General features: G+C 34.8%; 85 protein-coding genes. 30 read left to right on the top strand and 55 right to left on the bottom strand.

All coding sequences use genetic code 11. The annotated features are described in order from the left end of the window. The first annotated feature begins 217 nt into the window (after nucleotides 1-217). On the top strand, nucleotides 218-811 hold the full coding sequence (locus tag AC0NBN_RS14390) for a Crp/Fnr family transcriptional regulator (RefSeq protein WP_160812326.1): 594 nt from the start codon (nucleotides 218-220) through the stop codon (nucleotides 809-811). Nucleotides 812-827: 16 nt separating this feature from the next. Here AC0NBN_RS14390 and AC0NBN_RS14385 read toward each other — a convergent pair whose 3' ends face one another. From AC0NBN_RS14385 to AC0NBN_RS14365, 5 genes are all read right to left on the bottom strand, one after another. Then, entirely contained in the window at nucleotides 828-962 is a 135-nt protein-coding gene (locus AC0NBN_RS14385; protein WP_474468667.1) for a hypothetical protein, read from the bottom strand. A gap of 4 nt (nucleotides 963-966) precedes the next feature. Continuing rightward, nucleotides 967-1,467 (bottom strand): CinA family protein, encoded by a 501-nt coding sequence (locus AC0NBN_RS14380; RefSeq protein WP_160812325.1) that lies wholly within the window; start codon nucleotides 1,465-1,467, stop codon nucleotides 967-969. A 45-nt stretch (nucleotides 1,468-1,512) separates the two neighbouring features. Continuing rightward, on the bottom strand, nucleotides 1,513-2,127 hold the full coding sequence (locus tag AC0NBN_RS14375) for a Crp/Fnr family transcriptional regulator (RefSeq protein ID WP_474468664.1): 615 nt from the start codon (nucleotides 2,125-2,127) through the stop codon (nucleotides 1,513-1,515). Between the two features lie 13 nt (nucleotides 2,128-2,140). Continuing rightward, nucleotides 2,141-2,737: a Crp/Fnr family transcriptional regulator gene (locus AC0NBN_RS14370; RefSeq protein ID WP_160812324.1), complete on the bottom strand. Its 597-nt coding sequence runs from the start codon at nucleotides 2,735-2,737 to the stop codon at nucleotides 2,141-2,143. A gap of 187 nt (nucleotides 2,738-2,924) precedes the next feature. Next, nucleotides 2,925-3,086 carry a hypothetical protein gene (locus AC0NBN_RS14365; RefSeq protein ID WP_160812323.1) on the bottom strand — a complete coding sequence of 54 codons (162 nt, stop codon included), beginning with the start codon at nucleotides 3,084-3,086 and terminating at the stop codon, nucleotides 2,925-2,927. A 306-nt stretch (nucleotides 3,087-3,392) separates the two neighbouring features. Here AC0NBN_RS14365 and AC0NBN_RS14360 point away from each other — a divergent pair, with 306 nt between their 5' ends. Then, nucleotides 3,393-3,899, top strand: a complete 507-nt coding sequence (locus AC0NBN_RS14360) for a pyridoxamine 5'-phosphate oxidase family protein (protein WP_160812322.1) — start codon at nucleotides 3,393-3,395, stop codon at nucleotides 3,897-3,899. A gap of 41 nt (nucleotides 3,900-3,940) precedes the next feature. Next, nucleotides 3,941-4,294 (top strand): hypothetical protein, encoded by a 354-nt coding sequence (locus AC0NBN_RS14355; protein ID WP_160812321.1) that lies wholly within the window; start codon nucleotides 3,941-3,943, stop codon nucleotides 4,292-4,294. Nucleotides 4,295-4,320: 26 nt separating this feature from the next. On the opposite strand, the gene AC0NBN_RS14350 is transcribed toward AC0NBN_RS14355, so the two are convergent. Genes AC0NBN_RS14350 through AC0NBN_RS14340 form a run of 3 tightly spaced genes read right to left on the bottom strand, consistent with a single transcriptional unit; the run spans nucleotide 4,321 to nucleotide 5,755 of the window. Next, nucleotides 4,321-4,911: a Crp/Fnr family transcriptional regulator gene (locus AC0NBN_RS14350; protein WP_143885041.1), complete on the bottom strand. Its 591-nt coding sequence runs from the start codon at nucleotides 4,909-4,911 to the stop codon at nucleotides 4,321-4,323. Next, entirely contained in the window at nucleotides 4,908-5,297 is a 390-nt protein-coding gene (gene ytxJ / locus AC0NBN_RS14345; protein ID WP_160812320.1) for a bacillithiol system redox-active protein YtxJ, read from the bottom strand. Before ytxJ ends, AC0NBN_RS14350 begins: the two co-directional genes overlap by 4 nt. Beyond that, nucleotides 5,294-5,755, bottom strand: a complete 462-nt coding sequence (locus tag AC0NBN_RS14340; protein ID WP_160812319.1) for a DUF1569 domain-containing protein — start codon at nucleotides 5,753-5,755, stop codon at nucleotides 5,294-5,296. The genes ytxJ and AC0NBN_RS14340 overlap by 4 nt, the downstream gene beginning before the upstream one ends. A gap of 255 nt (nucleotides 5,756-6,010) precedes the next feature. Between AC0NBN_RS14340 and pncA the strand changes: the two genes are divergently transcribed. Both pncA and AC0NBN_RS14330 read left to right on the top strand, forming a co-directional pair. Next, nucleotides 6,011-6,616: a bifunctional nicotinamidase/pyrazinamidase gene (gene pncA, locus AC0NBN_RS14335; protein ID WP_160812318.1), complete on the top strand. Its 606-nt coding sequence runs from the start codon at nucleotides 6,011-6,013 to the stop codon at nucleotides 6,614-6,616. An 8-nt stretch (nucleotides 6,617-6,624) separates the two neighbouring features. After that, a complete protein-coding gene (locus AC0NBN_RS14330) occupies nucleotides 6,625-7,305 on the top strand; it encodes a hypothetical protein (RefSeq protein ID WP_160812317.1) in 681 nt (226 codons plus the stop codon). A 28-nt stretch (nucleotides 7,306-7,333) separates the two neighbouring features. Here the strand turns inward: AC0NBN_RS14330 and AC0NBN_RS14325 are convergent, their stop codons facing one another. Beyond that, a complete protein-coding gene (locus tag AC0NBN_RS14325; RefSeq protein WP_312344581.1) occupies nucleotides 7,334-8,467 on the bottom strand; it encodes a pseudouridine synthase in 1,134 nt (377 codons plus the stop codon). Nucleotides 8,468-8,567: 100 nt separating this feature from the next. Here AC0NBN_RS14325 and aroB point away from each other — a divergent pair, with 100 nt between their 5' ends. The 3 genes from aroB (at nucleotide 8,568) to AC0NBN_RS14310 (ending at nucleotide 11,218) form a co-directional block, all read left to right on the top strand. Continuing rightward, the gene (aroB, locus tag AC0NBN_RS14320) at nucleotides 8,568-9,614 is read left to right on the top strand and encodes a 3-dehydroquinate synthase (protein ID WP_160812316.1); all 1,047 of its coding nucleotides are present in this window, start codon (nucleotides 8,568-8,570) and stop codon (nucleotides 9,612-9,614) included. Nucleotides 9,615-9,859: 245 nt separating this feature from the next. After that, complete coding sequence (locus tag AC0NBN_RS14315) at nucleotides 9,860-10,513, top strand: porin family protein (protein ID WP_160812315.1); 654 nt, start codon at nucleotides 9,860-9,862, stop codon at nucleotides 10,511-10,513. 126 nt (nucleotides 10,514-10,639) lie between these two features. Continuing rightward, the gene (locus AC0NBN_RS14310; RefSeq protein WP_160812314.1) at nucleotides 10,640-11,218 is read left to right on the top strand and encodes a porin family protein; all 579 of its coding nucleotides are present in this window, start codon (nucleotides 10,640-10,642) and stop codon (nucleotides 11,216-11,218) included. Between the two features lie 85 nt (nucleotides 11,219-11,303). Here AC0NBN_RS14310 and AC0NBN_RS14305 read toward each other — a convergent pair whose 3' ends face one another. Beyond that, nucleotides 11,304-13,838: a phosphoenolpyruvate carboxylase gene (locus tag AC0NBN_RS14305; protein WP_160812313.1), complete on the bottom strand. Its 2,535-nt coding sequence runs from the start codon at nucleotides 13,836-13,838 to the stop codon at nucleotides 11,304-11,306. A gap of 176 nt (nucleotides 13,839-14,014) precedes the next feature. Between AC0NBN_RS14305 and AC0NBN_RS14300 the strand changes: the two genes are divergently transcribed. The 5 genes from AC0NBN_RS14300 to AC0NBN_RS14280 all read left to right on the top strand — a co-directional run bounded on the left by AC0NBN_RS14300 (nucleotide 14,015) and on the right by AC0NBN_RS14280 (nucleotide 17,612). After that, complete coding sequence (locus AC0NBN_RS14300) at nucleotides 14,015-14,419, top strand: hypothetical protein (RefSeq protein WP_143885032.1); 405 nt, start codon at nucleotides 14,015-14,017, stop codon at nucleotides 14,417-14,419. Nucleotides 14,420-14,503: 84 nt separating this feature from the next. Beyond that, the gene (locus tag AC0NBN_RS14295) at nucleotides 14,504-14,947 is read left to right on the top strand and encodes a WG repeat-containing protein (protein ID WP_143885031.1); all 444 of its coding nucleotides are present in this window, start codon (nucleotides 14,504-14,506) and stop codon (nucleotides 14,945-14,947) included. Nucleotides 14,948-15,088: 141 nt separating this feature from the next. Further along, nucleotides 15,089-16,252, top strand: coding sequence for an iron-containing alcohol dehydrogenase (locus tag AC0NBN_RS14290; RefSeq protein WP_160812312.1), 1,164 nt, complete (start codon nucleotides 15,089-15,091; stop codon nucleotides 16,250-16,252). A gap of 189 nt (nucleotides 16,253-16,441) precedes the next feature. Beyond that, entirely contained in the window at nucleotides 16,442-16,897 is a 456-nt protein-coding gene (locus tag AC0NBN_RS14285) for a lipocalin-like domain-containing protein (protein WP_160812311.1), read from the top strand. A 58-nt stretch (nucleotides 16,898-16,955) separates the two neighbouring features. Further along, entirely contained in the window at nucleotides 16,956-17,612 is a 657-nt protein-coding gene (locus AC0NBN_RS14280; RefSeq protein ID WP_160812310.1) for a GDSL-type esterase/lipase family protein, read from the top strand. Between the two features lie 80 nt (nucleotides 17,613-17,692). On the opposite strand, the gene AC0NBN_RS14275 is transcribed toward AC0NBN_RS14280, so the two are convergent. Continuing rightward, nucleotides 17,693-19,045: a DEAD/DEAH box helicase gene (locus AC0NBN_RS14275; protein WP_160812309.1), complete on the bottom strand. Its 1,353-nt coding sequence runs from the start codon at nucleotides 19,043-19,045 to the stop codon at nucleotides 17,693-17,695. A gap of 138 nt (nucleotides 19,046-19,183) precedes the next feature. Further along, the gene (locus AC0NBN_RS14270; protein ID WP_160812308.1) at nucleotides 19,184-20,833 is read right to left on the bottom strand and encodes an AarF/UbiB family protein; all 1,650 of its coding nucleotides are present in this window, start codon (nucleotides 20,831-20,833) and stop codon (nucleotides 19,184-19,186) included. 191 nt (nucleotides 20,834-21,024) lie between these two features. Here AC0NBN_RS14270 and AC0NBN_RS14265 point away from each other — a divergent pair, with 191 nt between their 5' ends. After that, on the top strand, nucleotides 21,025-21,411 hold the full coding sequence (locus tag AC0NBN_RS14265) for an HU family DNA-binding protein (RefSeq protein WP_089743807.1): 387 nt from the start codon (nucleotides 21,025-21,027) through the stop codon (nucleotides 21,409-21,411). Nucleotides 21,412-21,563: 152 nt separating this feature from the next. Here the strand turns inward: AC0NBN_RS14265 and AC0NBN_RS14260 are convergent, their stop codons facing one another. The 3 genes from AC0NBN_RS14260 to AC0NBN_RS14250 are packed head-to-tail and all read right to left on the bottom strand — an operon-like array spanning nucleotide 21,564 to nucleotide 25,118. Continuing rightward, nucleotides 21,564-22,214: a hypothetical protein gene (locus tag AC0NBN_RS14260; protein ID WP_160812307.1), complete on the bottom strand. Its 651-nt coding sequence runs from the start codon at nucleotides 22,212-22,214 to the stop codon at nucleotides 21,564-21,566. Nucleotides 22,215-22,218: 4 nt separating this feature from the next. Then, a complete protein-coding gene (locus AC0NBN_RS14255) occupies nucleotides 22,219-22,965 on the bottom strand; it encodes an imm11 family protein (protein ID WP_160812306.1) in 747 nt (248 codons plus the stop codon). Further along, entirely contained in the window at nucleotides 22,965-25,118 is a 2,154-nt protein-coding gene (locus tag AC0NBN_RS14250; RefSeq protein WP_160812305.1) for an AHH domain-containing protein, read from the bottom strand. The genes AC0NBN_RS14255 and AC0NBN_RS14250 overlap by 1 nt, the downstream gene beginning before the upstream one ends. A gap of 113 nt (nucleotides 25,119-25,231) precedes the next feature. On the opposite strand from AC0NBN_RS14250, the gene AC0NBN_RS14245 reads away from it, so the two are divergent. Further along, nucleotides 25,232-25,624: a helix-turn-helix domain-containing protein gene (locus AC0NBN_RS14245; RefSeq protein ID WP_160812304.1), complete on the top strand. Its 393-nt coding sequence runs from the start codon at nucleotides 25,232-25,234 to the stop codon at nucleotides 25,622-25,624. A gap of 37 nt (nucleotides 25,625-25,661) precedes the next feature. Here AC0NBN_RS14245 and AC0NBN_RS14240 read toward each other — a convergent pair whose 3' ends face one another. After that, nucleotides 25,662-28,064 carry a prolyl oligopeptidase family serine peptidase gene (locus AC0NBN_RS14240; RefSeq protein ID WP_160812303.1) on the bottom strand — a complete coding sequence of 801 codons (2,403 nt, stop codon included), beginning with the start codon at nucleotides 28,062-28,064 and terminating at the stop codon, nucleotides 25,662-25,664. A gap of 178 nt (nucleotides 28,065-28,242) precedes the next feature. On the opposite strand from AC0NBN_RS14240, the gene AC0NBN_RS14235 reads away from it, so the two are divergent. Continuing rightward, nucleotides 28,243-29,034 (top strand): S1/P1 nuclease, encoded by a 792-nt coding sequence (locus AC0NBN_RS14235; RefSeq protein WP_160812302.1) that lies wholly within the window; start codon nucleotides 28,243-28,245, stop codon nucleotides 29,032-29,034. 562 nt (nucleotides 29,035-29,596) lie between these two features. Then, entirely contained in the window at nucleotides 29,597-30,463 is an 867-nt protein-coding gene (locus tag AC0NBN_RS14230) for a sigma-70 family RNA polymerase sigma factor (protein ID WP_027385416.1), read from the top strand. Nucleotides 30,464-30,662: 199 nt separating this feature from the next. Here AC0NBN_RS14230 and AC0NBN_RS14225 read toward each other — a convergent pair whose 3' ends face one another. The 6 genes from AC0NBN_RS14225 to AC0NBN_RS14200 all read right to left on the bottom strand — a co-directional run bounded on the left by AC0NBN_RS14225 (nucleotide 30,663) and on the right by AC0NBN_RS14200 (nucleotide 40,320). Next, nucleotides 30,663-32,888, bottom strand: a complete 2,226-nt coding sequence (locus tag AC0NBN_RS14225; RefSeq protein ID WP_160812301.1) for a TonB-dependent receptor — start codon at nucleotides 32,886-32,888, stop codon at nucleotides 30,663-30,665. 43 nt (nucleotides 32,889-32,931) lie between these two features. Continuing rightward, nucleotides 32,932-33,741 carry a 3-deoxy-8-phosphooctulonate synthase gene (gene kdsA / locus AC0NBN_RS14220; protein WP_160812300.1) on the bottom strand — a complete coding sequence of 270 codons (810 nt, stop codon included), beginning with the start codon at nucleotides 33,739-33,741 and terminating at the stop codon, nucleotides 32,932-32,934. Further along, complete coding sequence (locus AC0NBN_RS14215; RefSeq protein WP_160812299.1) at nucleotides 33,738-34,610, bottom strand: hypothetical protein; 873 nt, start codon at nucleotides 34,608-34,610, stop codon at nucleotides 33,738-33,740. The genes kdsA and AC0NBN_RS14215 overlap by 4 nt, the downstream gene beginning before the upstream one ends. A gap of 10 nt (nucleotides 34,611-34,620) precedes the next feature. Continuing rightward, entirely contained in the window at nucleotides 34,621-35,145 is a 525-nt protein-coding gene (locus AC0NBN_RS14210) for a DUF1697 domain-containing protein (RefSeq protein WP_143885020.1), read from the bottom strand. Nucleotides 35,146-35,254: 109 nt separating this feature from the next. Next, the gene (locus AC0NBN_RS14205) at nucleotides 35,255-36,745 is read right to left on the bottom strand and encodes a hypothetical protein (protein WP_160812298.1); all 1,491 of its coding nucleotides are present in this window, start codon (nucleotides 36,743-36,745) and stop codon (nucleotides 35,255-35,257) included. Between the two features lie 89 nt (nucleotides 36,746-36,834). Further along, nucleotides 36,835-40,320 (bottom strand): glycosyltransferase family 117 protein, encoded by a 3,486-nt coding sequence (locus tag AC0NBN_RS14200; protein WP_160812297.1) that lies wholly within the window; start codon nucleotides 40,318-40,320, stop codon nucleotides 36,835-36,837. A gap of 221 nt (nucleotides 40,321-40,541) precedes the next feature. On the opposite strand from AC0NBN_RS14200, the gene AC0NBN_RS14195 reads away from it, so the two are divergent. From AC0NBN_RS14195 to AC0NBN_RS14150, 10 genes are all read left to right on the top strand, one after another. After that, nucleotides 40,542-41,579, top strand: coding sequence for a PLP-dependent cysteine synthase family protein (locus AC0NBN_RS14195; protein WP_089743779.1), 1,038 nt, complete (start codon nucleotides 40,542-40,544; stop codon nucleotides 41,577-41,579). 74 nt (nucleotides 41,580-41,653) lie between these two features. Next, on the top strand, nucleotides 41,654-42,928 hold the full coding sequence (locus AC0NBN_RS14190; protein WP_160812296.1) for an aminotransferase class I/II-fold pyridoxal phosphate-dependent enzyme: 1,275 nt from the start codon (nucleotides 41,654-41,656) through the stop codon (nucleotides 42,926-42,928). 87 nt (nucleotides 42,929-43,015) lie between these two features. Beyond that, on the top strand, nucleotides 43,016-45,211 hold the full coding sequence (locus tag AC0NBN_RS14185) for a radical SAM protein (RefSeq protein ID WP_160812295.1): 2,196 nt from the start codon (nucleotides 43,016-43,018) through the stop codon (nucleotides 45,209-45,211). A 42-nt stretch (nucleotides 45,212-45,253) separates the two neighbouring features. Next, nucleotides 45,254-46,177 (top strand): ABC transporter ATP-binding protein, encoded by a 924-nt coding sequence (locus AC0NBN_RS14180; RefSeq protein ID WP_160812294.1) that lies wholly within the window; start codon nucleotides 45,254-45,256, stop codon nucleotides 46,175-46,177. A 163-nt stretch (nucleotides 46,178-46,340) separates the two neighbouring features. After that, the gene (locus AC0NBN_RS14175; RefSeq protein ID WP_160812293.1) at nucleotides 46,341-46,790 is read left to right on the top strand and encodes a MarR family transcriptional regulator; all 450 of its coding nucleotides are present in this window, start codon (nucleotides 46,341-46,343) and stop codon (nucleotides 46,788-46,790) included. A gap of 66 nt (nucleotides 46,791-46,856) precedes the next feature. Continuing rightward, entirely contained in the window at nucleotides 46,857-49,250 is a 2,394-nt protein-coding gene (locus tag AC0NBN_RS14170; protein WP_160812292.1) for a 3-hydroxyacyl-CoA dehydrogenase/enoyl-CoA hydratase family protein, read from the top strand. 84 nt (nucleotides 49,251-49,334) lie between these two features. Continuing rightward, a complete protein-coding gene (tnpA, locus tag AC0NBN_RS14165) occupies nucleotides 49,335-49,799 on the top strand; it encodes an IS200/IS605 family transposase (RefSeq protein WP_160812291.1) in 465 nt (154 codons plus the stop codon). A 100-nt stretch (nucleotides 49,800-49,899) separates the two neighbouring features. Beyond that, nucleotides 49,900-51,078, top strand: a complete 1,179-nt coding sequence (locus AC0NBN_RS14160) for an acetyl-CoA C-acyltransferase (protein WP_160812290.1) — start codon at nucleotides 49,900-49,902, stop codon at nucleotides 51,076-51,078. 34 nt (nucleotides 51,079-51,112) lie between these two features. After that, entirely contained in the window at nucleotides 51,113-51,469 is a 357-nt protein-coding gene (locus AC0NBN_RS14155) for a four helix bundle protein (RefSeq protein ID WP_160812289.1), read from the top strand. A gap of 51 nt (nucleotides 51,470-51,520) precedes the next feature. After that, nucleotides 51,521-53,290, top strand: a complete 1,770-nt coding sequence (locus AC0NBN_RS14150; RefSeq protein WP_160812288.1) for an acyl-CoA dehydrogenase family protein — start codon at nucleotides 51,521-51,523, stop codon at nucleotides 53,288-53,290. Nucleotides 53,291-53,360: 70 nt separating this feature from the next. Here AC0NBN_RS14150 and AC0NBN_RS14145 read toward each other — a convergent pair whose 3' ends face one another. The 16 genes from AC0NBN_RS14145 to AC0NBN_RS14070 all read right to left on the bottom strand — a co-directional run bounded on the left by AC0NBN_RS14145 (nucleotide 53,361) and on the right by AC0NBN_RS14070 (nucleotide 74,606). Next, nucleotides 53,361-54,032, bottom strand: a complete 672-nt coding sequence (locus AC0NBN_RS14145) for a potassium channel family protein (protein WP_160812287.1) — start codon at nucleotides 54,030-54,032, stop codon at nucleotides 53,361-53,363. Between the two features lie 32 nt (nucleotides 54,033-54,064). Beyond that, on the bottom strand, nucleotides 54,065-54,583 hold the full coding sequence (locus AC0NBN_RS14140) for a hypothetical protein (RefSeq protein WP_160812286.1): 519 nt from the start codon (nucleotides 54,581-54,583) through the stop codon (nucleotides 54,065-54,067). Between the two features lie 89 nt (nucleotides 54,584-54,672). Beyond that, entirely contained in the window at nucleotides 54,673-56,202 is a 1,530-nt protein-coding gene (gene guaA / locus AC0NBN_RS14135) for a glutamine-hydrolyzing GMP synthase (RefSeq protein ID WP_160812285.1), read from the bottom strand. Between the two features lie 153 nt (nucleotides 56,203-56,355). Further along, nucleotides 56,356-57,594: a phosphoribosylamine--glycine ligase gene (purD, locus tag AC0NBN_RS14130; protein WP_160812284.1), complete on the bottom strand. Its 1,239-nt coding sequence runs from the start codon at nucleotides 57,592-57,594 to the stop codon at nucleotides 56,356-56,358. Between the two features lie 85 nt (nucleotides 57,595-57,679). After that, nucleotides 57,680-59,197, bottom strand: a complete 1,518-nt coding sequence (purH, locus tag AC0NBN_RS14125) for a bifunctional phosphoribosylaminoimidazolecarboxamide formyltransferase/IMP cyclohydrolase (protein WP_160812283.1) — start codon at nucleotides 59,195-59,197, stop codon at nucleotides 57,680-57,682. Between the two features lie 193 nt (nucleotides 59,198-59,390). Next, entirely contained in the window at nucleotides 59,391-59,963 is a 573-nt protein-coding gene (purN, locus tag AC0NBN_RS14120; protein ID WP_143885004.1) for a phosphoribosylglycinamide formyltransferase, read from the bottom strand. 76 nt (nucleotides 59,964-60,039) lie between these two features. Then, the gene (gene purM / locus AC0NBN_RS14115; protein WP_160812282.1) at nucleotides 60,040-61,032 is read right to left on the bottom strand and encodes a phosphoribosylformylglycinamidine cyclo-ligase; all 993 of its coding nucleotides are present in this window, start codon (nucleotides 61,030-61,032) and stop codon (nucleotides 60,040-60,042) included. A gap of 247 nt (nucleotides 61,033-61,279) precedes the next feature. Beyond that, complete coding sequence (locus tag AC0NBN_RS14110; RefSeq protein WP_160812281.1) at nucleotides 61,280-61,831, bottom strand: NAD(P)H-dependent oxidoreductase; 552 nt, start codon at nucleotides 61,829-61,831, stop codon at nucleotides 61,280-61,282. 127 nt (nucleotides 61,832-61,958) lie between these two features. After that, entirely contained in the window at nucleotides 61,959-62,687 is a 729-nt protein-coding gene (locus AC0NBN_RS14105) for a pirin family protein (protein WP_160812280.1), read from the bottom strand. A gap of 198 nt (nucleotides 62,688-62,885) precedes the next feature. Then, nucleotides 62,886-64,268, bottom strand: a complete 1,383-nt coding sequence (locus tag AC0NBN_RS14100; protein WP_160812279.1) for an MFS transporter — start codon at nucleotides 64,266-64,268, stop codon at nucleotides 62,886-62,888. After that, a complete protein-coding gene (locus AC0NBN_RS14095; RefSeq protein ID WP_160812278.1) occupies nucleotides 64,265-64,783 on the bottom strand; it encodes a nuclear transport factor 2 family protein in 519 nt (172 codons plus the stop codon). Before AC0NBN_RS14095 ends, AC0NBN_RS14100 begins: the two co-directional genes overlap by 4 nt. 130 nt (nucleotides 64,784-64,913) lie before the next feature. Beyond that, a complete protein-coding gene (locus AC0NBN_RS14090) occupies nucleotides 64,914-66,770 on the bottom strand; it encodes a glycoside hydrolase family 13 protein (RefSeq protein WP_160812277.1) in 1,857 nt (618 codons plus the stop codon). A 68-nt stretch (nucleotides 66,771-66,838) separates the two neighbouring features. Beyond that, nucleotides 66,839-68,998: a glycoside hydrolase family 97 protein gene (locus tag AC0NBN_RS14085; protein WP_160812276.1), complete on the bottom strand. Its 2,160-nt coding sequence runs from the start codon at nucleotides 68,996-68,998 to the stop codon at nucleotides 66,839-66,841. Between the two features lie 78 nt (nucleotides 68,999-69,076). After that, nucleotides 69,077-70,144, bottom strand: a complete 1,068-nt coding sequence (locus AC0NBN_RS14080; RefSeq protein WP_160812275.1) for a SusE domain-containing protein — start codon at nucleotides 70,142-70,144, stop codon at nucleotides 69,077-69,079. A gap of 18 nt (nucleotides 70,145-70,162) precedes the next feature. Next, entirely contained in the window at nucleotides 70,163-71,716 is a 1,554-nt protein-coding gene (locus tag AC0NBN_RS14075) for a RagB/SusD family nutrient uptake outer membrane protein (protein WP_160812274.1), read from the bottom strand. Between the two features lie 10 nt (nucleotides 71,717-71,726). After that, entirely contained in the window at nucleotides 71,727-74,606 is a 2,880-nt protein-coding gene (locus AC0NBN_RS14070; protein WP_160812273.1) for a SusC/RagA family TonB-linked outer membrane protein, read from the bottom strand. 329 nt (nucleotides 74,607-74,935) lie between these two features. Between AC0NBN_RS14070 and metG the strand changes: the two genes are divergently transcribed. Beyond that, nucleotides 74,936-76,969 carry a methionine--tRNA ligase gene (gene metG, locus AC0NBN_RS14065; protein ID WP_160812272.1) on the top strand — a complete coding sequence of 678 codons (2,034 nt, stop codon included), beginning with the start codon at nucleotides 74,936-74,938 and terminating at the stop codon, nucleotides 76,967-76,969. Between the two features lie 69 nt (nucleotides 76,970-77,038). On the opposite strand, the gene AC0NBN_RS14060 is transcribed toward metG, so the two are convergent. From AC0NBN_RS14060 to AC0NBN_RS14050, 3 genes are read right to left on the bottom strand one after another with little or no spacing between them, the layout of a single operon-like run. Next, complete coding sequence (locus AC0NBN_RS14060; RefSeq protein WP_160812271.1) at nucleotides 77,039-77,560, bottom strand: hypothetical protein; 522 nt, start codon at nucleotides 77,558-77,560, stop codon at nucleotides 77,039-77,041. A gap of 9 nt (nucleotides 77,561-77,569) precedes the next feature. Beyond that, nucleotides 77,570-78,133, bottom strand: a complete 564-nt coding sequence (locus AC0NBN_RS14055) for a hypothetical protein (protein ID WP_160812270.1) — start codon at nucleotides 78,131-78,133, stop codon at nucleotides 77,570-77,572. Between the two features lie 4 nt (nucleotides 78,134-78,137). Beyond that, nucleotides 78,138-78,509 (bottom strand): hypothetical protein, encoded by a 372-nt coding sequence (locus AC0NBN_RS14050; RefSeq protein WP_143884988.1) that lies wholly within the window; start codon nucleotides 78,507-78,509, stop codon nucleotides 78,138-78,140. A gap of 607 nt (nucleotides 78,510-79,116) precedes the next feature. Between AC0NBN_RS14050 and AC0NBN_RS14045 the strand changes: the two genes are divergently transcribed. Further along, on the top strand, nucleotides 79,117-79,677 hold the full coding sequence (locus AC0NBN_RS14045) for a hypothetical protein (RefSeq protein WP_160812269.1): 561 nt from the start codon (nucleotides 79,117-79,119) through the stop codon (nucleotides 79,675-79,677). A 45-nt stretch (nucleotides 79,678-79,722) separates the two neighbouring features. Here the strand turns inward: AC0NBN_RS14045 and AC0NBN_RS14040 are convergent, their stop codons facing one another. From AC0NBN_RS14040 to AC0NBN_RS14020, 5 genes are all read right to left on the bottom strand, one after another. Further along, nucleotides 79,723-81,315 (bottom strand): family 10 glycosylhydrolase, encoded by a 1,593-nt coding sequence (locus AC0NBN_RS14040; RefSeq protein WP_160812268.1) that lies wholly within the window; start codon nucleotides 81,313-81,315, stop codon nucleotides 79,723-79,725. A gap of 107 nt (nucleotides 81,316-81,422) precedes the next feature. Continuing rightward, complete coding sequence (locus tag AC0NBN_RS14035; protein ID WP_160812267.1) at nucleotides 81,423-82,532, bottom strand: M23 family metallopeptidase; 1,110 nt, start codon at nucleotides 82,530-82,532, stop codon at nucleotides 81,423-81,425. Nucleotides 82,533-82,873: 341 nt separating this feature from the next. Then, a complete protein-coding gene (typA, locus tag AC0NBN_RS14030) occupies nucleotides 82,874-84,679 on the bottom strand; it encodes a translational GTPase TypA (protein ID WP_143884985.1) in 1,806 nt (601 codons plus the stop codon). 234 nt (nucleotides 84,680-84,913) lie between these two features. Then, nucleotides 84,914-85,462: a type 1 glutamine amidotransferase domain-containing protein gene (locus AC0NBN_RS14025; protein ID WP_143884984.1), complete on the bottom strand. Its 549-nt coding sequence runs from the start codon at nucleotides 85,460-85,462 to the stop codon at nucleotides 84,914-84,916. Between the two features lie 517 nt (nucleotides 85,463-85,979). Next, nucleotides 85,980-86,240 (bottom strand): DUF1294 domain-containing protein, encoded by a 261-nt coding sequence (locus tag AC0NBN_RS14020; protein WP_160812266.1) that lies wholly within the window; start codon nucleotides 86,238-86,240, stop codon nucleotides 85,980-85,982. Nucleotides 86,241-86,757: 517 nt separating this feature from the next. Here AC0NBN_RS14020 and AC0NBN_RS14015 point away from each other — a divergent pair. Then, on the top strand, nucleotides 86,758-87,111 hold the full coding sequence (locus tag AC0NBN_RS14015) for a hypothetical protein (RefSeq protein ID WP_160812265.1): 354 nt from the start codon (nucleotides 86,758-86,760) through the stop codon (nucleotides 87,109-87,111). A 69-nt stretch (nucleotides 87,112-87,180) separates the two neighbouring features. Here the strand turns inward: AC0NBN_RS14015 and AC0NBN_RS14010 are convergent, their stop codons facing one another. The 9 genes from AC0NBN_RS14010 to AC0NBN_RS13970 all read right to left on the bottom strand — a co-directional run bounded on the left by AC0NBN_RS14010 (nucleotide 87,181) and on the right by AC0NBN_RS13970 (nucleotide 98,468). Next, entirely contained in the window at nucleotides 87,181-90,297 is a 3,117-nt protein-coding gene (locus AC0NBN_RS14010) for a type I restriction endonuclease subunit R (RefSeq protein ID WP_160812264.1), read from the bottom strand. Between the two features lie 5 nt (nucleotides 90,298-90,302). Further along, nucleotides 90,303-92,090, bottom strand: a complete 1,788-nt coding sequence (locus tag AC0NBN_RS14005; RefSeq protein WP_160812263.1) for a DUF262 domain-containing HNH endonuclease family protein — start codon at nucleotides 92,088-92,090, stop codon at nucleotides 90,303-90,305. Between the two features lie 8 nt (nucleotides 92,091-92,098). Then, the gene (locus tag AC0NBN_RS14000) at nucleotides 92,099-92,725 is read right to left on the bottom strand and encodes a hypothetical protein (protein ID WP_160812262.1); all 627 of its coding nucleotides are present in this window, start codon (nucleotides 92,723-92,725) and stop codon (nucleotides 92,099-92,101) included. 4 nt (nucleotides 92,726-92,729) lie between these two features. Next, nucleotides 92,730-93,962 (bottom strand): restriction endonuclease subunit S, encoded by a 1,233-nt coding sequence (locus AC0NBN_RS13995; RefSeq protein WP_160812261.1) that lies wholly within the window; start codon nucleotides 93,960-93,962, stop codon nucleotides 92,730-92,732. After that, nucleotides 93,959-94,417 (bottom strand): PIN domain-containing protein, encoded by a 459-nt coding sequence (locus tag AC0NBN_RS13990; RefSeq protein ID WP_160812260.1) that lies wholly within the window; start codon nucleotides 94,415-94,417, stop codon nucleotides 93,959-93,961. The genes AC0NBN_RS13995 and AC0NBN_RS13990 overlap by 4 nt, the downstream gene beginning before the upstream one ends. Beyond that, entirely contained in the window at nucleotides 94,414-95,355 is a 942-nt protein-coding gene (locus AC0NBN_RS13985) for a hypothetical protein (RefSeq protein ID WP_160812259.1), read from the bottom strand. The genes AC0NBN_RS13990 and AC0NBN_RS13985 overlap by 4 nt, the downstream gene beginning before the upstream one ends. Nucleotides 95,356-95,378: 23 nt before the next feature. Next, nucleotides 95,379-96,920 carry an HsdM family class I SAM-dependent methyltransferase gene (locus AC0NBN_RS13980; RefSeq protein ID WP_160812258.1) on the bottom strand — a complete coding sequence of 514 codons (1,542 nt, stop codon included), beginning with the start codon at nucleotides 96,918-96,920 and terminating at the stop codon, nucleotides 95,379-95,381. A 112-nt stretch (nucleotides 96,921-97,032) separates the two neighbouring features. Then, nucleotides 97,033-97,674, bottom strand: coding sequence for a DUF6266 family protein (locus AC0NBN_RS13975; protein ID WP_160812257.1), 642 nt, complete (start codon nucleotides 97,672-97,674; stop codon nucleotides 97,033-97,035). A 515-nt stretch (nucleotides 97,675-98,189) separates the two neighbouring features. Continuing rightward, nucleotides 98,190-98,468, bottom strand: coding sequence for a helix-turn-helix domain-containing protein (locus AC0NBN_RS13970; protein WP_474468640.1), 279 nt, complete (start codon nucleotides 98,466-98,468; stop codon nucleotides 98,190-98,192). Between the last annotated feature and the right edge of the window lie 685 nt (nucleotides 98,469-99,153).

Below are 99,153 nucleotides of genomic sequence, written 5' to 3'. Positions count from 1 at the left end.
GCCTTAAATATACTAATTTTTCTGCTTTTTTGTATCATAAATTTAGTTATTCTTAGCCCGAACTCACGTTAAAATATGTTGAGAAGTGTGGTATCTAAATGGTATCATTTTAGTTTAATTATGCAAATAATTAGCTTTTCTTTACCAATAATAAAATCATTATCATGTTTTTGCTTGATGATTTTGGATTTATATATTATTAATAAATCACTTAAAAATGATAAAAGAAGATTTGCTGCTATTATTTGGAGCTGAAGAAAGGTGTTATGATGCGGATGATATTATTTTTTCGGAGGGAGACCTGCCTATGTTCTTTTACCTGATTATCAAAGGAAAAGTAAAGCTAAACAATTATAATGATCTCGGAAAAGAGTTTATTCAGGCTATTGCTACTTCCGGACAGAGCATCGGATTATCATCATTATTTACCGATATGATTTATCCTAAAAATGCCGTTGCCATCGAAAAATGCGAAATACTTCGATTGTCTAAAACTGCTTTTGTAACTTTACTTGAACAGCATCCTGAATACTATTCTAAAATTATCCATTGTCTTTCGGAGCATATTCACTACAAATTTATGATGATGCAGAGTATGGCGTTTCATAATCCTTCACAGAAATTACTTACTCTGATGAACTATCTGAAATATGAATGCAGCGAACATGAGCCATTTTCTTTACAGATTCCATTAACAAGACAACAGCTGGCTTCTCTTACAGGATTAAGTGTTGAAACCGTAATAAGAGTTATTAAAAATCTTGAAAAACAGGGTGTTGTGAAAATTCAAAACAGAAAAATTTTTTACTGATAAGACACTACTGAATTTAAATTTGTTTTTTGGGTTTGTATACACTATCAGTTCTTTTATTTTCTGCTTCATCTTCTTCAATATCGCATCTGCAGGAAAGATTTGTCATTACAAAAATGCATAATCCGATTGTGGCTATTGTTTTTCTCATGTATCTATTTTAGGATCAGTAATTTATTGATTTCACATTTGAAGCATCCCAAAATAAATTCTGTAAAATATTGCTGTGCTTCCAGCGGTTGGGTTTTGGGATGGAGTTCCAGCTTTCTTGACAAAATAATCTCTCCTTTATAAGCAATAGAATAATGCGAGAAAATCTTAAAAGCAGAGTTTCTGATAGGATTTGCGTAACCTGTAACAGCAATAGACCAATCTGTATCAAATAACTGTGCGACTCCTAACGCCATTTGATCTGCGATAGTATCAGAAACACAGTCACAAAGGTTTGCTTCTTCTTCGTTTACATTGAGCAGTTTTACTTTCTCATCAAGAGTGTAAGTGGTAATTCCTCCTTTATAAAAGAGACTGGCATTAGGCATTTGTGAAAATGCAAGCTGAAAAAGACCCGATGTAACGCTTTCTGCAATAGAAATTGTTTCGTTGCTGGTAATCAGCGATTCGCTGATGTAATTGAGTAGTTTTTGTTGGAATTCCATATCGTAATATTTAAGGTGGTTGGTATTATGGTGGTGTTATAAAAATCAGTAATATATTTTTCTGTCTTTTATTTTGATATATCCTTCACTTTCCATTTTTTTGATAGTTCGGATGATTGTTTCTACTCTCAATCCTGTAAGGTCGGCAATTTGTTGTCTGGTCATAAGAATCTGGAAGGAATGATGATCGTTACAATCTGCATAACTTTTCAGATAATCAAACAGACCAATGATTCTCGCATAAGGATTCTGAGAAGCCATACTCTGCATCATTATCATTTTATAATATAAACGATGGGACAGACAGGCATTCATATCTAGTGAAATCTGAGGGTTTTCTTTGACCAGATTGATGAAATTTTTTCTAGGAAGACGAATAACTATTGATGGCTTTAATGCTGAGGCGTTCATGGGATATGTTTTATCCATAAAAAGTAACGGATCACCAAAACTTTGGTCTTTTCCTAGGATATTATGTATAAATTCTTTTCCGTCTTCATTGTAATTGTTTAGTTTGATCGCTCCCTCTGCAATCTGATAATAATATGAAGGAAAATCCCCTTCAGAAAATATGATTTCCTTTTCCTCATACTTTCTTACTTCTGCACTGTAGGCTCCCAGAAGCTGTTCGTCAATTTTCATGCAACTGATTGTTTTCATGGCTTATAGTTTATTAATACAATATTTTACCATTTTCGATGATAAGCTCACCGTTGCGTTCTAGTTTTTTTACCGTACGGATAACAGTTTCCACACACATTCCTGTAAGATTTGCCATCTGCTGTCTCGTTAATGGTATTTGAAACGAAAACTTGGTGTCCTCATTTTCAAAACTTTTCAGATAATTCATCAAAGTAATGAGTTGGATTTTCGGATTTTGTACACACATATTTTGTGCCATAATCAGTTTAAAATAAAGCTTTTGTGATAAAGATTTGTTAATTTCGAAAGAAAGTTTAGGATGGTTTTTAACAAGTTCTATAAATTTTTCTTTTTTTAAGCTTAAAACCTCACAATCTGTAAGTGCAACAGCGTTCATAGGATAGCAGCGATTCATGAATAATAATGTTTCACCGAAACAATCTCCTTCTTCCAAAAGGTTTTGTATGCTCTCTTTTCCAGATTCATCATAGTTGTTTGTTTTTACTGAACCATAAATGATCTGATAAAAATACTTGGGTTTTTCTCCTTCTGTAAATATGATTTCTGAGGGTTGGTAATTCCTTCTTACAGCTCCTGCAGATTCTAAAAATTTTTGATTGATAAGCATGATTTCTCTTAATTTAAAATATAAAGTATTGATAATCTTGACTTAAAGATATTGTAAAATCGTTATTTTATAATCAGGAATAAACTGATACAACAGTAATTATTTTACTTTATCCTCAGTATTAATTATTTTATATAATAAAAAATCTATTACTCAAAGAGTATATATCTTCAATTGTTAAAGCAGTTTATCTTACAGCTTTCATGGTATCAGATTTTATCTGTACAGTATCGTCGGGAATTGTTGTAAGTTTAGAGGTGTCGGCTGATTGATATAGTGATGTAGTGTCTACTGATATACTATCGTTAGAACTAACAGGAATTTCTGTGTCTTTAGACTTGCAACTCACAGATATAACAAATAATCCTAGAATTAAGGTTAAATTTTTCATACTAATTATTTTGGTTGGTGATTTTAGATATTTTTCGAACTGTATCAAATAATATTTCACGAAGTTATGGCTTAGTGAAATATTATCTTATGATTTCAATCATAAACTTGTTTTAGTAAAATAAGTTGTTTTGTAAATGTTATTTCACGCTGACTGAGCATCAAAATAAATATATTTTTATAGAATCAATATTTTTGGTTAGGTTTTTGAAGCGTCAAAATTATCTAGAAGTAACACTTTCTATTAACACCAAATTATTATTATATGTCAACAGAAAATTTAAACCGTACCGATGCGGTAAAAAAAATCAAAGAATTATCTGAAAAAGCAAAATTCTGCATGTTTTGTACAGAATTGGAAAAACTTCCTATCAATACAAGACCTATGTCTTTGCAGGAAACTGATGATGACGGAAATCTATGGTTTATAAGCAGTGATGCAAGCAACAAAAATTTTCAGATCAAAGATGACAATAGAGTTCAGCTTATTTTTATGAATAATTCTGATTCAGAGTATCTTTCAGTTTTTGGTGAAGCTACCATTTATAAAGACAGAGCAACCATTGAAGATAAATGGTCATCAATGGCAAATGCATGGTTTGACGGCAAGGATGACCCTAATGTTTCTATTATCAGAGTAACTCCAAAAGATACTTACTATTGGGATACGAAAGCAGGAAAACTGGTAAGCTTAATTACTTTTGCTGCAACAGCCATCACCGGAAAAGAGACAGATAACTCAGATGGTGTTGAAGGTAAGGCTGAGATATGATTGATATGAATTCCTTTCTTTAAATCTTAAAAACAAAAGTCATGATGTATGATAATGAGCCACTTCCTATAATACAGGAAACCAATTCTATAACTACGGGCAGCAATATTTCGATGATTACTCAGGTAATTAATTTTAATGGAGATAAATCTTTTATTCTCAATTCTTTGCAGAGAATAAAAAACAATACATTGTGCGATATTAAAAGAAAGCTTATAGAAACATTCATCACTGAATATACCGTTAACTTTACAGGTTATACCGAAAATGACAGTTACAATGTAAATTTAGACAGCAAGAAGGTTTCATCATCATACGCAAAAAAATCTTATGAAAAGGTTTTAAGAGAACAGGAATATCTACATAGAATAATCACTACACTAAATCCTGAATAGGCTTTGGTGTAGTGAATTTATATATTTTAATCTGCGATAAAATTCTTTTTTGCAAGCTCCTTTCTCACTCTGCTGAGACTTTCGGGAGTTATTCCTAAATATGATGCAATCATCCATTGCGGCACCCGCATCATCAGATCAGGATACATTTTGATAAATTTAAGATAGCGCTCTTCAGCTGTTTCGCCAAGAAGAGAATTAATCCTGTCCTGAAGGCTTTTTACGTGCTTCTGAATAATGAGATCATTTCTTTCGATACTGTTGGGAAACTCTTCCAGAAGTTTGTTGAAAAAATCATGCTGCAAAAACAAGACTTCAGAATCTTCTACTGCTTCAATATAATATTTTGATTTTTCATTAAAATATAAACTGCTTCTGTCACCGATAAGCCAGTTTTCCGGGGCAAACTGTATAATGTGCTCTTTTCCGTTTTTGTCGATGGAGTACATTCTCAACAGTCCTTTTTCAACAAAAAAAGTATTTCTGCATACTTCTCCATGTTGCAGCAGAAATTCATTTTTGCTGATTTTTCTTGTTTCATACTGCAGGGTACAGAGATTCATTTTTTCTGCAGGAACTTCAAAAACTGTAGCCAAGTAATTCTGGATATTTTTCATGCGGTGAATTGGCTTAAGGAAATATTATTGTGTGAAGCATGATTGATCACTACCCCATCTTCAATTACTAAAAACTGCGGACTCTCATGACGGACTTCCAAATCTTCAGCAATTGTATTTGAAATTGGTCGGAAAGCCAATAAATCAAGATAATATAAATTATTAATAATATCAGAATTTCCGGATTCTTTGATCTCTTTTTCAAAATTTCTCAATACGGTTTTGCTGATAAAGCAACTGGTAGAATGTTTAAAAATTCCTATTCTGGAAGTATGAGAATTTTGTATTGCTGCTTTCAGGTCTTCTTCAGATTCTATAGTATTCCAATGAAGTTTTTCTTCATTACTATCATTATTTCCGCCAAATATTTTATCAAAAAAACTCATACATTAAATTGTTTTAAATGATGATCAAGATGTTTGTATTCTAAAAAGCCCCAGTCTTTTTCTCTCATTTTGCCGAACAGCTCATGCTTTTCAGGCAACTGATGATTCCTGTACCTATCATTATATTCCTCAAGTCTTATCAGGAGATTTCTTTGGGTTTGTAAAAAATCACATTCAAAATTAACAATAACTTTTTTAAAAGTAGGCATATTTCTGGGAATTCCGTTATTGAAAAGGGAGATTTCATATTTTGTCAAAATTCCTGCGGTGCGAAAAAGTAAGCCAATAGACGGAAGTTCAATCTTCTGTAAGGCAATCTGAAGAATTTTATCACAATGCAGAAGCATCTGAGAAACATTCATTTTTCCCCATTTTTTATGAGAGTTTTCAGAAAGCTGCTGTATTCTTTCGATTATTTCTGTGAAGTCTTTTTCGTTATGTAAACTTTTATAACGCATTTTGCAAAAAAGCATTTATTTAACTTGAATTTTGGATAATTTTAGTAAGCAATGCCAATACCAAAACTGCGTTATCGTCTTTTTTGGACAATTAGAAGCTTTTATTGATGAATTAAAAGCTGACGTTTTCGCTGGTCAAAAAGACTTCTTACAATGATAAATGTTTTCATAAATGCCGATTTGTCCGAAAAAAAAATATGGACAAATTTTTGAGATAGTTTTTGTAAATTTAATTATAATTTCTATCTTTTCTTTATGAAAAAAGCCCTGATTATCGTCGATGTGCAAAATGACTTCTGTGAAGGAGGCGCACTTGCCGTACCCGAAGCCAATAACATTATTCCATATATTAATCTTCTAATGGAAGAAAATGAATATGACCAGATTATTCTCACTCAGGATTGGCATCCCGCTCACCACAAAAGTTTTGCAAGCAACAACAACAGGAAAGTTGGCGAAAGTATCATTCTGAATGGCATTCCACAGTTTATGTGGCCGGATCATTGCGTGGAAGGAACTTTCGGAGCAGAATTTCATCAGGATCTGAACCGTGATAAAGTAACCCATATTGTGCAGAAAGGTAAAAACCCCGAAATCGACAGTTACAGCGGCTTTCAGGATAACAACCATTTTATGAAAACCGGACTGGATGATTTTTTAAAATATCACGAAATTCAGTTGGTTGAAATTGTAGGTCTGGCAATGGATTATTGCGTGAAGTTTACCGCACTGGATGCTGTAGCTAACGGATATATCACCTGTCTTCATTTTAACGGAACAAAAGCGGTAAATGTAAAGCCTGAAAATGGCAGAGATGCTGTTTATGAGATGATTCAGAAAGGCGTTACTGTTTTGGGATAGTGGATGTAATGGATAGTGTTTTCAGAAAAAGCAGCGATAAATATATCATTGAAGAAATAGCTTCTGTGTTGGATCGTCATTCTATAGTTTATAGAACAGTTGATAACGAAAAAGATTTTGACCCAAGTTTTTCAACGAATCAATTAAGAGTAGTGTACCAGATCTTGATTGCAGATGATGATTTTATGATCGCAAATAAGGCACTTTCGGATTATTATGCTAATGAAATAGATATTCCTGAAGATTATTACCTTTTTGAATATTCAGACGATGAACTCAAAGACATTATTTTTAAGAAAGATGAATGGAATGAGTTTGATTATGAAGCAGCAAAAAGAATTTTAAAGCAAAGGGGCGAAAATATTTCCGATGAAGAAATAGATGCGATTGATGAAAAACGTTTAAATTCTTTAAGGAATGATTATGAAAATCCCAAAGAAGTTAAAAACTATATCACTTTGGGTTATATTTTTGCAATAATAGGATGTATTCTTTCGTTGGTTTGGGGAATGTTGATTTTTGTAAGCTTTGCGATTGCAATTGCTATTATCAAACTAAAAAAACAGCTTCCGAATGGAGAGCGAATCTATTATTTTAATGAAAAAGACAGAAAACATGGTCAAAGAATCTTATGGCTAAGTATTATATTTACTATTTTCTGGATGACAATCTTTGTAATAAAAAATTAAAAAAGAGACTTTAAAAAGTCTCTTTTTTTTATAACATTTTTAAGTTATTTACTTCCAGTTCTGTTAAAATTCTCCAGTGTCCTCTCTTGATATTTTTCTTGGTAAGACCTGCAAACATTACTCTGTCCAGAGCCTCAACTTCATATCCTAATCTCTGGAAAATTCTTCTGATCACCCGGTTCCAGCCGATATGAATTTCAATACCTACTTCATTTTTCGGCTTCCCTTCAATGAAAGAAATTTGATCTACCACAGCTACCCCTTCATCCAGTCGAATTCCTTCAGCGATAAGCTTCATATCTTCATGAGTCAGTTTTTTATCCAAAGTCACATGATAGATTTTCTTAGCATCAAACGAAGGATGTGTAAGCTTTTTTGTCATGTGTCCGTCGTTGGTAAGCAAAATCACACCCGTTGTAGAACGATCCAGTCTGCCGACAGGGAAAAGTCTGTAAGGTGATGCATTTGCAACCAGATCCATTACAGTTTTTCTTGCTTTATCATCTTTGGTGGTAGAAATATATCCTTTTGGTTTATTTAAAAGTACATAAACAGGTTTTTCGGGAGTGATGTTTTGCCCGTCAAAAACAACTTTATCGGTTTTCTGAACCTGATATCCCATTTCTGTTACTACCTTTCCGTTTACTTCCACCAATCCCTGCGTAATAAGCTCATCGGCTTCTCTCCTGCTGCATATTCCGGAATTGGCAATATATTTATTCAGACGGATTGTATCCTTATGAACGTCTTTTTCTACTTTTTTAAATCTTCTTTTCTGCACAAAAGATCTGGCTTTGTCGCCGTCTTTTTCGTCAGACGATCCTGGTCTTCTGCCATATTTCAGGCTTCCTCTTTCGTATTTGTCTCTGGTATCGAAGTTTTTGCCGCCACCTCTTTTAGGACTGAAAGATTTTTTCTCCTCACCGGGATTGGTAATATAAGGCTCTTTTTCAATTTTAGAATATTTCTTTTCCATTCTGGCTTCGTAACTTGTGTCACTGCTTCTTCTGGAATCAGAATTTCGCTCTCCGGCTTTAGGGAAAGTTTTTTTAAAAGGTTTTGATCCGGAATTTCCAGATTTGGAAGCGCGAGAACCATCAGAATTATTTCTTGTTGAACTTCTTGGTCTTTTTGGTTTTCCTGAATTGTTGTCTCTGCTCATGCTAAATATTTCTGCAAAGATAGTATATTTAATAACGAGTTAAAAATTAAGAATCATAACTTTGTAATGCTTTAATAATACCCATAAAAATAATCAGATCATGATTACCTTATTAGATAACAGTTTTTCTCAGATCAATCAGTTTATTGCAGAAAAATCTTTCAGCAAAATTTTCATTCTGGTTGATGAGAATACCCATGAATACTGCCTTCCTCTCTTTCTGGGAAATCTGAAAACAGAAATCAGCTTTGAAATTCTTGAAATTGAAGCGGGTGAAGAAATGAAAAACATCCAGACAGCCAATCAGCTCTGGGAAATTCTTACAGAAATGCAGGCCGACAGAAAAGCTTTGCTCATCAATCTTGGTGGCGGTGTCATTACCGATCTTGGCGGCTTTGTTGCTTCTACCTATAAAAGAGGCATTCAGTTCATCAATATTCCTACTACTCTGCTTTCGATGTGTGATGCATCAATTGGCGGAAAAACTGGGATTGATCTGATGAATTACAAAAACATGGTGGGAACATTTGCTTTTCCCGAAAAAATTTATGTTTATCCTAAATTTCTGGAAACTCTTCCCCATAAAGAATTAATAAGCGGTTTTGCCGAGATGCTGAAGCACGGTCTTATCGCAGACAAAAAGCATTGGGAAGATCTGATAAAGATTCAGCATCCGGATGCGGCATCTATTGAAGCTTTTATTGCGCAATCAATGGAAATAAAACAGGAAATTGTGAATGCAGACTGTTTTGAAAAAAATATAAGAAAAACTTTAAACTTTGGTCATACTATTGGTCATGCTATTGAAAGCCTCTGTCTTGCAGATGAAAAACCGATATTGCATGGTGAAGCTGTAGCTTTGGGAATGATTTGCGAGACGTATCTTTCTTTTCTGGAAGGTTTAATAGATAAAGAAACAGCAGATTTAGTTATTGAAAATATCCAGCGTTACTTCTGCTCAATAGATATAAGCGGTTTTGATGATATGCAGATTTTCGGTCTGCTTTTGAATGATAAGAAAAATTCAGACTTAGTAATTAATTTTTCATTGCTTTCAGATATTGGCTCCAGTGTATACGATTACAAGTGCAGCGATGAAAATATCAAAAAATCACTTCATTTTTACAGAGAATTAAGCGGTTTTTAGTCATTTCTGAGTCATTTAATTTCGGAAAGTATTGAAATTATTATTTTTAGCATAATATTTTAACGAAATTATTTTTCTGAAAATCAATATTTTAAAAAATTACCATTCTTTCTAAGGGTGGTAATTTTGTGTTTTATTATGTTAAATGATTTTTTGGCAAACAATTTGAAAGATACCACCCGTCCAACAAAGAAAAGTTGGCGGTAAAATTTAAAATTAGAATTAGTAATATTAAAATTTAAGTTATGAAAAAATTAATTTTAGGAATCGCAGTGTTGTCAACATCTTTAGCATTTGCTCAGACGACTACGACAACTACCACTACCACAAGGACAATGTCTTCAGACGTTAGATTCGGTATCAAAGGTGGAATGAACGTTTCTTCATTGTCTAAAGACGGTGCTTTGGAAGATCAGGGTTCTAAAATAGGTTTCAATGCCGGTGTATTTGCCAACATTCCTATAGCAGAATCTTTCAGCATTCAGCCAGAGGTTTTATACAGCCAGTATGGTGATAAGTATGACCAGGTTGTATTAGGAAACCGTTATTCAAGAGCAAGACATTTAGATTATATTGCAGTTCCGGTAATGTTCCAGTATAATCTGGTGCCAAACTTCTACTTAGAAGCAGGTCCTGAGTTCGGATTCTTAGTAAGCGCAAAAAACAAATTTAAAAATGAAACTGATAATAATGTGATTACTGAGTCTGGAAACTACAAAGATAGTCTGAACGGGTTCAACGTAGGAATCGGTTTGGGAGCAGGATATTATTTCACAGATAACATCGGGATCACTGCAAGATATGTTGCTGGTGTTACCGATATTGCCAAAGATAGACCGGCAAATTCTGACGCCATCAGAAACAATGTATTTCAAGTTGGTTTAGCATACAAATTTTAATCAATAATAAATCTTATTTCAGTAGAAAGGTCAGGTTTCGTAATGAAGCCTGACCTTTTAATTTTTCAATGAGTTTCTATGGAATTTTACTAAATTGCGCCGATTTAAAAAATTAAATAATAAACTATGAAAAAAATTTTGTTGGGACTTGCTATTGTTACATCTTCTCTGTCATTCGCTCAGGATAAAACTGAATCTTCAGCTTCAGCAACACGATTCGGACTGAAAGCGGGACTGAATTTGTCTTCAATCAATACGGATGGATTTAAAGGAAAAGCAGGAATCTATGGTGGTATTTTTGCAAATATTCCATTGGGAACTTCTGTAAGTGTACAACCTGAAGTCTTGTACAATAATGCAGGTGCAAAAGTCGAAGGCATGTCAGACGTAAAATTAAATCTTGATTATATTTCTGTTCCTATTATGATTCAGTATAATATCATGCCGGAATTGTATCTCGAAGCCGGACCACAGTTTAGTGCTGCCATCAATAAAGAGGTGAAAACGGATGCTGGTTCAGCAGATGTTAAAGATCTTTTTAGAAATTTTGATTTTGGTGTTGGGCTTGGTGCAGGATATTACTTCACAAATAATATAGGGATTACTGCAAGATATGCTGCAGGACTTATAGATATATCCCATAATAACCCGAATGAATTTATCAGAAGCCAGGTTTTTCAGTTTGGTCTTGCGTGTAAATTCTAAATTTAGAATTTTTTCAATGAAAAAGGTCAGGTTTCGTAATGAAGCCTGACCTTCTAATTTTATTAAATGTTTTAAAAGAATTTCTTTAGGCAGAGTTTCTGCTTGCATTAATGTTACCAAACAAAGAACGGGTAACCAGTTTTTTGTACGCTTCAATATTTCCTTCGCCTTTTTGAATTTTCATTAATGCATATTGCTGAATACTCAAAAGCGGAAGCACTATTTTTTCGCGGATTTTTACAGATTTTCTTGAAAGCGGATCTTCCTGCTGAAGGATTTTGAAACCCGTAAGCTCCAGCATAATCTCTTTTGACAGTTGAAATTCTTCAAATAAAATTTGCCAAAAGTCGCCAAATTTAGGATTGTCTTTAATGTAATAGGTCAGCGGAAAATAAGACTTATTCATACTCATCATTGAGTTTAAAACTAATGTTTTGAAAAAATCTGATCCTCTGTATAAATTCTTTATCTCATCAAATCTTCCCTGTTCTTTCAGTTGCTGCATCGCAAATCCAAAACCGAAAAAACCGGGAACATTCTGCTTAAGCTGAGACCATGATCCCACAAATGGGATTGCTCTTAAATCTTCAAATTTAAGCTCATTTCCGCCGCCACGTTTTGAAGGACGGCTGCCAATATTGGTTTTTCCGTAATATTCCAGCGTACTCATTTCCTGAAGATATGGAACAAACATCGGATGCGCCTTTAAGTCTGAATATTTCTTATAACTGATTTCTGCAAGCTCAATAATCAGCTTTCTTTCATGTTCGGTTAAATCTTTTTTTGAATTTTTAAACACATCATTTTCTATTCCCGCAGTCAGAAGCTGTTCAAAATTATACTTAGCCTGCTCTTTATTTCCAAAAATACTTGTGATGGTCTGTCCCTGAATAGTAAGTTCAATTTTATTATTAGCTATCGTTTTTCCCTGTGATGCATAAAAATCGTGAGTTTTGCCTCCGCCTCTTGCCGGAGGACCGCCTCTACCGTCAAAAAACACCACTTTTATTCCGTTTTCTTCTGATATTTTTGTGAGGATTTCTTTGGCTTTATAAATTTCCCAGTTGGCTTTGAGGTAGCCTCCATCTTTTGTGCCGTCTGAAAAACCAAGCATGATGGTCTGCTGATTTCCTCTTCTGTGGAGATGTTTTTTATAGACAGGATTTTGATACAGATCCCGCATCACATTTTCTGCATTCGCAAGACCTTCCATCGTTTCAAAAAGAGGAACGATATCCATATTGATTTCGTCATCCTGATAGCCTGAGATTTTGAAAAAAGCATACACATTCATTACATCTTTCACCGCATCAGAATTGGAAATAATATAGCGGTTCATCCCTCTGATTCCGTTGAAATCCTGAATTTGTCTGATTTGCTGAACATTGATCAATGTATCTCTTACAATATCTTCAAAATCATCGGCTGCAGCTTTTCCAGAATGTTCTATTAGTTTGTTATATTTTTCAGAATAATCTGCATCAATATTTCCAAACAGTTTTGCAAATACCCCATCAATTACCTGCTGATGAATTCTGCTGTCCTGCCGGATGTCTAATGTTGCAAAATGAGTCCCGAAAATTTTCACGCGGTCTTTAAAATTGATAAGCACTTTCAGAAAGAGCGAATTGTGTTCTTTCACTAAAATTTCTTCGGCTTCATTCAGGTGCTTAAGAATATTTTCAGTGCTCAGTTTTTCATTTCGGAAAATTGCGGAATACAATTCGGCGCTCAGTTTTCCCAGAACTTCTGAAACTCCTCTGAAACTCAGTCTTCTTCGTACGTCTTTCAAATTAGCATAATAGGATTTTAAAATCGCTGAACGTAATTCTTCAGAAACTCTTTTGGTGACTTCTGCTGTCACAAAAGGATTGCCGTCCCGGTCTCCTCCCGGCCAAAAGCCAAGCTGGATGATATCTTCGTGGAGATGATCGTGACTGTTGCCAAATGTTTTTTTGATTTTATCAAACAACTCACCGATAGAATCATAATAGACATATCTTAAATAATGAATGATGCTTAACGCTTCATCAATCGGAGTAGGTTTTTCTTTATTAACAAAAGGAGTTTTGCCAAGTTGCTGCAACAGCATATCTATATTGGTGATTGAATCTGAACTGATTGCGTGTCTCAAATCATGAATGATGCGTTGCACGGAACTGGGATAAAACTGTGTGGGATGGGCTGTAAATACAATTTTTACAGTAAAATCTTTTAGTTTTTCTCTTACCTTTTCAAGCTTATGATCGTGATAAGCTCTTTCATAAAGATTGGTTATGGTTCCGTTATCGCTTTCGGAGTGCAATCCGGGAAATGCAGCATCTTCAATACTGTCAAATAAAACTACCTGTCTTTCAATATACTGTATGATTTTAAAAAGAAGTTCCAATTTCTGATCTTCAGTCTGTAAATCGGTATGACTTGTGAAAAACTCTTCTACGATTTCTACCGGAGTTTTTCCTTTCTGATAGCCGTCTCTGCTTTCTTCACAGAGAAAAGGCAGAAGCATGCCGATATTGGTCATTTTATCATACGGCAGACTCATAAATAATGAATTATAAATCTGGAATTTATTTTCCACAATCTGCCTGAATTTTTCTTCTCGTTGGTCGTATATCATAGTAACAAATTTAGGGATTTTTTGAACTTTCGGGGGTGAATCATACCATTAAATATTATTTTTTTATCAAAATTTTAAAATCTTAAATGAAATATTGATATTTTTACGTTGGTATAACTGACAGCAAAATTGTTTGAATTTAATTAGCTGCTACTTCATAATTTAAATGTCCTGAAATGAAAAATATTTTTCTTGTTCTCATATCAGTTTTTATTTTCACAGCGTGTGGCGAAGAATGTTATAATGCTCCTCTTCCTGTCGTATTTGAGGTAGTGAACTCGAATAATGAGAATTTAATCTCCAATGGTAATCTGGGCAACTTTTATATTGAGGAAGAAAATAAAGGTAAAATAGAATTGACAAAAACGTCAGACAATAAAATTGTGCTTGAAAATGTAGGCGCATATAACGGAACAAAAAATTATACATTTTATTCAGCAGTAAGAGTTTTTAATTTTTCCATAGAGTCTTCGGAGTTTAAAGGCGGTTGTAATGGTTTTCAGATCAACAAATTATCTTTTACGGGAATTGGAATAGATGTTACTGACGAAAATGGATACTACAAAATTATACTACAATAGTTTTTCAATAATAAGTGATAATTAACTTTGTTAATTCTTACTTAATGTTTATTTTAGTTTTTCGAAATCCAAATATTTTAAGTTATGATAAAAACTTTCTTTGCAGGTTTAATGATCATCACAAGCATAAAATCTTTTGCGCAATATAAAAAAGTTTATCCTTATAATGAATATCAGACTAACTGGGCAATGGTAAAAACCATGTCCGGAACTTACGGATTTATTGATAAGGATAACAAGCAGGTTGTAGCTCCTGTTTATTCTAAAATTGACAAATTTGGAAAATTACATAAAGATTTAGCTTTGGTAAAATCAATTTCAGATACGTATGGCATGATTGACATTCAAGGAAAATTGGTTGTACCGGCCATTTACAAAAGAATACGAAAATTTGACGAACTTAAAAAAGGTTACGCTCTGGTAGAATCTATCAACAATTATTATGGTCTCATCAATGAAAATGGTAAAGAAGCAATTCCTGCAAATTACAGTATGGAAGAATTAAAGAGCAGACTAAACGATCTTTAAAATGTATCGGTTGAAATGACAACATATAAATCACAAAATGCCTGATAGTTTTAATCAAATTCATTCATTAAAAATTTAAAGCTTTAGAGAGGTAGTTATTTTATATGTATTCGTAAATTTGGTGTAAAATAAATAAGAACAATGCTAAATTTCGAGTTTAAAAATCCAACAAAAATACTTTTCGGGAAAGGTGAAATGACCAAAATTTCAAAAGAAATTCCACAAGATGCCAGAATTTTAATGATTTATGGAGGCGGAAGTATTAAAAACAATGGTATTTACGACCAGGTAAAAGATGCTTTGAAAGACCATGATATGCATGAGTTTGGAGGGGTTCCGGCTAATCCGGAATACGAAGTCCTGGTTAAGGCTTTACGGTATATTAAAGAAAACAATATCAACTATCTGCTTGCTGTAGGAGGTGGATCGGTTATAGACGGGGTTAAATTTCTATCTGCTGCTGCTAATTATGATGGTGAACCATGGGAAATTCTTACAAAACCCGTACGAACAATGGAGGGTAAAGGAATGCCTTTCGGAACCGTTCTTACATTACCTGCAACCGGATCTGAAATGAATTCCGGATATGTGATTTCAAGAAGAGAAACCAATGAAAAACTTTCTTCAGGAGGTCCTGGTCTGTTTCCGCAGTTTTCTGTTCTGGATCCGGAAGTAGTTCGTTCGATTCCTAAAAATCAGATTGCTAACGGAATTGCAGATGCTTATACTCATGTTCTGGAACAGTACATGACCAGCCCTTCTTCTGCTGATTTACAGGAAAGAATTGCCGAAAGTATTTTAATCAGCTTACAGAATGCAGCTCCTAAAGTTATGGATGATGATTTTGACTATGATGCGGCTGCTAATTTTATGTGGTGCTGCACAATGGCACTCAACGGATTAATTCAGAAAGGAGTGGTCACAGACTGGGCGGTTCATGCAATGGGACACGAGCTTACAGCACATTACGGAATTGATCATGCACGAACACTTGCTGTAATTGCCCCTTCACACTACCGTTATAATTTTGAAGCTAAAAAAGGTAAACTGGCACAGTATGCAGAAAGAGTCTGGGGAATTTCTGAAGGAAATACTGAAGAAAAAGCAGAAAAAGCTATTGCCAAGCTTGAGGAGTTTTTTCATAGTCTTGATATACACACTAAACTTTCAGATTATACAAAAGATTTTGAAGGAACAGCAGAAAAGATTGAAAAAGCGTTTACAGAAAGAAACTGGGTTGGTTTAGGTGAAAATAAAAATCTTACTCCAAAGGATGTTTATAAAATTGTAGAAATGAGTTATTAATTTTAAAATTTCTATAAAATTTGAATGATTGAGGTCAGAGCAAGTTGAATTTTATTAATAAATTCACTTATTGACCTCAAATTTTTATTTAAAAATAATTTTTCTTCAATCATTCGTTCAAAAATCCTTGATTTCATTATATATATTTCAAATTTATTTATATTTTAGCATATTATAAAATTTGTGAAAATGAAAAAACACCTACTTTTATTTGCCTTTTCCGCATTGGCGTTGACTTCGTGTGAAGATGACTATCAAGCTTATGAACTTGATATGCTGAAGGGTGAATGGAAAACTGTAAAAACTGAAGTTGTCTCCGGAGCAGATAATAAAACGGTAATTTCAACAATTGTTCCTACGGGCTGTGAGACAAAAAACACGTTAGAGTTCAGAACAGATTATTATACATCTTATAATGCTTTTACAGGATCAGGTGCCAATTGCAGTAATGTAAAGACAGAAGGAACCTATTCATACAGTAACGAAGAAAAAATTCTTGTCACCAAATTTGCGAATGATTCTGAAAGACCATTTAAAGTCATTATTCTAAGCAGTTCGGAACTACAGCTCATGACCTTGACTGATAATATAGATCAGGACGGTGACACGAAGATAGATTACACTTATATAACTTACAAAAGATAACCAATGCTCCCGAAATTATCGGGAGTTTTTATTACATTAATACTCTTATACTACTAAAATGAAGAAGATTTTTTTTGTTGTACTTTTATTGATTTTTATTTTAAATTTTTCTCAGGAGAAAAAACCAATTTTCTGGGATGAAATTCAAAATTTTAAAAAGCTTGATCAGGAGATTGTTCCACCGGATAATTCTATTTTGCTTTTAGGAAGTTCATCTTTTACTAAATGGCAGGATGTTTCGGATTATTTTCCCGGCAAAGTTATTATCAACCGTGGTTTTGGAGGTTCCAGACTGACTGATCTTAATTATTATGCTGAAGATCTTCTACAGCCTTATGAGCCAAAACAGATCATTATCTACTGCGGAGAAAACGATTTTGCAGATGATGCCCAGCTAAAATCTGATGTCGTGGTAGAAAGATTTAAAACTCTATATGCTAAAATAAGAGAAAAGTTTCCGAATATTCAGGTAGATTATATTTCGATAAAATATTCTCCGAGCAGAGAGCACCTTTGGAAGCAAATGAAAGAAGCTAATATGAAAATAGCCAGATTGATGAAGAAAGAAAAAAATGCTGATTTTATTGATATTACTAAAGTAATGAATGACTCCAACGGGAAGGTGCGTGAAGATTTGTTTGTAGAAGACAGATTGCACATGACTCCTGAAGGCTATCGACTCTGGACTTCTATAATGAAACCGTATATGAAATAATGACGATCATAAATTGAATTTTCTTCGTTAAGAAGATAATGAATACATGAATACAAAATCCCGAATGAATCGGGATTTTTTTATTTCTTTCGCTTTGATTTTGAAATAGCCTTTTGCTGTGCTCTGTTGGCTCCGAATTTTTTAGGAGCTTTTCTTTTTGAAGGACCGCCCCAGTTTTCTTTCTTGTTTTTGTCTTTTTTCTCGTGAAATGCTCCACCACCTTCAGATAATTTAACCTGATTAGGATTTTTCATGATCACGTTTTCTTCTTCAGATGCGATCTTTTTAGGATTAATCTTCACTTCTTCAGGGAACGGAATATATTTGAGTTCCTTATCCATCAAAAGTTCAATGTCTAAAGCTAGAGATTCTTCTTTTTTAGTAACAAAAATGACCGCTTTACCATCTTTATCAGCTCTACCCGTTCTACCGATTCTGTGAATATACTGCTCCGGAACTTCGGGAGTTTCAAAATTGATAACATGAGTAATATCTGAAATATCCAGACCTCTTGCCATTACATCAGTTGTAATCAGACCTCTTATTTCCTCATTCTCAAAACGTTTCATCGCTTTCAAACGGTAGTTCTGAGATTTATTGGAGTGAATGACATCAAACTGATCAGGAAACAGCTCATCAATTTTAGTAAAAAGAAGATCAGCATGCTTTTTATTATTGGCAAATACCAATACTTTAGACATATCTTCGTTCGCTTTCAGCAAATGCTCAAGTAAATTGATTTTTGTATTGAAATTTTCAACTTTATATGCAGTCTGCTCAATTTTTTCAAGTGGTGTTCCTGATTTTGCCAACGAAATTTCTACAGGACTTGCAAAATATTCATCCAGCATATCATCAACAGCTTCTGTCATCGTTGCCGAGAAAAGAATATTCTGTCTTTTCTCTTTCATCATTTCAAAAATATGGGTGAGCTGTGGTCTGAAACCAAGATTCAGCATTTCGTCAAACTCATCAATGACTAATTTTGTTACCTCACGCAGAGAGATTGCATTGTCTATTGCGAGATCCATCACTCTTCCGGGTGTTCCTACAAGAATATCACAGCCATTATCAAACAGCAGTTTCTGTGTATTGATGTTTTTGCCTCCGTAAATACCAATCACTCTTGCTGTAATATTTTCGGTGAGTTTTTCCAGAATTTCTGTAACCTGAACGACCAATTCTCTGGTAGGAACTAAAACCAGAACCGTAGGATTTCCAGTTTTATTGTACTTCCATGTTTTGAGAATCGGCAAAAGATACGCTAAAGTTTTTCCGGTTCCCGTTTGGGCAATTCCCATTACATCCCTTCCTGAAAGAATAGGTTTCAGACTTTTTTCCTGAATAGGCGTGGGTTCAAAAAGATTGAGATCTGCCAATACATCAAGAATTTTTTCCGGTAAGTCGAAATCTGCAAAAGTGATTTTTTCCATTTTGCAAAGATAGGCAATTTTATAATGGGTGTAAGATGTTAAAAGATGGAAACTTTTTAAACATCATAAAAGCAAAAATTTAATATTACGTATAAAACTAAATTTGCTGGTAGTTTAATTTCAGATGTTTAAATAAATTTACTTTCTCAAAATTCGCAGCAATAAAATAACCATGAGTATAATTGAAAAGCAAAAGCCTAAAACAGCCACCAAAGACATCTCTCCTATCCTCGGACCTTGTTCAGATACAAAAACAATAGCAGTCGCAATAATATTCGCTCCTAAGATCATTGTAAATATTAAATTGATAATACTTGACTTAATGAGCTGGTTAGTTTTTTCAATATTTTTTATTTCGCTGGAAATAGTAAACTGATCGTCGTCAAGTTTTTGTAAAACAGATCTCAGTTCTTTGGGAATATCATCTATATTATCGGTAAAATTCTGAATTTTTTCAAGACTTTTTTTAAAAACCTTTTCAGGACTTATTTTTTTAGTGAAAATTTTTCTGGCATAAGGATTCAGGCTTTTCACCACATCCAAATCCGGATTGATTGTTCTTCCTACACCTTCAATAAGACCAATTCCCTTAAAAAGAAGATAGAAATAATCCGGCATATACAATCGGTTTTCCTTTAGTACATCTTTCATTTTATTCATGATAACCTGTGGATTAATATCTTTCAGTGAGGTACTGTGAACAAAATTGAGTACTTCTTCCACATCATTCTCAAACCTTCTGTCGTTGGGAATCTCATAACTTACAGCCATTTTCTTTAGATAACGGACTATTTTCTTCGGATTTTTAGCCACAAAACTGATAATCAGATTTTCAAGGATTTCTTTATCATTAGGCTGGATTTTTCCAACTGCGCCAAAATCAATAAAAACAACTTTTCCGTCTTTTTTAACCAGAATATTTCCTGCATGAGGATCTGCATGAAAGAATCCATAATCTAAAATCTGTGAGACAAACAACTGCAAACCGGTTTCGGAAACGGTGACAGGATCAATCCCGTGTTTTTGAAGTGATGCGGTATCTGTAACTTTTATTCCGTCGATGAATTCTATACACAAGACGTTGTTATTACAGAACTCATCATAAATTTTCGGAACGTAGGTTTCTTTATTGTTTTTAAAATTAAGCGCAAACTGATGGATGTTATTACGCTCATTTACAAGGGAAATCTCTTCCAGTAAAGATTTTTCAAAAGTTGAAACTGCCTGTTTGAGATTTAGCTTAGAACCAATTTCAGAATAGGTAGAAATCAGCTTTACCAGATCTTTAATCAAAAGCAGATCATCTTCAATAACAGGAAGAATATCAGGTTTTTTAATTTTTAAAATCACTTCTTCACCAGTCAGCAAAAATCCTTTGTATACTTGCGCAATAGAAGCGGTTGCAATCGGATTAGGATTAATTTCCTTAAAATATTCTTTTACAGAAATATTAAATTCATTTTCTAGAATTTCCTCAACATTCATATTTACCACTTCTACCCTGTCCTGAAGCTTCTGCAGTTCCTGAATCATTTCCGGCGGAAGCAAGTCTTCCCGATTGCTGAAAGATTGTCCAAGCTTGACGAAAGTAGGACCCAATTCTTCCAAAGCAAGACGAATCCGTTCATAAACCGTCCCTTTAGAAACGATTTCATCAGGATCATGAAGCTTTTCTTCAGACTTTTTGTTCCCATTCATTCTGGAAATCAAATCTTTAAAACCGTATTTGCTTAAAACGGAAATCAGTTTTGCAGATCTTTTGAGTTTTCGTTGCTGCTTATCAAACATAATTTTGAAAATAGTCATGCAATTTAAGTCAAAAATTGTTCCTTGTGGAGGATTTGGTTTAAAAAGATGAACTTAGTAGAAATTTACTTATTGTTCGTACACAATTATTTTGATAAAATTTTAAAGTTGTAAATAGACTTTTTAAATTTAATTTTTATATTTGATACTGTTAATTTTAAAAACACAAAGTTATGCCAGTACAGTATTCGTTAAGCGAAAAAGGAAATCCTTCCGATCAGACAGCCCCAAAGAAATTTTATGCCAACGCAAAATCAAGCGGAGAAGTTACCTTCCGAAGCCTGAGCAAAGAAATTGCAGGAGCTTCTACAACGGTAAGTGACACCGATGTTTTAGCCGTACTGAATGATCTTACTAAAGCTCTTGCCAAACATCTTTCAGAGGGAAGAATTGTCCGATTTGGAGATTTCGGCTCATTCAGTATTACGCTAAGCAGCGAAGGCGCAGAGACTGCGGAAAAATTCAACTCATCTATGATTAAGGGTGCAAAAATAGCCTTTAGACCGGGAGTTGATCTTAAGGAAATGCTTGCTGTAATGAAGTTTGAAAAAGCTAAGTAAGCAAAAATTAAAAGCAGGCGTGCTTTTTAAAAATGCACGCCTGCTTTTTTAAAAAGCTCTCGTGGATTTTGGTAAATCGTCGGGAGCTTTTGGTTAAATCCTTTAGAGGATTTTGGGGAATGGTTTAGATCTTTTCAAAAATCCTTTTTTAATTATTGAAGATTAATACTTTGAAGGATATATTTTGTTTCAAATCCGTGAATGGTATTATCAGTTTCTTTAATTTCTAAAGGATAATATTTCTCTAAAATACTTTTCTCAAACATAACAGGATGATACAAACACTGTATTTGGTCTGTCACCCACATTTCTCTTTTGTAAATAACATTGTCTGCAAAATCCATAAAATACTCATCATTGCTTTTTTCATCTTCTTTGTACTCATAAACAACTTTGTAACATAGATAACCGTTGATTTTTTTTGCTTCTTTTTTGTTTTCAACGATAGTAAGAATCACATGACTTGAGAAAGACTGCAAGTTATCTTCAAAATTGTATGAGTGAACTTGTGTTGAATCTTCAATGTAGATTAATTTCATTGCTTCTGCTGAGGCGTTACTCCATTCCTCAATTTCTTTTTCTCTGCCTGAATATTCTTCATCTTTCTGAAAAGACTTTGTAAGATTTTGTTTTAGTTTTTCTCCGGTAAGATGTAGTGATTTCTCAAACATTTTTCTGTCCGTAATTTTGGAGATCTCTCTGAATACTACTTTTCCTTTTACAGGCTTTAAAGGTTTATAGGATTGAGCGTGTATGCCCAATCCTATAAGGAATAAAAAAGTTAGTATGATTTTTTTTCTCATTTTATTACGCTTTTCCATAAACTTTTTCTCTTTCGCTATGAAGCCACTCATTTAAAGATAAATGGCTTGGTTGAAACTCTATACCTGTACAACCAGATTCTTCTATTTCTTCTTTGAGTTTTTCCGATACATAATACCCCAATCCACCCGAAACATATTTTAGAGCAAAAAAATCTTCGTCAACAATATCTTTTATAGCTACTTCTTCAATAGTAACTACTTCAAGTTTATCTTTTGCTTTTTCTATGAACAAATTGAATTCATCATAATCACTAATTTCAAGTTCAATATTTTTAATAGAATAAGTTTGATTAAAATCATCATCTTTTTTTTCGTAGATGATTTTACTTTGCTTGAAATTTATAAATTCCTGATTGAGTTCATACATATTCAAAATCCAATAATTAGAAAAAATTTCGTTTTTCTTTAATATATTAATATTAAAAAATTGCATTCCCCTTTTTCTGCTTTTTTCTAATATTAATTTTAATTTGTTGCTAACAACTAATTTTGATGAAATAGGACCTCCATCCATAATTAAATCGTTAAGTTTTGAATTGCTAAAAAGTTCAATATCTAATAAGAATGGTTCAAAATCTATTTCTTTATTACAGACATTTCCTATGAATTCAGGAATTTCCCAATAGAGTTTTCCTATTGAAGGAATTTTAAGTTTGTAATCTTTTATATAATTATTATTACCTCTAATTTTTGAACTTAGACTAAAATTTATCTTAAAATATTTCATCATTAAAAAACTAAATCGTTTAGATGTGAATTAGGATTGTTTATAATCGCTTGTTTAGCTTGATTAATAATTTCTAAAACCTTATTATAGCATTGGTCAGGAGTCGCATTTGGATTTGCTTGTCTAAATTGCTCTAATTTATTAAAAATTCTGTTATTATACATATTGTGATTAGGTTGATTTCTCCATGATGCAACAGCAATACCATTTAAAGCTTCGTTAAGATGAAATGCATTTGATGATTTAGCTGCCTTTTGAACCACAGAATGAATTTGTACATTATATGCCCAAGGTATAATATGATGAGCTTGTTTTGTAGCATCAGTTAATTTCAAAACTTTTCTTAGTTGACTGGAATATCCAAATTTAATCAATCCATCATTACCAACAACCCACTTTAGCACTTGTCTAGAACCAATGTCAGATGCTACATTATTAACAACCTTTACTCCTAATTTTGATCCTGTTGTAAACCAGCCGGCAAAAGGTATAGCACCTGCCGCACTTAATGATGCATTTACACCATCGCCATTTAAAGCATATATTGTTGCGTTCGTTAAATCACAAACTTCTCCAATAACAGGTACTAGTCCTCCTAAGTCCAACAATAACTGTATAGTTTCTCGTGATGCCTCCCAAAAACATTTTGCTTTAGACCACTCAGGATAATATTTTCTATTGAATTGATAGTTTGCAGCAATTAATCTTGATTTTTCTAGGGTTAAAGCTTGAGGGACAACTATGATTGACGGGCAGCAAGAGCTTAATACACTTTGCATTTGAGCATCGGACATCGTTTCAATATCCGCAAACGATGCAAATGCAACGAATGCTTCATTAGTTTCTTTTACAAATTCTTCCTCGTACAATGAAGCATCAATTTCTCTATTAATATCAATAAAGTTTTGCATCTCGGAAGGGGTAAGCAATGCAAGCTTATCTCGGTATGCGTTATCGTAATTATTGATAAACCAATTTTGAAACTGTTGAATTGTAGTAGTTGAATTTTGCGAATAAAACTGTACTGCCCAGGAAGTAAAGTTCGCATTTTGCTGTGTAGGATTTTCAAATAAATTCTTGATCAGATGTACAATTCTTTGATCGTAATAATTGGGAGTTCCTTGAAAATAATAATTAGTAGCATTCCACTGATCCTGCAGAAAATCAAAATCATGGAAAAGCTGAGGATTATTGACAAAAACATCCAGTAGCTGATTGAGGCTGTTGACGATGTTGTCATCTAATGTGGTGCCGTTAGGATAGCCATTGTCATACAAATACTTCATCACAAAATTAAAAAGATCTGATCTGTTGGGCTGCATCAGAAAATCAGCATGCAGAAATTGGCTGTGCGTAAGAAGCTGATGAGCAATAGATGTCCCGGCAAAACCACCACCCGTTAAAGTTCCCGTTTCAGGAGTAAGATACTCATTTTCCTGCTCTGCAAAAACTCCGCACTTCACGGTGGTTCTTATCTCATAGTATGCGTCATTAATTCCTTTATTGCACACCTCACCCGGTAAATGACCTCCTCCGTTGCTGCAGGTATGCACGATAATATCTGTCTGATTCCAGCATTGGCTGCTTGTTCTTGCAGAAGCTCCTGACGAAGTCTGTGAAGCCTGTACAACACCATTTACATATCTGCTTTGGCTTACGAGCGTCATTTTGTGGCTATACATCTGCACAGTTCCTGAGAAATTGTTCCACGACAAAGAAGAAGATGCTGTGTAATTGTCGGGAATGATTTTCAGAAATCCGGCTTTTTCTACTCCGTCTTTCTCAGTAATGATATGTTTCAGAAAGTAAGGATGATCCTGAGTATAATTAATGACCGGTAAAGTGTAGGTAGTAATATTGGTATAGGTATCTACAACTTTCTCATACACCTGCAATGCCGCAAATTTCGATTTTGAACTTTTATCCTGATGTACTACGGAAGATACTTTTTGTAAAGAAGAGCTGATGTGTACTTTTCTTAGATTTTTTTGTACACTTTTATCACTTTCGTAAGAGGTTCTGTATCTTTTATGAACATCTGTGGTTTGAGAGGCAGAAACAGATTCGTTTTTCTGAATGTAGATCTCTTCTTCTCTACAGTTCAACAAGATACATAAGAATGCAAAAAGCATCAGAAAACTGATTTTTTTCATCATGGTTTTATTTATTTAATGTTATTTGATGCAATATTAATACATTTTCTTCCAACGATTATATAACTTTTTCAAAATAAATATTACTTTTGTGATTAAAATTATAAGATATAGTAATGGAAACCATGGAAGTCATTATTGAAAAAATAAAAGAATACCGCAAGAAGAAAGGCTTTTCGCACGAAAATATGGCAGAGGAGCTTAACATCAGCCAGGCTGCCTACAGCAAAATAGAGAAAAACGAAACCAAGCTTACGGTAGACAGATTGTATCAGATCGCCGAAATACTGGAAACACCTGTTTACGAATTATTGGATGTAAACCCAAACAACATCTACAATCAGCAAAATTTTTATGACGCTTCGGTAGGACATCAGGAAATTCAAAACCTCTATCAGGAAAATAAAGACAAAACAGATAAGATAGAATCTCTGTACGAAGAACGGCTGAAAGACAAAGATAAAATGATAGAACAGCTACAGGACATCATCAGTACTTTAAAAAAATAAAAATCCCCCGTTCATTTTCGAAGCGGGGGATTTTCAACTATTTCTTCAGACATTTTTCCAGAAACTGATCCTGTTCCCAGAGAAGGTGCAGAATGTTTTCTTTGGCGGCATATCCGTGAGATTCTTTTGGCAGAAGCACCATTTTTACCGGAGCTCCAAGATTTTTCAGCGCCTGAAAATATCTTTCGGTCTGTAAGGTAAACGTTCCCGGATTATTGTCTGCATCACCGTGTACCAAAAGCAATGGTGTTTTCATCTTGTCTGCATTCATAAATGGGGACATCGTATTGTAAATTTCCGGAACATCCCAATAATTTCTTTGTTCGCTCTGGAAGCCGAAAGGCGTTAAAGTTCTGTTGTAGGCTCCGCTTCTTGCAATTCCGCACGCATAATCCTTGGAATGCGTCAAAAGATTGGCAGTCATAAACGCTCCATAAGAATGTCCGCCAACAGCTACTTTATTTCTGTCGATGTAGCCTAACTGGTCTACGGCATCAATGGCTGCTTTTCCGTTGGCAACCAATTGCGGGATAAAAGTATCGTTCGGTTCTGTTTTTCCTTCTCCGATAATCGGGAATGCAGCGTCATCAAGAACTGCATAACCTTTTGCAGTCCAATACACAAAAGAGCCGTAATAAGGAAAGGTAAAATCATTCGGATTCTGCGTGCTTTGTCCTGCTGTATTTTTATCCTTGTATTCTGTAGGATATGCCCAGATCAGTAAAGGAAGTTTTTCTTTTTTAGCCTTTCTGTCGTAGTTTGCAGGCAGATAAAGCGTTCCTGTCAAAGTAACTCCATCGTTTCTTTTATAAGTAATCACTTCTTTATAGACATCTTTGATGCTTTCAAAAGGATTGGCAAACTGTGTAACCGCTTCAGCTTTATTCGATTTGATATTTTTCTTAAAATAATTCGGATATTGGCTTGCCGACTGCTGAATCGTTAATACCTCTCCCTTAGAAGGATTAATGATATCAATGATTTCTTCTTTTGCATTTTTTATGTTGGAAGTATATAATCTTTTCTTTTTTAGAGATTTTACATCCATTTCATCAATGAAAGGATGTTGTCCTTCTTTGGTAAAACCATCGCCAATCAGGTACGCTTTGTCCCCTTTCATATCTACTACATATCTTCCGAACTGGTTTTTTGTGGTGTTAAAATTTCCGGGATCGCTGTAAACGTCCTGATAATTTCTGTCATCAATAATTTTAGATTCACCATTATTGAGATCAATCAGATAAGATTTTGTATTTCTGGTATCATACCAACCTTCAGAAACAATAGCATAATGATTATTTGTCCAGCTTGCTCCTTCATATCTCTGTTTAGTTTTAAAGAAAGATTTTGGCTGAGTAGTAAATGGAGCTTCCCACATAAAAATTTCGTCTCTGAAATCTGCAGATTTAGACTGATCTCCACCATCCAGAGCTTCGGCAAAAACCAACGTTGCAGGCTGATCTGATCTCCAGGTCATATCTCTTTTCCCTGTTCTTACGGATGAAAAACCTTTAGGCATCACCTCATTAAGCGGTACTTCGTTTACAATTTTTACCAGATTACCTTTTGCATCATATACCGAAGAAGTCATCGGAAAACGGCTCAACGGAACAATGTAGGAAAAAGGCTTTTTTATCGTAGTTGCCATCAGAAAATTTCCATCGGGAGAATAACTTAACCCAGCATACATATCTTTCTCCTTAAACTTTTTAAGATTACCATTCAGATCTGCGTGATATAATTCAGAACTTGTGAGTATTTCAAAATTCTTCTCATCCTGCGGATTTTTAAGAAGATCCTGATAGGTTCTGTTCTGCGAAACTTTTCCGTCTGAAGTAGAAACAATCGGTCCTGTAGGCAGATCTTTTGAAGAATCTATCAGTTTAGGTCTGTCTTCAGGAAGTACTTTAATCAAAAAGCTCTGAGAATCTTTCATCCAGCTGTAAGGGTTCCCCAGATTTGCATTAAGATTATCTTTTGTAATTTTTTTTGCAGTGGCTGTTTCCAGGTCAACAACCCAAAGTTCAACTCCGTTTTGAGTAGTATTGGTAAAGGCTAGTTTCTTCTCATCCGGTGAAAATGAAGTATTCGTTATTTTCGAATTATCCGGCAATCCTTTTACCTGAGATTCCGTTTTATCGTTCATCTTACGAACTTTCAGGTTATTTGAATACGTAATTGTACTCGAAATATTGGTCATTGGATTAATTCTTAAGCCACCTAGTTTCATTTCCTGCTGATTAAGATCATCCAAAGTTTTGTAAGTTGGTCTGTAAACAAAAACAACCCAGTCTTTTTTAGAATTCATTAAAATACTTGGCGGTCTGTCGTAATCTGCCAGCTTCAGAATTTCGGCAGAAGGTTTCTGGTAAGAAATATTTTCCTGTGCTTCGTAAAAGTTAAGAAAAGCCAGCAAACAGATGGTAAGTTTTATTTTCATTTTTAGATATTGATTTTGCACGAATTTAATGAAAAGTTTTAATAAAATTTATGACAATACCATATCAAAGAAATATTGTATTACAATAATTTAATATCCATGATTTGAATTAAGAATATTCTGATGGAAGAAATACATCATTGTGAACTATCTTTGCAGCTTCAAAATTGATTTAACAATGAAACGTATTTATTCAAAATTTCTGCTTTTGGCATCTTTTGCCTTTTCTGTTTACACTTATGCATGGGGGTTAACGGGGCATAGAGTAATTGCAGAGATTGCAGAAAATCATCTTTCCGGAAAGGCAAGAAAAGAAATCAGGAAAATGCTGGGACAGGAAAGAATGGCATATTGGGCAAACTGGCCCGATTTCATCAAGTCTGATACTACCGGAGTCTGGAAGCAGGCTTCAGCATGGCATTATGTAAATATTGATCCAAAGGCAGATTTTGTGGCTTTCGAAAAAGATCTGAAAGCTCAGGCAGGAGCCAATCTTTATTCGCAGATTAAAGTATTGTCCAGCCAGATTAAAGATGAAAAAACATCTGAAAAAGACAGAAAGATCGCTTTGATCTTCCTTATTCACATGATGGGAGATCTGGCGCAGCCAATGCACGCAGGAAGAGCTGAAGATTTGGGAGGAAACAAAATCAATGTTACTTATTTTGGTGATAAAACCAATTTGCATTCCGTGTGGGACGGAAAATTAGTCGATTCACAGAAGTACAGCTATACGGAATATGCAAAACTTCTGGATATTAAATCCAAAGAAGAAGTAAAGCAGATTCAGGCAGGGACTTTGGAAACCTGGCTGTATGATTCTCATCAAATTGCCAATAAAATCTATGCACAGACTCCGGACGGATCAAAATTATCTTATGACTATCAGTACAAGTTTAATGATACCATGGAAAGACAGCTTTTGTACGGAGGTTTAAGACTGGCGAAATTATTAAATGATTTGTTTTAGAATGAATAGTTAATGGTGAATTTTAAAAGTTAATTTTATTTTTATTAAAATTCTTTTATTGATCATACTATGGATTTAACTACTAAGCACTCTAAAGATTTCACCAAGTACACAATACTTATGAACTTTGTTATATATAATCTTGGTGACCGTTGTTGTAAAAATAGTCATCGTTACAACAAATAGCTTTTAATTATGGCAAAATTGTGACAATCAGATTACTTTTAATCTTTAAATTATAGAGCGGAACTTCGGTTTCGCTTTTTTTGTAGGAATTATCTGCTAAACCTATGAGATTTTTTCGTTGAGTTGTCACTAGCCCCGATGGAAACGGCATCCTTTTGTGATGAGAAACGAAGAGCAAAAGATATAGTGGACAGCGGGAAATAGCTCCTAAAAAATAAACCTTGAAGATTATATAATCATAAATTATAAAAGCGGAATAATTTACAACTAATTTTTGAAGTTTATTTTAATTAAATAAAAAATATTTTATAATTGTGTAACCTTTTTGTTTCTTCCAACGTATAATATAATGTAACTCTATTTTTGAGGAAATTAAATGAGACAATTAAAAATAACCAAGCAGGTTACCAACAGGGAAACCGCTTCATTAGACAAGTACTTGCAGGAAATTGGTAAAGTGGAACTGATTACAGCAGACGAAGAAGTAGATTTGGCACAGAGAATCCGTGCAGGTGACAGAGCCGCATTGGAAAAATTGATTAAAGCCAACCTTCGTTTCGTAGTTTCGGTATCCAAACAATACCAAAATCAGGGGCTTTCTCTTCCCGATCTGATCAACGAAGGGAACCTGGGATTGATGAAAGCTGCTAAAAGATATGACGAAACCAGAGGTTTTAAGTTTATTTCTTACGCAGTTTGGTGGATTCGTCAGTCGATTTTACAGGCATTGGCAGAACAGTCGAGAATTGTAAGATTACCGTTGAACAAGATTGGGTCTATCAATAAAATCAATAAAGCGTACGCACACCTTGAGCAGGAAAACGAAAGACCTCCTTCTCCTGAAGAATTGGCGGAAGTTTTGGATATGAGCGAAGAAGACATCAAAGAATCAATGAAAAACAGTGGTCGTCACCTTTCGATGGACGCACCGCTTGTAGAAGGTGAAGATTCTAACTTGTATGACGTACTTCGTTCGGGAGAATCTCCAAGCCCAGACAAAGATCTGATGCTGGAATCTCTTCAGATTGAAATTGAAAGAGCGTTGAATACTTTAACACCGAGAGAAGCAGATCTAGTAAGATTGTATTTCGGACTGAACGGAAAACATCCAATGACTTTGGAAGAAATTGGTGAAACTTTTGATCTTACAAGAGAAAGAGTTCGTCAGATCAAAGAAAAAGCTATTAAAAGACTAAAGCATAATACCAGAAGTAAGATTTTGAAGTCTTATTTAGGTAAATAATTTTAGTTTTAAATATTATTAACGGAACTTGATTTTTTCAGGTTCCGTTTTTTTTTATATGACTTTCAGGAATTAATTGACCAGCGAAATGTATTTTTAATTAACAAAGTAAACCAAGTTAATACTTTAACAAATAGATGGAAAACAAAAACCAGCAGCTAATAAATATCTGCCGGTTTTTTTTATTTTATATTTTATTCTACTTCAGCTTAAAGTTAAGCGTTACATTAAAAAATCTACCCGTCAAACGAACCGGAACCGGATACATCATACTTGTATTGGCATCGGTGATCCATTGATTAGCAATTGTATTGTTGATATTGAAAGCATTAAAAACCTGAACCCCTAAACTGAGATCTTCAAACTTGCTTAATAACCCATACGATTGCTTTTTTTCTTTAGAATCTACAAAAACATACGAAAGTCCTAAATCTACCCTTTTGTAAGAAGGCAAAGTTTTCTGATACTGATAAGGATCTGTAAAAACCGGGGCTCCGTTGGGTAATCCCATAGCATATGTCAAAGTAAGATTGACACGCATTTGTGGGAATTTAGGCATATAATCCTGATAAAACATTGCAAATCTGAATCTTTGATCAGTAGGTCTTGGTATATCTCCTCTTCCGTCGATGTTTTCAAAAACTCTTGCATAACTCGCAGACAGCCAAGAATCTACCCCCGGAACAAATTCTCCGAATAATCTTGTGTCAATTCCGTAAGCATGACCTGAAGCGTTGTTTTGCCCTGAATACCGAATTCTTACGTTATCCATAAAATAAGGAATCAGATTGTCCATTTTTTTGTAATACAACTCCGTAGTAAGTTTGAATGGTCTGTCTTCAAACTCAAATTCAACTTCATTTGCCAGAATTGCCTGAATGGAACGCTGAGATTTTATATTGGGATTAAAACCACCGTTTAAGTCTTTAATTTCTCGGTAAAATGGAGCCTGATAATAAATTCCTCCCGAAAGTCTGAACCACGTTTCGGTATCCCAGTCCGGCTTAATGGCAAACTGAGCTCTTGGTGAAAAAATAGTTTCATTATTAAAACTCCAGTGTGCAACTCTTGCTCCGGCATTGATCAAAACACGGTTAGAACCCCAGAAAAACTTCTGAGAGTACTGCCCGTAAGCTGATAATCTTGTAGGCTGGATATGATTGCTTCCTGCAATGCTGTAAAACAGATCCAAATCTGAAGCATCCGGAAATCTCGGGTCATCGGGTGGTCTTGGAATACTGTAACCTGATGAATCTACCAATTTGTATTCGTTGGTAAGATCACGAAGATTTTCCTTCTCATATTTAAAACCTAATTCTATATCTGTATTTACATTTGGTGAAAATCGTGTCCTGAACTGCGTTCCGTATGTACGTACAAACAAATCGTTTCTGGCATGCTCAATTTGTCCGCCCACATCATAAGAAGTAATAGGGTTTCCTGTAACCGGATCATAGGTCTGTAAAACATAGCTGGAAGCAATTGTATAATATTCTCTCTCACGATTCTGATATGCAAAATTATCCAGCGTAAATCTCCATTTATCCGATGCCTTGAAATTGGCAGAAAAAGTTCCCATCATGTTTTTATACTGGTCATTTTCTCTACCGTTATAAAATACAGTAAGATTAAGAGGCTGATTGATAGAACCAAAATCTACACTTCTCTGTTTAGGAATCATTTCATAATCATTCTTAGAATAATATCCTATGAAGGAGAAATTAAGCTTTTCGGTTGCGTGAAAATTCAGATAAGACTGAAAATCATAATAGGTGGGATTGAAATCTGTATCTTCATTTAAAGTATTCAGAACGAGATTGGTGTTTCTGTATCTTCCCGAAAATAAAGCGGTAAACTTCTTATTTCCGTTTCCGTCTTCTTTTCCTGAAGCAAAACCCGTCGTCAGTCTTCCGCCTATTAAACTTGCTTCTCCTGAAAGCTCAAACTTTTTCGGCTCGCGATAATAGACATTTAAGGCAGATGACATTTTATCACCATATCTTGGTTCAAAACCTCCGGCTGAAAAGTTGACCGTGGAAACCATATCTGGATTGATGATACTTAAGCCCTCCTGTTGTGAATTTCTGATCAGGAAAGGTCTGTAAATTTCAATATCATTAATGTAAATTAAGTTTTCGTCATAATTTCCTCCACGTACCATATACTGGGAAGAGAGCTCCGTATTTGAGTTTACCGAAGGAAGTGTTTTAAGCAAACTTTCCACTCCGCCCGAAATGCTGGAAACATTTTTGGCATCTTTTCCTGAAATACTTACGGCTGTAATATCATTGGTGCGTCCTGTGCCTCTTTTCTGGAAAACAACTTCCTCAATTTGCGTAGTTCTTGTTGTTGTATCTCTTTTTCTGTTTTGTGAGAAAAACAGCATCGGAACCATTAAGCTCAGTGGTAAAACTAGTTTTTTCAAGCGGAATTTTTTAGAATTTCTAAAATTAAGTATTTTTTAACAATTATAATATAGATTCTCTTACTCTTGTCAGTTTTTGTAATAAATCTTCCAATAAATCTAATCTTAACATATTGGCTCCGTCAGAAAGAGCAGTTTCGGGAGTCGGATGTGTTTCAATGAAGATTCCGTCTGCTCCTACAGCAATTCCTGCTTTGGCAACTGTTTCAATTAAATCCGGTCTTCCTCCTGTTACTCCTGAACTTTGATTGGGCTGTTGTAGAGAATGGGTGACATCCAGAATAACCGGAGCATAGTTTCTCATGGTAGGTATTCCTCTGTAATCAACAATTAAATCGGTATACCCGAAAGAATTTCCTCTTTCGATAATGGCAACCTTATCATTGTCTGAATCGGTTACTTTTTCTACTGCAAATTTCATGGATTCGGGAGAAAGAAACTGTCCTTTTTTCAAGGTAACACACTTTCCAGTTTTTGCAGCAGCTACCAAAAGATCTGTCTGACGAACCAAAAACGCAGGTATTTGCAATACATCAACATATTGAGCTGCTAAAGCTGCATGTTCATTTTCATGAATATCTGTAGTTGTAGGAATGTTGAAAGTCTCTCCTACTTTCTTAAGAATTTCCAGAGACTTTTCTTCTCCGATTGTAGTAAAAGAGTCAACTCTGCTTCGATTGGCTTTTTTAAAACTTCCTTTAAAAATATAAGGAATATTATATTTATTTGTCAGCTCAATTACTTTTTCAGCAATTCTTAATGCCATATTTTCACCTTCAATAATGCAGGGACCGGCAATGAGAAAAAAGTTTTTTGAATCTTTGTGGTGTATGTTTTCTAAATGTTGAATCATTGAATCTTACTTTTTTTTTCTTTTATTATACTTTCGAGTTGATCTATATTTCTTTGATAACGATTTATGTTTGGTTGAGTCTTCAATTCCTTCAGCCATTTCTCAGCAATAATAAAATTGTTATTGTGAGCACTTAGAGCTACAAGATTAATCATTGATTCAATTTTGTTCGCTTCATTTTTATAAGAAGAACTATTTTTAGCAATGAAAGTATCAGCTTCTTTAAGCTTATTTTGATGTACTAAACTATAAATGTATTCTTTAAAGATAAAATCATTGGTTTTTTTATTTTTAACTGCCTCGTCACAAACCGTTTCAGCTTCTGCAAATTTACCCATTGCATTGTAAGAAAAAGCGAGTTCAAAATACAATGATTCTGTTTTAAAATTATTTTTATGCAATTCTAAAAGCTTTGGTAAAGCTATTTGTGGGAAATTAGCGCCATTCATTATACTGGCTCTCTTCAAAATTTTCTCGTTTTCCGGTTTTGTGCTTAAATAATTTTTTAACCATTCTGGCTTGATGGGTAAATTAAATTGTTTCAACATTTCATTTGAAATAATTGCACTTTTAAAACCTAAATTTTCAATTCTTACTTTCATAGAAGAATTCTTAGCATCTTCTCTTTCTTTAAATTTTAATATCCCTTCCTCTTCATGAAGATCTCCTATATAATCTAACGTGTAACCTGCAGTTTCATCAAAATACATGAATCCCAGATTATAGCTTTTGTCTCCTTCTTTTACAGGTAATACGATGTAATGATTCTCTGTATCTGGAACTATTGTTTCAAATTTTAAGTCTGAAAATTTTTGGCTATATACAATCAAGTTTGACAGTATAAGTGAACTGATTATTATTTTTTTCATAATTGTATTTTTAAAACTTTTTTATAATTTTTTCAAATGTATTCAAATTTCTGCTCGTAAACTGATCTTTTAAACTTTTTTTGCCTAAAATTTTTCCAAAGCCTGAATCCACTGTATTTCCTTTTGGAACCTGCCAGTAAAATATATTGTTGACAATTTCACCTTCTTCACCCTCAGCTTTTACAGCTTCCTGAAATTCTTTCATTAAAATATTTTCTATATTCTTATTTCCTACAAATGCATATTTATGAAAACCAACTTTATCACTAAACGGATTTGCTTTCCAAATATTCTCTGTTTCTTTTTCAGTTTTAAGAAATAAGAAAGCTTCATAATTAAAATATTCAGACATTGATTTTTCAAGGATCCTTTTTAGTTCTTCCATTTTTTCATCAGAACTGAAAATAATGTTTCCTGAAGCCAAAACCGAGATCACATTTTCCGTTCCGGCATCTTGAAAAACTTTGCAGACATCTGCCATTTTCATATTGGTTCCTTTTACATTGACGCCGCGGAGAAAAGCACAGTATTTCATGAGGTTGATTTGAGAATTTTAAGGTTTTAGTGTTTTAGTGTTGGTTAAAAATATATATAAAGTTGTAAACTTCCATCATCAATCATCTAACATCTAACATCTAACAAAATTACTTCTTAATTCTTTCATATAAATTATAATCTGTGCCCGAAGGTTTTAGTTTATAAATTTTTTCTAAAACACGATTTTCACTTTCCATGTGATTTTTAATTCTGAATTCTTTAAGTAATTTATATTCTGATTTGTAATAATCGGCATTTTTCCCTTCGAAAAGATCTTTATTAGAAAGAAGATATTTCGGCTTTCTGTTTTTAACGGTATTAAGCCAATAATTAGGTTTGTCTTTTTTGATTTCTTCCTGAATTTGTTTGTCCACCAATCCTACTTCGTCAATGGTTTTTAAACCTGAAAAATATGGAACATAACCGGCTGGTTCAAGCAAAATCCATTGGTTTTTGTCTTTTTCATACTGATTCAGAAACAACCCGATAGATCTTCTGTAGTTCCATTCACCATTTCCTGTTGCTATAGAATGTATACTCTGAAACGCTGTCATTGGCAGAATATAAAAGATCAAAAGCGATGCAAGCCAAAGATTTTTTTTAGTTTTCTGTTCTAAAACAAAAACAAAAACAGGAACGAAAAGTAATATCTGCGGAACCCAATAATACCAGTCAAAAAGGCTTTTCTGAGAAAGAAAGATGATTTGTTTTGTCCATGCAAAAAGGAAAATGATCCATAGAAAATAGTTTCTTTTATCTTGTTGACGGATAAGATAAATAAAGCATAAAATCTCAAAAACAGCAATAATAATGGTTACCGGATTGAAATCTGAAGGCATCTTCAGCATTCCCCAGAAATTCCCGTAATTCAGTCTGAAATATTCTAAATTCTGCTGAAAAGTAAACGTTCGGTCATATGCCAGTTTTTTGGCGACAATCGTATTATTAACCCATTCTCCAAAATAAAACCAATTGAAACAGATACATACGGCAACGCCAACAATTCCTCCTAAAATATAATTCCATCTTATTTTTTTGTTCCAGAAAATATCTGTTAAAAAAATAATTCCAAGAAAAATCACGGTATCTATTCTGGTAAATAATATAAGGGTTGGAAATACAAGTAAAGCCCACTTTTTTTCTTTTTTAAAGCCGTAATATAATAAAGCCATTTCAAGAAAAAACAGGATTCCGTACTCCATTCCAAGAATAGAAATCTTAATAGAAGGTGGTAAAATACCAAACAAAATAATGAATACCGCTTTATGCCAATTGTTTTTGAATAAAAGATGCGAAAGCAGCACGCTTCCTATGGAAAACAAAATACTATTGAAAGCCAAAAGAGGAATAATAAAGTTTTCTTTGCCAAAAATCACATTGAATATGTAGGAAACAAAAACATACAGATGCGTTGTAGATGCCGAAATTTTAGTCTCACCGTTAAAACCAATTACGCCATAATCCAGCAAATTTTGAGCAACTCTCCAGGTGATGAAGGCATCTTCCTGAATATGATGGGTAAGAAAAAAAACAAACTTGATCAGTATGGCAAAAATGACGGCATAAATCGGGAGTTTTGTGTATTGTGTTTCAGACATTGCGCTTTTTTAGATGCACAAAGATAATTTTAAATTTTATGAATATCAACATAAAAAAACGGAACCGAAGTTCCGTTTTTCTAATATGTTTATTGTGTTGCCTTAATGATTGCTGTGGTAATCTGATCTTCTTTTTCTTTGGCATAAGTAGAATCATACGGTTCCATAACATCAAATAAGTATTGATAATAAGGCGTGATTTTCTGTACTTTTTCAGATTCTTTCATCGCTTTTTCTTTACCCATTTGCTGCAGATCTTTAATGAATACATTAAATTTCTGATCAATAGGCTCAATAGACTTCACCAAGTAAGCATAAGCCTTATCTTTTTTACCTATTTTCTGATAAGCATCCGTAACAGAAGTAACGACTAAAGAATATTCCATAGGCTTCGATTTCATGGCTCTTCCCATATATCTTTGTTCGCTTGGGCTTAACGAAAGATAATAATCATACTCAGAAAAGATACCTTTTTTAAGTATTTCAGCGAGTTTTAATCCTTTTTCTTCCTGTCCGGAAACAATATATCCATATACCATAGAGCTTAAAGATCTAGGATCATTATATTTTTCAGCAGGAATTTCCCTTGAAGCCAAATCTAAAATTTCTACTGCTTTTGCTTTTTGTCCGGCTAAAGCCAAGGCTGCTGCTGCTCTGCTTGCAGAACTTCTGTAGCTCATAATATTAGATGTTGCAGTTTCGTCAAAATGTACATTCAGATTTTTGAAATTACCCCATCTGAAATTTTTCACAACATTGTAAAGCGAGTTGGCATCTACCCTTCCCATTTCGCCATCGCTGCTTCTTGGTGTATAGATCGGAATAAAACGATAGCTGAAGCCATCAAACTGAAGATAATCATCCAGATAGAAAATATTTTCACTGTCATAAACTCCACCTGAAGAGAAATTGATAGGTCTTTTCCAGTCGAAGTTGGCTAAAAGATCAAACATCATCAGATTGTTTTTATACAATGTGCCGGCTTTGTAGTCAACAATGATCTGGTCTGCAGCATTGTTTGCTTCCGAAGCACTGATGATTCCTGCTTTTACAGCATTTGCTTTGTTAACAGGAATTACAAATTTATTAACCGGAAGAAAATTATATTTTTCGTAACGTTCTTCACCATAAATCATTTTCAGGACTTCATCCTTTTCAGGCGATTTCATTTTAATAAAATCTACCGCTTCCTTTACTGTCATAGAATCCTGTACAAGATATTTCTGGAATGGTTTGATGATTTCTTCAGGAGCACCAGACTGTTGAAGGTTTTCAAGAATATTTTTCCAATCATTCTTTTTCATCAGATAAATCTGGTCATTTACTCCGTCTCTGTAATCTTCATGGGTAAGCTGGCTCGGTATTCCTTCTGCATTGTAAGTTTTTCTTTTCACCTGATCAATATTCCAGGGAGTGGAAAGAAGGGTAAAATTAACTACTTTCACATCATCTCTGAATCTTTCAGTCTCCTGCATTGCCCAAACCGGATATGTATCATTATCACCGTATACAAATAATATATCATTCTTCGGCAACGATTTTAGTACCGAATAAGAGTAATCATACGCTGTGTATCTTTCGCTTCTGTCATGAGAGGTATAATTCTGAAAGCCCATCATCAAAGGAATTCCTAATAGAACAACACCAAATCCGATATTGGCTGCATTTGATTTTACCTTTGATTGTAAATACCAAAGAATTGCTCCTGCTCCCAGACCAATCCATATTGCAAAAGCATAGAATGAGCCTACCATTGCGTAATCTCTTTCTCTCGGCTCAAAAGGTTTTACACCAGTATAGAAGATAATTCCGACACTTGTAAGGACAAACAATGATAATATTGCATAAAATCTTCCGAAATCTCTGCTAAACTGAAAGTAGCATCCCAAAATTCCTAAAATAAGAGGTAAAAAGAAAAAAGCTACAGTACTGTCGTTTTTATATTTAGCAGGCATTGCATCCTGATTCCCAAGTCTTGCATCATCAATAAAAGAGATTCCGGAGATCCAGTTTCCTCTTAAATCGTCTGTAGAACCTTCCAGATCATTTTGCCTTCCGGCGAAATTCCACAAAAGATATCTTAGAAAATAATAACCATTCTGAAATGTAATGAAATAATCCATATTCTGCATCAAAGAAGGTTTCTGAACTTTAATAAGGTTGTATGGTCTTACTTTCAGATAATCTGCTGCGGTAATATCACCATCATTATACTTTGCTTTCAGTTCACTGAAAATTTCCTGAGCTTCAGGGCTGTCTGCAACGTCTTCATTGTCATAATTAAATGTAAAATCAGGAGCTCCGTACATGGAAATGTAGTTATTCATTACATCTTTATCATCATTAAACATTCTCGGCATAAGACTTACATGAGACTTATCGAAAACGTAATTGAAACGCTCACTGGTTTTTATATATCTTCCTGTTTTCTCGTCTTTTTCATAAACATCACCTTTCTTAGTTGTTTTGAAACTTCCGTCTTCATTCTTCTGAATTCCGTTGGCATCTAAAAACGCGGTGTAGTTTTGTCCGTAAATTGTTGGCCAGTCACCGTATTGCTCTCTGTTGTAATAATCAAGCATCCCGATGGCAGTATCCGGATCATTAAGGTTCATCGGCGGATTTGCATTAGCCCTGATCGGAATAACCATCCAGCATGAAAAACCAATAATCATATAAACTACGGATAAAGCAATGGTCTGATAAATATTTCTTTTCGCTTTTTTTGCGTATTTAATCATTAAATAGCAAAGCGCGATCATAATGATAAATCCAACAATTGTTCCTGAATGGAATGGCAGACTCAAACCATTTACGAAGAAGATTTCAAGTCTTCCGAACAAGGTCATGATGATAGGGAAAATAAGTTTAAATACAATAATTAAAATTCCCAAAGTAATGGCATTAGCCCAAAGAAAGTTCATCCAAGTGAACTTATAATTTCTGGCATAATAAACCAGACAAACGGCAGGAATAGCCAACATACACATCATGTGAACACCTACAGAAAGCCCAAGAATAAAGAAAATTAAAATAATCCATCTTTCACTGTCTTTTTCAAGATATTCATTTTCCCATTTGGTAATCAGCCATACAAGCAATGCAATAAACATGGATGCCATAGAATAAACTTCACCTTCTACCGCAGAAAACCAAAAAGTATCTGAAAATGTGAAACATAAAGAACCGATAACACCGGCAAAAAGTATGGCAATTTCCTGATGTCTGGTAATTTCTTCAAAATCTTTATTCAATAGTCTTCGCACAAAATGAGTGATCGTCCAGAATAAAAATAAAATGGTAAGTGCACTGAATAAAGCTGACATTCCATTAATGACAACAGAGTAATTTTCGCCTTGTCCAAAAGCAAAAATAGCAGCAACAGCTCCTACAATCTGAAATAATGCAGCACCGGGAGCATGCGTTACTTCCAGTTTTACTGCTGAAGAAATATATTCACCACAGTCCCAGAAACTAAAATTGGGTTCTATGGTTGATAGGTACGTGAAAAATGCAATAACGAAAATCACCCATCCGAGAACGGTATTCCATTGCCTAAAAGTCCAGTTTTTCATAGTATAAAATCAATGATGCGAAAATAAGGTTTTTAGATTAGTTTATCTTCATTTTAACAAATTTTAAAAAATATGGCGCAATTTTTGTCTGTTTCGCATTGCTGTAAGCAGAAATAAATTGCATTTTTGCATATCGACAAACTTATAATTGAGTAAAAGTTTAAATAGTATTTATTTTTTTGTATTTTTGCCGACAGATTTTTATTGAAAAATAACAAATAATGAGTAATGTTTACGATAATATTCTTGGCTTAATCGGGAGCACGCCTTTGGTAAAACTAAATACCGTTACAAAAGACATACCTGCAACTGTTTATGCTAAGTTAGAATCATATAATCCTGGACATTCAACAAAAGATAGAATCGCACTTCATATCATAGAAAACGCTGAGAAAAAAGGTTTATTAAAGGAAGATTCTGTGGTAGTAGAAACCACTTCCGGAAATACAGGTTTTTCCATCGCCATGGTTTGCATTATTAAAGGTTACAAATGCATTCTGGCAGTGAGTGATAAAACTAAGCCTGAGAAAATTGCTTACCTTAAAGCTTTAGGAGCAAAAGTTTATGTATGTCCTGCGAATGTTCCTGCGAATGACCCGAGATCTTATTATGAGGTAGCAAAAAGAATTGCTGCTGAAACTCCAAATTCTATTTACATCAACCAATACTTTAATGAGCTGAATGTTGATGCACATTATCAGACCACTGGTCCTGAATTGTGGGAGCAGACTCAGGGTAAAATAACCCATCTTTTTGCATGCACAGGAACTGGAGGAACACTTTCCGGATCTGCCAAATTTTTAAAAGAAAAAAATCCTGATATAAAGATTATAGGGGTAGATGCAGACGGATCTATTCTTAAAAGTTATCATGAAACCGGGGAAATTCACAAAGAAGATGTGCATCCTTATCAGATCGAAGGGATGGGGAAAAATTTAATTCCTTCTGCTCTTCTTTTTGATAAAGTAGATCATTTTGTGAGAGTGAATGATGAGATGTCTGCCTACAGAACCAGAGAAATTGCTTTAAAAGAAGCCATCATGGGCGGATATACTACAGGAGCCGTAACTCAGGCATTGATTCAATATGCTAATTCATACCAATTTACTGAGAACGATTTTGTAGTATTGATCTATCCGGATCATGGTTCCAGATATATTACAAAGGTTTACAGCGATAAATGGATGGAAGAGCAGGGCTTCATTAATAACTGTTTTCACAATTATGAAGAAGTCTTCAAGACAGAAATTATCAAATAAAAATTTTAAACTGATAAAAAGTAAGCCTTTTTTGTAATTCACAAAAGGCTTTTTTACTTAAAAACTACAACATAATGTTAGATATTTTTGAAAGAATAAAGCAGAACCCTGGTCCGTTGGGGCAGTTTGCAGATTATGGTGAAGGATATTTTATTTTTCCTAAACTTGAAGGACCTATTGGTCCGAGAATGCAGTTTCAGGGGAGAGAAGTCATTTTTTGGAGCGCCAACGACTATTTAGGAATGTGTAATCACCCTGAAGTTTTGGAAGCAGATGCAAAAGCTGCAGCAGAATTCGGAATGTACTATCCGATGGGAGCAAGAGCAATGTCGGGAGAAACGCATCAGCATTTGCAGCTCGAAAGAGAATTGGCAGAATTTGTTCAGAAAGAATCAGCATATTTGTTAAACTTCGGTTATCAGGGAATGGTTTCTACCATTGATGCTTTGGTTGGAAGAAATGATGTAATAGTTTACGACGTAGATTCTCATGCTTGTATTGTTGACGGGGTAAGACTTCATTCCGGTAAAAGATTTACTTACAGACACAATGATATTGAAAGCCTTGAAAAAAACCTTCAGAGAGCAACAAAGGTGGCTGAAGAAACAGGCGGCGGAATTTTGGTAATTACTGAAGGCGTTTTTGGAATGAGAGGACAGCAAGGTAAACTAAAAGAAATCTGTGAGCTGAAATCTAAATATCAGTTCAGACTTTTGGTAGACGACGCCCATGGATTTGGTACTCTTGGTGAAACAGGAGCCGGAGCCGGAGAAGAACAAGGATGTCAGGATAAAATTGATGTTTATTTTTCAACTTTTGCAAAATCTATGGCTGGTTTCGGAGCTTTTATTGCCGGAGACAAAGAAATCATCAGATACTTAAAATTTAACCTTAGATCTCAGATTTTTGCAAAATCTTTAACGATGCCAATGGTAATCGGTGGTTTAAAGAGACTTGAATTATTAAGAACAAAGCCGGAAATTAAAGCTAAACTTTGGGAAAACACTCATAAACTTCAAAAAGGTCTTTTAGATAGAGGATTCAATATTGGTGATACCAATACATGTGTAACACCTGTTATGATGCAGGGAACTCCTGTAGAAGCAACTCTGTTGGTAAAAGATTTAAGAGAAAACTTCGGAATCTTCACCTCAGTAGTGGTTTATCCGGTTATTCCAAAAGGAATGATCTTATTAAGATTAATTCCTACTGCTTCTCATACCGATGCAGAGATTAATGAAACACTGGCTGCGTTTGAAGCAATACATGATAAGCTTACAAGCGGATTCTATAAAGATCAGGAGCAGAAACTGCTTGCTGAGCAGGGTTTAAGTTTCAAAGAAATTTAAGTTAAAATACAAAACCTCAGAAATTTCTGAGGTTTTTTTCCATCATTAATTGTACGAATTTAAAAAAACATCAATAAAGCTTTTCTTTTGAAAGATATTCTTCTTATTACGCCGCCCTTTACGCAACTCAATACACCCTATCCTGCAACTGCTTATATCAAAGGTTTTTTGAATACTAAAGGTATTTCAAGCTATCAGGTTGATTTGGGAATTGAAGTAATATTAAAACTATTTTCAAAAGACGGATTTCAGAAAATTTTTGCGAAAAGTCCGGAACAGAATAATATATCCGAAAACTCACAAAGAATTTTTACTTTAAGAGACGAATATATTAAAACCATTGATCAGGTTATTCTTTTTCTGCAGGGAAAAAATCCTACTTTAGCAAGACAGATCTGTTCTATGAATTTCCTTCCCGAAGCTTCCCGTTTCAATCAGCTTGATGATATGGAATTCGCTTTTGGGAATATGGGTTTACAGGATAAAGCAAAGCATTTGGCAACACTTTATCTGGAAGATATTTCTGATTATATTGTAGAAAATACAGATGCCGATTTTGGTTTCAGCAGATATGCAGAAAGATTGGGAAAATCAGCTAATTCGTTTGATGAATTGTATTCTAAATTACATCAGGATTTTACTTTCACAGATACTTTTACTTTGGAAATTCTCCAGCAAAAGATTGAATCTGTTAAGCCAAAGCTCATTTGTTTTTCAGTTCCTTTTCCCGGGAATTTATATTCTGCTTTTCGTTCTGCAAAATTTATCAAAGAAAACTATCCTCATATTAAAACAGCAATGGGAGGCGGTTTTCCAAACACAGAACTCAGAGATCTGAAAGATGAAAGAGTTTTTGAGTTTTTTGATTTCATCACGTTAGATGATGGAGAACTGCCAATTGAGTTGCTTTATGAAAACATTTGTAATCCGGAAAAAATTCAGGAGTCTCAGTTCAAACGAACATTCCTCTTTGAAAATCAAAAAGTTGTTTACAAAAATAATACTGAAAGACAAGATTATAGACAATCTGAAATTGGAACTCTTGATTATACAGATTTACAGCTAGATCAGTATATTTCTGTGATCGAAATTGCCAATCCGATGCACAGTTTATGGAGCGACGGAAGATGGAATAAATTGACAATGGCACACGGTTGCTATTGGGGGAAGTGTACATTTTGCGATATATCATTAGATTATATTAAGATTTACGAGCCTATTTCTGCTAAAATTCTGGTCGACAGAATGGAAGAACTAATTCTTCAGACCGGAGAAACAGGCTTTCATTTTGTAGATGAAGCTGCGCCTCCTGCTTTGATGCGGGAAGTTGCACTGGAAATTTTACGCAGAAAACTTGTAGTAACCTGGTGGACAAATATTCGGTTTGAAAAGAGTTTTACACAGGATTTATGCTTTTTACTTAAAATGTCAGGATGCGTTGCTGTTTCCGGTGGACTGGAGGTGGCAAGTGACAGACTTTTAAAGTTAATTGACAAAGGAGTTTCTGTAAATCAGGTCGCAAAAGTTACAAGAAATTTTACAGAAGCCGGAATCATGGTTCATGCTTATCTTATGTACGGTTATCCTACTCAGACCGTGCAGGAAACTGTAGATTCATTAGAAATGGTTCGTCAGCTTTTTGAAATGGGAATTTTGCAAAGTGGTTTTTGGCATCAGTTTGCAATGACTGCACATTCACCTGTAGGAAAGAATCCGGAAGAATTTGGAGTAACTCCGATACAACAGGAGATTAAATTTGCCAATAATGATATTGATTTTAAAGATAAAACAGGGATTGATCACAGTAAATTCAGTTTTGGTTTAAAAAAATCGCTTTTTAACTATATGCACGGAATTAATTTTGAAATTCCATTACAGGAATGGTTTGATTTTAAAATACCTAAATCTACAGTTCATCCGGATTATATCCACGACTGTCTTTTAGAAGAAGACTCCTTTGTTTTTAAGCCTGATTCAAAAATTATATTTTTAGCTAAAAATATGGTTGTTGAAAATTATACTAAAACAAAAAAGCAAAACTCCTGGTCTTATTCTAGAGTTACTTTTCATTTAAAAACCAATATTGTCACCATAGATATTGAACAGGAAAAGGCAAGCTGGCTAATCAGAATTATAGAAAACAATTCTTTAGAAAACAGCCATAAAATGACTTTGAAGCAAATGAAAGAAAGATTTGAAGAGGAGTTTGAAAACTTTGAGCTATTCTGGTTCTCAAAACCGATTCAGCAGTTAAAGGAAAACGGAATTATTCTGAGCTTATAATTTTTGTATATTTAAATCAATAAGTTATTTTTTAACAATCCCATGCATCTTCAAATCAAACAAGCAGATATTGGCTACAATAAAAAATTAATCTCAGAAGCGAATGCCAGTTTGAATCTGGGGGAAGTCTGTCTTTTGATTGGAAATAACGGTGTCGGGAAAACTACTTTAATTAAATCTATTCTACATCAGATTCCGCTTTTGAACGGTGAAATTTTTATTAGCGGAAGAAATATCAAAATTCTTTCGGTAAAAGAAATTGCCGAGCAGATTGCCGTTGTTTTTTCCAAGTCGGTTATTCCTCAGAATTACACTGTAGAGGATCTTATTTCGTTAGGAAAATACATTTATTATCCTTTTTATTTTGAATTGAATCAAAAAGACAGAGAAGAAGTTTCCCACATTATTGAAGAATTGGGCATCGTTCAATATAAAAATATACTGCTTAAAAATCTTTCAGACGGAAATCTTCAGAAAGCTTTTATAGGAAGAGCAATTACGCAGAATTCCCCAATTATCATTCTGGATGAACCCACAACACATCTGGATGAAAAAAATAAAGTTATCATCCTTCAAACACTCAGAAAACTTGCAAAAAAGCAAAATAAACTTATTCTTTTTTCGTCTCATGACTGGCGATTGGCAAAAGAATTTGCCGATAAAATATGGTACCTGAAAGATCAAAATCTCTATTCAGGAATAGTTGAAGATGTTCTGCTTCAACATGAAGAACTTACCAATGCCTCACTTTTTACAATAAACGAGCAGTTTGTTGCTCCGCACATCGTTGCACCAGATGTTTATAAAGAAATGCTGTTCTCTTTGCTTCAAAAAAACTTTGAAAAAAATCTTTCCAATATATTTTTTGAATGGAATGATCAAAAATGGGTTATAACACACGAAAGCGGAAAGCGTGAATGTGAATCTTTTGAAGAAATCATTAATTTTATAAGAACCATTCATTAATACAGTAAATTCTTTATTACTTTCATATACTATGCATGCATAGTATTATGCTTTTCATATAAATTAAGCTATTAATTTCCAATGAGTTAACAAATTTTAACGAAAATAAATATTATGCATGCATAATATTTGCTAAATTTGGGTAAACCATGACACAAAAAGTATGGAACCAAATAAAGAAAAAATAGAAAACATTGATCTTATTCTGAAACAAACGTGGATTTCGGTACAGAAAATGTACTCAGATTTGGCGCAGGAATATGATTCTACCGCAGTACAAGCACTCACATTATTGAAAATTGATCCTAAAGAAGGTACAAGAAGCACCAATCTGGGTCCAAAAATGGCAATTGAGCCGACTTCGCTTACCAGAATTATCAAACTTTTGGAAGATAACGGTTATATCTACAAAGAAAAAACTACAGCAGATAAGCGCGAAGTTATTATAAAACTTACGGAGAAAGGACTTAACTCCAGAAACCTTTCAAAAGAAGTAGTCGTTAATTTCAATAAAAAAGTGATGGAGAAAATTTCACCGGAAAAACTGGAAATATTCAAGGATGTAATGACAGAAATTATGAAAATTTCTCATGACCTTAATAATAAAAAATAAACATCCATATTATTTGAGGAATCCGGGTATTAATATATTACCATTAAAAACAAAAAATATCTACATATGAAAAGACGAATCAAACACGTTACGGTTCTTGGTTCAGGAATTATGGGAAGCGGTATTGCAGCGCATTTCGCCAATATTGGCGTAGAAGTTACGCTGTTGGATATCGTTCCTTTTGAACTTTCTGAAACAGAACAGAAAAAAGGTTTGACCAAAGATGACAAAGCGGTGAGAAACAGAATCGCTTCAGAAAACTTTGAGAAACTGAAGAAAGCAAGTCCTGCACTACTCTATTCTCCAAAATTTGCAGACAGAATAAAGGTTGGAAACTTTGATGATGATTTACCGAAAATAAAAAATACAGACTGGATTATTGAAGTTGTTGTTGAAAGACTGGACATCAAAAAGTCTGTTTATGAGAAAATTGAGCAGTTCAGAAAACCGGGAACGCTGATTTCTTCCAACACTTCAGGAATTCCTATTCATTTATTAACAGAAGGAAGAAGTGATGATTTCAAACATTATTTTGCAGGAACACACTTTTTTAATCCGGTAAGATATCTTCCTCTTTTAGAAATTATTCCTACAAACGATACCGCTCCTGAAGTTATTGATTTCTACATGAACTACGGAGCAAAATTCTTAGGAAAAACAACCGTTTTAGCAAAAGATACTCCTGCGTTCATTGCCAACAGAATTGGAGTTTTCTCGATGATGGATCTCCTTCACAATGTTCAGAAGTTGGGTTTAACCGTTTCTGAAGTAGATAAATTAACAGGACCGGTTATTGGTCGTCCAAAATCTGCGACATTCAGAACAGCAGACGTTGTAGGTCTTGATACCTTAGTAATGGTAGCAAATGGTGTCCGTCAAAGCGGTGCAGAAGCCAATGATTTCAATAATGTCTTCGCCCTGCCCGATTACATCCAGAAAATGGTTGATAACAAATGGTTAGGTTCAAAAACACAGCAGGGTTTCTATAAAAAAGTAAAAAATGCAGAAGGAAAATCTGAAATTCACGGATTAAATCTGGATACTTTAGAATATGAGCTTCAGGGAAAATCTTCTTTCCCAACTTTAGAATTAACGAAAAATATTGATAAGCCGATTGACAGATTTAAAGTTTTAATCGGTGGAAAAGATAAAGCAGGAGAACTATACAGAAAATCATTAGGAGCATTATTCGCTTATGTTTCGCATAAAATTCCAGAGATTTCCGATGAAGTGTATAAAATCGACGATGCAATGAGAGCTGGTTTCGGTTGGGAAAACGGTCCGTATGAGATCTGGGATGCAGTTGGCGTTAAAAAAGGTATTGAACTGGCGAAAGAAGCAGGTTACGAAGTTTCAGACTGGGTAAAAAATGTAGAGACTTTCTATAAAGTTAATGAAGAAGGTCAAAGTATTTATGTGGATAAAAACTCAGGAGCTTATAACACTATTCCGGGACAGGATTCATTCATTATTCTGGATAATATCAGAAAAAACAAAACGCTTTGGAGTAATTCGGGAGCGGCGATTGAAGATTTAGGTGACGGAATCATCAATTTTGAGATTCGTTCTAAAATGAATTCTTTGGGAGGTGAAGTTCTGGATGGGTTAAACCGAGCAATTGATTTAGCTGAAAAAGAATATGACGGATTGGTTGTCGGAAATCAGGGCACGAATTTCTCTGTTGGAGCCAATTTGGCAATGATTTTAATGATGGCAATCGAACAGGATTGGGATGATCTGAATATGGCGATTGCTTACTTCCAGAAATCTATGATGAGAGTTCGCTACTCTTCTATTCCTGTAGTGGTTGCTCCTCACGGAATGACATTAGGTGGTGGTTGCGAAATGACCATGCACGCAGACAGAGTGGTTGCTGCAGCAGAAACATACATCGGATTGGTAGAAACCGGAGTTGGGGTTATTCCAGGTGGTGGAGGAACCAAGGAATTAACGTTAAGAACATCAAGAGAATTCCACAGTGACGACGTTAAAAACAACAGACTTCGTGAGGCTTTTATGAATATCGCCATGGGTAAAGTAGCAACTTCAGCTTACGAAGCCTACGATATGGGAATTTTGGAACATGGAAAAGATATTGTTTCAGTAGATAAAAGAACCCAGATCAAAACTGCAAAAATGCTTGCCAAAAGTTTAGCAGAACACGGCTACACCCAACCTATCGAACAAAAAGTAAAAGTTCTGGGTAAAGATGCATTGGGAATGTTCTACGTAGGAACCGACCAGATGTTGACCGGAAATTATATTTCTGAACACGATAAGAAAATTGCGGACAAATTAGCCAACGTAATGGTGGGTGGAAATCTTTCTGAACCAACTGTTGTCACAGAACAATATCTATTGAATCTCGAAAGAGAAACATTCTTACAGCTTTGCGGTGAAAGAAAAACACTGGAGAGAATTCAGTATATGTTACAGAATGGTAAACCGTTGAGAAATTAATAGGGAGCTCCGTAGGAGCGAACTGATAATAGCAGAATAATTTTAGAAAGACATTGAGCCTCGTAGAGGCGACCTGTTAGTTTTATGGCAAATACATACACTCAAATTTATATTCAAATTGTTTTCGCTGTTAAAGGAAGACAAAATCTGATTTCAAAAGAAAACAGAGAAGAATTACATAAATTGATTACAGGTATTGTTTCCAACAGAAATCAAAAATTATTAGCTGTTTTTGCAATGCCGGATCATGTACACATTCTTGTAAGTATTAGTCCGACAGTTACAATTTCGGATTTAGTAAGAGATATTAAAGCAGGTTCATCAAAATTCATTAATGAAAAAGGATGGACAAATGGAAAATTCAATTGGCAGGAAGGATATGGAGCTTTTTCCTATTCTAAAAGCAGTGTAGGTTCTGTTATTAAATATATTTTAAATCAGGAAGAACATCATAAAAAGAAAACATTTAAAGAAGAATATTTGGATTTTATGGAAAAATTTGAAATTGAATATAATCCGGAATATGTATTTGAATGGATTAAAGATTAACAGGTCGCTCCTACGGAGCTCTGTAATTTTCAAAACAAAAGCTATGAACAGTTTACCTCTACGAGGCAAAAAATTCTCAAAAAATTTAATTAAATAAAATATGAAAACAGCATATATAGTAAAAGGTTTCAGAACTGCCGTTGGAAAAGCGCCAAAAGGAAGTTTAAGATTCACAAGACCCGACGTAATGGCAGCAACAGTAATTGAAAAATTAATGGCAGCCGTTCCACAATTAGACAAAGACAGAATCGATGATTTAATCGTCGGAAATGCAATGCCAGAAGCTGAACAAGGTTTAAATGTAGCGCGTTTAATTTCTTTAATGGGATTACAAACCGATAAAGTTCCGGGAGTTACGGTAAACAGATACTGTGCTTCCGGAAGTGAGGCGATTGCAATTGCTTCTGCAAAAATTCAGGCAGGAATGGCAGACTGCATTATCGCAGGAGGTACAGAATCTATGTCTTATATTCCCATGGGTGGTTACAAGCCTGTTCCAGAAACAGATATTGCCAAAACAAATCCTGATTATTACTGGGGAATGGGTTACACTGCGGAAGAAGTAGCCAAGCAATATAAAATTACAAGAGAAGAACAGGATCAGTTTGCATTTGAATCTCATAGTAAAGCTTTGAAAGCGAATCAGGAAGGTCGGTTTACTGATCAGATTGTTCCGATTCCTGTTGAATATAATTTTCTGGATGAAAACCAGAAAATACAGACTAAAAAGTTTGATTTTTCAATGGACGAAGGTCCAAGAGTAGATACGTCACTTGAAGGTCTAGCTAAATTAAGACCAGTTTTCGCCAACGGAGGAAGTGTAACCGCCGGAAACTCATCCCAAATGAGCGACGGAGCCGCTTTCGTAATGGTTATGAGCGAAGAAATGGTGAAAGAATTAGGTCTTGAGCCGGAAGCAAGATTAGTAGCTTACGCAGCAGCAGGTCTTGAGCCGAGAATTATGGGAATGGGACCAATTTATGCAATTCCAAAAGCCTTAAAGCAGGCAGGTTTAGAATTGAAAGATATTGAATTAATTGAATTAAACGAAGCTTTCGCTTCACAATCGGTTGCGATTAAAAAAGAGTTAGATTTAAATCCTGACATTCTAAATGTGAACGGAGGTGCAATCGCTCTGGGTCATCCACTTGGATGCACCGGAACAAAATTAACCGTTCAGCTTCTTGACGAAATGAGAAAACGTGGCAACAAATACGGAATGGTTTCTATGTGTGTAGGAACAGGACAGGGAGCAGCGAGTATTTTTGAGTTGTTATAGACAAAAAGAGAAAAGAATAAAGAGAAAAGACTTAATGAAGCATAATTTTAAGAATTTAAATATATGGAAGTTAGCTATTGAAATAGCAAACGACACGTATGTTCTTACAGATGCTTTTCCAAAAAACGAAGAGTTTGGATTGAAGTCTCAACTTAGAAGATGTTCCGTTTCTGTTGCGTCAAATATTGTGGAAGGCTCAAGTAGAAGTTCCAATAAAGATTTTAATCGTTTTTTGGAAATCAGTCTTGGTTCTCTTTATGAATTACAAACTCAAATTATAATCTCCTATAACAGAAATTATTTTGAGATCAATAAACTCGAAATTATAGAAAATAAAATAACAGAATTACAGAGAATGATTTCTGGCTTTCAAAAAAACTTAATGTTGTAAGTCTTTTTTCTTTTCTCTTTATTCTTTCATCTAAAAAAAAAATAAACAACAATGAGCAATATAGTAAAAGGAGGAGAATTCCTCATCAAAGAAATTCCTGCAAACGACATTTTCAGTCTTGAAGAACTTAGTGAAGAACAAAAAATGCTTCGCGATTCTGCAAAAGAGTTTATCGACAGAGAAGTAATCCCTCACAACGAACGTTTTGAGAAAAAAGATTATGCTTTAACGGAAGAAAAGATGCGTCAGTTGGGTGAGTTGGGTCTTCTCGGCATTGCAGTTCCTGAAAATTACGGTGGTCTGGGAATGGGTTTTGTAACGACAATGCTTGCCTGTGATTATTGTTCAGGGGCAAATGGTTCATTAGCAACTGCTTATGGGGCGCATACCGGAATTGGCACACTTCCTATCCTGCTTTACGGGACTGAAGAACAAAAACAAAAATATCTTCCGGATTTGGCAACAGGTACAAAATTCGGAGCATATTGTTTAACAGAACCGGATGCCGGATCTGATGCAAATTCAGGGAAAACAAAAGCCAGATTGTCGGAAGACGGAAAGCATTACATTATCAACGGACAAAAAATGTGGATTTCAAATGCGGGTTTTGCGGAGATTTTCATTGTTTTTGCAAGAATTGATAATGATAAAAACATTACAGGGTTTATTGTAGAAAGATCAAAAACGGAAGGAATTTCTTTTGGTGAAGAAGAGCATAAACTCGGAATCCGTTCATCTTCTACAAGACAGGTGTTTTTTAACGATATGAAAGTTCCGGTAGAAAATCTTTTAGGCGAAAGAAACAACGGATTTAAAATAGCCTTGAATGCACTGAATGTAGGAAGAATTAAATTAGCTGCTGCCAATCTTGACGGACAAAGAAGGATTTTAAATCATTCAATTCAATATTCAGGAGAAAGAAAACAGTTTGGTGTATCTATCAACACATTCGGAGCTATCAGAAAAAAACTGGCTGAAATGGCAACCGGAATTTTTGTTTCCGAAGCCGGATCGTATAGAGCGGCAAAAGATATAGAGAATAAGATTACGGAATTGGTTGAAGGCGGAATGAATCACCAGCAAGCTGAGTTGAAAGGAGTTGAAGAATTTGCAGTAGAGGCATCAATTCTTAAAGTTTTTGTATCTGATCTTACACAGCATACCGCTGATGAAGGAATACAGATCTACGGCGGAATGGGATTCTCAGAAGATGCGCCTATAGAAGCTGCATGGAGAGACTCCAGAATTGCCAGAATCTATGAAGGAACCAATGAAATCAACCGTCTTTTAGCCGTAGGAATGTTGATTAAGAAGGCAATGAAAGGAGAATTAGATTTATTATCTCCGGCAATGGCAATCAGCAAAGAACTGCTGGGAATTCCTTCATTTGAAGTTCCTGATTATTCAGCGTTTATGAGTGAAGAAAAAGCGATTATAGCTAATCTTAAGAAGGTATTTTTAATGGTTTCCGGAGCTGCTCTTCAGAAATATATGATGGATATTGAAAAACAGCAGCATTTACTGTTAAACGCTTCAGAAATCCTTAACCAGATTTATATGGCAGAGTCAGCAGTTTTAAGAGCGGAAAAACATTTCTCGGCAGATTCTGTGGAAGCGGCGATGGCTCAGTTGAATCTTTACAAAGCTGTTGAAAAAATCATCGTTGCAGCTAAAGAAGGAATTGTTTCTTTTGCAGAAGGTGATGAGCAGAGAATGATGCTTTCAGGATTAAGAAGATTTACAAAATACACCAATAATCCTAATGTGGTTGCTCTGACTGAAAAGGTTGCAGCACATTATATTGCGAAAGGACATTATTAAACACACGGATTATCTGAAAATAAACCCGCTTTAAAATTTGAAGCGGGTTTTTATTTATCAATGCTTCAGATCATTCATTATTGGTATAGTTCGAGAATTTACTGATAATAATTCCCACTAAAACAACAGAATAAAACTGTCCGACAATGCCAATAAGTGAAGTAATGAGTTTGGTTTGATACGAATTGGGAGTAATATCACCGTAACCAATGGTAGTTAGGGTAACGGAGCAAAAATATACCAGATCCATAAATGTATGCGCAGGACTAGAATAATTTAATCCTTTAAAAGAGTGAGTATCTGAATATGCATAAATCTGAAACATGAAGACAAAAGCTTCTAACAGCAATAATAATCCGCACGCTGAAGCGGAAATAATATCTGTGTTGATATAGCTTGGTTTTACCAAAAATTTGAAAACCTCAAGAAAAATAAAAAAATAAAATACGACATAGCTGATGTTAAGAAAAAACATGAATTCAGGAACACCTTTAAAAAATGACAGTATAATGGGCAAAACAATAACCAAAATCGTTAAAAAATTTTTAGTCATATTTTTAAGTCTTCCTTTTTCAATGAAAACTCCAATACTTGCCAAACCTAAAATGAGCATATTCACAGGCCAAAGAACTTCGGTATAAAAAGTAGTGTCTTTTACAATAATGCCAATAAAAAGATGCTGAATAAGTGCAGCTAAAAGCAATTCGTATTTTCTTTTATTTAAAAAATTCTCAATTTTCATTAAATTGTGTTTTAAAAAAAATTATAATTATTTTATTTGGAATAATCTAACAGTGATAATTCAGAAATATTGCTGAATTCAACAGAATCTTTTGCTGTATTATACCTTGTGTACATAGTTCTCCATTTTTCTTTCATAGCTTCTTCTTTTGTGAAAGCGTGTTCTTTTACAGTAAAGTGTTCTTTCATATGATCGAAATCTTCATATTGCAATTTAAAAATGTTTTTAAGCTTCTGAGAAACCAGAAATTCGTAATCTTTATACTTGAAATAACCATATTTCTGACTCTTAATTTCGTCATTTACTCTGGGTGAGTTTTCATTAATAATGACCGGCTTTTGATTGGTGAATAACAAATCAACCTGTTCTTTTTCAGAATTTTCAAATCCCGATACAATGATAAACTTTACTTTCTTCTTTGCATTAGAATCTTCAATAAATTTATCTATCTCAGCAATTATTTTCTTCTCAGCTACCACCTCATTGATCTCAGAATTTTTGCTACATCCGGAGAAAATTAGTAAGATAACTGCAATTAAAATATTTTTCATATAAAGTTTTAGGTTTAACCGACAAAAATACTAAAAACAAAAAATCCCGTCTAGTAAAGACAGGATTATTATTTTAATTCAGAGCAAAACTATTCCCACTCAATAGTTGCAGGTGGTTTGCTGGAAATATCGTAGGCTACTCTATTGATTCCTCTTACTTCGTTGATGATTCTGCTCGAAACAGTATCTAAAAATTCATAAGGAAGTCTGCTCCAGGTTGCCGTCATAAAGTCGATGGTATTTGCAGAACGAACGACTGCTGTGTATTCATACGTTCTTTCATCACCCATCACTCCTACGGATTTTACCGGAAGAAGTACTACGAAAGCCTGAGAAACTTTTTCATACAGATCGTTTTTGTACAATTCTTCAATAAAAATATCATCAGCTTCCTGCAAAATTCTTACTTTTTCTGCATCTACAGCTCCCAATACTCTGATTCCTAAACCAGGACCAGGAAAAGGATGTCTGTGCACCAAATGATGAGGAATTCCCAATTCTTCCCCTACTTTTCTTACTTCATCCTTGAATAATTCTCTTAATGGTTCAAGCAGTTCAAACTCCATTTCTTCCGGAAGACCGCCCACATTGTGATGGGATTTAATTACCGCAGAAGGTCCGTTTACAGACTGACTTTCAATAACGTCCGGATAAATTGTTCCTTGTGCTAAAAATTTAGCGCCTTCAATTTTATGAGATTCTTCGTCGAAAACGTGAATAAATTCATTTCCGATGATTTTTCTTTTGGTTTCAGGATCATCTACTCCGGCTAACTTTGACAAAAATCTTTCTTTGGCATCTACCAGCTTGATATTCATGTGGAAATGCTCGCCGTAATTATCCATTACTTTTTTGTCTTCATCTTTTCTGAGCAAACCTGTATCAACGAAAATACAAGTTAACTGATCCCCGATTGCCTTGTGAATGAGAACTGCTGCAACAGATGAATCTACTCCGCCGGATAAACCTAAAATTACTTTTTGATCTCCTACTCTTTCACGGATTTCTGCAACGGTTTTTTCAATATAATTCGTCAGTTTCCAGTTTTTTTCTGCATCACAAATTCCGAAAACGAAATTTTCAAGCATTTTTCCACCTTCTTCCGTATGAGAAACTTCAGGATGAAACTGTACACAATAGATTTTCTTTTCTTCGTTTGCAATAGAGGCAATTACTCCGGATTGTGCATTAAGTTCAAAACCTGGAGGCAGCATTCCGACCTCGTCAAAATGACTCATCCAAACTATAGAATTATTGGTAACTCCTTTCAACAGAGATGATTCGTTTACAATTTCAAGGTGAGCTTTTCCGTATTCACCTTTTACGCCTTTATGAACTTTACCGCCTAAAAGATGAGCCGTAAGCTGCATTCCGTAGCAGATTCCCAAAACTGGAATGCCCTGTTCGTACAATTCTTTTTCAACAAGATGGGCGTTTTCTGCATTCACAGAACTAGGTCCTCCGGAAAGAATAATTCCTTTTGGCTGCTTTTCTAAAATTGTTTCTAAGGGTGTGTTGAATGGTAAAATTTCAGAATATACGCCCATTTCACGGATTCTTCTTCCGATAAGCTGATTATATTGTGATCCGAAATCTAGTATGATAATACCGTTGTTCATTTTAAAATTTTATTAATGCTTGAGGCTATAGGCTGTGAGCAGTAGGCTATTTGTAAATTTCAAAGCTTATCGCCTATAGCTTAAAGCTTACTGCTATTAAATTCTTTACAAAAAAAGACCTGGATTTCTCCAAATCTTTTTTCGTGATTTATTTTAAAACTTTCCGATGTCTTCTCTGTAAAAGCTGTAATCAAAATGTACAGGAAGTGCATCTTCGTAAACCTTCTTACGAGCATCTTCATAAGTCGCACCTGTAGCCACTAAATTTAATACTCTACCGCCATTAGAAACCACTTTGTCTCCTTTTTTGATAGCTCCTGCATATAAAAGCTGGCTGTGTTTTATTTTATCTCCACCTTTTATTTCAAAGCCAAGCTCCATATTTCTTGGATAACCACCGGAACACATAACTAAGCAGACTGCTTTTTCGTCTTTAAATTTAAGCTGAATGTCTTTTCCCTCCATACAGTCCTGAATAACATCTAGAAGATTGTTTTCCATTAATGCCATCAAAACCTGAGTTTCTGGATCTCCAAATCTCATGTTATATTCAAGAAGATACGTTCCGTTTTTGGTAACCATTAATCCGAAGAAAATAATTCCTTTAAAGCTGAAACCTTCTGCTTTCAGACCTTTTAATGTTGGTTCAAGAATATTCTTTTCAAAATCAGCAAAATGCTCTTGTGTAAATTCCGGACTTGGAGCTACTGCACCCATTCCTCCAGTGTTTGCACCTGTATCTCCGTTTCCGACTTTTTTATAATCCTTCGCTGCGATACAAGGAAATAATTTTTCACCATTGGAAAATGCAATGATTGATGCTTCAAAGCCTTCAAGATATTCTTCGATCACCAATCTGATTCCTGCATCGCCGTAGATTCTTCTGATCATAAAATCGTGAATCGTCGCTTCTGCTTCTTCACGATTTTCACAGATTACTACACCTTTTCCTCCTGCAAGACCACTTGCTTTTACTACCAATGGGTAGTTTTGAGTCTGTACATATTCTTTAGCTTCAGGATAAGAATCAAAAACCACAGCTTTAGCTGTTTTGATATCATAGGTCTGCATAAACTTCTTAGAAAAAGCCTTACTGCCTTCCAGACTCGCCACTTTTTGGTTGGGTCCGAAAACTTTAAGTCCGTGTTTCTTAAATTCGTCCTTCAAACCAGCAACAAGCGGTGCTTCCGGACCAACAATCGTTAAATCTACTTTTTCCTTGATTGCAAAATCTCTCAATTCTTTAATGTCGGATAAATGTACATTCTTCCCTATTGCATCAGTAGTCGCATTCCCGTTTGCAAAAAACATTTTTGTAATTCTGGAATCTTTCTGAAGTTTTGCTGCTAAAGCAGATTCTCTTCCGCCTTCACCTATGATTAATATTCTCATATTTTATATTATTAACTAGTCTATTTTACAAATATATAATTTGAATGCAATAAATACAATCCTAAATATTTATTTTAATTTCATTTTAATGCAAAAAGTGTCTTACGGCTGTAAACATCATCGGGATCTTGTGTTCATTAGCAGCATCAATGCTGTCCTGATCTTTTACACTTCCTCCCGGCTGAATGATTGCTGTAATACCTTCCTGAGCGCAGAAGTCTACCACATCACGGAAAGGAAAAAATGCATCTGATGCCAATACTAATTCTCCGGAGAATTTTTCTTTAGCTCTTTCAATCGCCTGCTGAGTAGCCCAGATTCTGTTTACCTGTCCTCCTCCGATTCCAAAAGCCTGAATTCCGTTGGAAACAACAATGGCGTTTGATTTTACATATTTTACCACTCTCTGAGAGAAAAGTAATGCCTTTTTCTGCTCTTCTGTCGGCTGCGTTTCTGTGACAACTTTGATTTCGTCTGAGAAAATGCTGTCGTTGTCCTGAACAAGGATTCCACCGTCAATTTTCACCCAAGTCTGTTTGTCTGAAACAGGATTGATAATTTTGATGATTCTTAAGTTTTTTTTCTTTCTTAGAATTTCAAGCGCTTCGTTATCAAACTCCGGAGCCATCACAATTTCAAGGAAAGTTTTATTTAATTCTTCTGCTGTTGCTGCATCAATTTTGTAGTTCATTGCAACAATTCCGCCAAATATAGATACCGGATCACACTCAAAAGTTTTCTGGTAAGTCTCCAGAGCTGATGTACCAATTGCCACTCCGCAAGGTGTTGAGTGTTTTACTGCACAGCAAGCCATTTCTTCTTTGAATTCTGTCACCACTTTCCAGCAAAGATCCATATCCCGAAGGTTATTGAATGACAATTCTTTACCTCCTAACTGTTCGAAATCTTTCATCGCGCCATTTTCGAAAGTAGACACGTAGTAAGCTGCTGTCTGATGAGGGTTTTCTCCGTATCTCAGGTCAGAAACTTTTTTGTAGGAAGCATTCAGATAGGTTGGATATTCTTCATCCAAAAGCATTCTTGAAATTGCTGCGTCATAAGCCGAAGTAAGGTTGAACACCTTTCCTGCCAGTTTTTTACGGGTTTCGATGTAGGTGTCACCGTTTTGCTCCATTTCGATCTTTATCGTTGCATAATCTTCAACATCGGTAATTACCGTAACAGAATCAAAGTTTTTAGCAGCAGAACGCAGCATTGAAGGACCTCCGATGTCAATGAACTCTACCTTTTCGTGAAGAGAAATGTTTTTGTTTACATTTTCGAAGAAAGGATAAAGATTCACAATTACCATGTCAATCAGTCCAATTCCGTGTTCCTGAACGGTTTTCATATGTTCTTCGTTGGAACGTACCGCCAACAATCCGCCGTGAACTTTCGGGTGTAATGTTTTCACTCTTCCATCCAACATTTCCGGGAAATTGGTAACCTCATCAATCTGAATCGGATTTAAACCAGCGTCTTTCAAATGTTTGAACGTCCCTCCTGTAGAAATCAATTCATAATTTTGGGCTTCCAAAAACTGCGCGAATTCAGTTAATCCGCTTTTGTCAGAAACACTGATTAAAACTCTCTTTTTGCTCATTTTACTTTCGATTTTTTACTTTTTACAGTTATTTCAAACTGTAGACCGGGTCTTTCACCTCCGATCTTTTATTATTATTTAGATTTTTCCTGTTTTCGAAATAATTAAAATCTAAATGTGCCTTTTATATTAATGTAGTAATGTATCAGTTTAACAGTGTAACAATCAATTTAATTGGTAAATTGTTAAATTATTAGATTGTTACATTATTAAGTACTTTGTCTATCGCAATTGGAAAAATTTCATATTCTATCAAATGAACTTTTTCCGCAACGGTTTCGGGGGTATCATCTTCTGTAATGTCGAATGATTTCTGAAGAATGGCTTCTCCTTCATCAATTCCAGACGTTACAAAATGTACGGTTGCCCCGCTTTGTCTTTCTTTTGCTTCAATTACGGCATTGTGAACATGATGTCCCCACATTCCTTTTCCTCCGAATTTCGGAAGCAGAGCCGGATGAATATTGATTATTTTTCCGCTCCATTTTTCACAGAATTCAGGTTTCAGAATGGATAAAAATCCTGCTAAAACGATTAAGTCTGTATTCTGAGGAATTTTTTCAGCCAATTCTTTACTGAAGTTTTTTCCTCTTGGAATGAGAACATTTTCTATGTTATGGTTTTTCGCTCTTTCCAGTCCGTAACATTCTCTGTCAGCAATCACTAATGATACTTTTGCATTCCGGATTTCTCCATTATCAATAGTATCAATAATTCTCTGAAGATTGGTTCCTGAACCTGAAACGAGTATGACTAAGTTTTTCATTAATTTAGATAATAGATTTCAGATAGTAGATTTCAGAATAAAAGTCTGAGATCTGAGATCTTAAATCTGATGTCCTTTAGAATTTCAAATCGATTTTTTCGCTTCCTTCTGTAATTTCTCCGATTTCATAAGCATCGTCTAAAAGATGCAATACTTTTTCGGAGTGCTCTGCATCCATTACGACAATCATTCCGACCCCCATGTTGAATGTTCCGAACATTTCTTCACGGGCAACTCCCCCTCTTTTTTCCAATTCCAGCATGATCGTCGGAATATTTATTTTTGAAGCATCAATTGATGCGCAAAGTCCGTCAGCTATGATTCTAGGAATGTTTTCATACAGACCTCCTCCCGTGATGTGTGCAATCCCTGAAACTTCTACTTCTTCAAGGATTTTATGAATATCTTTATAGTATAATCTGGTTGGAACCAAAAGTGTTTCGTACAAAGGTTTACCTTCAAATTCTTCATTAAAATCCGGGAAAACTTTTCTTACCAGAGAGAATCCGTTAGAATGGAAACCTGAGCTTGGAAGAGCAATAATCTTATCTCCTGATTTGATTTTTGAACCATCAATAATCTCGTCTTTTTCAACGATTCCTACGCAGAATCCCGCAACATCATAATCTCCAGGCTGGTACATTCCCGGCATTTCAGCAGTTTCACCACCAATTAATGCACAATTATTATCTTTACAGGCTTCTACCATTCCCAAAACGATTTCAGCAGCAATTTCGGAGTCGAGTTTTCCACAAGCAAGATAATCCAGGAAAAACAATGGTTTTGCGCCATGACAAAGAATATCGTTGGCGCACATTGCGAAACAGTCTACCCCGATAGAATCGTATTTTTTTGAATCTAGCGCAACTTTAAGTTTTGTTCCCACTCCATCAGTTCCTGAGACCAAAACCGGATTCTTGTATCCTCCGATCTCATAGAATGCCCCGAAACTTCCCAAATGATTCAAAACATTTGCATTGTGCGTTTCGCCCACCGCTTTTTTGATCTTGTCAACGGTTTTGTATCCTTCCTCTTTGTCTACTCCTGCTGATTTGTACGTGTTGCTCATTATTATATTAGATTTTAGATGCAAGATTTCAGATTACAGACTGTTATCTTTATCTTTTTACATTTACTTTTGTCCTTTTAAAGAAAATAAAAAAGCCGACAATCTTGGTCGATTATCGGCTGATGTTTTATCTGAAAGTTTCAGAGTCCACAGTTTTTCCATATTTTGAAAAACATTGATTAAAAGTGGACTGAATCTTCATTTTTTTCTTTTTGCAAAGATATTAATTTTCCGTTAAATTTCAAATCTATTTTTCGAGTATTGATTCTAACGCAGCAATTTTGCTCATTTTCTCTTTTAACTCATTGTTTTTCTCTTCATTAGAAATACTTAGACTATCTCTGTTGAAATTATCATTAAAAAAGGGAAGTGAAAAAGTTTCTACAATATTTCCTCCGTGAAGTGGAAAACGCTTTTCGGCTGCTTCCAGAACTCCCAGACCTCCTCTTCCACCAGGAGCTGTTGCCATTAGCAGCATCGGCTTCTCATTCCAGACTGCTCTTTCTTTGATTCTCGAAGTCCAGTCGAGCACATTTTTGAATGCTGAAGAATAGGTTCCGTTGTGTTCAGATAAAGATACCAAAAGTATGTCTGATGCGTCAATTTTCTCTGCAAAGTTTTTTGCTTCCTGCGGAACTCCGCTTTCTACTTCACGCTGATGCTTGTAGATCGGCATTTCAAAGGCATTCATATCTACAATTTCCACTTCTGCGTTTGGAATTAATGAAGCTGCGTAAGTAACCAGCATTTTGTTGATTGATGTATCGGAATTGCTTCCTGCTATTGCTAAAATTTTCATTTATTTTAATTGTATATTTTTAATATGTTTTATATATTGGTTTTTTATGCAACCATCCTGTCAAAAAATCAATAATTTTTCGCCACCCCTCCGAAGGATGGGAATTTTTGTGGTTCAAAATTAGGGTTTATTTAAGATACGCCGGTAATTCCATTGGAACTTCCATTAAAAGAATTTCTGCATCTTCAAGTGCTTCAACATTAAAACTCTGAGTATCCCAAATTCCCAGCCCGTCCCTGCTGTTTAAAATCTGATCACCTATTTTTGCAGTTCCGCTAAGAACAAATGCATAGACTCCGTTTCCGTTTTTATTCAGTTGGTAATCTTTTGAATTTCCATTTTTGAAATTAGCTAAATTAAACCATGCATCCTGATGTATCCAAACTCCGGCATCATTTTTATCGGGTGAGAGAATCTGCTGGAAGTCATTGATCTTTTCTTCACTTTTAATGTTTTGCTGGTCATATCTCGGTTCAACGCCAATTTCTCTGGGGAAAACCCAGATTTGTAAAAATTTAACAGGTTCATCTTTATTTTTGTTGTATTCGCTATGCTGAACTCCTGTTCCGGCACTCATTACCTGAATCTCACCTTTTTTAATAACTGCAGTTGTTCCCATAGAATCTTTATGCTCCAGATCTCCTTCCAACGGAATAGAAATAATTTCCATGTCTCTATGGGGATGTGTTCCGAAACCCATTCCCTGAGAAACGGTATCATCATTTAAAACCCTTAAAACTCCAAAATTCATTCTTTCCTGGTTTTGATATCCTGCAAAACTGAATGTGTGATAAGAATTTAACCATCCGTGATTGGCATGACCTCTTGTATCTGCTTTGTGATAAACTGTTTTCATATCTTTTATTATTATTTAATTGTTGTTTATTGTTATCATTAATTACAATACAAATGTAGATCTTGCAAGTCCTGAAAATGTTGACGTAAGATAAGAAAGCTTTGAAGGTATTTGATTAAACAAATTCAAAAATGTTATCTGTAGAAAATAAAAAAGCGAACAATAAGTCCGCTTTATATGAGAAAATTTTAAATATTATTAAAAATGTACCTGTTGAATCTCTTCCTCAATTTCTTTCGGCGTATCACCTCCGGATTTAACTAGAATCATCGTCAAAACTGCTCCCAACAACATGCAGATACCTCCGACAATGATATAATCAATTGCCATTTTACCAAAAACACCACTTACAATCGGACCTCCGAATATACCGTTTATGATTTGTGGAATTACAATAAAAAAGTTGAAAATTCCCATGTAAACGCCCATTTTTTTCTGTGGAATAGAATCAATAAGCATGGCATAAGGCATTGCCAGAATACTTGCCCACGCAAAGCCTAATCCTACCATGGAAATCCAGAGGTAACCTATATCTTTAATAAAATACATCGAAATCAATCCTAATCCTCCACTTGCCAAAGCTAAAGCGTGAGTCTGCTTTTTACCGATAAATTTGGCAATCGGAGTCAGCGCAAAAGCAAAGAAAATAGCATAGAAATTATAACTTCCAAAAAGACTTCCCGTTAAATCTCCCGCTTTATTAAATTCCGCTGAATGTGTATCTTCAGGAGAAAGACCGAAATGATGGGTTGCCAAAGCACTGGTTGTAAAAACCCACATCGTAAATAAGGCAAACCACGAGAAGAACTGCACCACGCCCAGTTTTTTCATCTGGGACGGCACATTGGCAAAATCCTTGAAAATATCTGACATTTTAGATTTTTCTTCTACAATTTCCTTTCCGCCTTCAAATGAAGCAAATTCTTCAGGAGAATATTCTTTGGTCGTAATGATTGTATATAAAATTGATACAATAAGTACGGCCGCTCCGATGTAAAAAGAATAGATGACATTATCTGCAACAAATCCTTTCGGGGCTTCATTAGAAATTCCTAATTTGGTAAGCCAGTTTGGTAAATCTGAACCAATAACAGCTCCGATTCCTATCAAAATCGTCTGAACTGAAAAGCCTATCGTCGCCTGATGTTTTGGCAGCATATCTCCTACCAAAGCACGGAAAGGCTCCATTGCCACATTAATGGACGCATCCATCATTGCTAAGAAAATAACAGCGATCAACAAGACATTTGCTGCCATCATCTGTGTGGCAGAAGCTGCATTAGGAAGCATTACCAATCCGATGGCGCATAAAACTGCACCAATTAAAAAATATGGTTTTCTTCTTCCAAGCGGACTCCATGTATTATCTCCCATATGACCAATAATGGGCTGAACAATCAAACCTGTAACCGGCGCAACCAGCCAAAACCATGATAATTCGTGAACATCGGCTCCGAAATTTGCCAAAATCCGGCTTGCATTTCCGTTTTGCAGACCAAAAGCCATCTGGATTCCGAGAAATCCCATGCTCATATTAATAATTTGAAGCATGGATAAGTTTGGTTTTGTTTTTTTCATCATTTTTTAATGGTCATTTCCTTCATTAATAGATCTTCAATCGGTGTTTTTACTTCTACTATTTTATCTATTACTTCATTCGGAACAGTTACAGAAAGTACATATTGCTTTATTTTCCATTCTCCGTTGATTTTTTCAACGACTCCTGAACCACGGCAGATTTTCATTTGGGTATCCAATAATTCATCAAACCAAGCCAGTTTTCCGTCTTTGCTGAAGTAAATATTTCTTTTCAGAGAAGTAAAATTCCATGTTTTCTTTTTATCGAAATACGGTTTTGCCCAAACCATAAAAGCTTTTTTGTCCCAGACTTCTGTAGCATCTGTCCCTATAAAAACAGATTCGTCGGCAAAATAATTAAAATAGGTGGTAAAATCTGCTTTTGCTGCTGCTACATTGAATCCGTCGAGCATGGTTCCGATTTCTGCTTTTTCTTTATCTAATTTTGACTGAGCAGAAAGGGCTGTAAAACCCAATACAAATAGGATGAAGGTAAATAATATTGTAGTTTTTTTCATGTTTAAATAAACCTTTAATTTTATTTTTTTACGCAAAGAGCGCAAAGTTTTTATTTTTAACTAGTAATTGTTTTTAAATTCGCAAAGGAGTTTCACTTAGTAAAATCACAAAGATTTGTGAAACTTAGTTTTAATTCAATTCAATAACCATCGATGATTTTGCAGGAATTTTAAATTGATCCTTTACCGAAAATTCTTTGCCGGAAATGATGTCTTTCCCTTTTGAAAAACCGTTCAGGGATTCTGCGAAATGCTTCACGTCGATCGTTTGTTCCGAATCATTATTATTTAAAATGACCATTACGCTTTCTTTTTCATTATATCTAAAATACACAAAAACATTATTCTGCGGAACAAAATTCTTTGTTTTTCCTGTATGAATGACTTCTTTGCCTTTTCTCCAGTTCAGCAACTTCTGGGTAAAATCGTAAAATTCTTTTTGTTCAGGAGTTTGGGTTGAAGGATTGAAAGCATTGATCTTATCTGATTTCCAGCCGCCCGGAAAATCTCTTCTGATATCTGCATCGCCCCCTTTGTTTTTGTCGCCACGCATTCCCACTTCAGAACCGTAATACAGCTGTGGAATTCCGCGAACTGTCGATATTAAGGTCATTGCCAGTTTATAATCCGCCGAATTTCCATTGAAGATTTCGTTAAATCTTTCCGTATCATGGTTTTCGAAAAACACCAAAAGATTGTTGATGTTCGGGTACAGAAAATCGCTGGTAAATACATTATATAATTTTACCATCCCGGAATCCCAACCGTCTTTTTCTTTCAAAGCTTTTGGCAGATCAGAATACAGCGTAAAATCCATTACAGAAGGAAGGTTTGAATTATAATTTGCCGCCTCTCCTATTTTTGAATCTTTCTGCCACGCCGCAATATGCGCACTGGAATACAGCCATGCCTCTCCTACAATATTGAAGTTCGGATATTCATCAGTAATCGCTTTTGCCCATTTTGCCATCGCTTCTTTGTCGTTGTAAGGATAAGTGTCTACACGGAAACCTCCCAGTTCTGCATATTCGATCCACCAGATTGCATTCTGTGTTAAATATTTTAAAACCAAAGGATTTTTCTGATTAATATCGGGCATTGTTGTATCAAACCATCCGTCTAAGGCTAATTTTTTATCCACTTCAGAAGCATTTGTATCAAACTGAGTGGTTGTCTTATAATTGGAACGTTTGAAACCATTTTCGCCATCACTGAACCAGTGAATCCAGTCTTTTGTGGGTAAATCTTTGATCATCCAGTGCGAAACTCCCCAATGATTGGTTACATAATCCATCACAAGCTTCATTTTTCTCTGATTCAGCTTTTGGGAAAGTTCTTTATACTCTTCGTTGGTCCCGTAACGTTCGTCGATCTTGTATAAATCTGTCTGTGCATATCCGTGGTAAGAATACACTTTTTCGTTATCTTCATTAACGGGAGTAAGCCAGACAGCGGTTGCTCCAAGATTCTGAATATAATCCAAGTTGTTGATAATTCCGCGCAGATCTCCGCCGTGTCTGCCGTTAGGAAGATTTCTGTTTACTTTTTCCGTTAAATTGGGACTGGAATCATTTTTCTCATCGCCATTTGCGAAACGATCAGGCATGATGAGATACATCACGTCTTTGGAAGAATAAGATTCTCTGTCTGCTGAATTTGGATTTCTCTGCTTCAGTTCATAGGTGTAAGAACCGACATTTTTCTTTCCGTTTTTTATGTTAATGCTAAATTTCGGAACGTTAATTTCATTGGTATTAACGGTTACAAAAACATAGTTCGGATTTTCTACTTTCTGGATATCCTTGATCTGAACTCCGTCTGAAAGTTCAATTTCGTTTTTCGCAATATCTTTTCCGTACACAAGAATCTGAAGTTCCGGGTTTTTCATTCCTTTCCACCAGAATGCAGGTTCTACTTTATCTAAAGGTTTTTGGGAAAAAGCAAATGCTGCTGCTGAAAGTGCAAAAACTGCATATATTTTCTTCATATAAAATTCGGATTAAAAAACCTTACAGGAAATCCCATAAGGTTTTGGTTGTTATTTAATCAAAAAAATTATTTTACAGGTTTGATAGAGATGGCAAAACCTCCGCTTCGTACCATTTTAAAATTGATTTTAGATTTGCTGGTGATCTCTTTTTTGTAGATGTTATAGCTTTGAGGATTGTCGATATAGTCTGCATTTTTTCCATCTTCGTAAATCGTAGCTTCATATTTCTGACCTTTGTTCAGGAATGAGAAATCTACCGTGTAATCACGTTTATTTTCATCGGTAATTCCACCTACAAACCAATTTTCCGTTCCTTTTGCTTTTCTTGCCGTAACGATATAATCTCCCGGTTCTGCCGATAAAATTTTCGTATCATCCCAATCTGCCGCCACATCTTTGATAAACTGGAAAGCGTCCATGTGCTTCTTATAATTTTCAGGTAAATCTGCAGCCATCTGAAGCGGCATATACATAGTTACATATAGTGCTAACTGCTTTGCTAATGTCGTTTTGACAAATCTTGTGTCTCCAGGGAAATAATAGTCTAATTTTGTCTGGAAAATTCCGGGCGTGTAATCCATAGAACCTCCCATCCATCGTGTAAACGGAAGAATCGTCTGGTGATCAGGATTGTTCCCGCCAAAGGCTTCATATTCGGTTCCTCTCGCAGCTTCAGCCGAAATATAGTTTGGATAGGTTCTGCTCTCCCCAGTCGGACGAACCGATTCATGGGAGTTTATCATAATTTTATACTCATTTGCTTTCTCAGCAATTCTGTAAAAATGATTGATCGTCCATTGAGAATAATGATGTTCTCCTCTTGGAATAATATCTCCTACATATCCGGTTTTCACCGCATCATACCCGTATTTATTCATCAGCTGAAAAGCTTTGTCTGCCCATCTTTCATAGTTTGTTGCTGAACCTGAAGTTTCGTGATGCATGATGAGTTTGATACCTTTAGAGTGTGCATAGTCATTCAGCATTTTAATGTCAAAATCAGGATATGGAGTAATAAAATCGAATACAAATTCTTTTGAATTTCCAAACCAGTCTTCCCAGCCTATATTCCAGCCTTCTATCAGTAATCCGTCGAAACCGTTTTCAGCAGCGAAATCAATATATTCTTTCACTTTGGTATTATTAGCAGCATGTTTTCCGTTGGGAGTCAATTTTGCAAAATCAGTTTCGCCAATTCGAACATTAGATTCCGGTTGTCCGTACGCCCATTGAGATTTACCAATAATCATTTCCCACCATACTCCCATGTATTTTGTAGGATGAATATAAGAAGTATCCGTATATTTTGTGGATTCATTAAGATTAAAAAGCATTTTAGAAGCCATTACTTCTTCTGCTTTTGGAGAAACAATAATGGTTCTCCATGGTGTAACCATTGGAGTCTGAATATATCCTTTAGCTCCCTGTCTGTCTGCAGTAAGGTGAGTTTTAAATTTATAATTCTGAGCATCAACTTCTAAATGAGAGGCTGGATAATCTAACACTGCCGCTTCAGCAATATTGATGTATAAAGGTTCTTTACCTTCTTTTTTCAACATTAAAGGAGACTGCACTGCATTTTTTATTAACGTCTGGGAAGCATTTGCATCTGCTGCACCTACCCATTTTGAAGGAATTTCAGAAATTTTTGTTTCCTGATATTTATATTCCTGCGAATCATAATCTGCAACCATCCACCATGCTTTCATATCAGAAGTCAGATCTATTTCAGAGTCTTCTTCTCTAATGACGAAGTAGTTTAAATTTTTCTGCTGAGGAAATTCATATCTGAAACCTAATCCGTCATTAAATAATCTGAATTTAACAACAATACTTCTCTCTGTAGAAGCCTGATTAAGAGTAAGGGCCAACTCGTTATAATGATTGATGTAATTTTTCTTTTCGCCTAATACAGGCTGCCAGGTTTCATTTTTGGCATCTCTTTTTTCCGCAATTTTTGTAAATCCGCTATTTAAATCGAACTTAGCATCTTCAGGCTTTGCAATTTCAGAAGCAAATTTTATGGCTTTGTCTTTAAAAATTCTTAATCCTAATTTAGAATCTTCTACAACAATATTTCCATTGTATTTAAGATTATAGTATGGAACCCCCTGTTTTAGCTGGAAGTTCATTTCAAATTTCCCGTCAGGAGATTTGAGGGATTGTGCATTGATACCGGCAAACATCATGGAGAACAAAGCTGCTCCCATTGTAATTTTCTTCATAATGATTATTTATAAACGTATAAAAATAAACAAAGTGCTGCTGAAAAGCAACACTTTGCTATTTGAAATCCATTATTATTATTTCTTAACAAAAATATATCTTCCATCTAAATCATTGAAATAGACGTCATAATTACCTGCTTCATTTACAGGTATATTAGCACCGCCAGATGTTGCAATTCCCGAAAAAGGAGTATTGCTTCCCCAGTTAGTTCCCCAATCATTATTAGCTCTAAATTTTGCTTCCCCAACAGTAAATGAAATGTTACTTATCTTCCAAATATGAGGATTAAAAGATGATGTAACCATATCCTGATCACTGTTCCATCCGTCAGGTGTTGAAGAACCAATAATACCTATAGTTGTATAGACATTACCAGATGTAGAAGGGGTTAAAGTGAATGTTTTCAAGTTAATATCAATTTCGAAACTGTAGTATCCAGCAGAAGGAACACTAAATGCTCCCGGCTCGTTGGATCCATTAGGATTGCTAACTGAAACTACACTGCCATTTACTCCCCATTGTGGATGCCATTCACCAAGTTTTTCTAATACTTTAAATGCTCCGGCAGCAAAATATCCTCTGAAGTGAAATTTGTTAACATTAACCGGGTCTCTAAAAAGTACAGGGTTGTTGTTGTTGTTATTCCATCCTGCTTCTGTAGCATCGCCAACAAGATATAGATTTTTCAGATCAACAAAAGGTGTTACTTTTAACGAAAGCACATTAGAATAATAATTTGCATTCTGATTAAAAAATGTTCTCAACCTTACTTCTATATCAGTCTCTTCTCCTGGTTTTGCTCCTAAAGCTACTAATCGTTCGTTAAAGATTTTGTGTGTAAGAGTTAATGTAGCTGGATCTTTTGTTGTCGATATAGACTGAGAATTATTGAAATTTGTGCCTTTCAATGCTATTTCAATTGAATATTGAGGAACAACCAAAACATCAAAAGTAGGAATTTTATATGAAAACTTTATCGCTTCCATTTCTGGTGTAGCGTTATTAAGAACCAAAGTGCTTTTATCAGCAGAAATATTTCCTTCTGAAACTTCATTTAAAACTATTTTATCATCTTCCTCTACACACGAGAAAATAAATAAAAACAGCATTGAAGTTAGTAATATATTAATTATCTTTTTCATTTTTTATCAATTTAAAAATTAATACCCTGGATTTTGAGTTAGATTAGGATTTGCCTGAATTGCAGAAGCTGGAATTGGGAAAAGCTTATAATTATCTGATATAGATGTTCCGTTTGCTACGCCTCCTTTCCAAGGCCAAAGATAAGTTGCGCCGGTAAATCTTCCGAATCTTATTAAATCCTGTCTTCTGACACCCTCAAGACCTAACTCTCTACCTCTTTCATCCAATACGTTTTGTAAAGTAAGTGCAGGAAGAGAAGAAGCATTTGATCTTGTGCGAATTTGATTAACATAGGTAAGACCCTGTGCTACATTGGCTGTAGAAGCGCCTCTCAAAGCACACTCAGCATATATAAGATAGGCATCTGCTAATCTGAAAAGAGGAAAGTCAGTAGATGAAAAAGATGTTACGGCACCAGAACCATCTGAATTCTTATTAGAAAATTTTATTGAAGGATAACCATCGGTCCACTCTTTATAGTCAGCCATTTCATAATTGTGGCCTGTTAACCAAAATTGCTTTGCTCTAACATCTGTACTTGCTGCAAGTGCTGCTGCATTGGGTGCAAAAAGTCCATACCATCCTTTTGTTGCACGGTGTCCACCCCAGCCTTCTGTTGCTCCATATGTATCTAAAGTCATAGTAGCTGAGTTCAGATTTCCATTCACAATATAGGTAGTATTACCAAAGCTTTGAGAATTGCTAGCATCAGCAATCAAAGGGAAAATAATTTCTTTGGAAGTATTATTATCAGCTCGGAAATTTTTTGCGAAATTAGACTCTAACTGATATATACCACTTGTAATTACTTTTGTAGCATAAGTTGCAGCCTCACTATACTTTGCGGATCCGGTGTAGACCTCAGCATTAAGATATAATTTAGCTAATAACATCTGAACTACAGCCTGATTTGCTCTACCGTAGCTATTTGAAGGAGCAATCTTCGATTCGATATCTTTAAGTTCGGTTTCTACAAATGCAAATAGTTCAGCCCTTGAAGCTTCAGGAATAGGGTTAGGAGTACCATAATTTTCATCATTGACTAATGGGCCTTTTCCAAAAAAATCAATTAAATAATAATATGATAATGCTCTTAAAAACCTTAGTTCACTAATATACTGGTCTTCATTTGGAACGTCTACTTTTTCTTTCAAAATAATAATGAGATTAGTAGTTTGAGGAATAGTATAATAAATTCTGTCGTATACATATTTAAAAAATTTATTATTAGAATTCCATCCTGTTGTTGTCGTTAACTGGTCTAATCCGTTATCTCCCCACCTATTTTTCATTCCATCAGCCGTAAAATCATTAAGATTTACAAGCCCCCTGATAAAAGGTGATTCTCCAGCATTAGCTCCTGCGATATCAGAATCTCCCGGACCTGAAACACTGGAGAGTGCAAATGTGGAATACATTCTGGATAGTAATCCTTCTACGGCATTAGGATCTCTTACCAATAACTCTTCTAAAGTCAGTTCATATTTAGGTTCAGTTACCAGATCATTGGTACAAGATGCAAGAAATAATCCTGCTATTGCTAATATGCTATATATTTTTGTTTTTTTCATTTTAAATCAATTAAAAATTAAAGTTAAAGCCTAAAGTATAAATTCTTGGTCTTGGATAAAAATTACTATCAATTCCTCCAAAATTCTCAGGATCTTGTCCTTTATAATTAGTAATAATAAAAGCATTGTTTACTGATCCGTAAATTCTTAAATCTAGTTTGTTGCCAAATATTTTGTCAATTTTATAACCTAAAGTAACATTATCCATTCTCAGAAATGAAGCATCATGCAAGAAATAATCTGAGAAAAACATATTGTCAGTTGGCTGAACAAGATTTATAGAATACTGATTGTTTGAGAAATCAAGAGTATTATTTAAATGTTCTGAGTTTGACGGCTTGGTCTGATTAACAAAACCTTGCGCAACATGTCTTCCATCATACACTTTACCGCCAATCTGTCCCCTCAGGTTAGCAGTGAAATCCCAATTTTTGTACGTTAATGATGTTCCAAATCCATAAGTAAAATTAGGAATCATTTGAGCATCATAACGATCTTCGTTAGTGATAATTCCATCACCATTTCTGTCTACAAAAGAATCTGCAATAGGGTTACCTGACGCATCATAAACCTGTTGGAACACCCAGGCTGAATATGGCTGTAAACCAACAACATTATATGCAACTTTTACGCCTGTTCCTACTGGAAGATCTCCTCCTGCAGAAATTCTGTCATAATATTTCAGTTCTAAAATTTCTCCTTTATTATAGGAAAAATTACCAAAAATATTCCAGTTTAGATTTTCATTTTTAATTGGATTTACATTAAGATTCATTTCTACCCCACGATTTCTTAAAGATCCAACATTATCCGAAAATTCATTAGTAAGACCTTGTCCAGGTGGTAGTGGAGCTTTCAGTAATAGATCGGTAGATTTTCTATCATAAAAATCAATGCTTCCTGAAATTAAATTATTTCTGAATAGGCTGAAATCTACACCTGCATTCCAGCTTGTCGTTGTTTCCCATTTCAGATTTTGATTAAAAGGCAAAGCATTATAAATGTTAAAACCAGGAAGGTATTGAGCAGTTTCAGAGCCTAAAGAAAATAAAGGTCTTGAAGGATAAAAACCTCCAGAAATCTGAGTTATATCTTGCTGACCTGTCTGCCCCCATCCTAATCTTAGCTTAAGTTCTTTAACAACAGATGAGTTTCTAAGAAATTCCTCTTCCTGCATTTTCCATGCAACTGCTGCAGAAGGAAAATATCCCCACTGGTTGTCAAAGCCATTAAATAGAGAAGATGCATCTGCTCTGAAAGATGCAGTAAACAAATATCTGTTTTTAATATCTACATTAGTCCTTGCAAAGAAAGACTGTAAATTCAGGTGATTAAAATATCCAAATGTAGGATTAGCTCTGTTTGGTTGCGGAATTCTAATTCCGGAACCGCTTGGATCTGCGTAGAATTGCTCTTTATTTCCATCATATCTAAAATCCTGATAAGTATAACCTCCCTGAATTAAAAAATTAGTAAAAAAGTCATTAATTTTTCTGTTATAAACTAAATATGCATCCAAGTTTCTATTATTAGTAAACTGGTTTTCCGCATATCCCAAGCCTGGATTATATAAGATATCATCCAAAGAATTGTATACTAAATTGATTACTGAATTACGGGCATTAGGTGCATAAGTTTCACGAATTTTAGTTCTTGAAGATTCAATACCCATATTGACAACCGCTCTTAAGTCTGGTAAAAAGTGAAATTTATAATCCAACTCAACATTTCCTAAAAAACGCATTGTGTTTTCTGGTCTAAATCTCTGCTCAAGTAGACCAAGAGGATTAGAATCAGTTGTTAAATTGTAACGTCCATTTGTTCCAATGTAATAATTTTGATAATATCCTCCAAAATAGTTAGGTCCATTCATGCCCCAAACATCACTACTATATACTGGTAATGTTGGATTTCTTGATAATGCACTTCCTATTGCACCACCAGCATCTACAGTCTGTTTGTCTACTTTAAACCCTTTTGCATTAATATCTACTTTTAGGTGTTTATCAAAAAATGTTGGTGTAAGTCTTAAGGTTGCAGAATATCTTTCTAAATCATCATTTCTCACTACCCCTTCTGTCCTGTTATATCCTAAAGATAATCTTACAGGTAATCTATTAAAGAGATTTCCAGAGGCACTAAAGTTGTTATCTGTAGATACTGAAGTTCTGTAAACTACATCCTGCCAGTTGGTGTCATAAACTTTTCCCATGACAGTCGGGTTGTTGATATCTCCACCAACACCAAGCTTCCATACATCATTTGGAAAATAGTTTTTAACAAAATCTACGAACTGGTCAGAGTCCATTACATCAATGTATTTTGAAACTTTTCCAACAGAAACATTGGTGTTGAAACTCATTTTTAATTTTCCGCCGCCTGATTTCGTTTTAATCAAAATTACACCATTAGAAGCTCTCGCACCGTAAATTGCTGTAGCGGAAGCATCTTTCAGAATTGAAAATGATTCTATATCATTTGGATTTACTAAAGCTAAAGGGTTTTGTATTCCTGCTGGATTAGTAGCATCAAGAGGAATTCCGTCGATAACAATCAAAGGGTTATTAGATGCACTTAGAGATGATCCTCCTCTAATTCTTATATTTGGATTAGAATCTGGTGAACCTCCGTTATTTGTTATCCTAACTCCTGGAGCCTTCCCCTGTATCAGTTGATCAGCGGAGACAATTGCACCTTTGTTAAAATCTTTCTCAGTTACAGCAGTCACTGATCCTGTAAGATCTGTTTTCTTCTTAGCTCCAAAACCCACTAAAACAACTTCTTCAATAGCCTTTTCTTTTGTAAGAGAGTCTTGTGTTTGTGCCTGCAATATTGAGCTTGCCAATAAAAATGCCGGCGCAATTTTTAACACCGTTGTAAAATTTTTCACAATATTATATTTTATATAGTTTCTTTATTTTTCTTTAGCTTTAAGCTTTGGTGCAATTTATAAAAAAATTATAATTATCATAATTTTATTTTAATTTAACATAAAATTATGTATATTAAACAAGTAATTTTATTTAATTTACTGATAACAAATTATTTAATGAAAATATGCATAACATAACATGGTTTGTAAATTAACAATAAGTTAAACATTTGTTTAACTTATTATCATATTAATTAACTAATTAGACCTATTTTGTTTCATAATATTCATATTGAGATAATTTTGAAGATTTACCTTATCTTTGCAGACTTAAAACTATACTATAAATGTCAAACAGAAAGATGATTACGGCAGCTTTGCCTTATGCAAACGGACCGGTTCATATTGGGCATTTGGCGGGAGTTTATATTCCTGCAGATGTTTATGCGAGATTTCAGAGAAGATCAGGGAAAGATGTGGCGTTTATCTGCGGAAGCGATGAACACGGAATCCCTATTACCATAAGAGCTAAAAAAGAAGGCGTTACGCCGCAGGATATTGTTGATAAATACCACGAAATCATCAAAAAATCGTTCTCAGATTTGGGAATTTCTTTTGACGAGTATTCAAGAACAACATCATCAAATCACCGTATAACAAGTCAGGATTTTTTTAAAGTTCTTTACGAAAAAGGGAAGTTTACAGAAGAAATGTCTGAGCAGTATTTTGACGAACAGGCGGGAGAATTCTTAGCAGACCGGTATATTGTAGGAACCTGCCCGAATTGTGGTAATGAAAATGCGTACGGAGATCAGTGTGAAAAATGCGGTTCTACCCTTTCACCATCCGAATTGATCAATCCAAAATCAATGTTGAGCGGCAATGTTCCTATTTTAAAAGAAACAAAAAACTGGTATTTACCATTAAATGAATACGAAGATTTCCTAAACGAATGGATCATTGAAGGTCATAAAGACGACTGGAAGCCGAATGTCTACGGACAGGTAAAATCCTGGTTGAATGACGGTTTGAAACCTCGTGCAATGACCAGAGATTTGAATTGGGGTGTTCCTGTTCCGCTTCCGAATGCTGAAGGGAAAGTACTTTACGTTTGGTTTGATGCACCGATCGGTTATATTTCTTTCACGAAAGAATGGGCTGAGAAAAACGGAAAAGACTGGAAAGATTACTGGCAAAGCGAAGAATCTGATTTGGTTCACTTTATCGGAAAAGATAATATTGTGTTTCACTGTATTATTTTCCCTGCGATGATGAAAGCTCACGGCGATTTTAATATGCCAAAAAATGTCCCTGCTTTTGAATTTCTGAATCTTGAAAACGATAAAATCTCAACTTCAAGAAACTGGGCGGTTTGGGCGCACGAATATGTGGAAGATTTCCCCGGACAACAGGATGTATTGAGATATGCTCTTCTTTCATCGGCTCCGGAAACAAAAGATAATAACTTTACGTGGAAGGATTTTCAGACCAAAAATAATTCAGAATTGGTTGGGATTTTCGGAAACTTCATCAACAGAGTGGCAGTTTTAATTCATAAATATTATGATGGAGTTGTTCCTCAAGGTGATGTAAATACTCCTGAATTAGCAGAAATCAATAAAGCTGCAAAAGAAATTTCAGGTTTTCTGGAAAACTACGAATTCAGAAATTCTTTAACAGCTTTAATGAATTTAGCACGTTTCGGAAACCAGTATCTTCAGACAGAAGAACCTTGGAAAACCATTAAAGACCATCCTGAAAAAGCGGCGCATTCTCTATTTGTAGGCGCTCAGATTGCTGTTGCTTTAGCTCAATTATGTGAACCTTTTATGCCTTTCAGTTCTGAAAAATTATTGACTCTATTTAATGTTCAAAAATCAGATTGGAAAGACGTTGAAACTAAATCTGTTTTAATTGAAACTGGTCACAAAATCAACGAAGCCTCTCTTCTTTTCTCAAAAATTGAAGACGATGTTATCGAAGCTCAAATCCAAAAACTGGAAGACACCAAACAAAACAATAAAAAAACAAACCCAAACGCCAATCCTATGAAAGACGAAATCACTTTTGATGATTTTACAAAAATCGACTTAAGAACTGCAACCATTTTAGAAGCTGAAAAAGTAGAAAAAGCAGATAAATTGTTAAAACTGAAAGTAGATACCGGAGTGGATATAAGAACGGTAGTTTCAGGAATTGCAGAAAGCTTTACTCCAGAAGAAGTGATTGGAAAGCAGGTAATGATTTTATTAAATCTTGCTCCGAGAAAAATCAGAGGAATCGAATCTCAGGGAATGTTGCTTTTAACCACAAAACCGGACGGAAAATTATCTTTTGTAACGCCTGACGAAACGGTAGATAATGGTATTGAGATTGGATAAGATCAATTTTGTATAATATAGAATAGCTCCTTACAAATAAGGAGCTATTTTTATTGTTAGAGAATGTAATTAATAAATCTGGATATAGCTGTGGACAGTTCCTCCAGAAGTAATAGTAAACCATTCCGCCTCCGAAACCGATCCCATCTCATAGGTAGGATAATTGCTTGCACAAGGAGCTACTCCTAATTCAAAATGATCATAAATATTATTTGCTGCATCTCTTAAATCAAATGCATAAAATGACCAATCGGTGGTAGGTGAAATAGCCACTACATTCGGATGATTGTAAGGAAGTACCGAAGCCGGTGTCGTATTAGACATTCTTACAAGGTAATCGAATACGGGAATAGTAGCGGTATTAGCGGTGTAATATTTAACGTATTCTGTACTCGAAGAAGCTGGAATTGTAAAATTGCCACTAGACAAGGTATTTCCCACGTAAAGTTCCGGAACACAATTGGTCAGATCAGCAGCTCTCAACCTCCCTGTAAGCTTATAACTTGAATAATTGTTTATTGTAAGCGGAGTTACTTGGGAAAATGCAATGGTGCTTAAAAATAAGCTGAACATTAAAAATATCTTTTTCATAATCTTCAATTAAAAAATATCAATAAAAGTATATTTTATACTTCCGGACGTAATAGTATACCATTCAGCATAGCCATAAACACTGGAAACATTTGTCGGTCCGCTGAAACAGCTATTAGTACCATCTCCCAAATTTCCTAAAAAATAAGTTTCAGGTACGTTTGTTCCTCCTGAAGACACCGGAGTGTTTGTTCCTGCAAACCACATTTGAAATTTAGTGTGTCTCCAGTCAGTATTTAATGAGATAGGTCCCATTGGGGATAATGTAGGATGGCCTGGAATTCTTGGCATACCAGGATTAGTTGGTGAAGTAGTAACAAAAAAAGAGCTGATACCTGATGCCACACCATCACTGTACGTTGACAGGTAAAAGCTGTCGGATGCGGGTACTAGAAGTTGATCGGGTACGGCGGGATATCCAATACTGATCATAGGATAACAGGTTCCTAATGGAGTCGCCATTAACTGACCACGAAAATCATAAGGTGAATAATTGTTGATGGTAAGCTTACTTTGCTGTGCAAAAATCTGGGTTCCTAAAGCACAGCAGATTATTAAAAAATGCTTTTTCATAATATTACAATTTCACGTTATTTCTTATTTGAGCCATTTTTTCCTGATTAATCTGGATTGCCCAGACCAAAATCGCAGAAACATCTCCATTTGTTTTCTGCTGAATTTGCGCATCTGTAACTCCGGTAGACTTAATAAGTTCTGTTGCAGAAGGAAGAAGAATTCTTTTTCTTCTGTCGCTTAATTCTGCACTCCCGCTTCTTTTTTCTTCCTCGGTGGCTCTATTGGCGGGATCTCCCAGACTTCGCATTGCTTTGGCAAAGTTTTGCATTTCAGGAGTTTTCATAGATTCTACTGTATTAACAGTTGCACTTTCGTTGGTGCAAGAATTTAACACAACCATTAAAAGGCTAAGTGTAAAAAGAATTTTTTTCATAGTAAATAAATTTTTGTTATTAAAAAGGTTTGATGAATTGTAACTTCTAGATTTTAGTTAATGAATTAAATTTTCAAAAAACAATGAATTAAGTGTACTGCAATTTAACAATAAATTATTTCCATCATTATGGATTAAACTAAAATATTTACATATAATGGGAATTATTTATAAATTTACACTTATGGTTGCAATTCAAATAACTATTAATCAATGCTTTGCATAACATCTTTCATGATTAAATATTTCAATGCAAATTATTATTCAAATTTAAATGACATATATATGTACTTAAAATCTCATGCGATCCTCATTAATATACCACTAAGAAATAATATTTCTGATGCTTTGTTAAAAAAATACTTGATAATAAACTCATTTTAAACCACTTGCAATATATCAGACTGTATAATTGTTTAATATCTGACCATGAAAGAAACATAAATTGATAAATTATTACAACAACAGCTTGTGGTGTTGAATATCTATGAGTAGTTTAACACAGGATTAAGTTAAATCAATTAACAATGAAAAATGCAATTAAAATGATTTGAGCTAATTATCATCAGAAACATGAATATTACTTTAATAAACTAAATTAAATATTATGAAAACGAATATCTTAACTTTATTCTCAGTACTATGGCTTGCAGTATATACCAATGCACAGCAGTCGACATTGCTCGTTTACAACTATTCATCCTATTTCCTGGAGGCGAGAATTGAAGCAAATGGTCTTAATGGCAGTTGTTACCCTAGAGTTTCAAGTAATGATTACAGCAATTATAATCTGACTTTTGATCCCGCAAGTGGAGGAAGTCCTTTTATTGCGGAATTTATAAAATTCAATCAGGGATTGTCGGCTACTCCACCGGTTAGCCAATGGTTGGTGCAAACTTCAGCAACAAATCCCCAAACATGGAGAACTCCTGCTCATCCTTCATTAAATAATGTCAGCGTCATCACAACAGAAACCGACTGGACTGACTGTCTGATGGTTGGGAGAGATGCCAACTTTAATTATGGTGCAGAGCTGGAATTGGGAGATCCTGCTTATGATTCGTGCAACGGAGCTTCAGAAACGTACCAGTTCAGGTCTACTTTAGAGGGAGAATGGTTCACCATTACTTCAGGATCTGCAAAATTTACTATCGTACAGGTTTTTTAAGATTAAAAAAATAAGGCTGATAATCCATCAGCCTTATTATATTGATTATTGCTTTACTTTTTTTGCCATATAATCGCTTTCATTTCCTAAACGGTCTATCGCCTTTATTGCTACCACATTTAATGTTTTACCATTTTTAAACTTTGGAATATCCTTCGAAAGTGTTTCCAAAGTCAGGATTTCAGTATTCCAAACTCCATCGTATTGTGTAAAAAGAACCCATAGAAATACATTACCAATTTTTTTAGAACTCCAGCTGGCCTGTACAAAACTTCCATTATCGTTGGTAAACAAAGTAGGCTTTTCTAAAGGAAGTGTTTTAATCCATGGACTTCTTGGAGTTAGTGCTTTTTCCTTATACGGTCCGTTTTTTAGTGTAGGGAGCATACCTGCGTTTTTCGTTAAGCCTGCAATACTCCAATGGATGGTTCCCATGCTGCTATTTAAAATCTGTCTTGATAATTCTACCTGATTTTTAATCTCGGAAGGACGGTCAGAAGCTTTGATTTCCACTGTATTTAAGCCGGGCCAGAGATGGCGGTTCATTGTATTTTCAGATTTCCACCAGTTCAGCAATGCAGGAAAACTTTGTCCTTTAGACTCAATCGGCCAGTATAACTGCGGCGAAAAATAATCTACCCAGCCTTTATTAAGCCATAATTTAGCATCAGCATACAACTCATCGTATTGTGATGAACCTACAATTCCTTCGGGATAACCGGGTTTCCAAATCCCAAACGGACTGATGCCGAATTTTACATGATTTTTTTCTGCATGAATTTCTTTATAAATTCTTTCTACAAATTTATTGACGTTGTCCCGTCTCCAGTCTGCTCTGTTTAATGTTCCGCCGTTTTTTACATATTCGTTCCAGGAGGTATGATCAGGGAAATCTGCTCCCCGGTTGTACGTTGCATAAGGATAAAAATAATCATCGAAATGCACTGCATCAATATCATATCTTTTTACAATATCTTTTACCACATTAGACACGTGTCCTTGAGTTTTCGCATTGGCAGGATCAAACCAGTACATTCCGTTTTTTAATCTGATGGTTATATCTGAAAGCTTATTGACCATAGACTGATTGGTAACGGCACCTCCGTTAGAATGATGTGCTCTGTAAGGATTCAGCCATACATGAAGTTCCATACCTCTTTTATGAGATTCTTCAACCCAGAATTGCAAAGGATCATAATTGGGATAAGGCGGCTCACCGGTTTTCCCGGTCAGGAAATATGACCATGGCTCAAGCTCGCTTGTGTACAACGCATCTGCAGAAGGACGAACCTGAAAAATAACAGCATTAAAATTGTTTTCCTGCAGCATATTCAGCATACTGATGGCTTCTCTTTTCTGCTGTTCTACAGATAAATTATTTCTTGAAGGCCAGTTGATATTGGCGACACTTGCAATCCACACTCCACGGAATTCACGGTTGATAGCCGGAAGATCTACTTTTAACTCTTCCTCAACTGCTGCTACAGGAGGAACAGATACCGGATTTGGAATTTTAACCGTCTTGTCTGGTGTTTTTGCGGGTTTTGCTGCAGGCAATTTTTCTCTCACAGCACAAGAAGTAGTGAAAGATGCAAACAGTCCCAAAAGGCATACTAATTTTATATGAGTGATTTTCATTGATCTATAATTCAAACTGATCTGTAATTAAGGATTTCAAGATAATAAAATTCAGAATACAAAAAAAGGATATAACCATTTAGACTCATTAATTATGACAAACAGCATTATTCAAGCCTGTCTGAATATATAAATCCTTCAGTTCCGTCATCAGTTTTTATATGACACCAGTCTTTCCCTGCAGCGAGAATTTTTATGGCTGTTCTACCTGCTAATTTTTTAAGAGTCGTATATTCTGTACCCGGTCCTGATCTTATCACAGATCCTGCTTTGGCAAACTTTGCAGAAAGTATTTTCAACGGTGGAGAAACAGATTCGGGTAATTTAGTCTTTTTTACAAAAGAATAAGGATCTACTGCTCCACCCAAGGTGTAAATTCCGAAGTGAAGATGTGGCGAACCTCCAGCTGCATTTCCTGTACTTCCTACTAATCCTAATGTGTCACCCGCTTTTACCCGCTGACCGCTATTTGCAATAATACTGTCTAAATGTGCATAATAGTAAGAATAATTCATTTCCGGATCTCTCATCCAAACCTGCTTCCCGCCTAAGCCCTGATTTCCGGTTCTTGTGACAGTTCCGTTGATTACTGCTGTTACAGGAGTTCCCCTTCGTGCAAAAATATCTATTCCTTCATGACTTCTGCCGCCACCGTCACGGCTTGCACCCCAAAAACTCTGAACATCACTGTTCCCTTTTCCTGCCACAGGAAAACTGAGGGAAGGTTGCGTATAGATCTTCAATACAAATGTTCCGGCAAAATTGATTTCCGGCTGCACAATAATTTTATACGATCCTGTATTTTCAATTCTTTTTGTAAATCTCCCTTTACTGATGAGTACACTTTCTGCTTTTTCTTTAGAATAAACCTTTTCGCTGATATCAACAAAGATCTTTGCATTGGGATCACCGGCAATGGCTTCTACCACTAAAAGCCGTCCCTGCTGAAGTTCCACAGAATAGCCCAACGCAGGAATGCTGATTTCATTGACCTGAACAGAAAATACATTACCATCTTTTACAACAAGCTGATTATCTGCGGCAGATGCAAAATTGCTTTTCCACTGTGTCATAAGACTGTCTGCGCCTGAAAAGTTCCTCTCATACTTTATACGTTCTGAAGTTTCAAAAATATTTCTCGCTTTTTTTAATCCGTCACATGATATGAGAAGAATAAAAAGAAGAGAAAGAATGAGTAAGGAGTGGAATATTTTCATACGCTATGTCAGTATATTTTTGGTCAGATTAATTTTATTCTTATCTTTAACATTTAAGGCTAAAACAAGTCAGGAAAGAGATAATCTATGCTGATTGATAAATTTCGCTTCATTAATGATGATTGTCTGCTTTTAATTGTATTAAAATTTTTAACAGAAGTAAACTCAGAATCTATAATGATTCATTGCGGATATTCAACTTAATTAGAAACATTCAATCATCTGAAATGATAAAAACTTTTATGCAAATATTCAGCCGCTAATGATAGGTATGATTAGTAAAACTCCATTCATAAAAAAAGCCCCGGAATTCCGAGGCTTGATTTATATAGGTGTGAAATTTATGCTTTCGCCGTTCTTTCCACTCTTTTTCTTTCTTCTTCAGAAAGAATTTTCTTTCTCATTCTTATGAAATTAGGAGTAACTTCAATTGCTTCATCTGCCTGAATATATTCCATACATTCTTCCAGAGAGAACAAGATTTTTGGTGCAACACCGGTATCTTTATCTTTTCCGGCTGCACGCATATTGTTCAGCTGCTTAGCTTCAACAATGTTTACCACCAAATCTCCCGGCTTGTTCTGTTCACCTATAATCATTCCTGCATAGATTTCCTCACCCGGATCAACGAAAAATTTACCTCTGTCCTGTAGTTTATTGATTGAATATTCAGTAGCAGGACCTTGAGTTTTGCTGATCAATACCCCATTGTTTCTTCCCGGAATTGCTCCTTTGAAAGGCTTGTATTCTGTGAAACGGTGTGCCATAATTGCTTCTCCTGCAGTTGCTGTCAACATCTGAGAACGCAACCCGATCAAACCTCTTGAAGGAATTTCAAACTCCATGTGCTGCATTTCACCTTTTGTTTCCATAATGTGAAGATCACCTTTTCTCTGAGTAGCCAGATCAATAACTCTTGAAGCATATTCTTCAGGTACATCCACTACCAAAGATTCGTAAGGCTCACAGTTTTCACCATCAATTTCTCTCAGGATTACCTGCGGCTGACCGATGGTCATTTCATATCCTTCTCTTCTCATGGTTTCAATTAAAACAGATAAGTGAAGAATACCTCTACCGAATACAAGGAATGTATTGGCATCATCTGTCTGCTGAACTCTCAATGCAAGATTTTTCTCTAATTCTTTGTGTAATCTTTCTTTCAGGTGATTAGAAGTTACATATTTACCGTCTTTACCGAAGAAAGGTGAATTGTTGATAGAGAACGTCATGTTCAACGTAGGCTCATCAATAGCTGTTCTTTCCAACGGTTCAGGGTTTTCAAGATCTACAAAAGAATCTCCGATCTGGAAAGCATCAAAACCTACTACGGCACAGATATCTCCTGCCTGAACTTCAGTTACTTTTTTCTTTCCTAAACCTTCGAAAACGTATAATTCTTTTATTTTTCCTTTTGCAATTTTTCCGTCTGCCTGAGCAAGACCGATCCACTGAGATTCCTTAAGCTCACCTCTTGTCACTTTTCCGATCGCAATTCTTCCCAGGAAAGAAGAATAATCAAGAGAAGTAATCTGCATCTGAAGGTTTCCTTCTTCTATTTTCGGAGCCGGAACATATTGTAAAATACCATCCAGTAATGGCAAAATATCTTCAGTCTGTTCCAGTGATGTGTTGAACCATCCCTGTTTTGAAGAACCGTAGAATGTTGGGAAATCCAGCTGCTCTTCAGTCGCTTCCAGGTTGAAGAACAAATCAAAAACCTGATCGTGAACTTCGTCCGGACGACAGTTTGGCTTATCTACTTTGTTGATTACCACCAATGGTCTTAATCCCAATTCCAAAGCTTTCTGCAATACGAATCTTGTCTGTGGCATTGGTCCTTCGAACGCATCCACCAACAAAATAACTCCGTCTGCCATTTTCAATACTCTCTCTACTTCCCCACCAAAATCGGCGTGACCAGGAGTATCGATTACGTTAATTTTTGTGTCTTTATAAGTAACAGAAATATTTTTTGATAAAATGGTAATTCCTCTTTCTCTTTCAAGATCGTTGTTATCCATTATTAATTCTCCACTTTCCTGATTTTCTCTGAAAATGTTTGTAGCATGAATAATTTTATCAACCAAGGTAGTTTTACCGTGGTCAACGTGTGCGATAATCGCAATATTTCTAATGTTTTGCATGAATGATTTTTACGGGTGCGAAATTAGTGATTTTTAATGAATTAAACATCAACAATGTCTATTATTTAACAAATTAATAATGAAGAAGTTATTCGGAAGAAATAAAAACATGGAAGATTTGTATTCTGAAAATAATCGTACAGATTAAATTTTTCACCTTTACTAAAAAAGGTTTAAATCCATTTGGACTTAAACCTTTACTGTTTACTATAACGTATACTATACCTTACTGTTTTACAGTGTCTGCTCCTGATGTTTCCCTTCTTTTACTTCCTCTACCAGTTTTGCATTGAATGCCGGTAAATCTTCGGGAGTTCTGCTGGTCACCAAACCACTGTCTACCACTACTTCGCTGTCTTCCCATTGGGCTCCTGCATTTTTCAAATCCTGGCTAATAGCTTTTACCGAAGTAAGATTTCTTCCTTCAACTGCACCCGCATTGATGAGAATCTGCGGTCCGTGGCAGATTGCCGCAACCGGTTTATGCTGGCTGAAAAAATCTTTAACAAATGACAAAGCATCTTCATTGGTTCTTAACTGGTCAGGATTGATGACACCGCCCGGCAAAACCAGCGCATCATAATCTGATGCCGATGCTTCGCTTAATGTTTTATCTACAGTGTATTCTTTTCCCCAGTTTTTCTCAGACCATGCTTTGATGCTTCCCGATTCCGGACTGATGATGTGGGCAGTCCATCCCTGCTGCTCAATGTGTTCTTTTGGTGATTTCAGTTCACTTTCTTCAAATCCGTGTGTTGCTAAAATGGCAATTTTTTTTGACATACTATTAAATTTTTTGGTGTTATCTAGTCATAGACTTGAAAAAATAATGCCGTCACCCAAATTGAAATGCTAAAACTTTGTTAATGCACTGTTAAAGTTAATTCTTGAACTTTCATTAGTTTCTATAAATTGTCTTTGATTAACCTGAGTTCGAGGATAAGAAATAAATTTAAATAATTGATTTATAGCATCATATTAATTTATTGCAAAGAAAAACAAAAGATTTTTTACTTTTTGAAAGTTTTTAAGCTAAACAAAGGCACTTCGTTTATTGAAAAAAGACAAAAATGGTATTATTTTAATAAGTTAAAGTTTATACTGAGCGTAGTCGAAGTGCTTTTGTATATCTTAAAAGCTGAATTCTTGATAATTGAATCTCTTTGTTTAACGTTGCGTTTAAGAAAACTTATCCCCAACTCAGGTTTGATTAAGTTATTCGTATACTTCTTCAGAACAAATCCAATTAATGTAACAGCAGGTTCTTAAAAATGCAGGAAAGAAAGTTATTTACTAATGATTACTTCTGTAATTTATTATAAGCCACTACAGCCATTATTTGTATAGCGATAACGAATACTATTTTGAAAAGAAAAGATTTTTTAGAGATCTTATGCCTGAAAAGAATCATGCCCAGAAGCGCACCGATGGTTCCTCCCAGTAATGTTGCAGCTAATAAAGTAGATTCCGAAATTCTTCTCTGACGTTTTACTGCTTTCATTTTGTCAAATCCAAACAGCCCAAAACTGATAAGACTGATCACAGATACATAATAAATCATAGCTGCAAATATACACAACCTGAAAGAGCCGAATTATTTAAAATGATTTCATAGTATTGATGGTTGCAATGTTAAGCAAAGAAATTAGATTTGCAATTCGTTAACACCGACAATGGCATTACACTTAACAACATTTTTCACCAAAACGGAGACAAAGGTTATTTACAAAGCTCAGAAGTTATAATATTTGCTTTTTCTGAATTTAGGTTAAATAACGTGAACTCGGAATAAGAGATATTTTTAACTGACTGATTTTCAAAATAAAATTATTTTATCGCAAGGAAAAACAAAGAAATATTACTTTTTTGAAATGCTTTCAAGCTAAACAATGCCACTTCGTTTATCAAAGTAATACAAGAATTTTGTATTACTTCGATAAGTTATACGCCTTTGTATATCTTAAATCTTTAAAATCATGTGATTAATACTTTTGTTTAGCTTTGCGTTTTATATAATGTTATCCCGAACTCAGGTTAAATAAAAAGATAAGTACATTTGTTATTTTTAAACAAATAGCATGACTATACACGATCTTGCAGGAAACTATTCGATACAGGGAAGCAATCAGGAAGAAAACAGCAGTACCTATCACGGTTTTCTGACTTTACGCATTGATGAAAACAACCGCATTATTGCCCGATGGATCATTGGTAATCATATTCAGCACGGCACAGGTTTTTACAAAGATCAGATTCTGGTCATCAATTTCAGCTACGAAGGTGATGACCGGAAAATATATAAAGGAGTTGCGGTTTACCGCTGTCTTAATGCCGATACGCTGGATGGTTTCTGGTCTGAGAAACATGGAAATCCGATGTATCTGGGGAGTGAGTATGCGGTGAGGATTCAGGAGTCGGGGTTGTTGAATTAATTAAAGTTAATTGTGATTTTTTTTAAATGACTGAACCACTATAAGTTTGTACCATTGATTGCTTTTATTCTAATTTCTGCTAAAAATATCAGCCAAACTCTCGCTTTGAGCAATAACTCTATCTGCTTCCATTTTAGCAACATCTGGCGGATAACCGTAACGCATCAAAATTTTCTTTACCGTAAGTCTTAATTGTGCTCTCACATCATCACGTTTGCTCCAATCAACTGTTGCATTTTTCCTGATAACCTCTACAATAGTGTGAATCAATTCTTTCATTTTCTCATCATCTAAAAATGAAGTAGAATCATTATTTTTTAAAACACTATAAAAAGCATATTCTTCTGGGCTTAATCCTAACTCTTCAGACTTTGCATCTTCTAGTCTCATTTCTTTGGCTATTTCAGATAATTCTTTCAGAACTTGAGCAGAATCTATCTGGTTATTATGATAGCGTTTTACAACAGATTCTAGCATTTCCGAAAATTTCTTTCCTTGTACCAAGTTTTTAGTCTTTCTTATTTTTATTTCGTCACTTAATAACTTTTTAAGCAATTCAAAAGCAACATTTTTTTGTTGCATATTTTTTACTTCTAACAAAAATTCGTCAGACAGAATACCAACTGATGGTGCTTCTATTCCTGCTGCTTCAAAAATATCAATTACACCATCACTTGATAAAGCTTCATCCACAATTTGCTTTATGGCTGTTTCTACTTCATAATCAGATTTTACACCATTGCTGCTGAATTTATTAATTCTAGATTTTACAGCTTGGAAAAAAGCTACCTCATCTTTTATGCTATCAGCTTCTGCGCTTGGAATTGACAATGCAAAGAGTTTAGAAAGCAAACCGATTTCCTTTAAAAATCGATTCTTTAAAGTTTCTGATTCTAAAATGAAATTTTGAGCACCTAACAATATTTGAAGTTTTTGTGCGGTTTCACTTGAAAAATAAGATTTATAATCATACCCGATAAACATTTGCTCTAATACTTCGTGTTTTTCAAGCATTCCTGCAATGGCTTCTTTAATATCTACAATAGGAGTTCCTTCTCCGCCACTTTGCAGATAGGTTGCCATAGCGTTTCTTAGATCTTGACCAATACCAATATAATCTACAATTAACCCACCTGGCTTATCTTTATATACTCTGTTTACTCTTGCAATGGCTTGCATTAGATTAGCACCTTGCATTTTTTTATCAATGTACATTGTGTGCATACTTGGTGCATCAAAACCTGTTAACCACATATCTCTAACGATAACAATTTTTAAGTCATCATTAGGATCTTTCATACGGGTTGCTAAATCTTTGCGTTGTTTTTTTGTGGTATGGTGTGGCTGCAACAATGCGCTATCGTCTGTAGAGCTGGTCATTATTACTTTTAATACACCTTTATCCAAATCGTTATGATGCCATTCTGGTTTTAATGCTATAATTTCATTATAAAGCATTGCGCAGATGTTTCTTGTCATACAAACAATCATCGCTTTTCCTTCAAAAACTTGCTGTCTTGCTTCAAAGTGTGCAACAATATCTTTGGCAATATCTTTCAAACGGTCTGGATGTCCTACAACTGAATCTATAGCTGCTAATTTCTTTTTGGCTTTTTCTAATTGTTCTTCTGTAGCATCTGAAATAGCATTAATGTCTTCGTCTATAGAAGCCATCGTAGATTCGTCGATTTTTATCTTTATTAAACGAGATTCATAGCTTATAGGAACTGTAGCTCCATCATCTACAGCTTGTTTAATATCATAAACATCAATATATTTCCCAAAAACGGCTGGTGTAGATTTGTCTTCTTTTTCAATAGGTGTTCCCGTGAAACCAATGTAAGAAGCGTTTGGTAAAGCATCTCTTAAATATTTAGCATTGCCATATCTTATTTCCGAACCTTCTTCTGTTTCTACTTCTCTGCCTTTGAAACCATACTGGCTTCGGTGTGCTTCATCTGCAATGACTACAATATTGGTTCTGTCCGAAAGGGTTTCATAGATATTACCTGTCTCTGGCGCGAATTTCTGAATGGTGGTAAAAATAACACCACCACCCGAAACTTTTAACAAATCTTTGATGTGTTCTCGGCTTTCTGCCTGTACTGGTTTTTGACGAAGCAATCCTACACAGTTTCCAAACGTACCGAATAATTGGTCGTCTAAATCATTTCTATCGGTAAGGATTACTAAAGTTGGATTTTCCATTTTTGGATGTGTAATAATCTGTCCGCTAAAGAAAACCATTGATAGCGATTTGCCACTACCTTGGGTATGCCAAACCACACCAATTTTTCTGTCACCATCCGTTGAATGAGTAGCTCTTAAGGTTTGTGCCACCGCTTTTTGTACCGCGTAATATTGGTGATATGCTGCTACTTTTTTTATTTTGATTTGTGAAATAATACCTTCGGCATTTTTTACTTCTTCTTGCTCAAATACCGTACAATATCGAATGAGTTTTACCAAAGTATCTTTATGGAGCATATATTCAGCAAGAATTTGCAAATCGGTTTGTAAAGTATTGGTAGTGTCTTTAGGAGCTTTCCAAGCGAGATATCTGGAAAATGGAGCAGAAACACTAGACACTTTGGCATCTATTCCATCAGAAATTACACAAAGTGCATTATAATAGAAAATATTAGGAACGGCTTTTTTATAATTTTGTATTTGTTGAAACGCTTTTTGCAAAGTCGCTTTCTCGTCTGAAGCATTTTTGAGTTCTATGAAAACCAACGGCAAACCATTGATGAACACCACTACATCAAATCGTTTTTCGTTGTTGTTTTCTTTTACTACCAATTGATTGACTACCCAAAAACTATTATTCTCTATATTTTCGGTATCGAGTAGGCGAACATTGATACCTATGGTATTTTCACCTTTTTGGTATTCTACTGTAACACCGTTGGTAAGATATGTATGAAAACGCTCGTTGTTTTCCATTATATCTTCTGTTCCTAAATTGATTATCTTTTGGAACGCTTCTACTCTCGCAGATTCTGGAATAGCGGGATTGAGCTTTTTAAGACTTTCTTTGAAATGATTTTCCAGTATTACAGAAGAAAAACTTTCTCTTTGTGCATTATTACTGTAAGGAGCAATGTCTGCACCATAATAATAAGTGTAGCCTTGTTGTACAAGTTGCTCAATCAATGACTGTTCTATGGTGTTTTCGGTGAGCATAGTAACTATATTTTGTAATGCTGTTTTATTTTATTTATCAATTGTTTATGATTATCTTTCAATTCTGTAATTGTCCATTCAGGTTTTTGTATTACACGGAGTGAATTAGGAAATGTTTCGATGCTAGATTTAAAGTATTTTTCTTTTTTTAATGAAAAATCTAATCTCCCTTGCCCAGAATTTTTTCTTCTGCTAATGAGTACCAAGTTGCCCAGTTTATGCGTCCACACTTCTTTTTCATCAGGCATAAAATCTAAATTCCATTGACTGTTTTCTTCTGGATTTTGAGGCAGTATATGCTCTACAGACATTTCATTGTAAGAACTTCTTTTTTCTGAATAAAGAGGTGCATCTAATAAAAAATCTACCTTTCTTAAAATATATCTTGCAAACCTTCTCCCATAAATAGAATTCTCATCTAAATCTGATAAAAAGAATGAAGAGTTAAAAACAAAAACGTTGTCATTAAACAGCAAATTCAGTTTTTCATCTTTGGTTGTATCTGCTAATTTTGCACATTCTTCTACTCTCTTCATCACATTATTCATTGCTTCTATTCTGGTTGTAGGTGTTTGTCTTCCTATCCAATCTCCTGAAAATTTATTATCAAGCAATTTTAGAAAATCTAAAATCTTATAATCTCCAAAATAATGCCTATATACCAATAAAGGAGGAACCCAAATATCAGATAATGCAGTATCATTGAGAATACTGATTAAATTATCAAATGCCCAATTATTACTGATATGATAATTATTACCACTGAAAACAGCATCATAATGAACTTTGTATGCTTTAATTAAATCAAAAGTTTCATCGCCTTTTTTTAATAATGGCTCTGCACTTTCATATTTCTTAGTGCTTTGATTGAATTTTTTTGGATGGTAAATATTGTCTTCAAACTCTTTTAATAAATTGTTTCGTGCTTTTTCTTTTACGAGAATAGTTCTGATGTAAGATAAAAACAAATCGAAATCTTCCCCTAGTTCTCCTTCCAGCTCTTCCCAGAATTTTGCATATTCTGTTTGTTTTTGCTCTGTGCTTACTTCTTTTAAATTCTGGGCTTTCAGAATATCACTATTTCTTAATTTTATACCTCTATCATTAAGAACTGTAAACAGGCGAAAAGCATCTTCTAGTTCGCTGCTTGCAACATATACTAAAATTACATATTGTCTTAAATAAGGAAATAAAACATCAATATCCAAATTGTCTTCATTGGCAAACCATTTATTAATGATAAGAATGGCATTTGCCATATTTCTTATAGACACGTTTTCTGAAGTATTGGCTAAGTTTTGCAACTCCTCAGTTTTTTGTGTGCCTCCTTCTTTTTTTATAAAATTGTTTATAAAAACTTCTACTTCTTTACGAATCGCAAACTCAATGCGTAAACGCTCAGGCACACCATCATCTGGATTTCCTTCCTGGAAAATGGCTTTTGCACACGTTTTTTTTCTGGTTTCTACCGTGGTTACATCTCTGATGATGGCTTGTAGAATATATAATGTAGTAAGACGTTGCTGCCCGTCCAGAACGCTGTTTTCTTGGTAAGTAGTACCATTAAAGTTTTTTGGCTGACAATGTAATACCAATGAACCTAAGAAATATTGACTATCTGGTGTATTAACTGCTGCGTGCGAAACATCATCTAACAAAGTACTGATTTGGTCTTCTCCCCAAACATAAGGTCTTTGATAATCTGGTATGCAAAACCACATATCTTCTCCAAAAACATCTTTTATCGTTATTTTATCACTCGCAATCTGTTTGCCTGTTACTTCTACTGCCATAATTTTTATTAGTTTTCTTGGTCGTTATTTTCTTCTTGTTTTACTTGATTATTATATTCTTCTAAAGCTTCTTTATAGCTTTGATAATCGGTATTGTACAAAACTTCACTAGGTGAATAGGAAAGAGAGCCTACCATTACATTTTCTTGGCTAGAATCTAACCATTCATTAAAATCTTTATTGTCATTATATATAATAGTTGGTAAATCTGACTCTTGGTCTCTAATCTCTCTTTCCTCTTTAGCTATTTTTACTTTTTCTTCATAATCTAACAATCTTTTTATTGTTCTTTTATTTGTTTTATATTGTTCAAATCTTTTATAGGACAATTCAGATAAAATTGAAAAACACCATATAAATAAAAATGTAGAAATTGCAGGTCCTAAAAACACATACCAAACATTCAGAGCTATATTAGAAAAAGAGTTCACAGGATAGAAGCTCAAAAGATAGTCAACTTTTAATTTTTTTAGTTCTTTACTTTCCACAAAAAGGAAACTATATATAAATGTCCAATTATAAATGATCCAAGATAAGATAAAATAAAAATACATTGGACTGAAAAATCTCTCAAGAACAACTTCTTTAGTATCTTCCAATAGCTCTTTGCTATATTCTTTTGCTTCTTCTAACATACATTTACATTTTTACCCTTATCTCACCACTCATCAGTTTTGGTAACAACTCATCTCTGGTTTTGGTGAGGGTTTGAATTTGTTCAGTATTAGTTTTGATTTTATCAAATATAGGATGAATTATTTCTTGAAAGTCTTTAAGGATGTTTTCTTGAGGAATTACAAAATCTAATTTTTTTATGATTGTAGAATTAATTGCTGTAACTATTGATGACGTACTACCTAAAGAATTGAAATCTAGATTTTGTAAATACAAATAAATATATTCAGATGTTAGATAAGAATCTCTTTTAATTTTCAAATGTGCAATTGCTTCATTAGAAAGCATTTCTTCGGTAGTAATAGCTAATTTACCTACTGTCATTTTAAAACTCAGTAAAGTTGTATTTTCAGGAATAATAGGAATATTAAATTTTGAAATTGCTTCATCAGTTAAATATTCGGAGGTATCAAAAATGAAAACTCCGGAATTACCCATATCTTTTATTGAAATCCATTTTTTACCAGTTGGTGTATCTGAAAACCATTCTTGTTCAATTCTTGGAGGTGTTCTTCCAATAGTTATATCAAATTCATCCCCAAGCTTTCCTTCTCTCCAACCCTCTGGCAACTCATCTCCCATTTCATATTTCCCAAACCATTCGGTAAAAATCGTTTGTGCCAATTCTTCTAAAGTTTTGTTTTGGGCTTGTAACAATTCTATTTTTTCATCAAAAGAAGTTAGTATTGCTGCGATGGATTTTTGTTCGGGTATTGGTGGTATCTTTATAGATAAAGTTTTAATCTCTTGAAAATTGATATTAGGTTGAGCTGATTGGCTGGGAATTGATTTGAAATATTTTACTGTATTTGTATCTCTCAAATTATACCATAAGAATATAGGATAAATAATATTTTTATCAACTGTAATAATTGCAACTGCTTGATTTGTATTTGCAGGTAAATGTTCGTCTTTTACTAAACCTGTTTTCCCTAAATATTCTCCTGCCATTGACAATAAAACATCATCAATATTTAATTGAGATCTTTTCAGTTCATCATTAACTTCTTGAGTGATTTTTACAAATTTATTTTTATCTAAAAAACCTCCATAATTTAAAGCATCGGATTTGATATAGTTTACATCATTTTCATTAACTGAAAAAGTTTTAGGAGTAGTACCTTTTGTTATTCGTTCAACAACTTCTCCCAAAGTCTTTTCTATCCATTCTTTAGGCATATTACTTTCATTTATCATACTACTTTCTTTATCGTCAAGAAATTATCGTTAAGATGGTCAAAATCTCCATCGGCTGTAAGCAATGGTGCATCTATGGCGTGTGCAGATGCAGCTATCCATAAATCATTTTTGCCCATTTTACAAGAAGAACCTTGCTTTAATTCTCCATTTGGTGCAGGAATTTTACGTTTAGAATAAGCATCAATATTTGCATAACTTTCTAGTAATTTTGCATCTGCATTTTCTATATCTATGTAAGTTACTAGGTTTAGAAAATTATTCAATGCCGTAAGTTTAGATGCTCCCCAATTCTGTTGCTTTGCAAAAGATTCTAGTTCTCCTTTTGTAACCGTAGAAATCACAATATTAGGGTTGGTGTCATATTCTTTTAATAATTCTATACAATTTTTCCCGGTCTCAGATTGTCTAATGATGTGTATAATAACACAGGTGTCTATTACAATATTTTTCATCTGTGGCTATCTTTTAGCATTTCATTAAACTCTTCTTCTGATATATCATCTTTCATTAGTCCCATTAAACTTTCCAGTGCACCCAAAGAATTTTTTCCCTTCCCTTCTTTTATTTGGAAAAGTAATTGTTGCTCAGCATTCATTGCATTAGGTTTTCTAGAGAAATACAAATCAGATGTTTTAGGCTCACTATAATCTACTACTTCAATAAAACTTAGTTGCCCGTTTGCTTTGTAATGTGCTAGTCCAGATATAGTAATTTCTTTGCCTACAAATTGTAGAATGTTATTTAAAGTGGTATCATTTTTTGCAATTAATGTTACTATACCTTGTGTAGTTTGTAACCCTAATTTTCCTTTAGATACTTTTATTTCGTCTAATTTACCGTTTACAATTTCGTTAGTAGGTTCTGGTATGCTGTCTTCCAGCAGGCTGATTTTTTTAAAGTCTTCTTTGGTAAGTTCTAATTCTGGAACTGTACCTCTATTGGCTAAATAAAAAACCTCTTCATTGCTAATAAAGTTCTTTTTAAATTTTAATAGAGATTTTAGCAAAGGTTTATCTATATCGGTTTCGCTTCTATTATCACTTAAAGCGTTGTGAAAAGATTGTATTACAAGAGACATAGGAGTTGCTTGAAGTAACTGCTCTTTAGGTTTAAAAAAATCTAACTGAACTCTTTTAATGGTTTCAGAAAAATGGTCACAATCTATAGTCATAGAAGTACCATCTTTTTTATTACCGGTCAGACTTTCTAATCTTATTTCAAGAGCTTTTTTTATTTTAGCATCGGGCTTCACATCACTATAACCTCTTAACTGTAGCATAAGAGCTTTAGTTGCAATTTCTTTAGTAGTATCTGCCAACGAACTCAGACGGTCAAATTCTATAGAACCGTCATCGTTTTTATTGCCTTTAATTTTAATATCATAGTTCATAATGGTTATGTTTTTTAATGAAACTATTGTAATACAAACCCAATTTTAGCCAATTGTTTTTCAATTTCGGCATTCAGCTCGGCTTCTTTGTCCATTTGTTGTTTTAAAGTGGTGGTAAGCAACTGCATTTTTTCTTCAAAAGGGATTCCGTCATCTTCTGTATCGGTAATGCCTACATATCTACCTGGGGTAAGAACATAGCCGTGTTTTTCTATTTCTTCTAACGTGGCACTTTTGCAAAAGCCTTTTATATCTTGGTAGCACACCCCGCCTTCGGCACCCCTCTCAAGAGGGGAATTTTTACGCCAATTATGGTAGGTTTCGGTAATTAAATCAATATCCTCATCTGCTAAATCTCTATGTACACGGTCTTTCATATAGCCCATTTCACTGGCATCTATAAAAAGAACTTCACGGTTATGGTGGTTTTTGTCTCGTCGCATAATCCAAATACACGCTGGTATTCCTGTATTGTAAAACAATTGCTTTGGTAAAGCCACAATACATTCTACCAAATCTGCAAGAATCATATTTTTTCTAATCTCGCCCTCACCAGAAGTATTAGAACTGAGAGAACCATTACTAAGAACCGTTGCCATAACGCCTCTTGGTGAAAGGTGATACAGCATATGTTGCAACCAACCGTAATTGGCATTTCCATTAGGTGGTACTCCATATTTCCAACGCCCGTCTTCCTGCAAAATATCGATACCCCAATCGCTTTGGTTAAAAGGTGGATTCGCTATGATGTAATCTGCCTTCAAATCTGGGTGAGCATCTTTCAAAAAAGAACCTTCACTGTTCCAAGCTACAAATTTAGAATTGATGTTTCTGATGGCAAGGTTCATTTTAGAGAGCTTCCAAGTGGTTTGGTTGCTTTCTTGTCCGTAAACGGTTATATCATTAATTCTACCACGGTGTTCCAACACAAATTTTTCACTCATCACAAACATACCACCACTTCCACTGGCTGGGTCATAGACTCTGCCTTTATAGGGTTCTATCATTTCTACCATTAGCTTTACAATGGCTTTTGGCGTATAGAATTGTCCGCCTTTTTTACCTTCTGCATTGGCAAATTCACCCAAAAAATATTCGTAAACCCTACCAAAAAGGTCTTTAGAATTATGGTTTTCTACTTGTAAATCGGTATTAGAAATAAGGTCTATCAATTCGCCAAGAGAAGTTTTGTCCAAATTGGCTTTGCCATATACTTGTGGAAGAACATTTTTCAGTTCTTTATTCTCCCTTTCTATGGCTTGCATTGCCTCGTCTATGGTTTGTCCTATGGTTGGCAATTTGGCGTTGGCGTGTATATGACTCCAACGTGCTTCTTTTGGAACAAAGAATATATTAGATGCAATGTATTCATCTCTGTCTTCGGGATCAGAATATTCATCTTTTTGAAGTTGTTCGTATTTTTCTGTAAAGGATTCAGATATATATTTTAAAAAAATCAACCCTAGAACTACGTGCTTATATTCTGCTGCGTCTATGTTTTTACGTAATTTATCAGCAGATTTAAATAGTTTTTGTTCAAAAGTTGATGTGTCGGTTTTTGCCATTTAGTTTCTTTACATTATTACTTTTCAAATATAACCAAAAAACCAATTCCAACCTTTACGGCAAACCGTAAACAACAAAAAATTCACCCTTTCGAGTGAATTCTTTTTAAGTTTAAACTATCTGAATTTGTCCGAGATAGAAACTCGTGGATGCTGAAGTCTGCATTTCGTTGCTAATGAATGCATACACTTCCATCGCTTTGCCGTTGCAGTCAGCCGGAAGTGTGACATTTGCATTGAGATCCGGACGCAACGCCACCGATTCAAAAATTTCAAATCTGCCAAGTTCTTCGCAATAACAGACGATGCTGATGCTGTCGGTTGAAGAAGCATTTCCCTGTAAAGAATTGTCTTCCCAACTCAGGCTGATCTGGTTGCCGGACTGCGCTGAAGCGGTCACATTCTGAAAACCGGTAAGATCACCTTTGGTAATCAGAATTTTGTTGTACACCAGAGAAGGAACATCTGCCGTTACCTGTAAGGCTTCATTAATGGTGTACGAAGCCGCCATATTGACTCTGGATTTAGAACCACTCCCCGACCCGAAATATCTGGACTGAATGTTTCTCAGCGGCTGCAGAAAACTGATGACCAGTTTGAATTTGTTCTGCTGCAAAAGCTGTTTTTCGCTCGGCGGTCTGCTGCTGGGTTTTGGGATGCTCCGGATAATGTCCTGGCCGCGCCAGTTGGCTCCTACGATAGTTCCTACTTTTCCTGAAAATCCTCCAAGGATTCCTTTTGTTATTCTTGCCATTTTTTTATGTTTTTTATGATTAGTGAAACGAAGGTAGCACAGAAAATGGTGTTTTGTAACTGCCGGAAAAGTTTTGGCTGTATTTGGCTTTGACTGACTTATTTTGTCTGGCTTAGTAGTTGTTGTTTCGGGTGTTCTTCGGGAATGATGCGGGTATTCTTCGGAAAAAACATCCTTTTTCCGAAGGTGGATTAGTTGATAGTGGAAACTTAAGAGGATTTATGGTAACGCTATGTTCACTAATTTTTTAAATTCTTAAGAATGTTTGAGTACGCAAGAACGCTCCACTCAACAAATGAGCAGAGTATGGATGTATTTTAGAAATCATTTGATGGCTTCAGAATAAATTCTTGATACGGGGTATTTTGAATAAGAATTGTAATCATCAACTTATAATTGTTCTGATCTATATTTCTTAGTCGGATGGACGAAAAATGTTTAATCTATTGGAATTGTATGATACAGCCTCAATAGAATTCAGGCTGTATTATATACCGGTTGAACCTCCTGCTGAATTACTCTTTAAGGTGATTTTTTGATTTTTCAGTGAAAAATGATTTTGGATAGTATATTTTCCCTCCGATCTTGATATGCGGTATCTCACCTGAATTTCTCAGCCTCTGCAAAGTGCGGTCACTGATCTTGAGCAGCTGCTTTACATCTGCACTGTCATAATATTCAGGGTGAGTATGATTAGTTTTGTGATGGAGATTGAGCAGCTCTGAAAGTATAAGAAGCACCATATCTTTAAACTGCTCATCTGTGAGCTGGCTGGCTGATTTTATTTTCATCATTGTAACGCATTTTTAAACAAAGTATTTTTATGGCATACCAAAGTGTTTTGATCCTTTAACGATAAGTGATACCTATTTATTATTTTATTGCTTTAAAAACAGTTTTGACTTGCTATTTTTATTTATTGCTAAATCTTTTCAGTTGTTTTTAATTTTCTGATTTTATATTTATCACGTAATGCAAGAGCTTATTTTATGAATCAGTCAATAGTCAATTGTGAATTGATCGGCTAAGTTTTGAATTGCTTTGGCTTCGCCGAATCGCCAACGCTAATTGCCAAGCTAGATTTCATTTTTGAGTATCTTTGAGATATGACACAACCAAGGTTAATTAAGTTATGTCTCTCTGACAGTTGTGAATTGCTTTCATTTTTGAGTATCTTTGAGATATGACACAACGCAAAGGATCTAATAGCTTATGAAAATACGGTTGTGAATTGCTTTCATTTTTGAGTATCTTTGAGATATGACACAACAAATTGGTGATTTTTGCCGAGATTAACGCCGTTGTGAATTGCTTTCATTTTTGAGTATCTTTGAGATATGACACAACCAGGAGTATATTTGGCAGGAGCTATCCCTTGTTTTGATTTGCTTTCATTTTTGTGTATCTTTTCGCTATGACACAACTTTCTCTGATGCCAGCAGATCAGATGAGATCGGAAGCGCGTCGTGCAGGGATAGA

It is taken from the genome of Chryseobacterium sp. L12 (assembly GCF_056133985.1).
The sequence above is the reverse complement of the archived record's forward strand: the minus strand, read 5'-3'. Positions and strand labels throughout refer to the sequence as shown.

Bases quoted from the DNA above. Each gene is read 5' to 3' on its own strand.
- AC0NBN_RS14195 (WP_089743779.1), top strand. From the start codon at position 40,542: ATGAGTAATGTTTACGATAATATTCTTGGCTTAATCGGGAGCACGCCT.
- AC0NBN_RS14155 (WP_160812289.1), top strand. From the start codon at position 51,113: ATGAAGCATAATTTTAAGAATTTAAATATATGGAAGTTAGCTATTGAA.
- AC0NBN_RS14040 (WP_160812268.1), bottom strand. From the start codon at position 81,315: ATGAAAATCACTCATATAAAATTAGTATGCCTTTTGGGACTGTTTGCA.
- AC0NBN_RS14235 (WP_160812302.1), top strand. From the start codon at position 28,243: ATGAAACGTATTTATTCAAAATTTCTGCTTTTGGCATCTTTTGCCTTT.
- AC0NBN_RS14295 (WP_143885031.1), top strand. From the start codon at position 14,504: ATGATAAAAACTTTCTTTGCAGGTTTAATGATCATCACAAGCATAAAA.
- AC0NBN_RS14050 (WP_143884988.1), bottom strand. From the start codon at position 78,509: ATGAAAAAAATTCTTTTTACACTTAGCCTTTTAATGGTTGTGTTAAAT.
- AC0NBN_RS14145 (WP_160812287.1), bottom strand. From the start codon at position 54,032: ATGAAAATTGAGAATTTTTTAAATAAAAGAAAATACGAATTGCTTTTA.
- purD (WP_160812284.1), bottom strand. From the start codon at position 57,594: ATGAGAATATTAATCATAGGTGAAGGCGGAAGAGAATCTGCTTTAGCA.
- AC0NBN_RS14230 (WP_027385416.1), top strand. From the start codon at position 29,597: ATGAGACAATTAAAAATAACCAAGCAGGTTACCAACAGGGAAACCGCT.
- typA (WP_143884985.1), bottom strand. From the start codon at position 84,679: ATGCAAAACATTAGAAATATTGCGATTATCGCACACGTTGACCACGGT.
- pncA (WP_160812318.1), top strand. From the start codon at position 6,011: ATGAAAAAAGCCCTGATTATCGTCGATGTGCAAAATGACTTCTGTGAA.
- AC0NBN_RS14080 (WP_160812275.1), bottom strand. From the start codon at position 70,144: ATGAAAAAGATAATTAATATATTACTAACTTCAATGCTGTTTTTATTT.
- AC0NBN_RS14190 (WP_160812296.1), top strand. From the start codon at position 41,654: ATGTTAGATATTTTTGAAAGAATAAAGCAGAACCCTGGTCCGTTGGGG.
- AC0NBN_RS14075 (WP_160812274.1), bottom strand. From the start codon at position 71,716: ATGAAAAAAACAAAAATATATAGCATATTAGCAATAGCAGGATTATTT.
- AC0NBN_RS14315 (WP_160812315.1), top strand. From the start codon at position 9,860: ATGAAAAAATTAATTTTAGGAATCGCAGTGTTGTCAACATCTTTAGCA.
- AC0NBN_RS14260 (WP_160812307.1), bottom strand. From the start codon at position 22,214: ATGAGAAAAAAAATCATACTAACTTTTTTATTCCTTATAGGATTGGGC.
- aroB (WP_160812316.1), top strand. From the start codon at position 8,568: ATGATTACCTTATTAGATAACAGTTTTTCTCAGATCAATCAGTTTATT.
- AC0NBN_RS14180 (WP_160812294.1), top strand. From the start codon at position 45,254: ATGCATCTTCAAATCAAACAAGCAGATATTGGCTACAATAAAAAATTA.
- AC0NBN_RS14245 (WP_160812304.1), top strand. From the start codon at position 25,232: ATGGAAACCATGGAAGTCATTATTGAAAAAATAAAAGAATACCGCAAG.
- AC0NBN_RS14090 (WP_160812277.1), bottom strand. From the start codon at position 66,770: ATGAAGAAAATATATGCAGTTTTTGCACTTTCAGCAGCAGCATTTGCT.
- AC0NBN_RS14005 (WP_160812263.1), bottom strand. From the start codon at position 92,090: ATGGCAGTAGAAGTAACAGGCAAACAGATTGCGAGTGATAAAATAACG.
- AC0NBN_RS14205 (WP_160812298.1), bottom strand. From the start codon at position 36,745: ATGTCTGAAACACAATACACAAAACTCCCGATTTATGCCGTCATTTTT.
- AC0NBN_RS14055 (WP_160812270.1), bottom strand. From the start codon at position 78,133: ATGAAAAAGCATTTTTTAATAATCTGCTGTGCTTTAGGAACCCAGATT.
- AC0NBN_RS14000 (WP_160812262.1), bottom strand. From the start codon at position 92,725: ATGTTAGAAGAAGCAAAAGAATATAGCAAAGAGCTATTGGAAGATACT.
- AC0NBN_RS14110 (WP_160812281.1), bottom strand. From the start codon at position 61,831: ATGAAAATTTTAGCAATAGCAGGAAGCAATTCCGATACATCAATCAAC.
- AC0NBN_RS13970 (WP_474468640.1), bottom strand. From the start codon at position 98,468: ATGATGAAAATAAAATCAGCCAGCCAGCTCACAGATGAGCAGTTTAAA.
- AC0NBN_RS14150 (WP_160812288.1), top strand. From the start codon at position 51,521: ATGAGCAATATAGTAAAAGGAGGAGAATTCCTCATCAAAGAAATTCCT.
- AC0NBN_RS14380 (WP_160812325.1), bottom strand. From the start codon at position 1,467: ATGGAATTCCAACAAAAACTACTCAATTACATCAGCGAATCGCTGATT.
- AC0NBN_RS14240 (WP_160812303.1), bottom strand. From the start codon at position 28,064: ATGAAAATAAAACTTACCATCTGTTTGCTGGCTTTTCTTAACTTTTAC.
- AC0NBN_RS13980 (WP_160812258.1), bottom strand. From the start codon at position 96,920: ATGGCAAAAACCGACACATCAACTTTTGAACAAAAACTATTTAAATCT.
- AC0NBN_RS14360 (WP_160812322.1), top strand. From the start codon at position 3,393: ATGTCAACAGAAAATTTAAACCGTACCGATGCGGTAAAAAAAATCAAA.
- AC0NBN_RS14340 (WP_160812319.1), bottom strand. From the start codon at position 5,755: ATGCGTTATAAAAGTTTACATAACGAAAAAGACTTCACAGAAATAATC.
- purH (WP_160812283.1), bottom strand. From the start codon at position 59,197: ATGAGCAAAAAGAGAGTTTTAATCAGTGTTTCTGACAAAAGCGGATTA.
- purN (WP_143885004.1), bottom strand. From the start codon at position 59,963: ATGAAAAACTTAGTCATACTCGTTTCAGGTTCAGGAACCAATCTTCAG.
- AC0NBN_RS14160 (WP_160812290.1), top strand. From the start codon at position 49,900: ATGAAAACAGCATATATAGTAAAAGGTTTCAGAACTGCCGTTGGAAAA.
- AC0NBN_RS14290 (WP_160812312.1), top strand. From the start codon at position 15,089: ATGCTAAATTTCGAGTTTAAAAATCCAACAAAAATACTTTTCGGGAAA.
- AC0NBN_RS14170 (WP_160812292.1), top strand. From the start codon at position 46,857: ATGAAAAGACGAATCAAACACGTTACGGTTCTTGGTTCAGGAATTATG.
- kdsA (WP_160812300.1), bottom strand. From the start codon at position 33,741: ATGATTCAACATTTAGAAAACATACACCACAAAGATTCAAAAAACTTT.
- ytxJ (WP_160812320.1), bottom strand. From the start codon at position 5,297: ATGAGTTTTTTTGATAAAATATTTGGCGGAAATAATGATAGTAATGAA.
- purM (WP_160812282.1), bottom strand. From the start codon at position 61,032: ATGAGCAACACGTACAAATCAGCAGGAGTAGACAAAGAGGAAGGATAC.
- AC0NBN_RS14300 (WP_143885032.1), top strand. From the start codon at position 14,015: ATGAAAAATATTTTTCTTGTTCTCATATCAGTTTTTATTTTCACAGCG.
- AC0NBN_RS14355 (WP_160812321.1), top strand. From the start codon at position 3,941: ATGATGTATGATAATGAGCCACTTCCTATAATACAGGAAACCAATTCT.
- AC0NBN_RS13995 (WP_160812261.1), bottom strand. From the start codon at position 93,962: ATGATAAATGAAAGTAATATGCCTAAAGAATGGATAGAAAAGACTTTG.
- AC0NBN_RS14350 (WP_143885041.1), bottom strand. From the start codon at position 4,911: ATGAAAAATATCCAGAATTACTTGGCTACAGTTTTTGAAGTTCCTGCA.
- AC0NBN_RS14095 (WP_160812278.1), bottom strand. From the start codon at position 64,783: ATGAAAAAAACTACAATATTATTTACCTTCATCCTATTTGTATTGGGT.
- AC0NBN_RS14085 (WP_160812276.1), bottom strand. From the start codon at position 68,998: ATGAAGAAAATTACAATGGGAGCAGCTTTGTTCTCCATGATGTTTGCC.
- AC0NBN_RS14140 (WP_160812286.1), bottom strand. From the start codon at position 54,583: ATGAAAAATATTTTAATTGCAGTTATCTTACTAATTTTCTCCGGATGT.
- AC0NBN_RS14255 (WP_160812306.1), bottom strand. From the start codon at position 22,965: ATGATGAAATATTTTAAGATAAATTTTAGTCTAAGTTCAAAAATTAGA.
- AC0NBN_RS14385 (WP_474468667.1), bottom strand. From the start codon at position 962: ATGAGAAAAACAATAGCCACAATCGGATTATGCATTTTTGTAATGACA.
- AC0NBN_RS14305 (WP_160812313.1), bottom strand. From the start codon at position 13,838: ATGATATACGACCAACGAGAAGAAAAATTCAGGCAGATTGTGGAAAAT.
- AC0NBN_RS14215 (WP_160812299.1), bottom strand. From the start codon at position 34,610: ATGAAAAAAATAATAATCAGTTCACTTATACTGTCAAACTTGATTGTA.
- AC0NBN_RS13975 (WP_160812257.1), bottom strand. From the start codon at position 97,674: ATGGCAAGAATAACAAAAGGAATCCTTGGAGGATTTTCAGGAAAAGTA.
- AC0NBN_RS14310 (WP_160812314.1), top strand. From the start codon at position 10,640: ATGAAAAAAATTTTGTTGGGACTTGCTATTGTTACATCTTCTCTGTCA.
- AC0NBN_RS14035 (WP_160812267.1), bottom strand. From the start codon at position 82,532: ATGAAAATATTCCACTCCTTACTCATTCTTTCTCTTCTTTTTATTCTT.
- AC0NBN_RS14270 (WP_160812308.1), bottom strand. From the start codon at position 20,833: ATGTTTGATAAGCAGCAACGAAAACTCAAAAGATCTGCAAAACTGATT.
- AC0NBN_RS13990 (WP_160812260.1), bottom strand. From the start codon at position 94,417: ATGAAAAATATTGTAATAGACACCTGTGTTATTATACACATCATTAGA.
- AC0NBN_RS14370 (WP_160812324.1), bottom strand. From the start codon at position 2,737: ATGCTTATCAATCAAAAATTTTTAGAATCTGCAGGAGCTGTAAGAAGG.
- AC0NBN_RS14250 (WP_160812305.1), bottom strand. From the start codon at position 25,118: ATGATGAAAAAAATCAGTTTTCTGATGCTTTTTGCATTCTTATGTATC.
- AC0NBN_RS14010 (WP_160812264.1), bottom strand. From the start codon at position 90,297: ATGCTCACCGAAAACACCATAGAACAGTCATTGATTGAGCAACTTGTA.
- AC0NBN_RS14015 (WP_160812265.1), top strand. From the start codon at position 86,758: ATGACTATACACGATCTTGCAGGAAACTATTCGATACAGGGAAGCAAT.
- AC0NBN_RS14375 (WP_474468664.1), bottom strand. From the start codon at position 2,127: ATGAAAACAATCAGTTGCATGAAAATTGACGAACAGCTTCTGGGAGCC.
- AC0NBN_RS14210 (WP_143885020.1), bottom strand. From the start codon at position 35,145: ATGAAATACTGTGCTTTTCTCCGCGGCGTCAATGTAAAAGGAACCAAT.
- AC0NBN_RS14280 (WP_160812310.1), top strand. From the start codon at position 16,956: ATGAAGAAGATTTTTTTTGTTGTACTTTTATTGATTTTTATTTTAAAT.
- AC0NBN_RS14285 (WP_160812311.1), top strand. From the start codon at position 16,442: ATGAAAAAACACCTACTTTTATTTGCCTTTTCCGCATTGGCGTTGACT.
- AC0NBN_RS14200 (WP_160812297.1), bottom strand. From the start codon at position 40,320: ATGAAAAACTGGACTTTTAGGCAATGGAATACCGTTCTCGGATGGGTG.
- AC0NBN_RS14060 (WP_160812271.1), bottom strand. From the start codon at position 77,560: ATGAAAAAGATATTTTTAATGTTCAGCTTATTTTTAAGCACCATTGCA.
- AC0NBN_RS13985 (WP_160812259.1), bottom strand. From the start codon at position 95,355: ATGAACTATGATATTAAAATTAAAGGCAATAAAAACGATGACGGTTCT.
- AC0NBN_RS14390 (WP_160812326.1), top strand. From the start codon at position 218: ATGATAAAAGAAGATTTGCTGCTATTATTTGGAGCTGAAGAAAGGTGT.
- AC0NBN_RS14330 (WP_160812317.1), top strand. From the start codon at position 6,625: ATGGATAGTGTTTTCAGAAAAAGCAGCGATAAATATATCATTGAAGAA.
- AC0NBN_RS14325 (WP_312344581.1), bottom strand. From the start codon at position 8,467: ATGAGCAGAGACAACAATTCAGGAAAACCAAAAAGACCAAGAAGTTCA.
- AC0NBN_RS14265 (WP_089743807.1), top strand. From the start codon at position 21,025: ATGCCAGTACAGTATTCGTTAAGCGAAAAAGGAAATCCTTCCGATCAG.
- metG (WP_160812272.1), top strand. From the start codon at position 74,936: ATGTCAAACAGAAAGATGATTACGGCAGCTTTGCCTTATGCAAACGGA.
- tnpA (WP_160812291.1), top strand. From the start codon at position 49,335: ATGGCAAATACATACACTCAAATTTATATTCAAATTGTTTTCGCTGTT.
- AC0NBN_RS14020 (WP_160812266.1), bottom strand. From the start codon at position 86,240: ATGATTTATTATGTATCTGTGATCAGTCTTATCAGTTTTGGGCTGTTT.
- guaA (WP_160812285.1), bottom strand. From the start codon at position 56,202: ATGAACAACGGTATTATCATACTAGATTTCGGATCACAATATAATCAG.
- AC0NBN_RS14100 (WP_160812279.1), bottom strand. From the start codon at position 64,268: ATGATGAAAAAAACAAAACCAAACTTATCCATGCTTCAAATTATTAAT.
- AC0NBN_RS14025 (WP_143884984.1), bottom strand. From the start codon at position 85,462: ATGTCAAAAAAAATTGCCATTTTAGCAACACACGGATTTGAAGAAAGT.
- AC0NBN_RS14045 (WP_160812269.1), top strand. From the start codon at position 79,117: ATGAAAACGAATATCTTAACTTTATTCTCAGTACTATGGCTTGCAGTA.
- AC0NBN_RS14275 (WP_160812309.1), bottom strand. From the start codon at position 19,045: ATGGAAAAAATCACTTTTGCAGATTTCGACTTACCGGAAAAAATTCTT.
- AC0NBN_RS14175 (WP_160812293.1), top strand. From the start codon at position 46,341: ATGGAACCAAATAAAGAAAAAATAGAAAACATTGATCTTATTCTGAAA.
- AC0NBN_RS14105 (WP_160812280.1), bottom strand. From the start codon at position 62,687: ATGAAAACAGTTTATCACAAAGCAGATACAAGAGGTCATGCCAATCAC.